Annotated in this window: 105 protein-coding genes, 1 tRNA gene and 1 pseudogene (2 of these 107 only partly in view); 29 read left to right on the top strand and 78 right to left on the bottom strand. The window is 61.0% G+C overall.

The window, feature by feature from the left end; genetic code table 11:
- The 3 genes in view from J3P90_RS07935 to J3P90_RS07925 are tightly spaced (each overlapping or abutting the next) and all read left to right on the top strand, a layout consistent with a single transcriptional unit that may run on beyond the window.
- Positions 1–641, top strand: the 3' portion of a protein-coding gene (locus J3P90_RS07935) for a metal ABC transporter ATP-binding protein (RefSeq protein ID WP_434676070.1). The gene continues 112 nt to the left of window position 1, outside the view; only the last 641 of its 753 coding nucleotides appear in the window; the start codon falls outside the window, past its left edge; the stop codon is at positions 639–641.
- Positions 641–1,540, top strand: a complete 900-nt coding sequence (locus J3P90_RS07930) for a metal ABC transporter permease (RefSeq protein WP_420767253.1) — start codon at positions 641–643, stop codon at positions 1,538–1,540. Before J3P90_RS07935 ends, J3P90_RS07930 begins: the two co-directional genes overlap by 1 nt.
- Positions 1,541–2,434: a metal ABC transporter substrate-binding protein gene (locus tag J3P90_RS07925; protein ID WP_434676069.1), complete on the top strand. Its 894-nt coding sequence runs from the start codon at positions 1,541–1,543 to the stop codon at positions 2,432–2,434. It abuts the gene before it with no gap.
- A gap of 125 nt (positions 2,435–2,559) precedes the next feature.
- Here J3P90_RS07925 and prpF read toward each other — a convergent pair whose 3' ends face one another.
- The 5 genes from prpF to J3P90_RS07900 all read right to left on the bottom strand — a co-directional run bounded on the left by prpF (position 2,560) and on the right by J3P90_RS07900 (position 9,362).
- Positions 2,560–3,750, bottom strand: coding sequence for a 2-methylaconitate cis-trans isomerase PrpF (gene prpF, locus J3P90_RS07920; RefSeq protein ID WP_434676068.1), 1,191 nt, complete (start codon positions 3,748–3,750; stop codon positions 2,560–2,562).
- Between the two features lie 53 nt (positions 3,751–3,803).
- Positions 3,804–6,395 (bottom strand): Fe/S-dependent 2-methylisocitrate dehydratase AcnD, encoded by a 2,592-nt coding sequence (gene acnD / locus J3P90_RS07915; protein WP_434559922.1) that lies wholly within the window; start codon positions 6,393–6,395, stop codon positions 3,804–3,806.
- A gap of 204 nt (positions 6,396–6,599) precedes the next feature.
- The gene (gene prpC / locus J3P90_RS07910; RefSeq protein WP_434676067.1) at positions 6,600–7,727 is read right to left on the bottom strand and encodes a bifunctional 2-methylcitrate synthase/citrate synthase; all 1,128 of its coding nucleotides are present in this window, start codon (positions 7,725–7,727) and stop codon (positions 6,600–6,602) included.
- Positions 7,728–7,767: 40 nt separating this feature from the next.
- Complete coding sequence (gene prpB / locus J3P90_RS07905; protein WP_030137801.1) at positions 7,768–8,652, bottom strand: methylisocitrate lyase; 885 nt, start codon at positions 8,650–8,652, stop codon at positions 7,768–7,770.
- The gene (locus J3P90_RS07900) at positions 8,649–9,362 is read right to left on the bottom strand and encodes a GntR family transcriptional regulator (RefSeq protein WP_434607017.1); all 714 of its coding nucleotides are present in this window, start codon (positions 9,360–9,362) and stop codon (positions 8,649–8,651) included. The genes prpB and J3P90_RS07900 overlap by 4 nt, the downstream gene beginning before the upstream one ends.
- Positions 9,363–9,639: 277 nt before the next feature.
- Between J3P90_RS07900 and J3P90_RS07895 the strand changes: the two genes are divergently transcribed.
- The 4 genes from J3P90_RS07895 (at position 9,640) to pabB (ending at position 14,321) form a co-directional block, all read left to right on the top strand.
- A complete protein-coding gene (locus tag J3P90_RS07895) occupies positions 9,640–10,176 on the top strand; it encodes an ATP-dependent zinc protease family protein (protein ID WP_420767248.1) in 537 nt (178 codons plus the stop codon).
- Positions 10,177–10,181: 5 nt separating this feature from the next.
- On the top strand, positions 10,182–11,714 hold the full coding sequence (locus J3P90_RS07890) for an inactive transglutaminase family protein (RefSeq protein ID WP_420767247.1): 1,533 nt from the start codon (positions 10,182–10,184) through the stop codon (positions 11,712–11,714).
- Positions 11,714–12,700, top strand: coding sequence for an alpha-L-glutamate ligase-like protein (locus J3P90_RS07885; RefSeq protein WP_039593716.1), 987 nt, complete (start codon positions 11,714–11,716; stop codon positions 12,698–12,700). Before J3P90_RS07890 ends, J3P90_RS07885 begins: the two co-directional genes overlap by 1 nt.
- Before the next feature lie 277 nt (positions 12,701–12,977).
- Positions 12,978–14,321: an aminodeoxychorismate synthase component I gene (pabB, locus tag J3P90_RS07880; protein WP_434676066.1), complete on the top strand. Its 1,344-nt coding sequence runs from the start codon at positions 12,978–12,980 to the stop codon at positions 14,319–14,321.
- Between the two features lie 103 nt (positions 14,322–14,424).
- On the opposite strand, the gene thrH is transcribed toward pabB, so the two are convergent.
- Entirely contained in the window at positions 14,425–15,042 is a 618-nt protein-coding gene (thrH, locus tag J3P90_RS07875) for a bifunctional phosphoserine phosphatase/homoserine phosphotransferase ThrH (protein ID WP_434559930.1), read from the bottom strand.
- Positions 15,043–15,214: 172 nt separating this feature from the next.
- On the opposite strand from thrH, the gene J3P90_RS07870 reads away from it, so the two are divergent.
- The 3 genes from J3P90_RS07870 (at position 15,215) to J3P90_RS07860 (ending at position 18,727) form a co-directional block, all read left to right on the top strand.
- Positions 15,215–15,958: a phosphoadenylyl-sulfate reductase gene (locus J3P90_RS07870; protein ID WP_434676065.1), complete on the top strand. Its 744-nt coding sequence runs from the start codon at positions 15,215–15,217 to the stop codon at positions 15,956–15,958.
- Between the two features lie 452 nt (positions 15,959–16,410).
- Positions 16,411–17,940, top strand: a complete 1,530-nt coding sequence (locus tag J3P90_RS07865) for an NCS1 family nucleobase:cation symporter-1 (RefSeq protein ID WP_434676064.1) — start codon at positions 16,411–16,413, stop codon at positions 17,938–17,940.
- A 58-nt stretch (positions 17,941–17,998) separates the two neighbouring features.
- Positions 17,999–18,727: an aspartate/glutamate racemase family protein gene (locus J3P90_RS07860; RefSeq protein WP_420767243.1), complete on the top strand. Its 729-nt coding sequence runs from the start codon at positions 17,999–18,001 to the stop codon at positions 18,725–18,727.
- Positions 18,728–18,852: 125 nt separating this feature from the next.
- Here the strand turns inward: J3P90_RS07860 and J3P90_RS07855 are convergent, their stop codons facing one another.
- Entirely contained in the window at positions 18,853–19,776 is a 924-nt protein-coding gene (locus tag J3P90_RS07855) for a LysR family transcriptional regulator (RefSeq protein WP_434676063.1), read from the bottom strand.
- Between the two features lie 125 nt (positions 19,777–19,901).
- Between J3P90_RS07855 and J3P90_RS07850 the strand changes: the two genes are divergently transcribed.
- On the top strand, positions 19,902–20,648 hold the full coding sequence (locus tag J3P90_RS07850; protein ID WP_420767241.1) for a 3-oxoacyl-ACP reductase family protein: 747 nt from the start codon (positions 19,902–19,904) through the stop codon (positions 20,646–20,648).
- Between the two features lie 40 nt (positions 20,649–20,688).
- Here J3P90_RS07850 and J3P90_RS07845 read toward each other — a convergent pair whose 3' ends face one another.
- From J3P90_RS07845 to J3P90_RS07820, 6 genes are all read right to left on the bottom strand, one after another.
- Positions 20,689–21,384 (bottom strand): HAD-IA family hydrolase, encoded by a 696-nt coding sequence (locus J3P90_RS07845; RefSeq protein ID WP_420767240.1) that lies wholly within the window; start codon positions 21,382–21,384, stop codon positions 20,689–20,691.
- A 198-nt stretch (positions 21,385–21,582) separates the two neighbouring features.
- On the bottom strand, positions 21,583–21,954 hold the full coding sequence (locus J3P90_RS07840) for a hypothetical protein (protein WP_434559936.1): 372 nt from the start codon (positions 21,952–21,954) through the stop codon (positions 21,583–21,585).
- Positions 21,955–22,039: 85 nt separating this feature from the next.
- Positions 22,040–22,243 (bottom strand): hypothetical protein, encoded by a 204-nt coding sequence (locus tag J3P90_RS07835; protein WP_420767238.1) that lies wholly within the window; start codon positions 22,241–22,243, stop codon positions 22,040–22,042.
- 42 nt (positions 22,244–22,285) lie between these two features.
- Positions 22,286–22,459 (bottom strand): hypothetical protein, encoded by a 174-nt coding sequence (locus J3P90_RS07830; RefSeq protein WP_434559938.1) that lies wholly within the window; start codon positions 22,457–22,459, stop codon positions 22,286–22,288.
- A 120-nt stretch (positions 22,460–22,579) separates the two neighbouring features.
- On the bottom strand, positions 22,580–22,996 hold the full coding sequence (locus tag J3P90_RS07825) for a glycine zipper domain-containing protein (RefSeq protein WP_420767236.1): 417 nt from the start codon (positions 22,994–22,996) through the stop codon (positions 22,580–22,582).
- A 656-nt stretch (positions 22,997–23,652) separates the two neighbouring features.
- Complete coding sequence (locus tag J3P90_RS07820; protein WP_434676062.1) at positions 23,653–25,842, bottom strand: response regulator; 2,190 nt, start codon at positions 25,840–25,842, stop codon at positions 23,653–23,655.
- 240 nt (positions 25,843–26,082) lie between these two features.
- On the opposite strand from J3P90_RS07820, the gene J3P90_RS07815 reads away from it, so the two are divergent.
- Genes J3P90_RS07815 through J3P90_RS07790 form a run of 6 tightly spaced genes read left to right on the top strand, consistent with a single transcriptional unit; the run spans position 26,083 to position 40,195 of the window.
- A complete protein-coding gene (locus J3P90_RS07815) occupies positions 26,083–26,307 on the top strand; it encodes a hypothetical protein (protein WP_434676061.1) in 225 nt (74 codons plus the stop codon).
- 46 nt (positions 26,308–26,353) lie between these two features.
- Positions 26,354–33,952 carry an Ig-like domain-containing protein gene (locus J3P90_RS07810; RefSeq protein ID WP_434676060.1) on the top strand — a complete coding sequence of 2,533 codons (7,599 nt, stop codon included), beginning with the start codon at positions 26,354–26,356 and terminating at the stop codon, positions 33,950–33,952.
- Between the two features lie 39 nt (positions 33,953–33,991).
- Positions 33,992–35,890, top strand: coding sequence for a TolC family protein (locus tag J3P90_RS07805; protein ID WP_434676059.1), 1,899 nt, complete (start codon positions 33,992–33,994; stop codon positions 35,888–35,890).
- Positions 35,887–36,648 carry an efflux RND transporter periplasmic adaptor subunit gene (locus J3P90_RS07800; protein ID WP_434559948.1) on the top strand — a complete coding sequence of 254 codons (762 nt, stop codon included), beginning with the start codon at positions 35,887–35,889 and terminating at the stop codon, positions 36,646–36,648. The genes J3P90_RS07805 and J3P90_RS07800 overlap by 4 nt, the downstream gene beginning before the upstream one ends.
- Positions 36,645–38,024, top strand: coding sequence for an efflux RND transporter periplasmic adaptor subunit (locus J3P90_RS07795; protein ID WP_434676058.1), 1,380 nt, complete (start codon positions 36,645–36,647; stop codon positions 38,022–38,024). Before J3P90_RS07800 ends, J3P90_RS07795 begins: the two co-directional genes overlap by 4 nt.
- On the top strand, positions 38,021–40,195 hold the full coding sequence (locus J3P90_RS07790) for an HlyD family efflux transporter periplasmic adaptor subunit (protein WP_434676057.1): 2,175 nt from the start codon (positions 38,021–38,023) through the stop codon (positions 40,193–40,195). Before J3P90_RS07795 ends, J3P90_RS07790 begins: the two co-directional genes overlap by 4 nt.
- Before the next feature lie 143 nt (positions 40,196–40,338).
- Here J3P90_RS07790 and J3P90_RS07785 read toward each other — a convergent pair whose 3' ends face one another.
- The 3 genes and pseudogenes from J3P90_RS07785 to J3P90_RS07775 all read right to left on the bottom strand — a co-directional run bounded on the left by J3P90_RS07785 (position 40,339) and on the right by J3P90_RS07775 (position 42,967).
- Entirely contained in the window at positions 40,339–41,511 is a 1,173-nt protein-coding gene (locus J3P90_RS07785) for a zinc-dependent alcohol dehydrogenase (protein ID WP_434559954.1), read from the bottom strand.
- Positions 41,512–41,766: 255 nt separating this feature from the next.
- Positions 41,767–42,341: pseudogene (locus J3P90_RS07780) on the bottom strand (GNAT family N-acetyltransferase).
- A gap of 44 nt (positions 42,342–42,385) precedes the next feature.
- Positions 42,386–42,967 carry a hypothetical protein gene (locus tag J3P90_RS07775; RefSeq protein ID WP_434676056.1) on the bottom strand — a complete coding sequence of 194 codons (582 nt, stop codon included), beginning with the start codon at positions 42,965–42,967 and terminating at the stop codon, positions 42,386–42,388.
- A gap of 127 nt (positions 42,968–43,094) precedes the next feature.
- Between J3P90_RS07775 and J3P90_RS07770 the strand changes: the two genes are divergently transcribed.
- Entirely contained in the window at positions 43,095–44,072 is a 978-nt protein-coding gene (locus J3P90_RS07770) for a DMT family transporter (protein WP_434607056.1), read from the top strand.
- Here the strand turns inward: J3P90_RS07770 and J3P90_RS07765 are convergent.
- From J3P90_RS07765 to J3P90_RS07755, 3 genes are all read right to left on the bottom strand, one after another.
- Complete coding sequence (locus J3P90_RS07765) at positions 44,047–44,538, bottom strand: nuclear transport factor 2 family protein (RefSeq protein WP_434648512.1); 492 nt, start codon at positions 44,536–44,538, stop codon at positions 44,047–44,049. The two genes, J3P90_RS07770 and J3P90_RS07765, sit on opposite strands and share 26 nt — an antisense overlap.
- 126 nt (positions 44,539–44,664) lie before the next feature.
- Complete coding sequence (locus tag J3P90_RS07760; protein WP_434648515.1) at positions 44,665–45,687, bottom strand: UV damage endonuclease UvsE; 1,023 nt, start codon at positions 45,685–45,687, stop codon at positions 44,665–44,667.
- 237 nt (positions 45,688–45,924) lie between these two features.
- Positions 45,925–46,014, bottom strand: a tRNA-Ser gene (locus J3P90_RS07755).
- A gap of 306 nt (positions 46,015–46,320) precedes the next feature.
- Between J3P90_RS07755 and J3P90_RS07750 the strand changes: the two genes are divergently transcribed.
- The 3 genes from J3P90_RS07750 to J3P90_RS07740 all read left to right on the top strand — a co-directional run bounded on the left by J3P90_RS07750 (position 46,321) and on the right by J3P90_RS07740 (position 49,023).
- Complete coding sequence (locus tag J3P90_RS07750) at positions 46,321–47,010, top strand: crotonase/enoyl-CoA hydratase family protein (RefSeq protein WP_434607061.1); 690 nt, start codon at positions 46,321–46,323, stop codon at positions 47,008–47,010.
- 186 nt (positions 47,011–47,196) lie between these two features.
- Positions 47,197–47,919 carry a 1-acylglycerol-3-phosphate O-acyltransferase gene (locus J3P90_RS07745; RefSeq protein ID WP_434676055.1) on the top strand — a complete coding sequence of 241 codons (723 nt, stop codon included), beginning with the start codon at positions 47,197–47,199 and terminating at the stop codon, positions 47,917–47,919.
- Between the two features lie 132 nt (positions 47,920–48,051).
- Positions 48,052–49,023, top strand: coding sequence for a magnesium and cobalt transport protein CorA (locus tag J3P90_RS07740; RefSeq protein ID WP_420767224.1), 972 nt, complete (start codon positions 48,052–48,054; stop codon positions 49,021–49,023).
- 95 nt (positions 49,024–49,118) lie between these two features.
- Here the strand turns inward: J3P90_RS07740 and J3P90_RS07735 are convergent, their stop codons facing one another.
- The 3 genes from J3P90_RS07735 to J3P90_RS07725 all read right to left on the bottom strand — a co-directional run bounded on the left by J3P90_RS07735 (position 49,119) and on the right by J3P90_RS07725 (position 53,317).
- Positions 49,119–49,853, bottom strand: a complete 735-nt coding sequence (locus tag J3P90_RS07735; protein ID WP_434676054.1) for an amidotransferase — start codon at positions 49,851–49,853, stop codon at positions 49,119–49,121.
- An 87-nt stretch (positions 49,854–49,940) separates the two neighbouring features.
- Positions 49,941–52,085, bottom strand: coding sequence for a 3-hydroxyacyl-CoA dehydrogenase NAD-binding domain-containing protein (locus tag J3P90_RS07730; RefSeq protein WP_434676053.1), 2,145 nt, complete (start codon positions 52,083–52,085; stop codon positions 49,941–49,943).
- Between the two features lie 26 nt (positions 52,086–52,111).
- The gene (locus tag J3P90_RS07725; RefSeq protein ID WP_434676052.1) at positions 52,112–53,317 is read right to left on the bottom strand and encodes an acetyl-CoA C-acetyltransferase; all 1,206 of its coding nucleotides are present in this window, start codon (positions 53,315–53,317) and stop codon (positions 52,112–52,114) included.
- A 610-nt stretch (positions 53,318–53,927) separates the two neighbouring features.
- Here J3P90_RS07725 and J3P90_RS07720 point away from each other — a divergent pair.
- Positions 53,928–54,740 carry a c-type cytochrome gene (locus J3P90_RS07720; protein WP_434607069.1) on the top strand — a complete coding sequence of 271 codons (813 nt, stop codon included), beginning with the start codon at positions 53,928–53,930 and terminating at the stop codon, positions 54,738–54,740.
- A gap of 161 nt (positions 54,741–54,901) precedes the next feature.
- On the opposite strand, the gene J3P90_RS07715 is transcribed toward J3P90_RS07720, so the two are convergent.
- The 11 genes from J3P90_RS07715 to J3P90_RS07665 form a co-directional block, all read right to left on the bottom strand.
- Positions 54,902–55,243 carry a ribonuclease E inhibitor RraB gene (locus J3P90_RS07715; protein WP_420767219.1) on the bottom strand — a complete coding sequence of 114 codons (342 nt, stop codon included), beginning with the start codon at positions 55,241–55,243 and terminating at the stop codon, positions 54,902–54,904.
- A 202-nt stretch (positions 55,244–55,445) separates the two neighbouring features.
- Complete coding sequence (locus J3P90_RS07710) at positions 55,446–55,682, bottom strand: hypothetical protein (protein ID WP_420767218.1); 237 nt, start codon at positions 55,680–55,682, stop codon at positions 55,446–55,448.
- Positions 55,683–55,821: 139 nt separating this feature from the next.
- Positions 55,822–56,430, bottom strand: a complete 609-nt coding sequence (locus J3P90_RS07705; RefSeq protein ID WP_420767217.1) for an START domain-containing protein — start codon at positions 56,428–56,430, stop codon at positions 55,822–55,824.
- A 54-nt stretch (positions 56,431–56,484) separates the two neighbouring features.
- Positions 56,485–56,739, bottom strand: coding sequence for a YkgJ family cysteine cluster protein (locus tag J3P90_RS07700; protein ID WP_420767216.1), 255 nt, complete (start codon positions 56,737–56,739; stop codon positions 56,485–56,487).
- Positions 56,740–56,887: 148 nt separating this feature from the next.
- On the bottom strand, positions 56,888–57,370 hold the full coding sequence (locus J3P90_RS07695; RefSeq protein WP_434559976.1) for a translation initiation factor 2: 483 nt from the start codon (positions 57,368–57,370) through the stop codon (positions 56,888–56,890).
- Between the two features lie 85 nt (positions 57,371–57,455).
- Positions 57,456–58,898, bottom strand: coding sequence for a PLP-dependent aminotransferase family protein (locus J3P90_RS07690; RefSeq protein ID WP_420767214.1), 1,443 nt, complete (start codon positions 58,896–58,898; stop codon positions 57,456–57,458).
- A gap of 194 nt (positions 58,899–59,092) precedes the next feature.
- The gene (locus tag J3P90_RS07685) at positions 59,093–59,902 is read right to left on the bottom strand and encodes an OmpA family protein (protein ID WP_434607074.1); all 810 of its coding nucleotides are present in this window, start codon (positions 59,900–59,902) and stop codon (positions 59,093–59,095) included.
- Positions 59,899–60,258 (bottom strand): DUF4398 domain-containing protein, encoded by a 360-nt coding sequence (locus J3P90_RS07680; protein WP_434676051.1) that lies wholly within the window; start codon positions 60,256–60,258, stop codon positions 59,899–59,901. The genes J3P90_RS07685 and J3P90_RS07680 overlap by 4 nt, the downstream gene beginning before the upstream one ends.
- Positions 60,259–60,267: 9 nt before the next feature.
- Positions 60,268–61,092: a substrate-binding periplasmic protein gene (locus J3P90_RS07675; RefSeq protein WP_420767211.1), complete on the bottom strand. Its 825-nt coding sequence runs from the start codon at positions 61,090–61,092 to the stop codon at positions 60,268–60,270.
- 75 nt (positions 61,093–61,167) lie between these two features.
- Positions 61,168–62,097, bottom strand: coding sequence for an electron transfer flavoprotein subunit alpha/FixB family protein (locus J3P90_RS07670; protein WP_420767210.1), 930 nt, complete (start codon positions 62,095–62,097; stop codon positions 61,168–61,170).
- Position 62,098: 1 nt separating this feature from the next.
- Positions 62,099–62,848: an electron transfer flavoprotein subunit beta/FixA family protein gene (locus J3P90_RS07665; protein WP_007908338.1), complete on the bottom strand. Its 750-nt coding sequence runs from the start codon at positions 62,846–62,848 to the stop codon at positions 62,099–62,101.
- 546 nt (positions 62,849–63,394) lie between these two features.
- Between J3P90_RS07665 and J3P90_RS07660 the strand changes: the two genes are divergently transcribed.
- Positions 63,395–65,059 (top strand): electron transfer flavoprotein-ubiquinone oxidoreductase, encoded by a 1,665-nt coding sequence (locus tag J3P90_RS07660; protein WP_434648533.1) that lies wholly within the window; start codon positions 63,395–63,397, stop codon positions 65,057–65,059.
- 183 nt (positions 65,060–65,242) lie between these two features.
- On the opposite strand, the gene J3P90_RS07655 is transcribed toward J3P90_RS07660, so the two are convergent.
- A complete protein-coding gene (locus J3P90_RS07655; protein WP_420767269.1) occupies positions 65,243–66,133 on the bottom strand; it encodes an AraC family transcriptional regulator in 891 nt (296 codons plus the stop codon).
- Between the two features lie 178 nt (positions 66,134–66,311).
- Here J3P90_RS07655 and J3P90_RS07650 point away from each other — a divergent pair, with 178 nt between their 5' ends.
- Positions 66,312–67,364: an NAD(P)-dependent alcohol dehydrogenase gene (locus tag J3P90_RS07650; RefSeq protein ID WP_434559984.1), complete on the top strand. Its 1,053-nt coding sequence runs from the start codon at positions 66,312–66,314 to the stop codon at positions 67,362–67,364.
- A gap of 6 nt (positions 67,365–67,370) precedes the next feature.
- Here the strand turns inward: J3P90_RS07650 and J3P90_RS07645 are convergent, their stop codons facing one another.
- The 5 genes from J3P90_RS07645 to J3P90_RS07625 all read right to left on the bottom strand — a co-directional run bounded on the left by J3P90_RS07645 (position 67,371) and on the right by J3P90_RS07625 (position 72,477).
- The gene (locus J3P90_RS07645; protein WP_420767207.1) at positions 67,371–68,174 is read right to left on the bottom strand and encodes an IclR family transcriptional regulator; all 804 of its coding nucleotides are present in this window, start codon (positions 68,172–68,174) and stop codon (positions 67,371–67,373) included.
- 57 nt (positions 68,175–68,231) lie between these two features.
- A complete protein-coding gene (locus J3P90_RS07640; protein WP_434676050.1) occupies positions 68,232–69,542 on the bottom strand; it encodes an MFS transporter in 1,311 nt (436 codons plus the stop codon).
- 113 nt (positions 69,543–69,655) lie between these two features.
- Positions 69,656–70,804: a galactonate dehydratase gene (gene dgoD, locus J3P90_RS07635; protein WP_420767205.1), complete on the bottom strand. Its 1,149-nt coding sequence runs from the start codon at positions 70,802–70,804 to the stop codon at positions 69,656–69,658.
- Positions 70,805–70,853: 49 nt separating this feature from the next.
- Positions 70,854–71,474, bottom strand: a complete 621-nt coding sequence (locus J3P90_RS07630; protein WP_434607083.1) for a 2-dehydro-3-deoxy-6-phosphogalactonate aldolase — start codon at positions 71,472–71,474, stop codon at positions 70,854–70,856.
- Between the two features lie 19 nt (positions 71,475–71,493).
- Complete coding sequence (locus J3P90_RS07625) at positions 71,494–72,477, bottom strand: 2-dehydro-3-deoxygalactonokinase (RefSeq protein WP_434676049.1); 984 nt, start codon at positions 72,475–72,477, stop codon at positions 71,494–71,496.
- A 186-nt stretch (positions 72,478–72,663) separates the two neighbouring features.
- Here J3P90_RS07625 and J3P90_RS07620 point away from each other — a divergent pair, with 186 nt between their 5' ends.
- Positions 72,664–73,296 (top strand): glutathione S-transferase family protein, encoded by a 633-nt coding sequence (locus J3P90_RS07620; protein WP_434676048.1) that lies wholly within the window; start codon positions 72,664–72,666, stop codon positions 73,294–73,296.
- A 3-nt stretch (positions 73,297–73,299) separates the two neighbouring features.
- Here the strand turns inward: J3P90_RS07620 and J3P90_RS07615 are convergent, their stop codons facing one another.
- Positions 73,300–73,782: a GNAT family N-acetyltransferase gene (locus tag J3P90_RS07615; protein ID WP_030137727.1), complete on the bottom strand. Its 483-nt coding sequence runs from the start codon at positions 73,780–73,782 to the stop codon at positions 73,300–73,302.
- A 167-nt stretch (positions 73,783–73,949) separates the two neighbouring features.
- Between J3P90_RS07615 and J3P90_RS07610 the strand changes: the two genes are divergently transcribed.
- A complete protein-coding gene (locus J3P90_RS07610; protein ID WP_420767201.1) occupies positions 73,950–74,297 on the top strand; it encodes a hypothetical protein in 348 nt (115 codons plus the stop codon).
- Positions 74,298–74,329: 32 nt separating this feature from the next.
- Positions 74,330–74,710 (top strand): Rho termination factor N-terminal domain-containing protein, encoded by a 381-nt coding sequence (locus J3P90_RS07605; protein ID WP_434676047.1) that lies wholly within the window; start codon positions 74,330–74,332, stop codon positions 74,708–74,710.
- A gap of 205 nt (positions 74,711–74,915) precedes the next feature.
- Here J3P90_RS07605 and araH read toward each other — a convergent pair whose 3' ends face one another.
- From araH to J3P90_RS07490, 23 genes are all read right to left on the bottom strand, one after another.
- The gene (araH, locus tag J3P90_RS07600; RefSeq protein WP_420767199.1) at positions 74,916–75,884 is read right to left on the bottom strand and encodes an L-arabinose ABC transporter permease AraH; all 969 of its coding nucleotides are present in this window, start codon (positions 75,882–75,884) and stop codon (positions 74,916–74,918) included.
- A 10-nt stretch (positions 75,885–75,894) separates the two neighbouring features.
- Positions 75,895–77,439 carry an L-arabinose ABC transporter ATP-binding protein AraG gene (araG, locus tag J3P90_RS07595; protein ID WP_434676046.1) on the bottom strand — a complete coding sequence of 515 codons (1,545 nt, stop codon included), beginning with the start codon at positions 77,437–77,439 and terminating at the stop codon, positions 75,895–75,897.
- Between the two features lie 75 nt (positions 77,440–77,514).
- Positions 77,515–78,519 (bottom strand): substrate-binding domain-containing protein, encoded by a 1,005-nt coding sequence (locus tag J3P90_RS07590; RefSeq protein ID WP_420767197.1) that lies wholly within the window; start codon positions 78,517–78,519, stop codon positions 77,515–77,517.
- A 174-nt stretch (positions 78,520–78,693) separates the two neighbouring features.
- Positions 78,694–79,512, bottom strand: coding sequence for an SDR family oxidoreductase (locus tag J3P90_RS07585; protein WP_434559998.1), 819 nt, complete (start codon positions 79,510–79,512; stop codon positions 78,694–78,696).
- 237 nt (positions 79,513–79,749) lie between these two features.
- Entirely contained in the window at positions 79,750–80,625 is an 876-nt protein-coding gene (locus J3P90_RS07580; RefSeq protein WP_434676045.1) for an SMP-30/gluconolactonase/LRE family protein, read from the bottom strand.
- Entirely contained in the window at positions 80,626–81,369 is a 744-nt protein-coding gene (locus J3P90_RS07575) for a FadR/GntR family transcriptional regulator (protein WP_434560002.1), read from the bottom strand. It lies immediately after the preceding gene.
- A gap of 114 nt (positions 81,370–81,483) precedes the next feature.
- Positions 81,484–82,044: a DUF1285 domain-containing protein gene (locus J3P90_RS07570; RefSeq protein ID WP_420767193.1), complete on the bottom strand. Its 561-nt coding sequence runs from the start codon at positions 82,042–82,044 to the stop codon at positions 81,484–81,486.
- A gap of 15 nt (positions 82,045–82,059) precedes the next feature.
- Complete coding sequence (locus J3P90_RS07565) at positions 82,060–82,665, bottom strand: DUF4823 domain-containing protein (RefSeq protein WP_039593661.1); 606 nt, start codon at positions 82,663–82,665, stop codon at positions 82,060–82,062.
- Positions 82,666–82,876: 211 nt separating this feature from the next.
- Positions 82,877–83,845, bottom strand: a complete 969-nt coding sequence (locus J3P90_RS07560) for a GTP 3',8-cyclase MoaA (RefSeq protein ID WP_420767192.1) — start codon at positions 83,843–83,845, stop codon at positions 82,877–82,879.
- 138 nt (positions 83,846–83,983) lie between these two features.
- A complete protein-coding gene (locus J3P90_RS07555) occupies positions 83,984–84,622 on the bottom strand; it encodes a TetR/AcrR family transcriptional regulator (RefSeq protein WP_434676044.1) in 639 nt (212 codons plus the stop codon).
- 383 nt (positions 84,623–85,005) lie between these two features.
- Positions 85,006–85,800: a TatD family hydrolase gene (locus J3P90_RS07550; protein WP_434607096.1), complete on the bottom strand. Its 795-nt coding sequence runs from the start codon at positions 85,798–85,800 to the stop codon at positions 85,006–85,008.
- A 10-nt stretch (positions 85,801–85,810) separates the two neighbouring features.
- On the bottom strand, positions 85,811–86,167 hold the full coding sequence (locus J3P90_RS07545) for a PilZ domain-containing protein (RefSeq protein WP_186611513.1): 357 nt from the start codon (positions 86,165–86,167) through the stop codon (positions 85,811–85,813).
- A 40-nt stretch (positions 86,168–86,207) separates the two neighbouring features.
- Positions 86,208–87,194, bottom strand: a complete 987-nt coding sequence (locus J3P90_RS07540; protein ID WP_434560006.1) for a DNA polymerase III subunit delta' — start codon at positions 87,192–87,194, stop codon at positions 86,208–86,210.
- Positions 87,187–87,819: a dTMP kinase gene (tmk, locus tag J3P90_RS07535; RefSeq protein WP_434676043.1), complete on the bottom strand. Its 633-nt coding sequence runs from the start codon at positions 87,817–87,819 to the stop codon at positions 87,187–87,189. The genes J3P90_RS07540 and tmk overlap by 8 nt, the downstream gene beginning before the upstream one ends.
- A 20-nt stretch (positions 87,820–87,839) precedes the next feature.
- Complete coding sequence (mltG, locus tag J3P90_RS07530) at positions 87,840–89,000, bottom strand: endolytic transglycosylase MltG (RefSeq protein ID WP_434560010.1); 1,161 nt, start codon at positions 88,998–89,000, stop codon at positions 87,840–87,842.
- A gap of 3 nt (positions 89,001–89,003) precedes the next feature.
- Positions 89,004–89,819, bottom strand: a complete 816-nt coding sequence (gene pabC, locus J3P90_RS07525) for an aminodeoxychorismate lyase (protein WP_434676042.1) — start codon at positions 89,817–89,819, stop codon at positions 89,004–89,006.
- Positions 89,819–91,063, bottom strand: coding sequence for a beta-ketoacyl-ACP synthase II (gene fabF, locus J3P90_RS07520; protein ID WP_109754384.1), 1,245 nt, complete (start codon positions 91,061–91,063; stop codon positions 89,819–89,821). Before fabF ends, pabC begins: the two co-directional genes overlap by 1 nt.
- A 108-nt stretch (positions 91,064–91,171) precedes the next feature.
- Complete coding sequence (acpP, locus tag J3P90_RS07515; RefSeq protein WP_003175607.1) at positions 91,172–91,408, bottom strand: acyl carrier protein; 237 nt, start codon at positions 91,406–91,408, stop codon at positions 91,172–91,174.
- Positions 91,409–91,598: 190 nt separating this feature from the next.
- On the bottom strand, positions 91,599–92,342 hold the full coding sequence (gene fabG, locus J3P90_RS07510) for a 3-oxoacyl-ACP reductase FabG (protein WP_420767185.1): 744 nt from the start codon (positions 92,340–92,342) through the stop codon (positions 91,599–91,601).
- A gap of 15 nt (positions 92,343–92,357) precedes the next feature.
- A complete protein-coding gene (gene fabD / locus J3P90_RS07505) occupies positions 92,358–93,296 on the bottom strand; it encodes an ACP S-malonyltransferase (protein ID WP_434676041.1) in 939 nt (312 codons plus the stop codon).
- Between the two features lie 123 nt (positions 93,297–93,419).
- A complete protein-coding gene (gene plsX / locus J3P90_RS07500; RefSeq protein ID WP_434676040.1) occupies positions 93,420–94,430 on the bottom strand; it encodes a phosphate acyltransferase PlsX in 1,011 nt (336 codons plus the stop codon).
- Positions 94,431–94,434: 4 nt separating this feature from the next.
- Positions 94,435–94,617, bottom strand: a complete 183-nt coding sequence (rpmF, locus tag J3P90_RS07495; protein WP_003179396.1) for a 50S ribosomal protein L32 — start codon at positions 94,615–94,617, stop codon at positions 94,435–94,437.
- Between the two features lie 13 nt (positions 94,618–94,630).
- A complete protein-coding gene (locus J3P90_RS07490; RefSeq protein ID WP_003204262.1) occupies positions 94,631–95,158 on the bottom strand; it encodes a YceD family protein in 528 nt (175 codons plus the stop codon).
- 105 nt (positions 95,159–95,263) lie between these two features.
- Between J3P90_RS07490 and J3P90_RS07485 the strand changes: the two genes are divergently transcribed.
- Positions 95,264–95,842, top strand: a complete 579-nt coding sequence (locus tag J3P90_RS07485) for a Maf family protein (RefSeq protein WP_420767182.1) — start codon at positions 95,264–95,266, stop codon at positions 95,840–95,842.
- Between the two features lie 42 nt (positions 95,843–95,884).
- Here the strand turns inward: J3P90_RS07485 and J3P90_RS07480 are convergent, their stop codons facing one another.
- From J3P90_RS07480 to rluC, 3 genes are read right to left on the bottom strand one after another with little or no spacing between them, the layout of a single operon-like run.
- Positions 95,885–96,874, bottom strand: a complete 990-nt coding sequence (locus J3P90_RS07480) for a S49 family peptidase (RefSeq protein WP_434676039.1) — start codon at positions 96,872–96,874, stop codon at positions 95,885–95,887.
- 20 nt (positions 96,875–96,894) lie between these two features.
- Entirely contained in the window at positions 96,895–97,557 is a 663-nt protein-coding gene (locus tag J3P90_RS07475) for an HAD-IA family hydrolase (RefSeq protein WP_420767180.1), read from the bottom strand.
- Positions 97,547–98,503: a 23S rRNA pseudouridine(955/2504/2580) synthase RluC gene (gene rluC, locus J3P90_RS07470; protein ID WP_434607114.1), complete on the bottom strand. Its 957-nt coding sequence runs from the start codon at positions 98,501–98,503 to the stop codon at positions 97,547–97,549. Before rluC ends, J3P90_RS07475 begins: the two co-directional genes overlap by 11 nt.
- A gap of 699 nt (positions 98,504–99,202) precedes the next feature.
- Here rluC and rne point away from each other — a divergent pair.
- On the top strand, positions 99,203–102,394 hold the full coding sequence (gene rne, locus J3P90_RS07465) for a ribonuclease E (protein WP_434676038.1): 3,192 nt from the start codon (positions 99,203–99,205) through the stop codon (positions 102,392–102,394).
- 1,866 nt (positions 102,395–104,260) lie between these two features.
- On the opposite strand, the gene J3P90_RS07460 is transcribed toward rne, so the two are convergent.
- The 12 genes from J3P90_RS07460 to J3P90_RS07405 form a co-directional block, all read right to left on the bottom strand.
- Positions 104,261–104,851 carry a nucleotidyltransferase family protein gene (locus J3P90_RS07460; RefSeq protein ID WP_434676037.1) on the bottom strand — a complete coding sequence of 197 codons (591 nt, stop codon included), beginning with the start codon at positions 104,849–104,851 and terminating at the stop codon, positions 104,261–104,263.
- A gap of 20 nt (positions 104,852–104,871) precedes the next feature.
- Positions 104,872–105,843 (bottom strand): XdhC family protein, encoded by a 972-nt coding sequence (locus tag J3P90_RS07455; protein ID WP_434648553.1) that lies wholly within the window; start codon positions 105,841–105,843, stop codon positions 104,872–104,874.
- Complete coding sequence (locus J3P90_RS07450) at positions 105,843–108,158, bottom strand: molybdopterin cofactor-binding domain-containing protein (RefSeq protein ID WP_434676036.1); 2,316 nt, start codon at positions 108,156–108,158, stop codon at positions 105,843–105,845. The genes J3P90_RS07455 and J3P90_RS07450 overlap by 1 nt, the downstream gene beginning before the upstream one ends.
- Complete coding sequence (locus tag J3P90_RS07445; protein ID WP_420766995.1) at positions 108,155–108,625, bottom strand: (2Fe-2S)-binding protein; 471 nt, start codon at positions 108,623–108,625, stop codon at positions 108,155–108,157. The genes J3P90_RS07450 and J3P90_RS07445 overlap by 4 nt, the downstream gene beginning before the upstream one ends.
- A gap of 267 nt (positions 108,626–108,892) precedes the next feature.
- Complete coding sequence (murB, locus tag J3P90_RS07440; protein WP_434676035.1) at positions 108,893–109,912, bottom strand: UDP-N-acetylmuramate dehydrogenase; 1,020 nt, start codon at positions 109,910–109,912, stop codon at positions 108,893–108,895.
- On the bottom strand, positions 109,909–110,373 hold the full coding sequence (locus J3P90_RS07435; RefSeq protein ID WP_434607127.1) for a low molecular weight protein-tyrosine-phosphatase: 465 nt from the start codon (positions 110,371–110,373) through the stop codon (positions 109,909–109,911). The genes murB and J3P90_RS07435 overlap by 4 nt, the downstream gene beginning before the upstream one ends.
- Positions 110,373–111,137 carry a 3-deoxy-manno-octulosonate cytidylyltransferase gene (kdsB, locus tag J3P90_RS07430; protein WP_420766893.1) on the bottom strand — a complete coding sequence of 255 codons (765 nt, stop codon included), beginning with the start codon at positions 111,135–111,137 and terminating at the stop codon, positions 110,373–110,375. Before kdsB ends, J3P90_RS07435 begins: the two co-directional genes overlap by 1 nt.
- On the bottom strand, positions 111,134–111,319 hold the full coding sequence (locus J3P90_RS07425) for a Trm112 family protein (RefSeq protein ID WP_003179363.1): 186 nt from the start codon (positions 111,317–111,319) through the stop codon (positions 111,134–111,136). Before J3P90_RS07425 ends, kdsB begins: the two co-directional genes overlap by 4 nt.
- Positions 111,320–111,341: 22 nt before the next feature.
- Positions 111,342–112,352, bottom strand: coding sequence for a tetraacyldisaccharide 4'-kinase (lpxK, locus tag J3P90_RS07420; protein ID WP_434607131.1), 1,011 nt, complete (start codon positions 112,350–112,352; stop codon positions 111,342–111,344).
- On the bottom strand, positions 112,352–112,780 hold the full coding sequence (locus J3P90_RS07415) for an ExbD/TolR family protein (protein WP_434676034.1): 429 nt from the start codon (positions 112,778–112,780) through the stop codon (positions 112,352–112,354). The genes lpxK and J3P90_RS07415 overlap by 1 nt, the downstream gene beginning before the upstream one ends.
- Positions 112,777–113,412, bottom strand: coding sequence for a MotA/TolQ/ExbB proton channel family protein (locus tag J3P90_RS07410; protein WP_420766996.1), 636 nt, complete (start codon positions 113,410–113,412; stop codon positions 112,777–112,779). The genes J3P90_RS07415 and J3P90_RS07410 overlap by 4 nt, the downstream gene beginning before the upstream one ends.
- Positions 113,413–113,508: 96 nt before the next feature.
- Positions 113,509–113,873, bottom strand: the end of a protein-coding gene (locus J3P90_RS07405; RefSeq protein ID WP_434676033.1) for a DNA internalization-related competence protein ComEC/Rec2. 1,882 nt of this gene lie beyond the right edge of the window; 365 of the gene's 2,247 nt are visible here — the last part of the coding sequence; the start codon falls outside the window, past its right edge; its stop codon occupies positions 113,509–113,511.

Genomic DNA, 113,873 nt, shown 5'->3' with positions numbered 1-113,873 from the left:
TACAACCTGGCAGCATCCATGCCCTGGTCGGCCCCAACGGCGGCGGCAAGAGTTCCCTGATCAAGACCCTGCTCGGACAAATGCCGCACAAGGGGCGCCTGAGCTTGCAGTGGCCAGGTGAGCCCGGCGTCATCGGCTATGTGCCCCAGGCCCTTGAGTTCGATCGTGGCCTGCCCATGACGGTGGACGATTTCATGGCCGCGATGTGTCAACGGCGCCCGGCCTTTCTCGGCTTGAGCAAGCATTACACCGGTGCCATCGGCCAGGCCCTGGAGCGGGTCGGCATGCAGGATAAGCGCAAGCGCCGGATGGGCGCGCTGTCCGGCGGTGAGCGCCAGCGGGTATTGCTCGCCCAGGGCTTGATCCCTTCGCCGCAACTGCTGGTGCTGGACGAACCGATGTCAGCCCTCGACGAGGCCGGCATCCAGGTGTTCGAGCGGTTGCTGCAGGACTGGCGCCAGGCCGGGATCACCGTGCTGTGGATCGAGCATGACCTGGAAGCCGTCGGGCGGCTGGCCGACCGGGTCACGGGCCTCAATCGCCGGGTACTGTTCGACGGCCCGCCACGCCAGACCCTGACCCCGGAGCGACTGCTCACGCTGTTTTCCACCCATCCACGCACTAACGGGAGCGCGGCCTGATGAGTTACGAAGCCTTTCGCTTGATGGTCCAGGGCTGGGCCTCGTCCGGCTATCTGCCGGAAGCGCTGGCCTATGGGTTTGTGGTCAACGCATTGTTGGCCGGGTTGTTGATCGGCCCGGTGCTTGGCGGCCTCGGTACGCTGGTGGTGGTCAAGCGCTTCGCGTTTTTTTCCGAAGCCGTGGGCCATGCGGCGCTGACTGGCGTGGCCGTCGGCATCCTGCTCGGCGAACCCTACACCGGGCCGTACGGAAGCCTGTTCGGCTATTGCCTGCTGTTCGGCATCCTGCTCAATTACCTGCGCAACCGAACCGGCCTGTCACCGGACACCCTGATTGGCGTCTTCCTTTCGGTGTCCCTGGCCCTGGGTGCAAGCCTGCTGTTGATCCTGGCGGGCAAGATCAACGTACACATCTTGGAGAACGTGCTGTTCGGTTCCGTGCTGACGGTCAACGGCAACGACCTGCTGGTGCTGGCGGTGGTCGGTTCACTGGTGATGGCGCTGGCGTTGCCACTGTACAACCGCATCATGCTCGCCAGCTTCAATCCGCAACTGGCGGCGGTGCGCGGGGTGGCGGTCAAGGCCCTGGACTACCTGTTCGTGATCTTGGTGACATTGATTACCGTGGCGGCGGTGAAAGTCATTGGCGCCATTCTGGTGGGGGCGCTGCTGGTAATCCCGGCGGCTGCCGCGCGCCTGCTCAGCCAATCGTTGAAAGGCTTCTTCTGGTGTTCGGTACTGATCGCCACCGTCAGCACGTTGTGCGGGATTCTCGCGCCGATCGTCTTCGACCTGCCGATCCCGTCCGGTGCCGCGATCATTCTGGTGGCCGGCATCGCCTTCGCCCTGAGCGCCATCGCCCGTGGCGTCGTCCCCAGCCTCAAAGGGAATCTTGGATAAATGGTTTTTTCATTGCGACAACTGACCCTGGCCGTCGCGTTGTGCGGCGTGGCCGTCACTTCATCATTCGCCGCCGAAAAGGTCCGTCTGCTGGCGTCGTTGCCGGTCACCTACGGGTTGGGCGAGGCCTTGCTCAAGGGCACCGAGGTCAGCCTGGAGCGGGCCGCGCCCGCCAATCTGCCTGGCACCCGTCAGAATGCCTATTTCAGCGGCCGTGGCGCGCCGGCCCTGGGCAAACTGGCCAGCGATGCCGATGCCGTGATCGGCCTGCGCTCGTTATGGCCGGACGATCCGCTGTACCCCATGGCCCGACGCAGCAACATCCGCATCGTCGAAGTCGACGCGGCCCGCCCGGTGGACGGCGCCCTGCCCGGTATCGCCGTGCAACCGGGGATGGCTGACGGTTTGGCGAGCCAGCCATGGATGGCCAGCCCCAACCTGGGGCGGATGGCCGACGTGATCGCCGCCGACCTGGTGCGCCTGGCCCCAAACGACAAAGCGAAAATCGACGCCAACCTGGCGGCCCTCAAGCAACGCCTGCTCAAGCTCAGCGCCGACAGCGAAAAACGTCTCGCCAGTGCCGATAACCTGAGCGTAGTCAGCCTGAGCGAGCATTTTGGTTACTTGATCAGCGGGTTGAATCTGGATGGCATCAGTACTGACGCCCGGCCCGACGCCGAGTGGACGCCCGAGGCCTTGAAGCAATTGATCACAACGTTGAAAGACAATGACGTGGCGCTGGTGCTGCATCATCGCCAGCCGTCGGAAGCTGTGAAAGCGGCCATTACCGAGGGCGGCAGTCAGTTGCTGGTACTGAGCACCGATGGCGCCGACCCGGTGGCGGAGTTGGAAACTAATGTGGGGGTGGTCGTCACGGCATTGATGGGAGGCTAACCACAGCCACGATGGGAGCGAGCCTGCTCGCGAGAAGCGGTGTGTCAACCAACATAGATGCTGGATGTGCCGGCCTCATCGCGAGCAGGCTCCCACAGGTCTTGGGTTATGTCTGAAGGAACCCGTTAAAAAACATCCCCGGGCACCCGCACGAACCCTTCCATCAATACCCGCGCGCTGCGGCTCATGATGGCTTTTTTCACAGTCCATTCGCCGTCGACCTGGCTGGCCTCGGCGCCGACACGCAAGGTGCCGGACGGGTGGCCGAAACGCACGGCGTTGCGCTCGATACCGCCGGCGGCCAGATTCACCAGGGTGCCGGAAATCGCGGCGGCGGTGCCGATGGCGACGGCGGCGGTGCCCATCATGGCGTGGTGCAGCTTGCCCATGGACAACGCCCGCACTAGCAAATCGACGTCGCCCGCCGCCACGGCTTTCCCGCTGGACGAAAGGTAATCCGCTGGCGGCGCGACAAACGCGACTTTGGGGGTGTGCTGGCGCTGAGCCGCTTCGTCCAGATGCTTGATCAACCCCATGCGCAAGGCACCGTGGGCGCGGATGGTTTCGAACATCGCCAGCGCCTTCGGATCGCCGTTGATGGCGCCCTGCAATTCAGTACCGGTGTACCCGATATCCCGGGCATTGATGAAAATCGTCGGGATGCCTGCGTTGATCAGCGTCGCCTTCAAGGTACCAACACCGGGCACTTCCAAGTCGTCCACCAAGTTCCCGGTTGGGAACATCGAGCCGCCACCGCCCTCCTCCTCGGCAGCCGGGTCCATGAACTCCAGCTGTACTTCAGCCGCCGGAAAGGTCACGCCATCGAGTTCGAAGTCGCCGGTTTCCTGCACCGCGCCGTTGGTGATCGGCACATGGGCGATGATGGTCTTGCCGATGTTGGCCTGCCAGATCCGCACCACGGCCACACCGTTTTGCGGAATCCGGGCCGGCTCCACCAAGCCACTGCTGATGGCAAACGACCCCACCGCCGCCGACAGGTTGCCGCAGTTGCCGCTCCAGTCCACGAAAGGCTTGTCGATGGACACCTGGCCGAACAGATAGTCGACATCGTGGTCGGCCCGGGTGCTCTTGGACAGGATTACCGTCTTGCTGGTACTGGACGTCGCGCCGCCCATGCCATCGATCTGTTTTTCGTACGGGTCGGGGCTGCCGATCACCCGCAGCAACAGGGCATCCCGGACCGGGCCAGGGACTCGGGCGGCTTCGGGCAGGTCTGGCAGGCTGAAGAACACGCCTTTGCTGGTGCCGCCACGCATGTAAGTCGCGGGGATCTTGATTTGAGGCGAGTGAGCCATGTGCTCCAACTCCTTAAAAACGGGCGGCCGGAAAAACCGGCCACCCAGGCGATTTAAACGGCCACCGCCGACTCGAGGAAGTCCTGGGCAAAGCGCTGCAACACGCCCCCGGCTTCGTAGATCGACACTTCCTCGGCGGTATCGAGGCGGCAGGTCACCGGCACTTCGACGCGCTCGCCGTTCTTGCGGGTGATGACCAACGTCAACGTCGCGCGCGGGGTGCGCTCGCCGATCACGTCGTATATTTCGCTGCCGTCGATGCCCAGGGTCTTGCGATCTGTACCGGGCTTGAACTCCAGCGGCAACACGCCCATGCCCACCAGATTGGTGCGATGGATGCGCTCGAAGCCTTCGGCAACGATCGCCTCGACACCGGCCAGACGCACCCCCTTGGCCGCCCAGTCCCGCGACGATCCCTGGCCGTAGTCGGCGCCAGCGACGATGATCAACGGCTGCTTGCGTTCCATGTAGGTCTCGATGGCTTCCCACATGCGCATGACCTTGCCTTCCGGCTCGACCCGGGCCAGGGAGCCCTGCTTGACCTTGCCGTTTTCAACGACCATTTCGTTGAACAGTTTCGGGTTGGCGAAGGTCGCGCGCTGCGCGGTCAGGTGGTCGCCGCGGTGGGTCGCGTAAGAGTTGAAGTCCTCTTCCGGCAGGCCCATTTTTGCCAGGTACTCACCGGCGGCGCTGTCCAACATGATGGCGTTGGATGGCGACAGGTGATCGGTGGTGATGTTGTCCGGCAGCACCGCCAGCGGGCGCATGCCCTGCAGCGGCCGCGCACCGGCCAATGCACCTTCCCAATAAGGCGGGCGGCGGATGTAGGTGCTTTGCGGGCGCCAGTCGTACAGCGGCGTGACTTTCGGGCCGGTGTCTTCCTGGATGGCGAACATCGGGATGTAGACCTGGCGGAACTGCTCCGGCTTCACCGCCGCCTTGACCACGGCTTCGATTTCTTCGTCGCTTGGCCAGATGTCCTTGAGGCGGATTTCGCGACCGTCCACCACGCCCAGCACATCCTTCTCGATGTCGAAGCGAATGGTCCCGGCGATGGCATAAGCAACCACCAGCGGCGGCGAGGCCAAAAACGCCTGCTTGGCGTACGGGTGGATACGCCCGTCGAAGTTGCGGTTGCCCGACAGCACGGCGGTGGCGTACAGGTCGCGGTCGATGATTTCCTGTTGGATCACCGGGTCCAACGCACCGGACATGCCGTTGCACGTGGTGCAGGCAAACGCCACCACACCGAAGCCCAGCTTCTCGAGCTCGGGCGTAAGGCCGGCTTCATCCAGGTACAGCGCCACGGTTTTAGAGCCCGGTGCCAGGGATGACTTGACCCACGGCTTGCGGGCCAGGCCCAGGCGGTTGGCGTTGCGCGCCAGCAGGCCTGCGGCGATCACGTTGCGCGGGTTGCTGGTGTTGGTGCAACTGGTGATCGCGGCGATGATCACCGCGCCGTCGGGCATTTGCCCAGGCACGTCGTCCCACTGGCCGGAGATGCCTTTGGCGGCCAGATCCGACACCGCGACACGGGCGTGGGGGTTGCTCGGGCCGGCCATGTTGCGCACGACCGAAGAAAGATCGAACGTCAGGCCACGCTCGTATTGCGCGCCCTTGAGACTGTCTGCCCACAGGCCAATGGTCTTGGCGTAGTGTTCAACCAGCTGCACTTGCTGGTCTTCGCGCCCAGTGAGCTTCAGGTAGTCGATCGTCTGCTGATCGATATGAAACATTGCCGCCGTGGCGCCGTACTCAGGGGCCATGTTGGAGATGGTCGCCCGGTCGCCCAAGGTCAGCGCGCTGGCGCCTTCGCCGTAAAACTCCAGCCATGCGCCCACGACTTTTTGTTTACGCAGGAATTCAGTCAGCGCCAGCACCATGTCGGTGGCGGTGATGCCCGGTTGCAGCTTGCCGGTCAGCTCGACGCCGACAATTTCCGGCAAGCGCATCCACGAGGCGCGGCCAAGCATGACGCTTTCCGCTTCCAAGCCACCAACGCCGATGGCAATCACGCCCAGTGCATCGACGTGGGGCGTGTGGCTGTCGGTGCCGACGCACGTGTCCGGGAAGGCCACGCCGTCCCGCTGCTGGATCACCGGCGACATTTTCTCCAGGTTGATCTGGTGCATGATCCCGTTGCCCGGCGGAATCACATCGACGTTCTTGAAAGCTTTCTTGGTCCAGTTGATGAAGTGAAAGCGGTCTTCGTTGCGGCGGTCTTCGATGGCGCGGTTCTTGGCGAAGGCCTGGGGATCGAAACCGGCGCTCTCGACCGCCAGGGAGTGGTCGACGATCAGTTGGGTCGGCACCACCGGGTTGACTTGCGCCGGGTCGCCGCCCTGCTGGGCAATGGCGTCGCGCAAACCGGCCAAGTCCACCAGGGCGGTCTGGCCGAGAATGTCATGGCACACCACCCGCGCCGGAAACCATGGGAAGTCCAGGTCGCGCTTGCGCTCGATCAGTTGCAGCAGCGATTCACGCAGCGTGGCCGGGTCGCAGCGGCGCACGAGGTTCTCCGCCAATACGCGAGAGGTGTACGGCAAGCCATCGTAGGCGCCGGGGCGGATGGCCTCCACGGCCGCGCGAACATCGAAATAATCCAGCGAAGTGCCAGGCAGCGGTTTGCGAAATTCTGTGTTCATCGTCAGGACTCGGGTCACGGTGGTTTCAGAAGGGTTGGCGCAGCTACTGAAGTGAACATGTTCCCTTGTGGGAGCGAGCCTGCTCGCGATTGCGGTGTGTCAGCCAACATTGATGCTGCTGACCCGACGCTATCGCGAGCAGGCTCGCTCCCACAGGGTTGTGGGTTTATCCAGTTCCCCAGTTCCTGCGGCTAGCCCTCCAGCTCAGCGTTGTTCGATTGGCACGAACTTGCGCTGTTCGACGCCGGTGTATTCGGCGCTCGGTCGGATGATGCGGTTGTTGGCGCGTTGTTCGAACACGTGGGCGGCCCAGCCGGTCAGGCGCGAGCAGACGAAGATCGGCGTGAACAGCTTGGTCGGGATGCCCATGAAGTGGTACGCCGAGGCATGGTAGAAATCGGCGTTGGGAAACAGTTTCTTCTGCTCCCACATGGTCTTGTCGATGGCTTCGGAAACCGGGAACAGCACCGTGTCGCCCACTTCATCGGCAAGTTTTTTCGACCAACCCTTGATTACCTCGTTGCGCGGGTCGTTGTCCTTATAGATCGCGTGGCCGAAGCCCATGATCTTGTCCTTGCGCGCCAGCATGCCGAGGGTGCCTTCGATGGCATCCTGGGGTGAGCTGAAGCGCTCGATCATTTCCATCGCCGCCTCGTTGGCGCCGCCATGCAACGGGCCGCGCAACGAGCCGATGGCGGCCGTGATGCAAGAGAACAGGTCCGACAGCGTGGAGGCGCAGACGCGGGCGGTGAACGTCGAGGCGTTGAATTCGTGCTCGGCGTAGAGAATCAGCGACACGTTCATCACTTTGACGTGCAGCTCGCTCGGCTTCTTACCGTGCAATAGATGCAGGAAGTGGCCGCCAATGGACACTTCGTCAGTCACGCATTCGATGCGCTGACCTTCGTGGCTGAAGCGATACCAGTAGCACATGATCGCCGGGAACGCCGCGAGCAGGCGGTCGGTCTTGTCGTGCTGTTGGGAGAAATCGTGCTCGGGCTCAAGGTTGCCGAGAAACGAGCAACCGGTGCGCATCACGTCCATCGGGTGGGCGTCGGCGGGAATGCGCTCCAGCACTTCTTTCAAGGCTTGGGGCAAGTCGCGCAATTGGCGCAATTTACCGGTGTAGGCGTCCAGCTGTGCCTGGGTCGGCAGCTCGCCGTACAGCAGCAGGTAGGCCACTTCTTCAAATTGCGCATCCGCCGCCAGGTCGCGGACGTCGTAGCCGCGATAGGTCAGCCCGGCGCCCGACTGGCCTACGGTGGATAGGGCAGTTTGCCCAGCTACCTGGCCACGGAGCCCGGCGCCACTGAGTACTTTTGCTTCGGCCATGTTCTGTCTCCATTTTCTTGAATTTGTAGGGAGTCGCGCCTTACTTCTTCGCCGCGAACAGCGCATCGAGCTTCTGCTCGAAGGTGTGGTAGTCGATGCGATCGTAAAGCTCCATGCGGGTCTGCATGGTGTCGATGACATTCTGTTGCGTGCCGTCGCGACGGATGGCGGTGTAGACGTTTTCGGCCGCCTTGTTCATGGCCCGGAAGGCCGACAGCGGGTAGAGCACCAGGGACACGTCGGCCCCGGCGAGTTGTTCGGTGGTGTAGAGCGGGGTCGCGCCGAATTCGGTGATGTTGGCCAGGATCGGCGCTTTCACGCGGCTGGCGAACAGCTTGTACATTTCAAGTTCGGTGATGGCTTCGGGGAAAATCATGTCGGCGCCGGCCTCGATGCATGCGGCGGCGCGGTCCAGGGCCGATTCCAAGCCTTCCACCGCCAGAGCGTCGGTACGGGCCATGATCACGAAGCTGTCATCGGTGCGGGCATCGACGGCGGCCTTGATGCGGTCGACCATTTCCTGCTGCGAGACGATTTCCTTGTTCGGGCGATGGCCGCAGCGCTTGGCGCCGACCTGGTCCTCGATATGAATCGCCGCCGCGCCAAACTTGATCATCGACTTGACCGTGCGCGCCACGTTGAACGCCGAGGAGCCGAAACCGGTGTCCACGTCCACCAGCAACGGCAGGTCGCACACGTCGGTGATGCGACGCACATCGGTCAGCACGTCATCCAGGCCGGTGATGCCCAGGTCCGGCACGCCGAGAGAGCCGGCTGCCACGCCGCCACCCGATAGGTAGATCGCCTTGAAACCGGCGCGCTTGGCCAGCAGCGCGTGGTTGGCGTTGATCGTGCCGACCACTTGCAGCGGATGCTCGCTGGCGACCGCATCGCGGAATCGCTGGCCTGGAGTGCTGTTGCTCATGACTCACCTCGTTCAGTGGCGGCGCTGTCCTGGAAATGACGCGCAATGTTGCGTTTGGACGCGCCGATGTGCCGGCGCATCAATAATTCAGCCAGTTCGCCGTCACGGTCGGCGATGGCATCGAGAATCCGATGGTGCTCGGCAAAAGCCTGGCGCGGACGGTTGGGCGTGGTGGAGAACTGGATGCGGTACATGCGCACCAGTTGGTACAACTCGCCGCAGAGCATCTGCGTGAGGGTGCGATTGCCGCTGCCCTGGATAATCCGATAGTGGAAGTCGAAGTCGCCTTCCTGCTGGTAATAGCCGACACCGGCCTGGAACGCCGCATCGCGCTCGTGGGTTTCCAAGACCCGGCGCAGTTCGTCGATTTCCTCCAGGGTCATGCGCTGCGCCGCGAGGCGACAGGCCATGCCCTCCAGGGACTCGCGAATTTCATAGAGCTCCAGCAGCTCGGCATGGCTCAGCGAGACCACTCGTGCCCCGACATGGGGGATGCGCACCAGCAGGCGCTGGCCTTCGAGGCGATGGATCGCCTCGCGCAGCGGCCCACGGCTGATGCCGTAGGTACGGGCCAGTTCGGGCTCGGAGATCTTGCTGCCCGGGGCGATCTCGCCCTTGACGATGGCAGCCTGGATGCGTCGAAAAACGTTCTCGGACAAGGTCTCGACATCGTCTTGGACGAGGACCGGCATTTCGAGCTGATCGAGCATATTGTCGACACCTTTAAAATCAATACGGCAAAAACTAAACGTATAACCCTCAAACGTCAAAGCAAAAAACCATATTGTCGACAATCGTCTAATAACGCGTGCTGACATAACTTGCCGCTTCGAAGTATCGTAGCCCCCGGCCAGCGGTGGCGTCAGAAAACCACCGTGCTAGAATGCCGCCGCATTTGCCACTCTTCTATATAGAGAAGGCACCTAGGGAGCTTGTGCAGTAATGCCAGGGCCTGAACCGAAAACGGAACGCTGCGCACCAGGATTTATGACACTCAAGCCCTTATCCGCTGCCTTTTGCTTCATGTGCCTGCCGGGGCTCGCCGCGGCGGGGGAAAAAACCGTGTACGGCCTCAACGAATATGCGGCGCTGCAGGGCATTGACCTGGAGGTTGCCGCCAAGCTGGACACCGGTGCCAAGACGGCCTCGCTCAGTGCCCGCGACATCAAGCGCTTCAAGCGCAACGGCGAATCCTGGGTGCGCTTTTACCTGGCGATCGACGCCGCCCATTCGCACCCCATCGAACGCCCGCTGGCCCGGGTCAGCAAGATCAAGCGCCGCGCCGGTGACTACGACCCCGAAGAAGGCAAGAAGTACACGGCCCGGCCGGTCATCGAACTGGACATCTGCATGGGCTCGGCCCTGCGCAGCATCGAAGTGAACCTGACCGACCGCAGCGCCTTTCAATACCCGTTGCTGATCGGCTCCGAGGCGCTTAAACGCTTCGACGCGCTGGTCGACCCCAGTCTCAAATACGCAGCCGGCAAACCCGCCTGCGCCAATGCCGCTCACACCGCAGAGTAATTCCAATGCGCTCCCTTACCCTCCATTTGAAAATGCTGATCGCCATCCTAGTGGTGCTGGGCCTGTCGGTAACGGCCTATCAGATTTTCGTGCTCGGCATCCCGGTGACCGAAGACGCCACCGATGACCTCTGGAATATCGATGCCAAGGTCGAGTTCGTGCCCAACGCCAAGGATCCGGTGAAGATCCAGATGTTCGTGCCCCCCTTGAGCCGCGACTATGTGAGCCTCAACGAGAGCTTCATTTCCAATAATTACGGCGTGGCGGTGAACCGGGTCGACGGCAACCGCAAGGTGACGTGGTCGGCCCGTCGCGCCAAGGGCAACCAGACCCTCTATTACCGCTTGGTGCTGACCAAGCGCTACAGCGCCGAGAAAACCAAGGTCAAGGGCCCGACCTTCCGCGACAGCATTGCCGTCGAAGGGCCGGAAAAACTCGCCGCCGAAGCACTGCTCGCGCCGATCCGCCAGCATTCGGCCGACGTCGAGACCTTCATCAGCGAAGCGATCAAGCGGGTCAACAACCTCAATGACGACAACGTCAAGCTGTTGCTGGCCGGTGATCCTTCGTCGGCCAACAAGGCACGCATCGTTGAATTGGTGCTGTCCATTGCCCACGTGCCGGTGGAAAAGGTCCACACCATCCGGCTGGTGGCTGACCAACCGCAGACACCCGAGCTGTGGCTGCGCAGTTTCAACGGCACCGATTGGCTGTATTTCAACCCGGATACCGGCGAGCAAGGCCTGCCCACCGACCGTTTGCTGTGGTGGACCGGCGATGAGAACCTGATCACCGTCGATGGCGGCAAGAAAGCGACCGTCACCTTCAGCATGAACAACAGCGAAATGAACGCCATTCGCCTGGCCAAGCTGACGGATGAGAACACCGACGCCAACTTCCTCGAATATTCCCTGTACGGCCTGCCGCTGCAGACCCAGCAAACCTTCATGATCATGGTGATGATCCCGATTGGCGTGCTGGTGATCCTGGTGCTGCGCAACCTGATCGGCCTGCAAACCCTGGGGACCTTCACCCCGGTGCTGATCGCCCTCGCCTTCCGCGAAACCCAACTGGGTTTCGGCATCATACTGTTCACGGTGATCACCACGCTGGGCCTGTCGCTGCGTTCGTACCTGGAGCACCTCAAGCTGCAAATGCTGCCGAGGCTCTCCGTGGTGCTGACGTTCGTGGTGGTGCTGATCGCCGCCATCAGCCTGTTCAGCCATAAGTTGGGCCTGGAACGCGGCTTGTCAGTGGCGCTGTTCCCGATGGTGATCCTGACCATGACCATCGAACGCCTGTCCATCACTTGGGAAGAACGCGGCGCCGGCCACGCGATGAAAGTCGCCATCGGCACCTTGTTCGCCGCGTCGCTGGCGCACCTGATCATGAGTGTTCCTGAGCTGGTGTACTTCGTGTTCACCTTCCCGGCGATCCTGCTGATCCTGGTGGGCTTCATGCTGGCCATGGGTCGCTATCGCGGCTATCGCCTGACCGAGCTGGTTCGGTTCAAGGCCTTCGTCAAGGCTGACTCCTGATGTTCGGCCTCTGGAAGACCTGGAAAGCCCTGGAAGCCCGGGGCATCATGGGCATCAACCGGCGTAACGCCGACTACGTGCTCAAGTACAACAAGCGCAGCCTGTACCCCATCGTCGATGACAAGATCATCACCAAGGAACGGGCTATCGCCGCCGGCATTCATGTGCCGGAGCTGTACGGGGTGATCTCCACCGAGAAGGAAATCGACAAGCTCGACGAGATCATCGGCGGGCGCACCGACTTCGTGATCAAGCCGGCCCAGGGCGCCGGCGGCGATGGCATCATCGTCATCGCCGATCGCTTCGAAGGCCGCTACCGCACCGTGTCCGGCAAGATCATCAGCCACGAGGAAATCGAGCACCACGTCTCGAGCATCCTCACCGGCCTGTATTCCTTGGGTGGGCACCGTGACCGGGCGCTGATCGAGTACCGCGTGACGCCGGACCAGATCTTCAAGAGCATCAGCTACGAAGGCGTGCCGGACATCCGCATCATCGTGTTGATGGGCTACCCGGTGATGGCCATGCTGCGCTTGCCGACCCGTCAGTCCGGCGGCAAGGCCAACCTGCACCAGGGCGCCATCGGCGTCGGCGTCGACCTCGCCACCGGCCTCACCCTGCGCGGCACCTGGCTGAACAACATCATCACCAAGCACCCCGACACCACCAACGCGGTGGATGGCGTGCAGTTGCCCTACTGGGACGGCTTCATGAAACTGGCCGCCGGTTGCTATGAACTGTGCGGGCTGGGCTACATCGGCGTAGACATGGTGCTGGACCAGGAAAAAGGGCCGTTGATCCTCGAACTGAACGCCCGCCCCGGGCTGAACATCCAGATTGCCAACGACTGCGGGCTGACCCTGCGCACCCATGCCGTGGAAGCACGCCTGGAAGAGCTCAAGGCCCGAGGCGTGATCGAAACCGTGGAAGAGCGCGTGGCGTTTGCCCAGGAATTGTTTGGGCACATTCCGCCGGTAGAGGGGTGAAGCTGAGGATGAAAACCGAAGCTGAAGGTTGAACCCTGTGGCGAGGGAGCTTGCTCCCGCTGGGTTGCGCAGCAACCCCAAAGCCCAGCACCTCGGTGTATCAGAATGATCGCGCTCAACTGCCCAGGGGGCCGCTTCGCAGCCCAGCGGGAGCAAGCTCCCTCGCCACGGGTCTCATTGAAGCTTCAGACCTGTTCAATACCGACATCCCTCTAGGAGCAATTCCTACAGGGGATTACAATCGCCACCCCGCCTGAACGGCCGACCCACCCCGCCCATGCCAACCTGCTTCGTACACCCGCTGCCCTACCACGCCAACCCCGCCGATTATTTCGCGGCGATCCGCCATGCCCCGGGAAGCGTGCTGCTCGACAGCGGCCGGCCGAGCGCCGAGCGAGGGCGTTATGACCTGCTCAGTGCCTGGCCGCTGGAACAACTGGCGGTGCTGCCGGATGAAAGCGGTGGCCATTTCCTACAGCGTCTTCGGATGCATCTAACGCAGCTGGGCCACGCAGAGCTACCTGGCACGGTGCAATTGCCCTTCGCTGGCGGCCTGATTGGCTACTTGAGCTACGACTTCGGCCGACACCTCGAAGCACTGCCGTCCCATGCACACGATGACCTGCAACTGCCCGACGCACGTTTCGGCCTGTACGACTGGGCATTGATTACCGATCACCAGGCCGCTACCAGCCAACTGGTTTTCCATCCCCATTGCGGCGAAAGTGAACGCCGACGTTTGATTGAACTGTTCAGCCAGCCGCTCGCGGCGCCTGCCAAGGCGTTCAGTCTTGAGGGCCCGATGGCGCCCGACCTCAGCGCTGAAGCCTATAAGCAGGCATTCGAACGTATCCAGGCGTATATCCAGGCCGGCGATTGTTATCAGGTCAACTTTGCCCAGCGCTTTCGCGCCCGGTGCCAGGGCGATGCGTGGCCCGCTTACCAGGCGCTGCGGGCGGCCTGCCCGACGCCTTTTTCCGGTTTCCAGAGCCTGCCGGAGGGCGGCGCGGTACTGAGCCTGTCGCCGGAGCGTTTCGTCAAGGTCAGCGAAGGCCACGTCGAAACCCGCCCGATCAAGGGCACCCGACCCCGCGGCACAACGCCCGAGGAAGACACGGCCCACGCCGCCGAACTGCTGGCCAGCCCCAAGGACCGAGCGGAAAACCTGATGATTGTCGACCTGCTGCGCAATGACCTGGGCCGCACGTGCCGCATCGGCTCGGTGCGAGTGCCGGAGCTGTTCAGCCTGGAAAGTTATCCGAACGTGCATCACCTGGTCAGCAGCGTGACCGGCGAACTGGCGGATGACAAGGACGCCTTGGACCTGATCGCTGGTAGCTTTCCCGGCGGCTCGATCACCGGCGCGCCGAAAATCCGCGCCATGCAGATCATCGACGAACTCGAACCGACCCGACGCGGGTTGTATTGCGGCTCGCTGCTGTATCTGGATGTGCGCGGGGAAATGGACAGCTCGATCGCCATCCGCAGTTTGTTGGTCAAGGATGGACAGGTGTGTTGCTGGGGCGGTGGTGGGATTGTCGCGGATTCAGATTGGCAGGCGGAATATCAGGAGTCGATGACCAAGGTGAAGGTCCTGCTGGAAACCTTGCAGAACCTGTAAACCCTGTGGGAGCGAGCCTGCTCGCGAAGGCGGTGGTTCAGCCAGCATTGATGTTGACTGACAAACCGCTTCGCGAACAGGCTCGCTCCCACACTGAGAAGTGTTACAGGCCGAGGGGGCGGTTCGAAGCCTTGATGAATTCCTGCTTCAACTCGGCAAACGTATGCACCGCCGGGAATTGCGGAAACTCGCGGATGACGTTTTCAGGCGCATGGAACAGTATCCCAGCGTCGGCTTCGCCCAGCATAGTGGTGTCATTGTAGGAATCTCCCGCCGCGATCACCCGATAGTAAAGGCTCTTGAAGGCAAGGACCGACTGACGCTTGGGATCTTTCTGACGCAGCTGATAGCCAGTCACTCGCCCGCCGTCGTCGGTGATCAAACGATGGCAGAGCAGCGTCGGGAAACCCAGCTGACGCATCAGCGGTTGGGAAAACTCGTAAAAGGTGTCGGAAAGAATCACCACCTGGAACCGCTCCCGCAGCCAGTCGACGAATTCGATGGCGCCGTCTAGCGGCTGGAGGGTGGCGATGACTTCCTGGATATCGGAGAGCTTGAGACCATGCTCGTCAAGGATGCGCAACCGTTGCTTCATCAGCACGTCGTAGTCGGGAATGTCCCGAGTGGTTGCCCTGAGGGATTCAATCCCGGTTTTTTCAGCGAAGGCGATCCAGATCTCCGGGACCAGCACACCTTCCAGGTCGAGACAGGCAATTTCCACAAGACACTCCCATTTTTTGATGTTTATCGGTTGAGCGAACAAAAGGCTTGCCGACTCTAGCCATTCGACGAAGCCCGCGCAACGCACAGGAGCGCGCCAGCCCCCGTTGCTTTTGTTACCATCAGCCCCATATAGAGCGCCCAGCGCCACCGACCTGTAGGAAACCGCCCTGATGAGCCCATCGTTTGACGTCGTGGAACTCGCCACGACCTATGCCAACAAGTCCCCCCAAGACATCCTCAAGCTGGCCTTCGCCGAATTCGGCGATGACCTGTGGATATCCTTCAGCGGCGCCGAAGACGTGGTGCTGGTGGACATGGCCTGGAAACTGAACAAGAACGTCAAGGTGTTCAGCCTCGACACCGGCCGCCTGCATCCGGAAACCTATCGTTTCATCGACCAGATCCGCGACCACTACAAGATCGACATCGAATTGATCTCGCCCGACCATACGAAACTGGACCCTTTCGTTAAGCAAAAAGGCCTGTTCAGTTTCTATAAGGACGGCCATGGCGAATGCTGCGGCATCCGCAAGATCGAGCCGTTGCGGCGTAAACTGACCGACGTGCGCGCCTGGGCCACCGGCCAGCGCCGCGATCAGAGCCCTGGCACCCGCAGCCAGGTGGCGGTGCTGGAAATCGACACGGCATTCTCTACGCCCGAGCGCACGCTGTATAAGTTCAACCCGCTGTCGCAGATGACCAGCGAGGAAGTCTGGGGTTATATCCGCATGCTCGAGCTGCCTTATAACAGCCTGCACGAACGCGGTTTTATCAGCATCGGCTGCGAGCCATGCACCCGCCCCGTCCTGCCGAACCAACATGAGCGCGAGGGCCGCTGGTGGTGGGAGGAAGCCACGCAGAAAGAATGCGGGCTGCACGCCGGCAATATCATCGCCAAATCCAAGACTGTTTAGCCCTTCCTCATTTTCTGTACACAAAAATGTCACTTCAGGTGCCATTTTTGTGTGCATGCCCCGCTTGAATGCCCCTAAAAGTTACACCGACTCTAAAACCCTACCTGCTGCCTCCCCCCGCTTGACGCTAGCGTTGAAAATAAATACCTGTTCGAACGGTCAAATTTTACCTTCGACATTTCAGGCGGTTACTTGCAATCCATAACAAACCGAAATCAACGACCTATTCGTTAGATCCTGAAGTGGCATATATCTGGCTTAAGACGACCAGTGTTTTGTATACAAATACAAAACAAAATACACACACTTTTCGATCCGCAAGCCTGAAGCGCCCTATCCCGTACAGGCTGCAGATGCCCCGTAACCAATGATGCTCGCCGCCGCGACGAAGATCTGCCGAGCCTCGCGCTCATGCACAGTCACCGTGGCCCGAGACTCTGGAGCCTGCCGGAATGCGTACAAGTCTTTCTAATAACATCGCGCTGGATCTGCCCTCCCCAACCACTGCGCTCGAAGAACGAGCAGCAGCTCCTCTCGCCTTGAGCCCCAGATTGCATAACAAGGATTTAGCACCAACCAAGGTCGAAGGCCGGCGCTGGGGTCGCTACAGCATCTTTGCCCTGTGGACCAACGACGTACACAACATCGCCAACTATTCATTCGCCATCGGCCTTTATGCCCTGGGCCTGGGCGGCTGGCAGATCCTAGTGTCCCTGGGGATCGGCGCGGCACTGGTGTATGGCTTCATGAACCTGTCCGGCTACATGGGGCAGAAAACTGGAGTACCTTTTCCCGTCATCAGCCGGATCAGTTTCGGTATCCACGGCGCGCAGATTCCTGCGCTGATCAGGGCCGTTATCGCCATCGCCTGGTTTGGTATTCAGACGTACCTGGCTTCAGTGGTATTTCGCGTGTTGTTGACCGCGGTCCACCCTGGCTTCGCCGAGTACGACCAGAACTCCATCCTCGGGCTGTCGAGCCTGGGTTGGGTGTGCTTCGTGGCCATCTGGTTCGTGCAACTGGTGATCCTGGCCTACGGCATGGAGATGGTCCGGCGCTACGAAGGCTTCGCCGGGCCGGTAATTCTGGTGACGGTCGCGGCACTTGCCGGTTGGATGTATCTGCAGGCCGACGCAACCATTGCCTGGTCGATCCGCGAGCCCCTGACCGGAGGCGAGATGTGGCGCAACATATTGGCGGGCGGAGCGCTGTGGCTGGCGATCTATGGCACGCTCATTTTGAATTTCTGCGATTTCGCCCGCTCGTCGCCGTGCCGCCGAACCATCGTCGTAGGAAACTTCTGGGGCTTGCCGGTGAACATTCTGGTGTTTGCCGCCATTACCATCCTGTTGTGCGGTGCGCAGTTCCAGATCAACGGCCAGATCATCGAAAGCCCGACCCAGGTCATCGCCTCGATTCCCAATACGTTCTTCCTGGTGCTTGGCTGCCTGGCCTTTTTGATCGTCACCGTGGCGGTGAACATCATGGCCAACTTCGTCGCCCCGGCGTTCGTGCTCAGCAACCTGGCGCCCAAGTACCTGACCTTCCGCCGCGCGGGGTTGATCAGCGCCGCCATTGCCGTGCTGATCCTGCCGTGGAATCTCTATAACAGCCCGCTGGTGATCGTGTATTTCCTGTCCGGCCTCGGCGCCCTGCTCGGGCCGCTGTATGGCGTGATCATGGTCGACTACTGGCTGCTGCGAAAAGGCCGCATCAACGTGCCGCAACTGTACAGCGAGGACCCAAATGGTGCGTATTTCTACAGCAACGGGGTCAACCTGCGGGCGGTGGCGGCGTTCATTCCAGCGGCACTGATCGCGATTGTCCTGGCGCTGGTGCCCGGCTTTGACAGCATTTCACCATTTTCCTGGCTGATTGGCGCTTCGATTGCAGGGTTGTTGTACCTGATCATCGCCAAGCGCGAGCCGCACTACGAGGACGTAAGCGGCGAATCCATCGCTGTGGATAACGTCAGCCATTAATCCATGGAAATGGCTCGTCAGGTACGGGCCTCCTGTTTTCGTTCAAAAGGAATAGCTCATGCGAATTCTAGTGGTCAACGTCAACACCACCGATTCCATCACCCAGGCCATTGCCCGACAAGCCCAGGCCGTCGCCGCGCCGGGTACCGAGATCATTGGACTCACGCCGCATTTCGGTGCCGATTCCATCGAAGGCAACTTCGAGAGCTACCTGGCGGCCATCGCCGTCATGGACCGGGTGATGTCCTATGACCAACCCTTCGATGCGGTAATCCAGGCCGGCTACGGCGAGCATGGTCGCGAGGGCTTGCAGGAGTTGCTCGACGTGCCGGTGGTGGACATCACCGACGCTGGCGCCAGCACCGCCATGTTCCTGGGCCACGCTTACTCGGTCGTCACGACGCTCGACCGCACAGTGCCGCTGATCGAAGATCGTCTCAAACTCTCCGGCCTGTTCGATCGCTGCGCCTCGGTGCGGGCCAGCGGCCTTGCGGTATTGGAGCTTGAAGAGGACCCGCAACGGGCGGTGGAAGCGATCGTGCAGCAGGCCGAACTGGCGGTCAGGCAGGACAAGGCGGAAGTGATCTGCCTGGGCTGCGGCGGCATGGCCGGGCTCGATGAGCAGATCCGCCAGCGCACCGGCGTGCCGGTGGTCGACGGGGTGACCGCGGCCGTGACGATTGCCGAATCGCTGGTGCGGCTGGGGTTGTCCACCTCTAAGGTGCGCACCTATGCGACACCTCGGCCGAAGAACATCATCGGCTGGCCGGGGCGGTTTGGGCGGTGAGTGTGCGGCTCTAGACCGTGGCGCGCTCCCAACTGGATTCCAGCGGCCACACAAACTGTGTTATTGCGAAATCCTGTGGGAGCGAACTTGCTCGCGATTAGAGCCAACTTCGGTCAACGTCCAAATCAGACCGCGCTAAACCGCCGAGCCAACCCCTGTTCGCCAAACTGCTCAATGATGAAGTCCACGAACGCCCGAGTCTTGCCTGGCAACAGTTTATGCTCAGCGTAATAGATGGAAATGTTGCCATCATCGACGTACCAGTCTGGCAGGACCCGTTGCACGGCGCCGCTGTCGAGGAAGGGAAGAGCTACTGGCATGCTGACCAGACCGATGCCCAACCCCTGAGCCGCGGCGGCGCAATCGGCCTCTGAATCACTCATTGTCATGCCGGGTTTAAGCATGAGCGGGCTATGTTGTTGGTCGCGGCTGGTCAATTGCCATGAACGGACACGCCCGGTTTGGGGCGAGCGAATAAGAATGCCTCGATGGTGCGCCAGATCCCCGGGCTCGATGATCCCTGGATATTTCTGCAAATAATCGCCTGACGCAACCAGCACCCGGTGGGCCACGGCCAATTTTCGAGCAACGACGCCTTGAGGCAACTCAAAACCGCCGCCGATAGCCGCGTCGAAGCCCTGGCCGATCAAGTCCACCTGCCGGTTATCGAAATGCCAATCCGGGCTGATCGCCGGGTACCTGCGCAGCAATTTCCCCAACAACGGCACGACATACAACCGCCCGAACGCCGTGCCCATGCTCACTTTCAGCGTTCCCGCCGGTTGTCCGCCGGCGCTGGCCAGGTTGGCGACGGCATTCTGGATGGTGTTGAAACTGCTGCCAACTTCTCCTAGAAACAACTGGCCGGCTTCGGTCAGCCTCAAGCTGCGGGTGCTGCGCTGGAACAGGCGCACCCCCATCCGCGCCTCCAACTTGGCGACGCTTTTACCCACCGCTGCCGGGGTCACGCCCAAACGTCGTGCCGCCTCGGCAAAGCTGCCGACTTCGGCGCTGCGAACAAAACATTCGATACTGCTGAAACTCTCCATGGCGCCCACTATCAACTTTGGGTTTACACAGACTATATCAACGAAGGTCTACCCAGCCGATAGCCTAGTCTTGATACTCGCCCCATCACCGCGGCACCTCGCCCCGGCACCTTATGGAGAACATCATGAATACCCAAGCACTGAACGGCAAAGTCGCATTGGTCCAAGGCGGTTCCCGTGGCATCGGCGCCGCCATCGTCAAGCGCCTGGCTGCGGAAGGCGCGGCAGTCGCCTTTACCTACGTCAGCTCTGGCGCAAAATCCGAAGAACTGCAGAACAGCATCACCGCAGCGGGCGGCAAGGCCCTGGCCATCAAGGCTGACAGCGCCGACGCCGACGCCGTGCGCAACGCCGTCGCCGCCACCGTCGAGGCTTTTGGCCGCCTGGATATCCTCGTCAACAATGCCGGCGTGCTGGCAATGGCGCCGCTGGATGAGTTCAAGCTGGAAGATTTCGACCAGACCCTGGCCGTCAACGTGCGCAGTGTATTCGTCGCCACCCAGGCCGCCGCGCGGCACATGGGCGAAGGTGGCCGGGTCATCAACATCGGCAGCACCAACGCCGATCGCATGCCCTTCGCTGGAGGCGCCACGTACGCCATGAGTAAATCCGCGCTGGTAGGCCTGACCAAAGGCCTGGCCCGTGACCTAGGCCCACGGGGCATCACCGTCAACAACGTGCAGCCCGGCCCGGTGGACACTGACATGAACCCGGCCGACAGCGACTTCGCCTCCAGCCTGATAGACCTCATGGCGGTTGGCCGTTACGGCACGTCGGAAGAAATCGCCAGCTTCGTTGCCTACCTCGCGGGCCCGGAAGCTGCCTATATCACCGGGGCCAGCCTGACCATCGACGGCGGTTTCGGCGCCTGATCCGAGGCAACCCGCAGGGCTGCACAGCAGCCCTTTCGCATCAAGCCCATTCCAGTTCCGGCAAACCGCACAGGCTTGGCTGGAACAGTTTGAGTGATCGGATGATCGCATCGGCGTGGGCGTACTTTTCGTCGGCCATGGCCGAATCCGGAATAGCGATGGCGGTCATGCCCGCCGCTTTCGCCGCCGTGACGCCGAACGGCGAATCCTCGAAGACCAGGCAATCGCGAGGATCGACGCCCAGGCGTCGGGCCGCGGTGAGGAAGATATCCGGAGCGGGCTTGGCCGCACCCACTTCCGGATCATCTGCGGTCACGATGCAGTCGAACAACGCGAACCAGTCCCGATGCAGGGTGGTTTTCAGCTCGAACGATGGGCGAGCCGAACTCGTCCCTACCGCAATCGGGATGTGGTGAGCCTTCAAATGCCGCACCAGCTCCTCAGCGCCAGGCATCCCCATGGCATGAGGAAAACGCTCGCGCATCAAGGGTTCGCGAATGGTCAGGAATTCTTGGGGGGTGATTGGCAACTCCAGCGCCTGGACAACGTAGTTGGCCAGGTCCGTGGCGCCACGCCCGATGATGTTCTGCTTGACGCTCCAGTCGAAGGTGCGCCCGTAGCGCTCGGCAATGATGGACGTGACTTCGGTATAGATGCCTTCGGTGTCCAGCAGCAAGCCATCCATGTCGAAAATCACGGCCTTGATCGGGCCAAACTTTTTCAGCGGTGCATTCATCGCATCTGATCCGTTATCAACTCAGCATTTCAGGGATGGCTCAGGTGCGCCCGGCGCAACGTATTCGCCTTAAAGGATTCAGCAGAATAACGAGGCGCGCTCGATACAGGCAACGGGAAATTTTATTAGGACGGTGATGGGGGATTGGCAACTGCAACCCCCCGTCACGAACAGTTGGAAGATCGACGGGAACGTGCGTCAGCTGCCGGAACCACCTGAGCCGGAGCCCGACCCGCCGCCGCTTGAGCTACCGCCGCTACCGCTGCTGCTGCCGGTCCCACTGCTTGAGCCGGAACCGCCGCCCATCGTGCTGCCGCCGCTGGTGGAACCGCTACCGGTCCCCGGGCTGGTGCTGCTGCCGCTGGCATCACCGCCGTTGCCTCCACCCACGGAGCCGGGTGGCAGGGCGTTGCCGGTGGTGTCGGTGGTGGATCCCGCATCCATCTGCGTCGAAGGCGGCATGCCTCCCTTGTCCACGGGCGCGTTGTCCGACGATTGGGCGAAAGCCGCCAGTGAACTGGCGCAGAGGACTCCGGCGAATGCCAGAGCCGTCAGGTTTGACTTCATCATGGTCAATCTCCTTTTCAGATGATTACTTCATGTCAGGCAACCCTGGCGCGCCGATGGTGCCGCGAAATCGACGGGCGGATGGGGATCAGCTGGGCGTGCCCGAAGCGTCGTCACCGGCAATGTCCGGATCGTCCGGCGTCGCCTCGACATCCTGATCATCGCTTGGCACCTGCTCGACTCCAGTGTCGTCGTCATCAGGGGGTCGCTGGTCGCGGCTTAGCGGGTCGGTGGGTGAACGCAGCGGATATTCCGGCGTCTCGTCGTCGGGTACGGGCGTATCAGCAGTCATGGCAACCTCCTGGTATTTTCAATAAGCGCAAGCAAGACGGACTTATTTGTAGGACTCATCCTCAACCTCGGCATCTTCATCGTCGATCAAGGGAACCTGAGCATCATCCATCAGGGAACCAGGGTCTTCGTTACCCGGATCGTTGACGCCCGGATCGTTGATGAAGGGAACACCCGACGGGCCCTTTTCTTCCTTGCCTTCAGTTTCCGGCGTCATGGCACACCTCCAATCACACGTGAATGTATGAATTCGAGGCGATAGAAAGCTAATCGTTCCGGGTAAATGCCCATAAGAAAAAACCGGCGCTGGGCCGGTATTTTCAATGCGTGGATTCGCTCAGCGATGCTTTTTCTTGTGCTTGTGCTTGTGCTTCTTGCCGCCCGAGTGTCCATCATTATCGTTGGACAGGTTGCTGCCCAGCGCACCGCCTGCCGCCCCACCAATGCCCGCGCCGATGGTGGATCCGGTCGATCCGCCCAAGCGGTTGCCAACGATCGAGCCACCAGCCGAACCCAGGCCACCACCGATGGCTGCTTCCGTACGGCTGCCCTTGCGCGCGCCCACCGCACTACCGGCCGCACCGCCGACACCCGCGCCAATCGCGGCGCCAGTGCTGCCGCCCATCTGTTGGCCAACCACATTACCCAACACACCGCCCAGACCACCGCCAACCGCAGCAGTACCGTCGCCAGCGGCCATCGCGCCCTGAGCGAGCACAAGCCCAAGCGCCAAGGTGGACAAAGTCAAACGCATGATAAAAACCTCAAGAATGCCGCATCGGGGGAAAAGGCCGGCGCGCGCGGGCGCGAGTGTACGCCAAACCGCGACAGCCATGGCGGTTGGACCACAAGCAAGGGGGTAGTTTTATGACAGGCAAAAAAAAGCCCGCTGGGGAAACGGGCAGGTACTGCTTTCTAACGGATGAGCTGAGACTACGCGACCGACTGTGAAAGAAACGTGAAAGCAAATCTCTGTAGGAAAAAAATGAAAAATTTCAGGAAACGTCCCGTTTTTACGAAACGAACGGGCGAAAAAAAGCCCCATTCGATGACGGGGCTGCGCTGACGATTATTTCCTGACGGGTATTCGGGGCAGGAATTTGGCTTTTTCCCCTCGCTGTACCTTGGATACTCTCGTCTTGATGGACTTGATCGGCTCGTCGCCGAAATCCGATCGATAGGCCGACTGACCACACTGTAGACCTTCGTTGACCGGATACGCGGCGCCATTTTCCTCGCTGTACTGTGCTCCCATCGCATTTCCCCTTTTGACGAAGCCGACACCGGCAACAACGATTGCCTATAAATATCGACCTTCACGTCAGTGAGACTAGCGGGTCATCAACAGACTGCCTGTCCGCAACCCGCCCTGACCGACGAACGGAACCCACTGTTTCAAAAAGGAAACACTCACTCCGCGCCCAGTATGGTGCGGCTCAGAACCCTGGAAACCTGATCAGCCGAATAAGGTTTGGACAGAAACTCGAAACCTTCATGCCCGCTTCGAGCCAGCTCCTCGCTGTAACCAGACGTCAACACCACCGGCAGCTCCGGGCGACGCTTGTGCAATTCCCTCGCCAGGGCGATTCCGCTGATGCCGGGCATGACGACATCGGAGAATACGGCGTCGAACCTCGTCGCATCCTGGCCAATCATCTCCAACGCCTGCTCGGCATTGGTCGCCCAGGCCGTTTCGTATCCCAGGTCTTGCAGGATCTGGTTGGCGAAACGCCCCACTTCCAAGTTGTCCTCCACGATCAATACCCGACGCCGGCCCTTCTCCAGCACCATAGGCGTGGTTTCCTCGCGTTTGGGCGCCTGGACTCCTTCTGGTTCGACTTCCGGGAGATACAGCGTGAAGACGGTGCCCTTACCGACGACGGTGGAAACATCGACGTTGCCTCCCGACTGCTTGGCGAAACCAAATACCTGGGACAACCCCAGCCCCGTGCCCTTGCCCACTTCCTTGGTGGTGAAGAACGGTTCGAAAATATGCTCGAGTATTTGCGGGTCGATTCCCGTCCCGGTGTCCTCCAGGGCGATGGCGGCGAAGGCCTGCCCTGCCCCGGCATGGCCTCGGATCGGCGGCATGCTGTGCCCACAATCGAGCCTCAACCACAACGTTCCCTGGCCGTTCATGGCATCCCGGGCATTCAAGGCCATGTTGATCAGCGCCGTCTCGAACTGGCTCAGATCCGCGCGGATGTAGCAAGGCTTTTCACACAATTGGACCTTGACGTGGATGCGCGCCCCCGTGACCGTTTCCAGCATGTCCCCCAGGCTTTGGACTTGCTTGCCCACGTCGATGATTTCCGGCTTCAACGGCTGTCGCCGTGCAAACGCGAGTAACTGGCTGGTCAGCTTCGAAGCCCGCTCCACCGTTTCGGAAACCGCGACCATGTAGCGCTGCCGGCGCTCGTCGGACAGGTTGGGCATGCGCAGGAAGTCGACCGAGGACCGGATGATGGTCAGCAGGTTGTTGAAGTCATGGGCCACGCCACCGGTGAGCTGGCCGATGGCTTCGAGCTTTTGCGACTGGCGAAGCGCCGCTTCGGTCTGTTGCAGCCGCGTCGTGCGCTCCTCGACCCGTTGTTCCAGGGTCGCGTTCAGTTCGGCCAGTGCCGCCAGGCCTTCACGCACCGCAGCGTCCGCACGGGCGCGTTCGATGTGGGCCCAGCAGCGCTCGGTGACCTCCATCAGCAACGTCAGGTCGTTCGACGTCCAGGTTCTCGGTGTTTTGTCATGGATCGCCATCAGCGCCGTCAAGCGACCATCCTTGATCAGCGGGACGCAAATGGTGGCCGCGATGCCTATCGACTGGAACGCAGCCGCTTCCTCAGGCGCCAGCTCCGTCAGGTTGTCGTTGATCACCAATGGTTTGCCGGCCCGCAGATTGGTGACCGCCAACCGGCCGAAATCCAGCAGACGGTAATGCCCGATGATGCTGGGCGAACCAGCCCTCGCCCAATCGCCACGAATCGTGAAGCCATCCTCGTCCTCATCCATATCGGCATAGGCGCAGTTGGACAAGTTGAGGTGCGCCGCGAGAATGCGCGCGGTGGTTGCCATGATCGCCTGCGGATCCGTTGCATTGGCCACGGCACTGCCAATGGCATCGAGCACCGCCAGGCGTTGGGTCATGAGCACCGTGGAAGTCGTCTCGGTGACCGTGTCCAGCATACCCACGACCTTGCCGAACTGATCCCGGATGGGGCTGTAGCAGAACGTGAAAAAAGCTTTCTCGGGGCCACCGCCACGTTCGATGACCAACGGAAAATTCTCGATATAGGTCGCTTGTCCCTCGAAGGCGGCGCCCACGATCGGCCCGATATCGCTCCAGGCTTCCTGCCAAACCTGATCGAACGGACGGCCCAATGCTTCGGGTTTGCTACCGAGGATGGGCAAGAACGCATCGTTGTACAGCATGACCAGCTCGGGGCCCCAAACGATTGCTTGGGGAAAATGGGACGCAAAGCTCAGCGCCACGGTGGTCTTGAGCACATCTGGCCATTTTTCGAAGGGTCCGAGGGAGGTGTCGTTCCAATCGTGACGGCGCACCCTTTCAGCCATTTCTCCATAGCTCTGGAGCCAATCTGTCATTGCGTTCGATCCTTCTGGCACGCCAATACCCAGCGAGGGGAAAAGCTTGTGACCCCAGGCAGGGCCGTATTATCCCGCGCGGGGTAGGAAAGTGCGATTGGATTGTGGGATGTGTCGGGCTGCAATTACCCAACAAATGACGATTCTCGACCGAAAGGCTACAGCAACGTCCTACAAACCAACGAAAGTGGCGGGCTTTCGCCTCCTCTGGCGACCAGTACGCATCGTCGGATCAAGGCGATGCAGCGACTCGAAAAGATGTGGATCATGGGGCTAAAGATCGGCTTGCAGGCGCCGATAAAACAGGCGCACTTGGTATTTGCCATACCCGCCCGAGACATGGAGACGAAGGCGCAAGCGGACGAGACTGCGATAACGCAGGTGTCCGACGAAACAGGCGAAGGACATATAGATAAGAAAAAAAATCAGGGGCGAAACGGTGAAGAACACCAAACCCGGAAGTGATGTATCTCCAGTATCACGCAACAGGTTTTTCGCCCTTGAACAACGAATGCTATTCGACGGCGCGGCGGCGGTCATCGCCGATACTGCGGTCGTGGCACGTAGCGGCGCCGAAGATGCTTCCGTCGCGATTAGCGGCATCAGCGTCAGCGACACCGATAGCGCAACACAACACGTCACCTTGAATGCCAGCCATGGCACGCTGAACCTGGCCAGTACCAATGGCCTCACCGGCTTGACCGGCAATGGCGGCGCCAGCATCAGTTTCAGCGGCTCGCTGGCAGACATCAACGCCGCCTTGAACGGCATGTCGTTCCGGGGCGACAGCAACTTCAATGGTGCTGCCTCGTTTACGTTGACCAGCAACGACGGCAGCAATACCACCAGCAAAACCATCGACATCAACCTGACCCCGGTCAATGACGCGCCGACGATTTCCGGCAGTGGCCCGGCGTTGCAGGTGGACGAAGGCGGGACGGCGAATTTCTCGCCGGCCACCAGCTCCCCCGACGGCAAGGGCTTCACCCAAAGCAACCTGGGCATGACCGACGTCGATAACGTGCAGCAACAGGTCATCATCAAGCTCACCTCCCTGGCGAGCAATGGCACCTTGTTGCTCAACGGTAAGGAGCTAGGGGTAGGGTCGAGTTTTTCCATCGACCAGATCGCCAACCTCAGCTATCGCCACAATGGCGACCAGGTCATCAATCCCGCGGGCCTCACCGACAGTTTCACCATTACCATCGATGACGGCGCCGGCGGCGTCGTTCACGACCACAACGTGCAGGTTCACGTCAATCCGGTGAACCAGGCGCCGACATCGAGCGGCACCATCACGATCATCGAGGGCGAGCAAAGCGTCAACCTGACCGACAACGGCAATCTGGTCAGCCCGATCGGCACGCCCCGTGGCACGATCCAGATCGGCGATCCCGATCAATCCCCGGGTGTCGACTTCACCTATACGCTCAACTCCCTGCCGACCCACGGTACGTTGCGCTATGACGGCGTGGTGATCACCGACAGCAGCTTCGTCATCCTGGACCTCTCCAAGCTCACCTACAGCCACGACGGCAGCGAAGCCAGCGGGGCCGGCGCCACCGATAGCTTCTTGCTCAATGTCACCGATGATGGCGGCGGCACCGGTGTGCCCAAGACGTCGACGTTGACCGTCGATCTCACCATCCTGCCCAACAACGACGATCCGGTCCTGAATCACAGCATCGACCAGAACCTGAATCCTGGGGAAACGATTCGCGTCGTCACCAACGCCATGCTGCAGGTCACCGACAACGACTCCTTTGATTCCAGCCTCAGGTATACGCTCACCGCCGTGCCCGACAGGAACGTCGGTTATTTCACGCTCAACGGTGGGTTGCTGGTGGTGGGATCGAGCTTTACCCAGGCCGACATCAACGCAGGCAACGTGGTCTATCACGTTCGGGCCTATACCGGCACGGCGCGAACCGACAGCATGAGTTTCACCGTCAAGGACGGCGGCGTACGCCTGTATCCGAGCGCGCGCGATGGCGGTATCTACGACACCGACGCGGCCAACAGCTCGTTGACGGTCAAGACGTTCAACGTCCACGTGCCGGCCGAGCCATCGACGTTGCCGGGGGCACTGCCGGCCGACCCCGCGCCTAACCAGGCGCCCGTCAGCGGCGGCGACAAAACCGCGACGATCGACGAAGCCGCCAGCTACACACTGACGACCGCCGACCTCAACGCCACCGATGACTTCACCCCCGCCGACGGCTTGACCTACCGGGTGCTGGTCACGCCGGGCAGCGGCACATTGCTGCTCAACGGTGTCGCCATCGGTGCTTTTGGCACCTTCACCCAGGCCGACGTGGACGCCGGACGCGTTACGTTCCAGCACAGCGGCGACGAACACTTTGTCGACAACTTCCAATTCTCGGTTTCCGACGGGACGCTGACCACCGCGACCGAAAATTTCAGCCTCAGTATCGTGCCGAAAAACGACACACCGACCGCCACCAATGACGATCGGGTATTCACGGCCGAAGGCGGCACCGTCACCATTACCAACGGCAACATCGTGGTCGCCGATACCGACAGACAAGCCGATGCCAGCGGCGGCACCCAATACGCCACGAGCAACGACGTCATCCTGCAGATCAGTGCGCTGCCACAATTCGGTCACCTGACGCTTGGCGGCGTGACCGTGACGTTGAATCAGACCGTGACCTCGGCGCAATTGGCCGCGGGCGACCTGAAGTACGTCCATGACGGCAGCGAAAACTTTACTGACAGTTTTTCCGTGGTGCCCGTTGACGACCAGGGCGTGGCCGTCGGAGCGGGTACCAACCAATCCAGCACCGGCTCGGCTTTGGTGGTGCCGATCACCATATCACCGGTCAACGATGCGCCCGCGTTCAATTCCAAATCCCAACTGGTCGCCGGTGAAGCGGGCGCCATCCACGAAGGGGAATCGGCAGTGATCGGCGGTGCATCGGGTTATGCCAATGCCGATGGATCCGGGACGATAAATGGCTCGGTGGGCGGCGCGCACCTTGTGTACGGCGATGACGATAACTCCAGCCTACAGCGCCAATACCGGCTCACCGCTATTCCGGAGCATGGCAGGTTGATGCTCAACGGCGTCGTCCTCGGGCTCGGCTCGGTCTTCACCCAAGCCGACCTGGACGCCAATCGCGTCACTTATCAACATGACGGCAGTGAAACCAGCAACGACTCATTTTCCTACATCGTCAGTGACGGTGATTTCAGCGCCAACGACAGTGGCTCATTCGCCCAGGGCGTCACCGCCACGGCATCGACCTACAACATCGAAATCCTGCCGACCAACGACAAGCCAACGGTCTCTGCCCCCAACAACCCGGTCAATATCGACAGCACCGTCGCTGGCAACAATCCGGTGGGCGGCTTCACGGTGGGCGATCTCGATGACTTGAGCGGCGTCGGCACGCAGGATTCGGTGCAAGTCATCGTGCGGCTGACCCAGACCGACGGCACCGCTTTCACGGCGGGCGAGTATGCGGGCGTCACCCTCTCCGTCGGCCTGGGCGGCGGCGCTACCCGAGACGCCGATAAAGACGGCAATGGCGATTACCTGGTCCTTCGCGGCACTCGGGCCGAAGTCAACGCGGCGCTGGCGACCCTGACCGCCAGCGTCAACGACCCCAGCAACGAGGACCATCAATACCGCATCCAGGTCGTGGTCGATGACCGGCTGCGTGACGCCGGCGGCAACCTGACGACGGGGGCCAATGGCGGCAGCGAAAACCAGGCGGCCACCCCCGGCGGCAACGGGCAGCCGATCTCCGCCGTTGAATTCGATGGATACACCGACAGCGTCACCGGCACCGACCTCAACCTGGCACAGGCCAGCGTGTTGGTCCGCGTGTCGACAATCAACAGCCTGCCCAGCGTGGGCATCCCGGCGTCCCAACTGATCAACGAAGATCGCTCGACCGCCGTCACCGGCATCTCGGTGGTCGATACCGAGTCCACGGCCCTCGACGTTCCGGTCTCCGTGACGGTCAGCGTGCCATCGGGCCAAGGCATACTGGGGATTGGCGGCGCGGGTACGCAGACCACCATCACCCTGCCGTCAGGACGGACGGTGAACATCAGTGGCGACAACAGCAACAGCGTGACCCTGATCGGGCGTGCCGACGATATCCAGTCGCTGCTCAACGCCGCCGGCACTGGCTTGACCTACACCAGCGCAGCCCACGCCAACCACGACTACAACGGTGCCGCTGCTGGCGACGTTACACTCAGCGTGCAATTGAACGAAGGCACCGCCGCCATCGGTGGTGACGTGGGCAGTGGCAGCGTTGCGTCGCCCGCCCAGACCAGCGAACTGGCAATCACCCTGCAAGCGACCAACGACGCCCCTACCGTAACGGCAGGCAGCGGTAGCCTGGCGATAGGCCAAAGCGGCGCAGCGGTGGCCGTGCCGGGGTTCTCGGTCTCGGATCGAGACTACAACGACGGTGGGGGCATCAGCGCACCGCCAGGCGAGAGCGCTTCGCCGGAACAGGACTTCACTCAGGTGACCGTGCGCCTGACCGATGCCAATGGCGTGCCGCTGAGCCAAGCGAGCTACACCGACATCATTCTCGGCTCCACCAGCTCGCCCACGGAAGATCACACCAGCTTCGAAATCGATGACACCCATTCCGGCACCGACAGTGCACTGGTCATCCGCGGCAGCCTGGCCAACGTCAATGCTTACCTCGCGGGTTTGCAGGTTACCCTCAGCGGCACCCTTGCCAACACCGACACCAGCTACAGGGTGCAGGTGATTGCCGACGACCGCATTCGCGACGTTGCCACCGGCGTGCTGGACGCCAGTGGTCTGGCCAACGGCGGCTTGAATCCGTCCGGTGCTTCGACCGCCGTGGTCCCCGCCACCGTTATCGATCCCTACGCGGCGTTGCCTGGCTCGCTCACGCTCAATATGGGCAGCAACACGCGGATGCTGTTTGTTTCCAGCCTCAACGACCCGACCCAGGTTACCGCCAGCGACGTCACCGTCAGGGAAGGCTCGGCGACCCTCAACCTGACCGGCAGCGTGGGTGGGTTCACCATCAGTGACCCGGACGCCAACGGTGCCAATACGTTCTCGGCCACCGTACACGTCAGCCAGGGGGTGATTTCCGGCGTGGGCGGCAGTGGTGGTTCGATCAGCGGTGTGGGCAGCGATACGGTGACGATCAGCGGGGCCACCCAAGCCGAAGTCAACGCTCGTCTGCAGGCCCTGACGATTACTTACCCGACGGCCACGGGCGCGCCGGCAGGCAGCGACTACACGGGCAACTTCACGGTGACGGTTTCCGTCAACGATGGCGGCAGCACCGGGCAGCGTCCTGGAGCGTTGACCGGCGACACCGACGATGCCAACCAGAACCCGGGCGATTTCGACTACGCCGACGGCACCACCGCCGCGCTGATCACCACCCGCACGATCAATGTAACCGTGCTGCCGGTCAACGATGCGCCTTTGGCCTCGGGCCTCGACAGCTCGCAAACCGTGACCAAGGGCGGCAACCCCGTTCGTCTGGATGGCGACGGCAATGTGACCGTCAGCGACCTCGAACTGGATGTGAGTGCTGACAAATGGCAGGGCGCGACGCTGACCATCAACCGTCAGGGCGGCGGCAATGCCGATGATGTCTTTGGCCTTTTCGACAGCGATGCGGGGAACGATGCGGTCGGTGTTCAGGTCAACGGCAGCGACCTGCTCGTCGACGGGGTGGTCGTGGGCAGCATCAGCAATGCCTCGGGCACGCTGCAAGTCACCTTCAACGCCGATGCCGACGGTTCAGTGGTCGGCAAAGTGATGGGCGCCGTCACCTACAGCAACACCAACGCCTCGACATCGGCCAGCGCCGACGTAGCCGTCGACTTCGTGCTCAACGACCAGAACCCGAACACCACCGACAGCGGCACTGCCGGCAGCGGCCAGGACCAAGGCGCCGAAGGGCGGAAAATCGCGACGCAAACCATCACCATCCACCTCAACACCGCGCCGGTGGCCGTGGACGATGGCCTGCAAACCGTCCAGCAAGGCGATCCGGCCAGCGGCAATGTCCTGCCCAATGACAGCGACCCGGACGGCAACCCTTTGAGTGTCACCGGGTTCACCGTCGCGGGGGTCGTCGGCACTTTCAATCCTGGCGATACCGCCACCATTGCCGGCGTCGGCACCCTGACGCTCAATGCCAACGGCAGCTACTTGTTTACACCAGCGCCATCCTTCCACGGCGATGTGCCGGTGGTGACCTACAGCATCACCGATGGCACGGGCGGCGCCGACACCGCCGACCTCACCATCCGGGTCAACGCGCCACCGGTTGCGGTGGACGATGGTCTGCAAACCGTCCAGCAAGGCGATCCGGCCAGCGGCAATGTCCTGCCCAATGACAGCGACCCGGACGGCAACCCCCTGAGTGTCGGCGGGTTCACCGTGGCGGGGGTAGTCGGCAGTTTCAATCCTGGCGATACCGCAACCATTGCCGGTGTCGGCACCCTGACGCTCAACGCCGACGGCAGCTACCTCTTCACGCCGATCCCCACCTACCACGGCGATGTACCGGTGGTGACCTACAGCATCACCGACGGCGTGGGCGGTACCGACAGCGCCGACCTGACGATTCGGGTCAACGCGCCGCCAGTGGCGGTAGACGATGGGCTGCAAACCGTCCAGCAGGGCACGTCGGCCAGCGGCAACGTCCTGCCCAACGACAGTGATCCGGAAGGTCATCCGCTGAGCGTCGCCGGGTTTACCGTCGCGGGGGTTGCGGGCACTTTCAATCCTGGCGATACCGCAACCATTACCGGTGTCGGCACCCTGACGCTCAACGCCGACGGCAGTTACCTCTTCACGCCGGTTGCGACCTTCCACGGCGATGTGCCGGTGGTGACCTACAGCATCACCGACGGCGCGGGCGGTACCGACAATGCCGACCTGACCATCCGGGTCAATTCCACGCCTGTCGCCAACGATGACGGGGTGTTGCTCACGGACCGCGACACGCCCATCCAATCCATACAGGTGTTGGCCAACGACACCGATCCGAGCGGCCATCCGCTCACCGTCACCCACGCCCAGAGCGCTGACGGCAGCGTTACGATCAACCCAGACGGAACCCTGGATTTCACCCCGGCACCCGGCGTCACGGGCGATGTCACGATCACCTACGTGATCAGCGATGGCGTGGGTGGCAGCGACACCGCCCAAGTGCGCATCCATATCAATGAGCCGCCCGTGGCCGTCAACGACGGCGTTCATAGCGCGCCCCAAGGAGACCCGATCAGGGGCAGCGTGCTCAGCAACGACAGCGACCCCGAGAACGATGCGATTCATGTGGTCGACTTCACCGTGGATGGCGTGACCGGCACCTTCGCGGCCGGCGACAGCGTGGCAATCCCAGGCGTCGGCACGATTAGGCTCGACCTCGATGGCCGCTTCGTATTTACACCGAACGCCAATTATCTCGGCGCGGTGCCGACCATCGATTACCGGATCACCGACGACCATGGCGGCTTCGCAACGGCGCAATTGAGGCTGCGCATGGACTCCTCGACATTGCCGCTGCCGCCCACGTCCGATGTCTCGACGGATCGGAACGCGCCCACCGGCGACGTTCTGCGTCATGAATACCCGGATTGGCAGCTTGATTCGTTGAGCGTACGGCGCGACATGGTGCCGGGCTTGTTCGTCACGCTTCCGGTGATGGATTCGCAAATCCAGGCCGATGAACGACTCGACCCGCTGCGCTCCGGCTATGCCGAAGCCTACAGCGGCGAAATACGTTCGGAGTCGATCGGGATCGGCCTCGGTTTCGTTCCTAATCTGCACGTCACGCTGGCGGTACAGGATTCGCAAAAAACCGTCGATTACCAGGAAGGTTCGCTCAAATTCAAGGACAGCCTGTATTTCACCGGTGGCCATAGCTTGTTCGGCGATTTCGATGCCTTGCAGCCTGGGGCTGAAGAGCCTTCAGCAAGAGAAGTCAAGCCCAGCCCGCCGTCTGATCAGCCCAAGGCGGCCGTTTCCTTCAGTGACCAAATCAGCCAGGCCGCCAAACAGCGCCAGCCTCATTCGTCCACTCAAGTCGAACGGCTACCGGCGCCCCAGCGCAAAGGTTGACCCAACGTCCTCTACTTTCCTTATAAAAACGGTAATCACATGTCTTTGATGGAACAAAATCGTTCAGTACTGGGCGCAGGCTGGGTCGCGGCCATGGTTATCGGCCTGGCGGGCTGCTCCGTTGCGCCGAAACCGTTGCAACAAGATGAAATTCACCAACGAGTGGCCGGGGACCAGCTCCAGCTTTACGCCGACCAGGAACCGATCAAGGGGCCATTGACCTTCGCCGACGCGCTGGCACGCTCGCTCAAATACAACCTCGACTATCGCCTGAAGTTGATGGAATCGGCTCTGGCGGCGGGCCTGCATGACGTTTCACGTTACGACATGCTTCCCAAGATGCTGGTCTCGGCTGGCTACACGTCGCGCAACAACGAGTCGGGTGGTACGAGCGTCGGCATTGAAACCAACACGGTTTCGTTGATCCCCTCCTCCTCCGTCGAGCGTAACCGGACACTGGCCAACGCTGAGTTTTCCTGGAACCTGCTGGACTTTGGCGTCAGCTACTACCGCGCCAAGCAGAGTGCCGACCAATACCTGATCGCCGAGGAGCGACGCCGACGCGTGATGCAAACGGTTCTGCAGGACTTGCGCACCTCCTACTGGCGCGCCCTGGGCGCCCAGCGTATTGAAAGCCAGGCCGACGAGCTGCTGAACCGTGTACGTCTGGCGCTGGGCAAATCACGGGAGGCCGAGGTACAGGGTCTGCTACCGCCGGCACAGGCGTTGGCTTACCAAAGCGCCCTGCTGGACGCGACCACTTTGCTCAACGCTCGCCGCCAGGATCTGGAATTCGCCAAACGCGAATTGGCCGCGCTGATGAGCATTCCACCGGGCACCCAATTCACGCTGGCTGAGGAAAGCGAGCCCTCGCTGCCTGGCGTCCCGGTCGACATGGCCAAACTTGAGGAAATCGCCTTACAGGCGCGTCCTGAGCTGCGTGAGGAAGACTATCGCAAGCGCATTTCGGCGGACGAAGCGCGACGCCAATTGCTGGCACTGCTGCCCAGCCTTGGAATCAACATCAACGATCAGTACGACTCCAACAAATATCTCTATAACAGCAACTGGGTCGACAGCGGCGTACAGGTCAGCGCCAACCTGTTCAAGCTGGCGGCCATCCCGGCCACGCAAAAAGCCAGCGCCTCCCAGGAAAAAACCGACAACGCGCGCCGCCTTGCGCTCTCGATGGCCGTGCTGACACAAGTGCGCATCTCGGTGGAGCGCTACAAGCTCGCCTTGGTCGATTACGACCTGGCCGACCAGTCGAGCCAGGTCGATCAACGCATGGCCAAGTTCGCCCGCGCTTCGGTGTCGTCCCGCACCGATTCCGAGCTTGAAGTCATTCGCACCGAAACCCGCGCCCTGCTCGCACAGTTCCAGCGATACTCGGCCTACGCCACGGCGCAGACCGCTTTCGGGCGCATCTACAACTCCCTGGGCCTGGACGTGCTACCCGAAGACGTGCGCGACGCCAGCGACTTGCAGCAACTCTCGCAACAACTGCAGGAAAGCCTGAGCCGTTCAGAACGCCAGGCGTTCACGACGGCGATCGGAGAGTTGCCTTCGCAGCAACCGCTGGCGGTACGCCTGGAATACTCAGGCGATGCTCGGGCAGCCAATGACATGCTCGAAGTGGCTCGCCAAGCATTGAAACGCAACCAGTTCGTGCTTGCCGAAAACAGCCAGCCCGGGCCTACGCTGATCATGCAACTGCGTATCGCCAACGTTCAGGACGGTATCCGTCGCGGTGAATGGAGCGTCAGCCTGCGCCGTGCCGACGGAAGCGTGGCAGGCACCAGTCACTACCAGAGCACGTTGCGCGCCCAGCCAGACAGAGATTCCTTGAACGCATTCTGCGAAGCCGCCACGGTCGCTGAAGTGCCGAATTTGCGCGCGTGGTTGAAATCGGGCCCAACACAGGTGGCCTCGAAATGAAGATCCGATCACGTTGTGCTTCTCTTTCTGTGATCGGCGGTTCGTTGCTCGGTCTGGTCGTGTCAGCGCAACCGGCATGGGCACAAAGCGAAACCGATGCCGGCGTACGCGTGCTGCTGGTGGCCGACCAGGAAACCACCCTGGCGAGCCAGCTGGTGGGGCGGGTACGCGCGGTCAACGCGTCGCTGGGATCGACGTTCAGCAAGGGTGACGTGCTCGTCAGTTTCGACTGCGACGAACAGGTCGCTCGCCTGAAGATGGCCCAGGCCGACCTGAGCTCCGCCCGTGAAACCCATGACGCCAAGTTGCGCTTGCAAGGGTTGCAGTCCGCCGGCGAGGTGGAAGTTTCGCTGGCCGCCAGTGCCGCAGAGAAAGCCGCTGCCCAGGTGGCCCAGTACCGGGCCCAGCAACAACAATGCAATGTGCTCGCACCGTTCGACGGGCGCGTGGTCAAGGTTCAGGTCAAAGCCTTTCAGGGCGTCAACCTGGGCCAACCACTGCTCGACATCATCAGCAAAGGGCCATTGAAGGTACGTGTGAATGTACCTTCCAAATGGTTGGTCTGGCTCAAGCCCGACCTGCCCTTCCAGGTTGATTTGGGTGAGACCGGCAAACGTTATCCCGCAAAAGTCAGCGCCATCAACGGCCAGGTCGACGCCGTCAGCCAGACCATCGAGCTTGAAGGGGTGATCGAAGGCCGGCCCGTCGATCTGCTCGCGGGCATGAGTGGCACTGCGCTGTTCGAAGCACCGCAATGAACGCCCAAACCAATACAGCGCCCAACCCGGTCGCGGTGCTGCTGCATCTTGAGCAGCGCGCACAAGAAGCGCGCAGTACCGCCGAGCTGGGTTTTGTGATGGTCAACGAAACGTGGCAACTTTTGCGTTATCGCCAAGGCTATGTATTTGTCAGCGATGTGCTGGGCAAGCCCTCGCTGAGCAACGTTTCCAGCTTGGCGGTGCTGCCCGAAGAGACACCGTTTACCGTCTGGCTCAAGAGGCTGGCCCAGCATCTCTGGACGCAGCCCGCGGTATCGGCCGAATCGACACCAGCCACCGTCTTGCATCTGTTGCGAGCCCGGGACCTTCCCGAAAGCTTCGCCGAGGGCTGGACCGAATGGATGCCGATGCATCTGCTGTGCGTACCGCTACCGCCTCGCGATCATTCACGTCGTGGCATGTTGCTGCTTGCCTGCGATACCGAGCCGGACGAACACACCCAGGCCCTGCTCGCCAGACTGGGGCAAACCTATGCCTACTGCCTCGCGGCGCTGACCAACAAACGCCCCACGCTCGGCGCCCGCTGGCAAGTCTGGCGACAGCGCCCGTGGCGTTTATTGGCGTTGGGGACGGCCATGGCCCTGGCGTGCCTGGTGCCGGTCCGACTGAGCGCCCTGGCACCGGCCGAAATCGAAGCCCATAACGCGATGGCCATCGCCTCCCCGCAAGATGGCGTGGTGCACGAGTTCCTGGTGCAGCCCAACCAGTTGGTGCAAAAGGATCAACCGCTGTTCAGCCTCGACGACACGACCCTGCGCAATCGCCGCGCCGTTGCCCGGCAAGCGCTGGAAGTCGCCCGGTCCGAAGCGCTGCTCGCTGCGCAAAAAGCCTTCGAAAGCGCACAGAGCAAGGGCGAGCTGGCCGCGCTCAATGGGCAAGTGCAGGAGAAACAGGCCGAGGTCGCTTGGCTCGACGAAATGCTTGAGCGCAATGTGGTCCGAGCGCCACGCGACGGCATCGCGATATTTGGCGACACCAATGATTGGATCGGCAAGCCGGTGGTCACTGGCGAGCGCATCATCCAGCTGGCCGACCCGCAAGATGCGGGGGTGCTGGTCTGGCTCCCGGTGGCCAATGCCATCAACCTCGATACCGGTTCTGAAATTCGTCTGTTCCTGCACGTTGCGCCGCTATCGCCCTTGACCGCCAGCCTGATCCAGACCAGCTACCAGGCCACGCTTTCGCCAGACAACATTCCCTCGTATCGCATTCGGGGGCAGTTCCAGGGTGATGCCAGCCAGTTGGCGCGGATCGGCCTCAAGGGCACCGCCAAGCTGTATGGCGAATCGGTACCGCTGATCTATTACGTCATGCGCCGTCCGTTGGCCGCCCTGCGTGAATGGAGCGGGCTGTGAGCGAACTGGACCTGGCGACTCTGCTGTCGGGCTCATCGGCCGGATCGACATTGCAAGACCCAGACGTACATCTTCCCGAACACCTGCCCGCGGTGCGCGAAGACTTGCGCCTGATTCCCGCGGCCACGCAACGTGATGGCTCCCCAGCCTGGATGATCCAGGACCCGGTCGGTAACCGGTTCTTCAACATCGGCTGGCTGGAGTTCGAGATCCTGTCACGTTGGTCCCTGGGTAGCCCGACCCGCTTGCTCGAGGCGCTCGCGGCCGAAACGCCCCTGAACGTCAGCCGAGCGGAACTGGCGGCCTTGTTGGCGTTTCTGAGCCGCCATCAGTTATTGCATGTCAGCGACGTCACCGGTACCCGACGCCTGGAAGAGATGGCCCGGCAAGGCAAGCACACCGGTTGGCAATGGTTGCTTCACAATTACCTGTTCATGCGCGTGCCGCTCTGGCGTCCGCAGCGCCTGTTAGAAAAAACCCTGCCCTGGGTCGCGCCACTGTTCAGCCGGACCTTTCTGGTGTGCATCGCCCTCGCCATCGTGCTGGGCCTGTTCTTCGTCGAACAGCAATGGGATGTGTTCGTTGCCAGCTTCCAGCAAAGCCTGTCACCGCAAGGCCTGGTCGGTTATCTGGTAGCCCTGGCGATTACCAAGTGCCTTCACGAGCTCGGCCATGCCTATACGGCTACGCGCTACGGCGTGCGCGTCGCGCACATGGGCGTGGCATTCCTGGTGCTATGGCCGGTGCTCTACACCGATACCAGCGAATCCTGGAAGCTCGCCGACCGCCGTCAACGCTTTCACATCGCCGGTGCCGGCATTCTCGTGGAGCTGTTGGTTGCCGGAATTTCGACGCTAGGTTGGGCCTTGTGCGAAAACCCAATGCTCAAGAGCGGGCTGTTCTTCCTGGCGACCACCAGTTGGATGATTTCATTGGCCCTCAACGCCAGCCCCTTCATGCGCTTTGATGGGTATTTTTTGCTGTCCGACTGGCTCGACCTGCCCAACCTCCACGAGCGCTCGGGTGCCTTGGCGCAAGCCTGGATGCGCCGTCGCCTGTTGTCCTGGGACGAACCCGATCCGGAAGTCGTAGCGCCGCGCCTGCGTGGTTTTCTCATTGCCTTTGCCATCGTCACCCGTATCTATCGCCTGGTAGTGTTTCTCGGCATCGCCGTCGCCGTGTATTACCTGTTTTTCAAGGCGCTGGGTATCTTGTTGTTCCTAGTCGAAATTGCATGGTTCGTCGTCATGCCTATCCAGCGTGAACTCAAGGTCTGGTGGGATCGTCGCAAGGAGATCCCCACGCGGCGAGGTCGTCTGCTTTTGCTCGGGCCAGGCGCGCTGATGCTATTGGCCGCCTTGCCGTGGAGCACCCAGGTTCAGGCGCCCGCCTGGCTGCATGCAGAGGTTCAATACACGCTCTATAGTCCCTTGCCGTCCCGGCTGGTGGAGATGCCTCTCGCCGGGCAACCGATCGAAGCCGGTTCAACCTTGGTCGTTCTGGATTCCCCGGTCATACGCGACAAGGCCGAACGGTCTCACAAAGCGACCCTCGCCTTGCGCGCGCAGCTTGCCGGGCTCCCCGGAACTGCCGATGGGGCCGAAAAATATGCCTCGATTGCCAGCCAGCTCAACCGTCAGCAAGCCGAGTCCGCCGCCCAGGCGGCCGAGTTGCAACGCCTGACATTGCGCGCCCCGATGGCCGGAGTGCTCATCGACATCGACCCCGCCGTGCAGCCCGGCGTCTGGGTCAAGCCCAATCAGCCGCTGGGCGTCTTGGTCAGCCCCGATAGCTGGACGGTGGAAGCATTCGTTCGCCAGCAAGACCTCGCGCGCGTGGCCGTTGGCGCTCGCGCGCGCTTTTATGCACAGGGAGGCAGCGGCACGACGCTTGAGGGAGAAGTGATCGGCATTGACGATTCACGCACCCAGAACGTCCCGCATCTGATGCTGAGCACGACCTACGGCGGTCCCATCGCCGTCTCCGCAAAACAGGACCGGAACCTGCAGATCCGTGATGCCCTTTACCGGGTGAGAATACGTTTGGACGCCCCTCCCGCCCAGATGATGATGCGCCTGGGCAACGTGTCCATCGAGGGGGCCCGCATCAGCCCGGTTGCAGAGCTGTTCACCGATGCGTTGTCGATTCTGATCAGAGAAAGCGGGTTCTGACGGGGGCTTTCGCCTGCTCCCCCGTGGCGAGGAAGCTTGCTCCCGCTGGGCCGCTCCGACGCCTCGGGAGCAGCGGCCCCTTTTCTGTGAGCGCTTCGCACTCAAGCGGGAGCGAGCTCCCTCGCCACGGGTGCATCGTCGGCTCAAGGCTTGAGCACCACCTTCACACAGCCGTCTTTTTTGTCCCGGAAGGTGTTGTACATTTGCGGGCCGTCTTGAAGGCTCACGGTATGAGTGATGACGAAGCTTGGATCGATCTGCCCCTCCTGGATGCGCCGGAGCAGGTCGTCGGTCCAGCGGTTCACGTGGGTCTGCCCCATCTTGAAAGTCAGGCCCTTGTTCATGGCCGCGCCGAACGGGATCTTGTCGATCAAGCCGCCATACACACCGGGGATGGACAACGTGCCGGCGGGGCGGCACACATACATCATCTCCCGCAGCACGTGGGGGCGGTCTGACTCCAGCATCACCGCTTGCTTGACCCGATCGTAGATGGAATCGAACGAACGGGTCGCGTGGGATTCCATGCCTACCGCGTCGATGCATTTCTCTGGGCCCTTGCCGCCCGTCAGCTCGGCCAAGCGGTCCAGCACACTTTCGTCATCGAAGTTGATGGTGATGGCGCCCCCGGCCTTGGCCATGGCCAGGCGCTCGGGCACGTTGTCGATGCACACCACCTGCTTGGCTCCCAGGATCACCGCGCTGCGCACCGTGAACTGTCCTACCGGACCGGCGCCCCAGATGGCCACGGTGTCGGTGGGCTGGATATCGCATTGCACGGCCGCCTGCCAACCGGTGGGGAATATATCCCCTAGAAACAGCACTTGCTCATCGGTCAGGCCGTCCGGAATCACCACCGGGGTAAAGTCCGCATAAGGCACCCGCACGTACTCGGCCTGGCCGCCAGGATAGCCGCCAGTCAGATGGGTATAACCGAACAGCCCGGCAGTGGTGTGGCCGAAGGCCTTGTCGGCCAGGTCCTTGTTGCGGTTGCTGCGCTCGCAGACCGAGAAGTTACCCCGACGGCATTGATCGCATTCACCACAGCAAATCGTAAAGGGCACCACCACGCGATCGCCAATTTTCAGTTTCTTGTTGGCCGAACCCACTTCCACTACTTCACCCATGAACTCATGGCCCATGATGTCGCCATGCTTCATGCCGGGCATGAAGCCATCGTACAAGTGCAGGTCCGAGCCGCAGATGGCGCACGAGGTGACCTTGATAATGGCGTCACGTGGGTCTTCTATGGTGGGGTCGGGCAGATGATCATCACAGCGGATATCTTTTTTTCCATGCCAGCGTAACGCTTTCATCTTGGTACACCTCCTGAACAGGGTCGGTGCGCCAGCCATGAACATTCTCGTTATGCGCACCTACTGATGTTTTCGGTCGGAGGAAAACGCGACAAGTTCAAAGCATGTCTGCACACATCGGTAAAACGCGATAGACGGTTGCGCCGTCGCTCGGGTTATCAAGCGGCTCTTCCCTCCGCTCACCCCAGACTCATTGCCCCCGAAAAACTTGCCTCCACCGGCCCGATAAGAAAGACCGCGCCCAAAAATCCGGGTTCATTCAGGTACGACTGGGTATCCTTGACACAGCTTTTCCCCAAACCACTCCTCACGCGTCATCTCCCAAACCTCCTTGAGCGACGCCCCAAAGACAAAGTCGCCCTGCTGCGTCCCGACCATCCGCATGCCTTCACGCTCCGAAATCCTGCGAGAAGCCAGGTTACCCACCGCCTTCGGCACTTGCATGACCGGACGCTCCAGCGTTTCGAACCAATAGATGTTGATCGCCGCGCAAGCCTCGCGCATGTAGCCTTTTCCCTGCCATTGCGGCGCCAACCAGAAACCGCGGTTGTTGCCGGGCTGGTCGTACAGGCTGATGCTGCCGATACGCTGAGTGGGATCTTCGGCCAAGCGAATCATCCAGTGCCACTCGCGTCCGGCGGCAACAGCGGGGAGCGCCTGATCGCGCACGTAGGTCAGCGCGCCGTCATCCGGGTAGGGCCAGGGCACACGACTGTCGAGGTAGCGGACCACTTCCCAATGCGGAAATAGCCGTTGAATTGCCGGTGCGTCCGACAGCGCCAGGGGGTAAGGATAAGGCGGCGGGTTTGGAGCGTGGGAATGGGGCTCATGATGAAAACTCCTTTTTCAGATGTTATGGCGTGCCCGCCCCCCGCTACAGGTTATCCGTAACCCTGCACAATTTGCTGTCCTTCAAGAATGAAGGGGGCAGTTGCGCCGTCGCCGCGGGCAGTTGCTTGAGCCTCACTTCACATTCAAAACGGCCCGCGGCGTCCAGTTGGTAATCCTCCCCTGCCTTAGGGACAAAGCTGAACATGTTGTAGCATCGATCGCCGATGTAATGAAAAGCGATGGGCTGCCCGGCCGGTATCAACAGCTCAGTCATGACCGTGGAAGATGAATGCTTGTCGTCGTCTGGCATGCCCAGGCTTTCGCCGTTGCTATTGGCATAGCCATCCCGGAACGCCACCATGACCCCGGCGCCTGGCTGGCGGAAGTCCACGCAGTCAGACTTGGGTACGGCCCTGACCATGCCGTCGCTGATCACCCGCAAACGCGCGGTCTCGCCACCGTCAGGCGTTGAGTAAGGGGTGGAGAAAGAACGGACATCCGACAGCGCTCCGCAACCGCTGAGCAGGGCCAGGAGGCTGATGCTCCAGGCCTGTCGCAGCACGCGGGACGTCTTGCGCGAGCAAATGTTGAGTCGGGGGTTGAGGGGGTGCGGTGATTCGCTCACGATGATGCTCCATGCAGGTCTGTTATCCAAGGCCAACGACGGTCGAGAGGGACGCGATGTCAGCGCGAGATTTTATAAGGGGTTCGCAGACACTCTGCAATGGCCGATGTATCGGGGCGCACGCCTGATGATCCAGGCTCAATCAAACCTCATCGCGGGCTTGGCCCTCGCAATCATCGCGACGCTGAGCTGGGCCTTGAACTTCATTGCGCCTTACGTCACCGGTGCCTACACGATCTACGACTTGTTGGTCGTACGGTTCCTGGTTGCCGGTGCCCTGGGCCTGGGTGTCGTGCTGCTCTACCGGGCCCAGCTTCGGCACCTGCGGTGTGATCAGATGCTTGTGGCCGCAAGCCTGGGCGTGATCGGCTACCTCGGCTATAGCGCGTGCATCGCCGCCGGCATCATCTTCGGCGGGCCGGTGCTGACACCGGCCTTCATTGGTATGGTGCCCGTGTTGCTGGCGCTGCTGGGCAACGCCACGGCCAAGACCCTCCCGTGGCGCAAACTGGCGATCCCCTTGGTTTTCTTGACGGTTGGGCTGCTGGTGTCGAATCTCGGGGCTCTCCATCATCCCGCTGCGGGCGCAGGATCGTGGCTGATGGGATTAATGTTCTCAATCGCAGCCGTGCTCTTATGGCTCGCATTCAGCGGGTTGAACCAACGCGCCTTGCTAGCGCTGCCACCCCACGCATCCGGTGCGTGGACTGGCCTCATGATGGTCGGTGCCGGACTGGGCACCTTGTGCTTGTTACCGGCGGTACAAGCGTTCGACCTGCTCAAACTGCCGAGCCTGGGGTTCAGCGTTTCCGTTGCGGGCCGTTTATATCTCTGGGGTTTCGTGATTGCGCTGATGTCGTCCTTAGTCGGTGCCTGGGCTTGGAACGCCGCGTCCCAGCGTTTGCCCATGGTGCTTTCCGGGCAATTGATCGCCTTGGAATCGGTGTTCGCCACGCTGCTTGGCCTATGGTTTCACCACCGACTTCCGACGCTTCTAGAGGCATCAGGACTTGCGGCTGTACTGGTTGGGGTGGTCATGGCGGTGCGGATCATCCTGACGACGCGGGACCATGTAAGCGTTATTGCGGCGTCACCCGACGCATGAGCTCATCCAATGCGTAAGTATCCAATAACGCCGTCACCTGTGTGATTTGCCCATCCTTGAGCGTCATGTGCCACAGGTAAGTGTTGTTATAGGGCTTGTGATCAAGTGCCGTGGCTGTCCCGTTCCAAAGAACAACCACGACGTCGTTCTCGGCAATGATGCTTTGCACCGTTGGCACAATCGGCGTAGCCAGCCGAGCAGTGATCGGGCGCACGGCTTGGGCCAACTCAGCCTTGCTGGTGTAGACGCCTGATACCGGGCTTGTGCCGGCCACGGTCCATTTGGCATCCGGCGCCAGCAGGTCGAAGACCGTGCCCTTGCCCTCCTGCCAATTCGCGAAAGCCTGGCGAACCAGATCCGTATTGGTACGTTGAACATTGTCCGAAGCCCAGCCGTTGCCCGCCGAGAATATAAAAGAAAGTGCAAGCACTTGGGCTTGCCAAGCCAAACTCATCCACCGGGTCATGATGTTCTCCCACAGCCATTAAATTTCAATAGAACCTTAACGGCATACGGGGAGAGGTCTTTGCTCGATACTGCAGTGGGGTTGCCTGATGCTGTTTGGCGCTGAGCTATCACGTGGATACCGCCATCAACGCCGTACAACGTCCTCGTAGAAACCCTGCGCTGCCAGATTCTTGTCCTTCGCCTCCAACATAATGTCGAACCGGTCCAGAAACCTGAGGGCGTACTGGTTCGTCCAGCGATTCCACATCTGCGCGCTGTGGCCGTACAGGTCACGCTTGGACACGACCCTCAACAAGGCATCCATCTCAAGCTTACCGTCGGCATCGAAACCCAACGCCTGAAGCCGCTCCGGGGGTTGGGAGTAATGCATGGTGGGCCGCACGCCGCGCCAACTGTCGATGACGCGATCGACTCGTGGGGAATCCGGCGCGATGTAATCGTTCTCGTTGATCCAACAGTGATGGATATCCAGCACGATGGGTGCGAGGTCGGCAAGTTCCAGACAATCATCCAGGCCGTAGGTCTTTTCCTCGTTTTCGAAGGTAATGCAATTGCGCGCCGCCTCCGACAACCGTGGCCAGACCGAACGTATCCCCTCGCCCCCCAGCCGCCCGGCAATGTGCACGTTGCATTTGAAATCCTGGAAATGCCGACCAAAGCCCATCATCCGGATCATGTCGGCGTGGTACTCGAACTCGGCGAGGCTGTTCTCCACCACCGGTGGTTTATCCGAACCGAGCACGCAGTATTGCCCAGGGTGAAAGGACAGGCGGATATCCGCTGAACGCGCCAGGTCCCCGATCGCGCCAAAGCGCTCTTCCAGTTGGGCTTGGATGGCAGGGTCCTGATAGAACGCGCTCACCTTCGGATGACTGTAGAACGGCAATAGATCGCTACTCAGCCGAAGCATGCGCAGGGTCGGGGGAAGCTCGGCGACGTAGGCGATAAGGCGTAACTGCGCGTCGAGATTATGCGTGATGATTTCCAACAGCTTGTCGCGGGCGACCTGTGGGGAGACGCTGTCCATCCAGCGCAACGTTGTGGTGCGCGGATTGAAGGGGGCTTCGATTGTCTTTAGCGCGGCCGCCGAGAGGCCGCGATCAGGGTGCCGGTATTGGCAGGCGAAGCCAATGCGGGGGTGGGTCATGGGGAGTCCTGGCCGTTGAGTCTGTGTTGGCGGTAGACATCCTGGCGGCCGAGTCGTCGTTTTTGATTGGTCGTTGAAACAGCTCTCCTCGGAAAGTATTCGAGATCAGGCAGTGCCGGCCAGAACAGAAGCGTGGGCTGGTCCCACATTGTTCCCATACCGCCCCTTTTCCAGACGCCAAAAACCACAAACCCCCGACTTTCTCTAGGAAAATCAGGGGTTTGTGTTTGTAGAATGTGGCGGTGAAGGAGAGATTCGAACTCTCGATACAGTTTCCTGTATACACACTTTCCAGGCGTGCTCCTTAAGCCACTCGGACACTTCACCGTGTCTCGGCAAACTGTTCAGTCTGTCGAGGCGCGCTAATGTAGTCGAAAGCCTTGGCGATGGCAAAGGTTTTTTTCAGAATTTTCATGTGCTTAAGGCAGGCCAGCATTTCAAACGGGTCGGGGCATGGCAAACCGGCCAAACTTCGGCTTTGTCCGCAGCCCCGCTTATAGAAGCAAGCGCGGCCCATCGGGCGGGCGAGGCCGTTTGAAAGGGGCGGGGCTGACCGGTGAGTCAGTCACGGCGCTTTACCTGGCCTGCGACGGTGGGTAACGTCTGCTGACTTCTCTTACAAGGAATAGCGTCATGAGCGACCTGATTGCCTACCATCTCGAAGACGGTATCGCGACCCTGACCTTGAACAACGGAAAGGTCAATGCCATTTCGCCTGATGTGATTGCCGCGTTCAACGCTGCGTTGGACCAGGCAGTGGCCGATCGCGCGGTGGTGATCATTACCGGGCAGCCGGGGATTCTGTCGGGCGGGTACGATTTGAAAGTGATGACCGCAGGTCCCAAGGAAGCGGTGAGCCTGGTGGCGTCCGGTTCGACCCTGGCTCGCCGCCTGTTGTCGCACCCCTTCCCTGTCATTGTCGCTTGCCCGGGGCATGCGGTCGCCAAGGGAGCGTTCCTGTTGTTGTCGGCGGATTACCGCATTGGTGTCGAAGGGCCGTTCACGATCGGCCTGAACGAGGTGCAGATCGGCATGACCATGCACCATGCCGGTATCGAGCTGGCCCGGGATCGGTTGCGCAAGTCGGCATTCCACCGCTCGGTCATCAATGGCGAGATGTTCAATCCCCAGAGCGCCGTGGATGCGGGCTTCCTCGATAAGGTGGTGTCGGCGGACGAATTGCAAGCTACGGCGTTGGAAGCGGCGCGTCAGTTGAAAAAGATCAATATGACCGCCCACAAAAACACCAAGCTTAAGGTTCGCAAGTCGCTGCTGGATGCGTTGGACAGCGCGATATTGCTGGACCAGGAATACATGGGCTGAACCCTGGCTGAAGTGAGGTTTCGACACGTGCGGCTTAAAACCCGGCGACCGCTCTAAGCCGCTTCTTACGCGCCATTTCGAAACATCAGCTTAAACATCGCCCATCTCCTACCTCTATAGGGGCAATTGCTGAAAACAGTGCACATCCGTACACTGCGCCACCTTTTGTCCCTGTGGGGCCTGTTGATGTTGTTTGCACTGCGTATGTCTTTGATGGGCCTGCACTTTATCCTGGCGGGTGTGTTGGGGGTGATTCTGGGTGTGTGTCGCCCGTTCAACCCTGACAACAGCCGTCTGTGCGCCAGGCTGTATGCGGTACCCGCGATGTGGATCCTGCGCCTGCGGGTCAAGGCCGAAGTCGACACACTGGCGAATAAAGCCCAGAGCAGCGTGATCATCGCCAATCATCAATCCAACTATGATCTGTTTGTCTTCGGCAATGTGGTACCGCGTCGTACCGTGTGCATCGGCAAGAAGAGCCTGAAATGGGTACCGCTGTTCGGTCAATTGTTCTGGCTGGCGGGCAACGTGTTGATTGATCGGGGCAATGCAATCAAGGCCCGCAAGTCGATGCTGACCACCACCCACACCCTCCAGCATGAAGACACCTCGATCTGGGTGTTTCCGGAAGGCACACGCAACTTGGGCGCTGAATTGCTGCCGTTCAAGAAAGGCGCGTTCCAGATGGCGATTGCTGCCGGAGTGCCGATCATCCCAGTCTGTGTGAGCACTTATATCAAGCATATGCAGCTCAATCGCTGGCGCAGTGGTGACATTCTCATGCGCTCCCTGCCGGCAATTCCCACGGCGGGCCTGAGCATGGACGACATGCCTCGCCTTATCGCTCAATGTCGTGAGCAGATGCGCGAGTGCATCGAGACGATGGACCGGCAGTTGCAGCCCATGTGAACAAGAAACCCGCCCCTACGGCGGGTTTTCTTTTACGCGAACTTCGCGAATTTCGCTGACTCTCAATCAGCGTGGCGCGCTAAGCTGGACGCTGCCCCCACTGCCAATTTCCAAGAAGAAGCGAACCACATCATGGGTAGAGTTGTTGCTGCTGCGGTTTACAGCGCCGGTAAGAAAGTCACCAATATCACCCTCGATGAAGGCAGCGCCTGGGCGGCGAAGCCCGGACACTTCGTGTGGATCGGCCTCGAAGAGCCCAGCACCCAGGAACTGACCAACCTGCAGCGCCAGTTCAACCTGCATGAGCTGGCGATTGAAGACGCGATGGAGAAGCACAGCCGGCCCAAGCTGGAAACGTTCGGCGATGCGCTGTTCATCGTCACGTATTCGCCGGTGCGCAAGGACGGCAAGCTGCAGTTCATCGAAACCCATATCTTCGCCGGCAAGGGCTACATCATTACCGCCCGCAACGGTCACTCGGCGTCTTACGCCCATGTCCGACAACGCTGTGAGGCACGTCCTATCCTGCTGGAGCACGGGGAGGATTTCGTCCTTTATGCAATCCTCGATTTCGTCATTGAAAATTACCTGCCGGTGGGCGAAGCCATTCATGCCGAGATCGATGAACTGGAGCGCAACGTGCTATGCAGCGCCCTGAATGAGCGGGACATCCAGAACCTGCACAGTTTGCGCCGCGACGTGCTGCGCCTGCGTCGCTATGCGGCGCCGATGGTGGAAATCAGCGAAGAACTGCAGCGCCTGGATTTCCCCTTCATCGACAAGAACATGAGCCCCTATTTCCGCGACGTGCAGATCCACGTCACACGGCAGATGGAAGACTTGGCGACCCTGGCGGACATTGCCAGCCAGACGATTGAAATCGGCGTGCTGCTCGAAGCCTCGCGCCAGAGCGTGGTGCAACGCAAGTTCGCCGCCTGGGCGGCAATCCTGGCGTTTCCGACGGCGGTGGCCGGCATCTACGGGATGAACTTCGAAAACATGCCGGAGCTGACCTGGCACTATGGATATTTCCTGGTGCTCGGGTTCATCGGGGTTGGATGTACCGCGTTGTGGGCAAGTTTCAAGCGGTCGGGGTGGTTGTAGGATTTTTCGACGGGATTTGCGTAGCCTTCTTCGCGAGCAGCTTCCCACCGTTGATCAGCAGTGAACCGCTGATCAACGGTGGCATGCCCGAGTAGTCAGCCCTGGGCGGCATCGGCTTGGGGTTTATGGGCGACGAAACGCATCATCCACTCCGCTACCGTCGTACCGTGATGTTCCTGTTCCAGGCTCGCCACGCCCTGGCTGTAGATCTTCTCACCGAGGTGTTGCTGGCGAATCTCCAACAAGGCCCGGGAATAATCGTGGATGAATTCCGGATGGCCCTGGAAGCACAGGACTTGATCATTGATGTGATAAGCCGCGTACGGGCAGAAATCGCTCGAGGCGATGACGGTGGCATTTTCCGGGAGCTCGGTGACTTGATCCTGATGGCTGATCAACAAGGTCAGCTCCTCCATCACCGGGCTCATCCAGGGGGCCTTGGCCGCGAGTTTGTAGCGATGGGTGCCCACCCCCCAACCCTGGCTGGCGCGCTCGGTCTTGCCGCCCAACAGCAGTGCCAGCAATTGATGGCCGAAGCAGACGCCTAGCAGCTTGTCGCCACGCTGGTAGCGGTCCAGGAGATAAGTCTTGAGCGTCTGTATCCACGGATCGGTCCCGAAGGAATCCGCCTTGCTACCGGTCACCAGATAAGCGTCGAATTGTTCATCGTCGCCTGGATACTGCCCTTCCACCACGTTGTACACGAGAAATTCGGCCGCAATGGGCTGCTGCGAAAACAGGCGCTGGAACATCTGCCCGTAACCCTGATACTGGTCGACCAGTTCTGGACGCAGGATATCGGTTTCCAGAATGCAGATGCGTAGCGACATAAAAAATACCTGACACGATGATGGGAATATTGCACACCCCAGAGCCTGCCCTGAAACACCGTCCCAAGGCAAGCCCCCCGCGCATAGTCAGAACAGTGCTTGAGCGGCGGCCTTTTCCAGCAACAGTGCCGGGGGAGAAAAACGTTCGCCGTATTGCTCGGCCAAGTACTGGCTGCGGGCGATAAACGCCTGCAAACCGTACTGGTTGATAAACTGCAACGCCCCGCCCGTCCAGACCGCGAATCCGATGCCGAAGACCGAGCCAATATTGGCGTCCGCCGTCGAGGTGACAACGCCTTCCTCGACGCAACGAACGGTTTCCAGGGCCTGGATGAACAGCAGGCGATCACGGATATCCTGGGCTGGAATCTGCCCCGCGGGTTTCTCGAAACGCGCCTTGAGCCCCGGCCAAAGATATTTCTGCCCTTGGGTTGGGTACTCATAAAAACCGGCGCCGGCCGCTTTACCTGGCCGTTTGTATTCTTCGAGCAGCAGATCGATCACAGCGAATGCGGGGTGTTCGGTCGGAGTTTTCCCCTCCGCTCGCAAGTCTTTGGCAGTCTGCGTGCGGATATGCCTCATCAGGCTGAGTGAAACTTCGTCGGAGACAGCCAGCGGCCCGACTGGCATCCCGGCCTTGCGTGCCTCGGTTTCGATCATCGGCGCGCTCACGCCTTCGCCGAGCATCGCGATGCCTTCGTGGGTAAAGGTGCCGAACACCCGCGAAGTGAAAAACCCACGACTGTCGTTGACGACAATCGGCGTCTTGTCGATTTGCCGGACGAAATCGAAGCCACGGGCAAGCGTTTCGTCAGAGGTGCGGGCACCCTTGATGATCTCGACCAAGGGCATTTTTTCCACTGGACTGAAGAAATGCAGCCCGATGAATTTGCCCTCGTCCGGCACCGCCATCGCGAGGCCGGTGATGGGCAAGGTCGAAGTATTGGACGCAATCACCGCGTCCGGCCCGGCCACCGCTTGGGCTGCGGCCGTCACGCTGGCTTTAAGGACGCGGTCTTCGAATACGGCCTCGATGACCAGGTCGCAGCCGGCCAGGTCCGCATCGCTGTCGGTCGGCTGGATCCTCGCCAGGATGGCGTCGCGCTGTTGCGCGGTGAGTAGGCCACGGACGACTTTCTTGTCCAGCAGCAACGCCGCGCGGGACTTACCCTTTTGCGCTGCGTCCAGGTCAATGTCCTTGAGTACCACGTCGATGCCGGCCGCAGCACTGACATAGGCGATACCCGCGCCCATCATCCCGGCGCCGAGCACAGCGACTTTTTTCGTCAGAAAAGGCACAAAACCCTGCGGGCGAGAACCTCCAGCCTTGATCTCGTTGAGTTGGAACCAGAACGTACCGATCAGGTTTTTCGCCACCTGGCCGGTCGTCAGCTCGGTGAAGTATCGGGTTTCGATCAACTGCGCCGCATCGAAGCCTACCTGCGCGCCTTCCACCGCCGCACAGAGGATTTTTTCCGGTGCGGGCAGGCAGCCCTGGGTCTTGCTGCGCAGAATCGAAGGCGCGATCGCCAGCATCTGGGCGACCGCCGGGGCGGACGGCGTGCCCCCAGGGATCCGATAGCCCTTCATGTCCCACGGCTGGGCCACGCTCGGGTTAGCGAGAATCCAGGCCCGGGCCTTGTCCAGCAGCTCGTCGCGATTCGTCGCCAGCTCATCGATCAAACCAGCCTGCAGCGCTTGTTGCGGACGAACCCTGGTGCCTTCGAGCAAATACGGCAATGCCTTCTCCAAGCCCAGCAAGCGCACCATCCGCACCACACCGCCGCCGCCCGGCAACAGGCCAAGGGTGACTTCCGGCAGGCCGATCAACACCGAGGGATGGTCCAGCGCCACCCGATGATGGCAGGCCAGGCAGATTTCCCAGCCGCCGCCCAGGGCCGCACCGTTGATAGCGGCGACCACCGGTTTGCCGAGGGTCTCCAATGCGCGCAGCTGCGCCTTGATCTCGGACACCGTTTCGTAAAAGGCCTGGGCCTGGGATTTGTCGACTTGGACCAACTCGTTCAGGTCGCCGCCTGCAAAAAACGTCTTTTTGGCCGAAGTGATGATCACGCCGGCGATCGAGTCTTTTTCGGCGGTCAGGCGAGCAACGCAGGCGCCCATGGCCTCGCGGTATATCGCGTTCATGGTGTTGGCCGCCTGCCCCGGCATGTCCAGGGTCAGCACGACGATCCGGTCCGGGCCGGTTTCGAAACGAATGGCATGGGTCATGAAAAGTGTTCCTTCAAAATCGGGGCTCAGAGGCGTTCGATAAGGGTGGCGATGCCCATGCCGCCGCCGACACACAGTGTCGCGAGGCCATAGCGCAGGTGACGCGCCTCCAACTCATCGAGCAGCGTGCCAAGGGTTGCGCAACCGGTGGCGCCCAACGGATGGCCCATGGCGATCGAGCCGCCGTTGACGTTGACCTTGGCGGGATCGATGGCCATGTCCTTGATGAACTTGAGCACTACCGAGGCAAAGGCTTCGTTGACTTCGAACAGGTCGATGTCCTCGACCCGCAGGCCAGCCTTGGCCAATACCTTGCGAGTGGCAGGGGCCGGACCGGTGAGCATGATGGTCGGCTCGCTGCTGGTGACGGCAGTGGCAACAATCCGCGCCCGGGGTTGCAAGCCCAGCTCGCGACCTTTGGCCGGGGAGCCAATGAGCATCAGCGCGGCGCCATCGACGATGCCCGAGCTATTGCCCGGCGTGTGCACATGATTGATCCGCTCCACATGGCTATAGACGCGCAATGCCGTGGCGTCGAAGCCCATCTGGCCCATCGCTTCGAAGCTTGGCCGCAGTTTGCCCAGGCCTTCGAGCGTCGAGTCAGCGCGGATGAATTCGTCATGGTCGAGCAGCACGATGCCATTCTGGTCCCGTACTGCCACCAGGGATTTATCGAACGAGCCGTTCTCCCGTGCTCGCGCGGCTTTTTGCTGGGATTGCAACGCAAAGGCATCGATGTCCTCGCGACTGAAACCTTCGAGGGTGGCAATCAAGTCGGCGCCGATGCCCTGGGGAACGAAATGGCCGTGCAGATTGGATTGCGGGTCCAGCGCCCATGCGCCGCCATCGCTGCCCATAGGCACACGGGACATGGACTCGACGCCCCCCGCCACTACGAGGTCTTCGAAACCGGAACGAACCTTCATCGCGGCCAGGTTCACCGCTTCCAAACCCGAAGCGCAAAAGCGGTTGAGCTGAACGCCGGGCACGCTGACATCCCAGTCAGCCACCAGGGCGGCGGTCTTCGCGATGTCGGCACCTTGATCGCCGATCGGCGTCACGCAGCCGAGCACAATGTCGTCCACCTGGCTGGTGTCCAGGCTCATGCGGTGGCGCAACGCCGTCAACAGGCCACCGACCAGGTTCACCGGCTTGACGGTGTGCAGGGCGCCGTCAGCTTTTCCCTTACCGCGAGGCGTGCGTAATGCGTCAAAAATCATAGCTTCGGTCATGACATCCTCAAACCGCGATCGGCTTTTACAAACACCTCTAACCTTAAGCCCAGCGGCGGCGGATTCAATGACCTCAGTGCTCAACGACATTGACAGGCACGCTCAGACGAACGGTAGCGAGCTATCGGATTAACCGTTTCAGGTAAGCAAGCTGTCTAGCAAAAGGGCCCGCAAGCAGCTGGCAATAGGCCTCATGCTGTTTTGATAACCTGGACCCATAAACTGATACTAATTGGGTCTAAGCGAAGCCAGCTGCGGCCCCTAATGTAAACCTTGTACAAGTAAGTCGTCGGGTTTTGCCGAGGCGCTTGTCAGACAGGAAGTGCAACGCCAGCCGTCACGGAGTAATGCAGGCTGGCCTCAGGAAATAACAAAAAGGCGGGTCAGCCATGTTCAAACATACGAAAGTTCGTCAAGCCGGACTCATTCTCTTCGCCACGACGCTGCTGTTGATCTTGCCGAACATCACTAAAGTGATCGGCTGACCCAGACGCGCGATGTCCGCTTTATTACAGTCGTTTCGCTAAATAAATGTGAGAGGGTTGATTGTTCCGGCAACGGTGGCTGTGCCAACCTTTGCGCCTCCCTCTCGACATGGACGGCGATTCACTTGAAAGCACTTATTGTCCTCGGGGCACTGCTGATCAGCGGCCCTCTGTACGCGGCGCAGCTCACGCTGGAGCTGGGCGCGGGTACCCGCACCTGGCAGACTGAAGAGCTACTCAAGCATCCCGACGTTCAAACGGTTCAGATCAACGAAGACGTTTCCTACAAGAAACCCATGAGCTATCGCGCCGTGCCGTTGACCTCGCTATTGACCGGGGTGCAACCGAACGATCATCTGCAAGCCGTAGCCCTGGACGGTTTCGCAGCTGAACTGCCAGCGGCGCCATTACTCAATGCACACGGCGCCCGCGCGTGGCTGGCGATCGAGGACCCGACCAAACCCTGGCCGGCGTTGGGGGAAGGCAAGCAAAGCGCCGGTCCTTTCTATCTGATCTGGACCGATCCTCAAGCGGGCCATATCAGCCCCGAGCAATGGCCGTATGCGCTGGCAAGCATCAAGCGCCTGTCACCAGTGGCCGACCGCTTCCCCGCCCTGCTGCCCTCGCCCAGCCTGGCCAAAAACGATCCGGTCAACAAAGGCTTCGAGTTGTTTCAGAAAAACTGTTTGGCTTGCCATCGACTCAACGGCGCGGGTGATGCACAGTTCGGACCGGACCTGAACATTCCCTTCAACCCTACGGAATACTTTTCGAAAGATTTCCTCAAACGTTACATCCGTGACCCTCAAAGCTTGCGCCACTGGCCACAGGGTAAAATGCCGGGATTCTCCGCAGCGGTGTTGCCGGATTCTGAGCTTGACCTGTTGGTGGGGTATTTGAAGCACATGGCAGGACGCAAGCAGCCGTTGAAGCCGTAGGCGCGTTCCTTCGCCGCAAAGCCCGTTACCACTGGGCGTTGTGGCGGATCGCAGACCGATTGTGGGAGCAAGCTTGCTCGCGATGACGACAGAAAATCGATCAGCACCCAACATGAAAACGGCCGACACAAAGGTCAGCCGTTGCTGGATGCATAAAACATTCAGGCCTGCAGGCGACGGATCTCCTGCTTGACGCCCCACCCTTCGATAACGCCACCCAAGGGCTCGACCACGGCCTCGAAGTTCAACTCGAAATCGCCGATGTCATCATAAGTGGCGTACATCACCCGGCTCAGTTCGAGCGACCAGGCTCCATCGTCCCGCGCGCTGATCTGCGCATTCAGCGATTCCCCCCTGAATTGGCCTGCCGCCCTGCGCGCCCGTTCCTCGTCGGGGAAAATGGCATAGAACTCGATGGGATGAAATTGGGAGAAATCGAAACCGCCTTCTTTCATGCGGCGCAGCACACTGGTGCTGATGTCTTCTTGATAGGCTGTGCTCATGAAACGTCCTCCTCAGACCGATGGATAGACTTTCCGTCTTCCCGTGCGTGCAACCGCTGGTTACAAGCAGTACGGCATCAACTGGCCGTCGGGACACAAGCATGTAGCTGACAAGACCGGACCTTGGCGATCCTTTCGCTGATCTCGGTTGCAGAGTAGCTTCAAGTCATCGCCACTGCCAAGCGGGACCGAACAATGAATTTCATGAAATCGGTTTAATACTGATGATTTCAATGCTGTTTTGGGTCTTGAGGCTTTTGAGCGTAGGGTCTTGCGTGCGACCTTCCAGATCGTTGAGATCAAGCTTGGCGGGTACGGGGAGCAGTCTCTGGCGGATCAATTGGGCGGCCTGTTCCATTGTGGGCTCCTGGTCGTAATCGAACTGCTCGGCGACGGCTTCGCCGTGATCATCAACGAAAGTGATTTCCCACTTCTGCATCGGTGTCTCCTCGATCAATACATGGCCGGGCTTACGTCTATCTCGACATTGATGGCGAAACAATCGTTCCGCTGAGTTCGCTGACGGCACCAATGAAAAAACCGCCTCGTGGGGCGGTTTCTTCATCGCGGCCTACCGATTATTTTTCGGCACGCTCTTTCAGCGCTTTCAGCGTATTGAACGGCGCGTCCACCACGAACTTGTTAGCCAGCCAGGACGGTACATCACCCCCCGGCTCGGTGTGGACTTGGTAAGTCACTTCGATCTGGTTCGCCGCCTTGGGGGTGAACTTCCAGAAGCCTTCGACCTGCGTCACGCGCACAAAGCCTTTCTCTTCCGGCAGATAGGTAGGCACGCCCTTGAGTTTGCGAGTGAGGCTGCCATCAGCTCCTTCAACGGTAGTGACTTCCAGCACGGAGTCGCGGGCCGTGACCGGCCACGGCGTATTGAATTGGGTGTACGTCCAGCTCTTGTCGCCCTCGTGCTTGAGCAACTTCTGGCTTTTGCATTCATGGATCCATCCACACGCATCCGCAACGTCTTCCTGCAGGGCCCGCAGTTTGGCCATGGTGGTTTTCATGACGGTCACGCCGCGATAGGCCTTGTACTTCGAGCCAGCGACCTCACTCAGCGACACCTGGATACCTTCCTTTTCTTTGGCGACTTGCCAGTCTTCTGCCTGGGCGGTAGCTGTTGCCAACAGGACGGTCAATCCACACAACACAGCCATACGATGCAGCGAACCCATAATTGTTTTCCTTATCGTCCAAGTTCGTTCATGTCGTTTCCGATCGTTGCCCCACTACGCTGCCGTGACCTGCTCCCACCAGCCAATCAATCGAATGGCTTCTTCGCTGCTATTGCCGCAGACCTCAAGGTCCGCCTCAAACGCCGAACACACCGCCGGGCGTTCAGGCTGGCCGAAGATCAGGCAGAGATTACCGGCCGACAACTGCACGCAACGTTCTCCCGCCGGCTTGCCTTGGGGCATGCCAGGGATGGGAGAGCTGATGGAAGGGGCGATGCAACAGGCGCCACAGCCTTCACGGCACTTCATGACGACAGGATCCTCACGACAGGTAATGATTGGTATCAGGACACAGGGTAACGGCTAAAACAGCCGTTTGAAATCGCCGTCCGGGGGTTTTTTTCGTAGTGGGTGGAGTGACCCGGCAGTCAGCGACGAACAGCAGCATTGCATGGCCTTATTGCTTGAATTCGAATTCCAGTGCCGCGCCTTCCACTTCGTTGCGCTCCTGATTGCGCAAGGGCAGCTGCATCTCGTTGCTCAACAGACGGCCGTTGAGCTGGAACGGGCCCGGCTTTTCCCCAAACATGGACGGCAAAAGTGGCTCACGCTTGGGCAGGGGCACCTTGCCGGGTGGCTGCAACTGATCGACCATATCGTGTGGCAGGCTCAGGTCCAGCCTGGCCGGTGGTAAAGGGGTTTTGGCGACTTCGCGGGCCGATTTGCTCTTGGAGGCAATGGGGGCGCGCTTTTTCTTTGCGGCGGCCGTTTTGGCGGGCGTCTTTTTGACAGTCTTTTTTATCTCGGCGGTTTTCTTCGCGGTGGGCTTGGCGGCGCTGGCGGCCGGTTTCTCTTGGGCCGAAGCTGCCATGGCACTCCCCATGTCGAGGACACTCAACAGGCCGATCAAAACCCACGCAGCAGGAACAATGGCTTTCATAGACACGACGACACCTACGGCAGAGATGTCCATGCTCGCCCGATATTGAGGCGCTGACAAGCACATCGGGCCAAGCCGCTGATTTCTATAAAAACCCGCTGGCGGTCTCCTGGCACAACTGGGTCGCCAGCAACCCCAGGGTCATCAACGCACGCTCTGCCTCGCGATTCCAGGGTATGCCGCAATTCAGGCGGATGCAGTGGTTGAATTGCTCGGTATTACTGAAAATCAGCCCGGGGGCGATGCTGATGCCCTGTTGCAGCGCGCGGACGTGCAGTTCCTGGGTGTTGACCCGCCCCGGCAGGCTGACCCAAAGAATGAACCCACCGGTGGGACGACTCATCTGCGTGCCTTCCGGAAAGTGCTGTTGCACCGCCAATTGAAAAGCGCTGAGGTTCTTGCGGTACTCCTGGCGAATATAGCGCAAGTGCCGGTCATAGCCGCCATTCTCCAGGTAAGCCGCGATCCCCATCTGAGTGACGCTGCACGCCGAATGGGTGCTGAACGTCTGGAGTCGCTGGATCTCCTGCTGGAACTTGCCGGCGATCATCCAGCCAATCCGAACGCCGGGCGAAAGGGTCTTGGAGAAACTCGAACAGTAGATCACCCGATCCAAGCGATCGTAGGCCTTCAATGCCTTGGTCCGGCCCTGTTCGAACATCAGTTCGCCATAGATATCGTCCTCGACGATCTGGATATCGAAATCCGATGCCAGGCGCAGCAGTTGTTTTTGCCGCTCTTCGGGCATCGTGCCACCCAGGGGATTGCTCAGGCGCGTGGTCAGGACCAGCGCCTTGATCGACCATTGGTTGGCCGCCAATTGCAAGGCTTCAAGGCTCATGCCAGTGACCGGGTCGCTGGGGATCTCGATGACCTTCAGGCCCAGCAGATCCGCCAGTTGCAGCAGCCCGTAGTAAGTGGGCGACTCGGCGGCGATCAAATCCCCGGGACGCGTCAGCACGCGCAAGGACATCTGCAGGGCGTCGACGCAGCCATGGGTGATGACGACCTCGGAAGGATCCACCACCACGCCGGCGTCACGCATGCGGATCGCGACTTGGCGGCGCAACGGCTCGAAGCCGGGACTGAACATGTAGCTGAACGCCCGCGGGCTGTGGAAACGCGTGACCTTGGCTAACTGCTGATGCAACGCCCGCACGGGCAGATAATCAACGCTCGGCACCGCCGCGCCCAGCGGAAACACCCCTTCGCGGCGCGACTCGACCAACACCTGTTGGATAATGCTGCTGCGCGTCACCAATCCGGGGCGCTCGACCCGGGCAATGTCCGGCGTCGGCGCGGTCAACGCCGGCGTCTGGTGCACGTAATAGCCCGATTGCGGCCGCGCGCGAATCAGCCCCTGGTCTTCAAGGTTCGCATAGGCCTGGAGGACGGTGGCATGGCTGACGTTGAGCTGCGAACTCATCTTGCGCACCGAAGGCACGCGTTCACCCGGCTGATACACCCCACGCCGGATGTCTTCCGCCAACTGTTGCGCAATACGTTGATAGAGCAGGAGGTTGGTCATGACGCAGTACTCGATTTCGCAGGCGTTTTATTCTTGTCGGAAATTCTACCGGCACAGTTTAGAAGTGTACTGGGACAGTTGCCAGATTACTCGACAGTACAGTGGGTTGACAGCCCCAACTGTACTCATCCCAAACATCAGGCGAAAAAAAACCCGGCGCCTCGAAGGGGCCGGGTTTTCCAGTGACGCCGTCCTCAACGGGCGGCGCCGAGCTGGCCCTTGTCATCGGAGAATACGATTTCAACGCGACGGTTCTGCGCCCGGCCACGCTCGGTTGCGTTGACGTCCACCGGGTATTGATCGCCGTAGCCTTCGACCTGGATGCGCTTTTCGTCAATGCCAAGGTCCACCAGCACGTCCGCCACGGCCTGAGCGCGGTCGCGGGACAGCTTGAGGTTTTCCTGCTTGCCGCCGGTGCTGTCCGTGTAGCCCTCGATGCGCACCACGCGCTTGGGATTGAGTTGCAGGAACTGCACGATCTTGAGCACCACGCGATTGGCCGAGTTTTTCAACTCGGCTTCGCCGGTATCGAACAGCACATCCCCGAGGGTCATCACCAGGCCGCGATCGGTCTGGGTGGTCGCCATCGCCATGATCTGCTCTTCAAGCCACTTGCCCTGCTGCTGGACACTCAGCAGCTTGGATTCGCGCAGGGCCAGCTGCAGGCGCTGGCGCTCCAGCTCGAGCTTCGTCGCGCGCTCTTCGTTGAGCACCTGGTTGCTGTGCTCACGGGCAATCTGACTGTAGCGCTGACTCAAGTAGGCGTAATGCTGCACGTCCTCACCGCTACCCCAGTAGCTGGACAAGCGATCGGCGCGGGCCAGGGATTCGCCGGCCCGGATCACGTCCCGGGGCGCCGCACGCAGCACGTTGGCATCTTCCTTGACCTTCTGAAAGTCATCGCTGGCCTTTTCCAGCGCCACCTCGCTGCGCTGTCCGGCGCAACCGTACAGACTGGCCAGCCCCGCGAGGACCAGGCCGCCCAATACTTGGGAGTGCTTCATTGGGCATCCTCCCTCAGCTGTTTGCGCAAGCGCTTGATGCGAGTGTCGAGCACGTTCAATTGCTCCTGGCTCTTGAGCGTCAGCACCTTCGCTTCGGCCAGGCGTGCATCCAACTCGGCCTGTTCAGCGCGCATGCGCGCCTTTTTATAGGATTCATCGGCCATGTTGGATTTGGCCCGCGTGAATTTTTCTTCAGCCAGTTTCAATTCGGGTATTTCGTCGGTGGTGGCACCCACCGCACGCGCTTGCTCAATGGCCTGTTCAGTCAGGCGGATCTGTTCATTCGGCGCTGGATCGGCTGCGCAACCCGCCAGAGCCAGAACGGCCAGGGCAGCGAAAAGAGGTCGAATAGTCACTAATATTCCCTACTGTTTGGGGGCGCTGACGGGGGACTTCAACTGTGCTCTCCAACGCTCCAGATTGCGCTGCAACACAGCCTCCGCCAGGCCAGACGCGGCCAATTCTGTCATCTTTTGCGCCAGCTGTCCGCGTAACCATGGGTCATTGCAGGCGGAGTTATGGGAAAGCGCGAGGAACAAGCCCGGCTTGTCCACCGCTTGCGGCGCGGCTTGCAAGTCATTCGCCATCCCTAGCGTCTGCGCCATCGCCAGGCCCGAGTAGCGCCCCGCCAGTACATATTCCACTTCACCCAGGAGCAGTTTCTGAAAGGCCTGGGTCAGGTTGGGCGTACGGGTCACGGTTAGATTCTGCTCAGCGAAAAGGCCAAATCCCTGTGTCATGCGAGCCTTTTCCGACAAGGCGCCGTTATGCCCGTGAAGATCCTCCGGTCGCTCGACCACCAGCGTCGAATCCTTGCGTGTCCAGACCAGGTAATCGTTCTCCAGCAGTGGCGGGTGCACGTAATCCAAGGCTTGCAACCCAGTCGTGGTCAGCGGGGCATCGGTGAGCAGGTCCATGCGTCCGCTGCGCACTTCGTCCAACGCCTGGGCGCGTTTGCCGGCGTAGAGCAATTCGATCTTGATCCCCAGCGCCTGCGCCACCTGCGCCAGCAGGTCGGCCCCGGCACCGATCAAATGCTTGGGATCCTGGGGATCTTGCCAAAGATAAGGCGGCGCATCGGGGCTGCCAGTAGCGATCAGGCGCTCGCATTTGCCAGCGGCGGCAGACAGCCCTGGCGCGCACGCCAACGCCCAGAACAACGACGAGCAAGCCAAACGGCGAAGATCCATGGCACTAAGCGCTCCGGAAACAGAAATAAAAAACCCGGCCAAAAGGCCGGGCTCTTTATAAGTGAAGATGCCGGATTAGACCAGCTTCTCCAGCTCAGGGATGGCTTCGAACAGGTCCGCCACCAGGCCGTAGTCGGCCACTTGGAAGATTGGCGCTTCTTCGTCCTTGTTGATCGCAACGATCACCTTGGAGTCCTTCATGCCGGCCAAGTGTTGGATCGCGCCGGAGATACCGACCGCGATGTACAACTGTGGTGCAACGATCTTGCCGGTCTGGCCGACCTGCATGTCGTTGGGAACGAAACCGGCGTCGACCGCTGCGCGGGATGCGCCAACGGCAGCGCCCAGCTTGTCGGCCAAGGCGTACAAGTGCTTGAAGTTGTCACCGTTCTGCATGCCGCGGCCGCCGGAAACGACGATCTTGGCGGCGGTCAGCTCAGGACGATCGGACTTGGCCAGCTCTTCGTTGACGAAGCTGGAAATGCCCTTGTCGTGGGCAGCGCCCACGGCTTCAACGGCAGCCGAACCACCTTCGGCGGCAACCGGGTCGAAACCGGTGGCGCGAACGGTGATGACCTTAATCGCAGCGGTCGATTGCACGGTGGCGATGGCGTTGCCGGCGTAGATCGGACGCTTGAAGGTGTCGGCGCTTTCTACCGAAATGATTTCGGAGATCTGGTCGACGTCCAATGCAGCAGCTACGCGAGGCAGGATGTTCTTGCCGTTCGATGTCGCGGCCGCCAGGATGTGGCTGTAGCCACTGCCCAGCTCAGCTACCAATGGAGCAACGTTTTCCGGCAGTTGGTGCGCATAGGCAGCATTATCGGCGTTCAGGACTTTGCTCACGCCAGCGATCTTGGCGGCGGCTTCGGCAACGGCGCCAGCGCCCTGCCCGGCCACCAGGACGTGGACATCGCCACCGATTTTGGCGGCGGCAGCAACGGTGTTCAGCGTGGCCGGAGCCAGCGCCTTGTTATCGTGTTCGGCGATTACCAAGATAGTCATATCAGATTACCTTCGCTTCGTTTTTCAGTTTCTCGACCAGTTCAGCCACCGACTTGACCTTGATGCCGGCGCTGCGTGCAGCCGGCGCTTCGACTTTCAGGGTCTTGTTCGTGGAGGCGGTGGAAACGCCCAAAGCGTCAGGAGTCAGCACTTCAAGCGGCTTCTTCTTGGCTTTCATGATGTTTGGCAGGGACGCGTAACGCGGCTCGTTCAAACGCAGGTCGGTGGTGACGATGGCCGGCAGTTTCAGGGAAACTGTCTGCGCGCCGCCGTCGATTTCGCGAGTCACGGCAACGCTGTCGCCCGACACTTCGACTTTCGACGCGAAGGTGCCCTGGCCGTAGCCGCTCAACGCAGCGAGCATCTGGCCGGTCTGGTTGTTGTCGCTGTCGATGGCCTGCTTGCCGAGGATCACCAGCTGTGGCTGTTCCTTGTCAACTACGGCTTTCAACAGCTTGGCAACGGCCAGGGAAGTCAGGTCTTCGGCGGATTCGACGAGGATGGCGCGATCGGCACCCAGCGCGAGCGCGGTGCGCAGTTGTTCCTGGGCGGTGGTCGGGCCGATGGAAACGACGACGATCTCAGTCGCCACGCCTTTTTCTTTCAGGCGTACGGCTTCTTCTACGGCGATTTCGCAGAAAGGGTTCATCGACATCTTGACGTTGGCGAGGTCGACGCCGGAGTTGTCCGCCTTGACGCGAACCTTGACGTTATAGTCGACCACTCGTTTGACAGCTACAAGAACCTTCATGGATTCCTCGTTACTCTCCGGTGAAAAGAAAGTCGCCTGGGCGAACCTGGCGGTTGATGATCATGGGCGCAAGGGCACCTCTAAAAACGCCGGCATGAACCACACATGACCTTTGCTCACGGGAGTGAAGACCATTCGTCAGTGATGACCGATGAGTCATTCATTATCGCGGCGTGTAAACTGCGCGTCCGAACCGCGCAACTCGTCACTTTGTGCTGCCTTCGCCCTGTCTTTAGAGGTGCTCTTGGAACCAACAGTCAGCCTACGGCGAGCGCAAAACCGCCCGTATCTTGACCGGAACGTCTATTCCGGTCAATACGGCAAAATGGTCAGTCATAAGCCGTACGTCAGTGATTTATCTGGGCTGCGGCAATTTCAAACAAACGTTTGTATTGGACCCTGAGAGTGGTGTAGATATAATGCGCCGCTTAAGAGAGAAGCGCGGGTCATCCATTGTCGCTTTCGTCGCTTCGCGAAGGAAACAACGGATGCAACGCCAAACCTCCAATTAGAAAAAACTGTTGAGCCTTGAGTAGGAGATAGCCTGTGGAACGCGAATACATGGAATTCGACGTGGTCATCGTCGGTGCCGGCCCCGCTGGCCTGTCTGCCGCTTGCCGACTGAAACAGAAGGCCGCCGAAGCCGGTAAGGAAATCAGCGTCTGCGTGGTCGAAAAAGGCTCCGAAGTCGGCGCGCACATCCTCTCCGGCGCAGTGTTCGAACCGCGCGCCCTGAACGAACTGTTTCCGGATTGGAAAGAGCTCGGCGCTCCGTTGAACACGCCGGTCAAGCGCGATGACATTTATGTCCTGAGAAACGCCGAGACCGCGAGCAAAATCCCTGACTTCTTTGTGCCCAAGACCATGCACAACGAAGGCAACTATATTATTTCCCTTGGCAATCTTTGCCGTTGGCTGGCCCAGCAGGCCGAGAACCTGGGCGTGGAAATCTACCCGGGCTTCGCCGCCCAGGAAGCGTTGTTCGACGAAAACGGCGTCGTCCGCGGGATCATCACCGGCGACCTTGGTGTCGACCGCGAAGGCAATCCGAAAGAAGGCCTCTACACCCCTGGAATGGAGTTGCGCGGCAAGTACACCCTGTTCGCCGAAGGCTGCCGTGGCCACATTGGCAAGCAATTGATCAAGCGCTTCAACCTGGACAGCGAAGCCGACACCCAGCACTACGGCATCGGCCTGAAGGAAATCTGGGAAATCGACCCGGCCAAGCATCAACCAGGCTTGGTGGTGCACACCGCCGGCTGGCCGCTGGACATTATGGGCACCGAAAATACCGGCGGCTCTTTCCTTTATCACCTGGAAAACAACCAAGTGGTCGTCGGCTTGATCGTCGACCTGTCCTACAGCAACACCTTCCTGTCACCATTCGACGAGTTCCAGCGCCTCAAGCATCACCCTGTGCTCAAGCAGTATCTGGAAGGCGGCAAGCGCGTCAGTTACGGCGCTCGCGCCATCGCCAAGGGCGGCCTGAACTCGCTGCCCAAGATGGTCTTCAAGGGCGGCGCGCTGATCGGTTGCGACCTCGGCACCCTGAACTTCGCCAAGATCAAGGGCAGTCACACCGCCATGAAATCCGGCATGCTCGCTGCCGAAGCCGTGGCTGATCGCCTGTTCGCCGAGTCCGAAGGCGGCGATGAACTGACGGCCTATGTCGACAGTTTCAAGAACAGCTGGCTGTATGAAGAGCTGTTCGCCAGCCGCAACTTCGGCGCGGCGATCCACAAGTACGGTGCGATCATCGGCGGCGGTTTCAACTGGCTCGACCAGAACATTTTCGGCGGCAAGATTCCATTCACGCTGCGCGACACCAAGCCAGATTATGCTTGCCTGAAACCTGCGGCCGAATGCAAGAAGATCGACTACCCGAAGCCGGACGGCAAGATCAGCTTCGACAAGCTCAGCTCGGTGTTCATCTCCGGTACCAACCATGAAGAAGAGCAGCCTTGCCACCTGAAGCTGACCGACCCGAGCATCCCGATCAGCAAGAACCTGCCGCTGTACGACGAACCGGCCCAGCGCTACTGCCCGGCCGGCGTTTATGAAGTGGTCACCAAGGAGGATGGCGAGAAGCGCTTCCAGATCAACGCCCAGAACTGCGTTCACTGCAAGACCTGCGACATCAAGGACCCTGCACAGAACATCACCTGGGTCACGCCGGAAGGCGCCGGCGGACCGACTTACCCGAACATGTAAGCCGGAACGCTGAACATCGAGGCTCCCGCAATGGGGGCCTTTTTGTTGCCCGCGATTCCGGGAAGCACACCGAACCAAAGTGGGAGCGAGCCTGCTCGCGAAGTGGTGTCTCAGTCGACATGTGTGTTGAATGATAAACCGCTTTCGCGGGCAGGCTCGCTTCCACAGGGTTCCCTGAACAATTCAGGCGGCGCGTTCGTCCCCTGGGTTGCGCTCGAAGTAACGCTTGTACTCCCGGCTGAATTGCGACGGGCTCTGATACCCCACCTGGTGTGCGACCTGGGCCACGCTCATGCCCTCGCAGAGCAGCAGCCGCTGGGCCTTGAGTAGGCGCAATCGCTTGAGGTACTGCACCGGCGATAGCAACGTGCTGCGCTTGAAATGCTCGTGAAAGGTCGAAGCACTCATGTTCGCGCGACTGGCCAGGATCTCGACGTTCAACGGCTCGGTGAAGTGCGCATGCAAATGGCCCAGGGCAGCGGCAATCCGGGCGAACTGGCCCTGTTGCTCCACCAACGCCCGCAGCACATCGGCCTGGGGTCCGCGCAACGCGACGAACAGCAGCTCCCGCAGCCGCGCCTGGCCCATGACCTGGCATTCCAACGGGTCGTGCAAGCAGCGCAACAAGCGCTCGACACACCCACGCATGGCGTCATCGAGCACTGCGCAAGTCATGGACTCCGGCGTCTGAGGCGGCAGATTCCGCCCCGGCATCAACCCCATGGCCAGCACCAGGTCGCCCAGCATCGCCCGATCGATCGCAACGGAAACTCCATACAGCGGAGCATTGGGCATGGCGTAGGTTTCGCATTCGAACGGCACCGGCAGGGCCTGGATCAGATAATGCCCCGCGCCATATTCCATTGTGCGGGGCCCCAGGTACGCCAGTTTGCTGCCCTGGGCAATGATCACCAGGCTCGGTTCGTAGAGCTGCGGGCCACGAGCGACGTCCTGGCTGGCGCGAAGCGCGTGCACCCCTGGCAGTCGCGTAGGAACAAAACCGTCGTGGGTCGCCAAAGGTTCTATCAGCGAAACCAGCGTGGCGTTGGCATCGAGATGACGGGTCAGCAGCATGAGCGAAAACTTCACGAAGAAAGGGATGAAAACATCATCGCAGGTCTGGCGCCACATGGAATCGAATCCTGGCCAACGCCGTAGGATTAGGCATGACAGGCGTAGGAATCGCCATCGCCACCGGCCGCCCTGCCTCCCAGAATGAACCCCTCACCGTTCAATGATAGCGAGGTCCATCATGTACACAGCCATCGGCTATGCCGCCCAATCGGCCACCACGCCCCTCGCCCCCATGAAGTTCGAGCGCCGCAGCCCGCGCGCGGACGATGTGGCGATCGAAATTCTCTACTGCGGCGTCTGCCACTCCGACATCCATCAGGCCCGGAACGAATGGGGCATCGCCGTCTATCCGCTGATGCCCGGCCACGAAATCATCGGCAAAGTCACCGCCGTGGGGGCGAATGTCACCCATCACAAGGTCGGCGACCTGGTAGGCGTAGGCTGCATGGTCGACTCCTGCCGCGAATGCGAAGCTTGCCGTGCCGATCTGGAACAATACTGCCTGGAAGGCATGACCCAGACCTACGCCAGCCCGGACCACGTGAGCGGCGGCCACACCATGGGTGGCTATTCCGACAGCATCGTGGTCAGCCAGCATTTTGTACTGCGCGTCCCCCAGACACTCGACCCGGCCAGCGCCGCGCCGCTGCTCTGCGCAGGCATCACCACCTATTCTCCCCTCAAGCATTATGGCGTGAAGGCCGGAGACAAGGTCGGCGTGCTGGGGATGGGTGGCCTGGGCCATATGGGCATCAAGTTCGCCAAGGCCATGGGCGCGGAAGTGACGTTGTTCACTCGCTCGGCGAGCAAGGCAGAAGAAGCCCGTCGCCAAGGCGCGGACCATGTGATCGTGTCCACCGACGCCGAACAGATGGCGGCCGCCGCCGGACGTTTCAACTTCCTGCTGGACACCATTCCGGTGCAGCACGACCTCAATCCCTACCTCGATACGCTGCATTTCAACGGCGTGCACATCATCGTCGGCCTGGTCGAGCCGGTCGACCCACCCGTACACGCGGCAAAGCTGATCCTGGGTCGCCGAGTGTTGGCCGGCTCGCTGATTGGCGGCATCGCCGAAACCCAGGAAATGCTGGATTTCTGCGCAAAACACAACATCAGCTGCGACATTGAAATGCTCGACATCCGCCAGATCAACGAGGCCTACAGCCGCATGATCGCCGGGGATGTGAAGTACCGCTTCGTTATCGACATGGCGACGCTCAAGGCCTGACGCTCGTCAAACCTTGGCACCCAGTTCCGCCGACAGCCGGGCTGTGACCCCTTTGACCAGGGGAATCAGCTCGGCCATCTTTTCCAAAGGCATGTACGGCACCGTGCTGGCGATGCTGATACCGGCGACGATGCGCTTGCCGGCGTCACGGATCGGTGCCGCCACACAGCGGATCGACGGTTCGTTGTCCTCCAGGTCGAAGGCATAGCCCCCCGCCACATACTCCACCATCCGTTGCTGGAACTGTTCCCAGGATTGCTCCTGGTGCTGGGGCCAGAATTGATTCTTCCCACCCGCCGGCAGGCTGATTTCGTACAGCCGCTTCCATTGTTCCTGGGCATCATCGAGCATCAGCGCCTTGCCGATCCCTGTCCGCGCCAACGGCATGCGATGGCCCACGCGCGAACGCATTTCCGGCCCGTTACGCCCCGGATTCTTCAGCAGATACAAGACTTCATCGCCCTCGCGAATCGCCAGGTGAACGGTGTCCCCGGTGAGCGCCGACAACTCGTCCAGGTACGGCCCCGCCAGGCTCACCAGTGGCAACTCTTCCCGAGCCTGGAAACCCAGCTCGATCAACTTCGGCCCCAGCAGGTAACCCACTTGCGGCACCACGCGCAGGTAACGTTCGTCCACCAGGCAACTGGCCAGGCGGTGGGTGGTGCTGCGGGTGGTGCCGATCAGCCGGGCGATTTCCTTCAAGTCGCGAGCACCGCTGGCGACCGCCTGGACCACGCCCAGGCCGCGCAGCAAGGTCTGCGTGCCAGTAGGAGCGGCATCCTTGATGATTTTTGGATCGTCTTGCTGCATATCCGGCCTTCAACAGTGCGGGGAACGGGCGGCATTATGGTCGCCCGCCCCGTCGGACTACAACTCGATGCGCTCGACCTTCCCGACCAGCAGGATGTAGGACAGCGCCCCGGCCAATGCCAATACGGCGATATAGGTAATGGCCGGGGCAAACGAATCACCGCTGGCAAGGAAGCCGATGACAATCGGCGTGGCGATGGCCGCCAGATTACCGATGAGATTGAACACCCCGCCGGTCAAACCGAGCAACCGCGCCGGTGCCAAGGTGGAAACCAGTGACCACGTGATCGACGCCAGGCCATTGCCGAAGAACGCCAGGGCCAGGAAGGTGATCACCAGGGGCGTCGACTCCACGAAGTTGGCGCCGATGATCGAGGTGGAAATCAGCAGCCCGCCAATGATCGGCAGCTTGCGCGCAAAACCCACCGTGGCGCCTCGGCGGATCAGCCAGTCCGAGAAGAAGCCGGAACACAGCACGCCGACGAATGCCGCAAGGAACGGCAACGACGCCAGCAAGCCGGACTTGATGAAGTCCATGCCGCGATACTTCACCAGGTAGGTCGGGAACCACGTCAGGAAAAACCACAGCGTGGAGTTGAGGCAGAACTGCCCCAGGTAGATACCCCATAACTTGCGTTGGGTCAGGACGATGCCCAGGTCGCTCCAGCTGAATTTGGCCTTGGCCTTGGCGGTATCGGCCTGGATGTCCACCAGCCCTCCACCCTCACGGATCAACTCGATTTCCGCGGCATTGGCGCCCTTGAAATCCCGAGGCTCGCGATATACCGCATACCAGATCACCGCCCAGAGAATGCCCACCGCGCCCGTGGCGACAAACACCATGTGCCAACCAAACGCGTGTTGCAGCCACGCCAGCACCGGTGTCAAAAATGCGAGCCCAACGAACTGCCCGGAGGTATAGAAACCAATGGCCGTGGCCCGCTCGCGCTCGGGAAACCAGGTGGTGACCACGCGGCTGTTGATCGGATAAGCCGGCGCTTCCAGGGCACCGACGGCCATGCGCAGCACGAACAGCGCGATGAAACTGGCGGCAAAACCGAGCATCACCGTGGCCGCCGACCACAGCAACAATGCCACGCTATACAGGATGCGCGGCGGCACCCGGTCCACCAGCCAGCCGCCGGGGATCTGCATGGCGGCGTAGGTCCAGCCGAACGCCGAGAAAATCAGCCCGACGTGGATCGGGTCGATGCCCAGGTCGCTGGTCAATGCGGGGGCCGCGATCGAGAGATTGCTGCGGTCCAGGTAGTTGATCACCACCGTGATGAACAGCAACACCATGATGAAAAAACGCTTGCGGCTGGGCGTCACCGACGACGCCTGCGCGCTCAGGGTGTGCGCTTGCATGTGAGGTGCCTCTTTTTATGTTTATTGAGGAAACGGGCGCATCGAAGAAGATCTCCCTGCTTGCGAAGATCAAATTGTGGGAGCGAGCTTGCTCCCACAGGGTCAGGCGTGACTCACCATTCGGCAAAACTGCCATCGGCATGGCGCCAGATCGGGTTGCGCCAGCGATGGCCAATGGCCGCGCGCTCGATGACGTATTCCTCATTGATCTCGATACCCAGGCCAGGACCGTTCGGAATTTTTACGAAGCCTTGGTCATAGTCGAACACTCGCGGGTCCTTGATGTAGTCCAGCAAGTCATTGCTTTCGTTGTAATGGATGCCCAGGCTCTGCTCCTGGATAAACGCGTTGTAGCAAGCCGCGTCCAGTTGCAGGCACGCCGCCAGGGCGATTGGACCCAACGGGCAATGCAGTGCCAGCGCCACATCGTAGGCCTCGGCCATGTTGGCGATCTTGCGGGTTTCGGTGATGCCGCCGGCGTGGGACGCATCCGGCTGGATGATGTCCACATAGCCTTCGCTGAGCACCCGCTTGAAATCCCATCGCGAGAACAACCGCTCGCCCAGGGCAATCGGGGTGCTGGTCAGCGGCGCCAGTTCCTTGAGGGCTTCGTAGTTTTCGCTGAGCACCGGTTCTTCAATGAACATCAGCTTGAAGGGGTCGAGCTCCTTCATCAGAACCTTGGCCATTGGCTTGTGCACACGGCCGTGGAAATCCACGCCAATGCCGACGTTCGGCCCGACCGCGTCGCGCACAGCTGCCACGTTGGCCAGGGCCAGGTCGACTTTTTCGAAGGTATCGAGGAACTGCAGTTCTTCGGTGCCGTTCATCTTCACCGCCGTGAAGCCGCGTCCCACCGCCTCTTTCGCCGCTCGGGCGGTGTCCGCCGGCCGGTCGCCGCCGATCCATGAATAGACACGGATCTTGTCCCGCACCTGGCCGCCCAACAGATCGCTGACCGACACACCCAGGGCCTTGCCCTTGATGTCCCACAACGCTTGGTCGATACCGGCCAGGGCGCTCATGTGGACGGCCCCGCCGCGGTAGAAGCCACCGCGATAGAGCACGGTCCAGATGTCTTCGATGTTGCGTGGGTCTTTGCCGATCAGGTAGTCGGACAATTCTTCAACCGCAGCCGCCACTGTGTGGGCACGGCCTTCGACCACGGGTTCGCCCCAACCGGTCACGCCCTCATCGGTCTCGACCTTGAGGAAGCACCAGCGCGGCGGAACGATAAACGTGGTCAGCTTGGTGATTTTCATCTTGTTGTCTCTCTTGTCAGATGCAGCGCTCGGAGCGCTGGAAAAGTCTTCAGTTCAAGGCATTCCATGCGGCCACATAGGCCTTGGCGCGCACCGCCACTTGATCCGCTGTCAGGCCCGGCTTGAACAACCCGGAACCCAGGCCGAAACCCTTGACGCCGGCTTCGACGAACACCGCCATGTTGTCCGGCGTAATCCCGCCCACCGGCACCAGCACGGTCCCGGCCGGTAAAACCGCGAGCCAGGCCTTGACCACCGCCGGGCCCATTTGCTCGGCGGGGAACATCTTCAGCACATGAGCGCCCTCGGCCAGCGCGGCGAAAGCTTCGGTCGGCGTGGCGACGCCGGGCGACAGGTACAGCCCCGCCGCTTTTGCCGCCCGCAAGACCTTCGGGTCACTGTGAGGCATGACGATCACCTGGCCACCGGCCGCCTTGACCTGCTCCACCTGCTCCGGGGTCAGCACGGTACCCGCGCCGATCAGGCAATCGGCGGGCAAGGTACTGCGCAGGATGCGGATACTTTCGTACGGTTCGGGGGAATTGAGCGGCACTTCGATGACTCGAAATCCCTCGCTATACAGGACTTCGCCGATAGATGCCGCCTCCTCGGGGCGCAGGCCGCGAAGAATCGCGATCAGCCCGTTGTGCGCCAATGCTTGTTTGAGCATGTCAGGTCTCCAGTCAGGTTTAACGCGACGCGGTGGGTCCGAGCAGCCCGGCGGCCAAGGCCAGTTGCCACAAACCGCGCTCGGTGGCCTGTTCGGCCAGGATCACGCGGGCGAAACCGCAGGCGTCGAGGGCCCGCTGGTAACGGGCGCAGAGTTGAGAATTGCCAATCAGCACGACCGTCGGCAGGTGAACGCTGTTGCGCCGTTGACGTTGCACGGCGGCCAGGGCCGTCAACTCATGGCCGATCAGCACACCCGACAGGTAATCGGCCTGGGCGCTCGCGCCGAGCTCGCCGGTCAGGCCCAGGCTGCGGGCGCTGAACACGGTGGACAGCGGGCCAATCTGCCCATCCGACGACAGCGCCACCTGCACGCCGCGATCGAAAGCCACGCCATCGAACGCCGCGCCGCGCTGCTGGGTGCGGCCGAGAATGCTGTGGTCGCTGAGCACGGCGAAGATCTCGCCGGTCATGAAGGTGTCGAAATGGACGATGCAGCCCTCGGCCGCCTCCACCCATTTCGAATGGCTGCCCGGCAAGCCGATCAGCACCGCTTCGTTGGGCAAGCCAGGCAACGCACCGAGCACCTGGGTTTCTTCGCCGCGCATCACATTGGGCAGTCGGGAGCGTTGGATTACCCCTGGCACGATGTGAACATCAACACCGCGAAGGCTCCGGATAATTTGTAGGGAATGTCCGAGATTGGCGACGTTTGCCGGCGTGTCGCAGTAAGGCGCTTCCCGCCAACCTTGGGCGCTGCCCACCATGCCGCAGGCGATGACGGGCAAGCCTGGCTGCGCATCGAGCCAATCGCCGCAGGCTTCATCGAAGGCCAGCTCAAAACCGTCGATGCAGACCTGGCCCGCTATCGTCCGCGGCCCGGACGGCAACTGCATGATCCCCGACGACAGCGAACGCTGTTCGAGCACCTCGCCTCGCGAGGCTAGTTTGTAAGCCCGTAATGAGGTCGTTCCCCAATCGAGCGCGATCAATTGCGCCTGCATCCGCTTCACCTGTTTTGTTTATTGGGCAGTGAGTGACGCGGACTATAAACCCGGACGCAGGAAAATCTCAATATATAAATATCTCTCCCACATATTGGGATATCAATTCTATCGTGAAGGCATCGCCATCCACCCAAGACCCTGCTACGTTTCTGACCGGACGCCAAACAACTCAGGGAAAAAGTGATGGGAAAATTGCTGAAGATCCTCGGCCGCACTTCCTCGATTAACGTCAGAAAGGTCTTGTGGACTTGCCAGGAACTGGAAATCTCCTACGAACGCGAAGACTGGGGCATCGGCTTCGCGTCGACCCATGACCCGGCGTTCCTGGCATTGAATCCCAACGCCCAGGTGCCGGTGATTGTCGACGAGAGCGGCGTGCTCTGGGAGTCGAACACCATTTGCCGCTATCTGGTGGGCAAGCACGGGCGCAGCGACCTGCTGCCTGTCGAGCCTGCCGCACGGGCGCGTGTAGAGCAGTGGATGGATTGGCAAGCCACCGAGCTCAATCCGTCGTGGGGCGATGCGTTTTATGGACTGGTGCGCAAGCACCCGGATTTCCAGGACCCACAACTCATCGCCGCCGGCGTCAAAGGCTGGAATGAGAAGATGGGCTTGCTGGAACAACAGCTGGACCACACCGGCGCCTACGTAGCCGGTGCGGACTTTTCCCTTGCAGACGTACTCATTGGCCTATCCGTACACCGCTGGCGGCAGACGCCCATGGAACGTCCGGACTATCCAGCCGTAGCCGCTTATTGCACGCGACTCCAACAGCGACCCGGATTTACCCAGTGGGCGTCCGACGCGTACTCATGAACGTCAGTTGCCGTTAGCGAAGTCCCGGAGCACCTTGCCATCCATCCGGTAGCGCACCCACTCTTCCTGCGGTTGCGCGCCGAGGGATTTGTAGAAGTCGATGGCCGGGGTGTTCCAGTCCAGCACGCTCCACTCGAAGCGACCACAATCGTTGTCGCAGGCGATCTTCGCCAGATGTCGCAATAAGGTTTTGCCCGCCCCGCCACCGCGCTGTTCAGGCGTGATGTACAAGTCTTCCAAGTACAGGCAATTACTGCCCAACCAAGTGGAATAGCTGAAGAAAAACACCGCAAAACCGATCGGCACGCCATCGCGCAGGCAGATCAAGCCGTGGGCGGTGGCGCCTTCGCTGAACAGGCTGCGCTCGATGTCGGCCACGCTGGCGATGACTTCGTGGCGAGCTTTTTCGTAATCGGCCAGCTCAGTGATGAAAGCAAGGATTTGCGGCGCATCGCTGGGCTGCGCGGGACGGATCTCGATGGACATGAACAGGCCTTGTCGCCAATTGAAAGCATCATACTAAGCCGCTCTGCGGCGCTCGTCACATCTTCTAAAGACACCCCCAATAGCGCCGTTCGTCGCCCCTGCGGCACCAACCCCTATCCAGCGCGGCCAAAAATCTGGCAAGCACTTCAAAAAATGGAGGCGACACCATGATCAATTCAAGGCTGACTGCACTCACATTCGCCACGCTGCTGTCTTCGGCGGCTTTCGCGGCCACGACCAGTGGCACCGGACCGACCGACCCGGTTCAGGCACCCAACTCGCCGGCCACCCAAGGTTTGCCCAAACTGAACACCGATGGCACGGGCGGCACCTTGAACAATGGCCAGCCGCCTGCTACAGGCACCGATCCGAGGGTCCAAGGCAACGACACGGGCCGCCAAGGCGGGATGAACACACCTGACTCCACTGCGCCCGACAATGCCGATACTGGCGTGGGTTCGAAAACCACAACCGGAGGTTCAGGCTCTGAAGGTGGTGGGGCCTCCAGTCAATAACTTCTACCCAGCCATTGAGGAGGACCGTTCCCATGCCTCGTGGAAGCAAAAACAAGTACACCGATGAGCAGAAGCGCAAGGCCGATCACATCGAAGACAGCTATGAGCAAAAAGGTGTGTCGGAAGGCGAGGCCGAGGCTCGGGCCTGGGCCACGGTGAACAAGCAATCGGGAGGCGGCGAACGCTCTGGTGGATCCGGCAAGAAGAAACCCGCCGAAGCCAAGCAATCCGACCGCAAGGAGTCGGCCCGGCGCGCCGCCAAGAGCCGCGAAGGCCAGCCGCGCACCAGCAAAGCCTCCCATGAGGCCCAGACCGTGGACAGCTTGATGAAAGAAGCCCGGGCAAAAAATATTCCCGGACGCTCGAAAATGCGCAAGCAGGAACTGGTCGAGGCGTTGCGCAAGGCGGGGTAGAGCGAAAACTGTGGGAGCGGGCCTGCTCGCGAATGCGGTGGGTCAGCTAAGGAAGTGTCGGATGTGCCGACGCCTTCGCGAGCAGGCTCGCTCCCACAGGTTTTTCGCCTGGCTCAGGACTTCGGAACAGTGCAGAGCCAGTGTGGGAGCGAGCCTGCTCCGGGCGGCGATCCGACGATGGCGGCAGGTCAGCCTCCAATAATCTTCAACGCTGTTTCAACCTGTCAATCACCACCGCCAGCAGCAGGATCGAGCCGCGGATGACGTACTGGTAGAACGTATCGATGTTCTTCAGGTTCATCGCGTTCTCGATGATCGCCAGGATCAGCACGCCGGCGATGACATGGCGAATCATGCCGATGCCGCCGCTCAACGAAACGCCACCCAGAACACAAGCTGAGATCACGGTCAGTTCGAAACCCTGGCCGATCATCGGCTGGCCCGAGGTCATGCGCGACGCCAGGATGACGCCTGCCAGCGCACCAATCACACCGTGCACGGCGAAGATGATGATCTTGGTGCGATCAACGTTAACGCCTGCCAGCAATGCCGCTTCCTGGTTGCCGCCGATGGCCATGGTGTTGCGCCCATAAGTGGTGTAGTTCAGCAGCCAGCCGAAGAACAGAAAGCAGGCAATGGTGATCAGGATCGGCACCGGCACACCGAACATCTGGCCGTTACCAAAGACGAAAAACGATTCTTCCGACACCCCCACCGCCTTGCCGTTGGCAAAGATGTAGGCCAGGCCGCGTACGATCTGCATGGTCGCCAGCGTGGTAATCAGCGCATTGACCCGCAGTTTCGCGATGACGATGCCGTTGATCAGGCCGACAATCAGCCCCATCACCAACGCCGCGCTCACGCCGAGAAATACGCTATTGGTGTCACGCATCACGACGGCCGCGACGACGCCGGCGCAGGCAATCACCGAACCCACCGACAGGTCGAAATGCCCGGACGCCAGGCAATACAGCATGGTGCATGCCGCGATGCCGGTGGTGGAAATCGCCAGGCCCAGGCCGCGCATGTTCAGCGGCGACAGGAAGTTGTCGATCATCAGGGTGCAGAGCACGAAGATGCCGATGGCCGCCAGCAGCATGACCCAGTCGTCGAGGAAGCGGCGCAGGTCCAGGGGTTTGCGCGCCGTTGGCAGTGCATTGTTTTGGATGGTCATGATTTACCTCTCAGTTCGCCGCGTCGGCAACGCGTTGGCGCGGCAGCGCCAGTTGCAGCAGGTTGGATTCGTCGGCCTGTTCACGCGGCAACTCGCCGCGCATGGCCCCTTCGCACAGCACCAGGATCCGGTCGGAAATGCCCATCACTTCCATCAAGTCACTGGACACCACAATCACCGCGATGCCATCGGCCGCCAGGTTGTGGATAATCTGGTAGATCTCGGCCTTGGCGCCGATGTCGATGCCTCGCGTCGGCTCGTCAAGCAGCAGGACTTTCATCGGCATGGAAAGCCAGCGTCCCAGGATTGCTTTCTGCTGGTTACCGCCGGACAAGTACATGATTTTCTGGCTCGCCGCCGGGGTCTTCACTTTGAGCGACTTGATCTGCTTGTCGGCATTGCCCCGCTCCCACTCGCCACGCAACAGGCAGCCGAGCGCGGAATGAGCCGGACGGGCGCTGATGTTGATGTTCTCGGCCACGCTGCCCAACGGAATGATGCCCTCCTTCTTGCGATCTTCCGGACAGAGCAGCACACCAGCGGCGATGGCATCCCGGGGGGAACGCAGTTTCAATTCCTTGCCGTGCAGGACCAGGCTGCCCTCGCTCTGACGTTCCAGGCCACTGAGCAAACGCAGCAGCTCGGTACGACCGGCGCCGACCAGCCCGAACAAGCCGAGGATCTCGCCCTTGTGTACATGGAAACTCACCGGTTCGCGCAAGCCCGGCCCGAGCAGGCCTTTCACCTGCAACGCCACATCGCCGCGCTCCCGGGGGCGGTAGTCATAAATGTCTTGGATATCGCGACCGACCATGCACGTGACCAACTGATCGTGGGTCAGCTCGCTCATGTTCTCGAAGGTGCGGACATAACGACCGTCCTTGAAGACCGTCACCGCGTCACAGATGCGGAACACCTCCTCCATGCGGTGGCTGACGTACAGCACCACTTTGCCCTCGTCTCGAAGGCGGGCAATGATCGTCATCAAACGGTCGATTTCCCGGGCCGACAGGCTGCTGGTCGGTTCGTCGAAGGCAATGACGTGGGCGCCACGGGACAAGGCCTTGGCGATTTCCACCAACTGGCGCTGGCCAAGGGACAGACGACCGACTTTTTCCTGCGGGTCGATTTCGTCCGCCAGGCCTTTGAGCAATGTCAACGCCTGCTGACGCAGTACGCCGCGATTGACGAGGCCGAAACGCGCCGGCAAATGACCGAGGAACAGGTTCTCCGCGACGGTCATTTCCGGCACCAGATGCAATTCCTGGTGAATCACCGCCACACCGCTGGCGATGCTATCGGCGGTGCCTTTGAAGGCCATCGTCTGCTCGCCGATCTGCAAGTCGCCGCTGCTCGGGATGTAGGCGCCCCCGAGGATTTTCAGCAACGTGGACTTGCCCGCGCCGTTCTCGCCCATCAAGGCATGCACCTGCCCCGGATGAGCAACGAAACTGATATTGGCCAGCGCCTGCACGCCAGGAAAGGACTTGCCGATCCCGTTGAATCGCAAGCTGCCGCCGATGTTGTGTTGCCGTGTCGCTGTTTGCGCTTGCATAACCACCTCGAACTCACAGAGATCAAGCGACCCTGCCACTCATGTGGCCAGGGCCGCTTTTGAATCAACCGGCCGTCAGTTCCACAGGCCGATCTTTTCCAGCTCTTGCTTGAAGTTCTCCCGGGTGATCAGCGTCACCTCGTCCATGGCGGTGTACTTCGGCGGTTCCTTGCCGGTGGTGATCCACTCGTACATCATTTCGGCGGTCTTGTAGCCTTCGATGTGCGGGCTCGGCAACATCGAACCGAAGAAGCCGCTGTCCGGTTTCTTCAACTCGCCGATGGCGTCGGTGCCGTTGATGCCGATGCCGATCACGTTGGCCGCCTTGAAGCCGGCTGCTTCGGTGGCGCGCACGCCGCCCAGCACGGTGTTGTCGTTCATACCGCCGATGATCAGGTTTTTCGCAGCGCTTGGCAGCTTCACCAGCGCCGAGTTGGTGGAGTCCATGCTGCCGGGGACGTCGAGGGTCTTGAGCGCCGCAAACAGAATGTGGTCTTCCGGCATCCCGGCTTTCTTCAAGGCATCGACCGAACCGTCGGTGCGCTTCTTGCCGGTGTCCAGTTCGTTGAAGGTGTTGATCACCGCGTAGGTGTCTTTCCAGTCCCAGTTACGCTTTTTCGCCTCGGCGGCCATCGCGGCGCCCTGCTTCTGGCCCACCTCGAAGGCCGCCATGCCCAGGTATGGCACGTCCTCCATGAACTTGCCTTTGGCGTCGACGAAACGGTCGTCGACGGCGATCACCTTGAGATCGTTAAGCTTGGCCTTGGCCATGATGGCTGGGCCGAGAGACACGTCCGGCGGGCAGATCACGAAGCCCTTGGCACCGTTGGCGGCAAGGCTGTCGATGGCCGAAAGGGTTTTTTCGCCATCGGGCACGGCGATCTTGATCAACTCGAAGCCTTTGTCCTTGCTCGCCTTCTCGGCGAAAGCCCACTCGGTCTGGAACCAGGGCTCCTCCGCCTGCTTGACCAGAAAACCGATTTTTACCGGATCCGCTGCCAGCAGGCTGCTGCTAAGGCTGACCGCGGTCACCGCCAGGGCGGCACGACACAGGGAACGGATCCCACGACGATATTTCATAGCTGACTCCTTGTTTTTTTTATTGAAAGCCAAACGTCCAGGGATCTGCTCCACATGGGTGGAATTGCGCAGGCTGGCCGGTCAAATCGTGTTACTGCACAGCATAGGTGTAAATAGTCATATCGTATGATGATTGGATTACAGGCGAAGTTTCCCTCCGCAATCCAAGAATGTTCAGTCGTGGTACATGACCGAACGCCCACCATCGATGGTGATGCATGAGGCATTGATGAACGGTGCTTCGTCACTGGCCAGGAATACGGCCGTCATTGCCACTTCAATCGGCTGCCCGATGCGCCGTGGCGGGTGCAGGTCCAGCGCGCGCTGGCGTTCGGCCTGGGGATCGGCAAAGCCGTTCCAGTAGTCGACGTTCAATTGAGTCTCGATGTAGCCCGGCGCAATGGCGTTCACCCGCACGCCCTTGGGTGCATACTCGATGCCCAGGGCACGGGTCAGGCCCAGCAGGCCATGTTTGGCTACGGGGTATGGGAAACAACCGGGAATGATGTGGGACGAATGGGTCGACGCGATGTTGATGATGCTGCCCACGCCCTGTTCGATCATCTGTGGCAACACCGCCTTGCAACCGTACCAAGCGCCATCCAGGTCGATGGCGAAGCAACGGCGCCAGTCCTCTTCGGTCATTTCCAGCGGATCGCGGAACACGTTGATGCCTGCGCAGTTCACCAGCACGTCGATGCGACCATGCAACTCGACCGCCCGGCGGGCCATGACGTGCAAATCCTGTTGGTTCGAGACATCAACCTTCAGCGCTTGGACATCCGCACCCTGTCGACGCCAATGGGCGGCGACGGTTTCGACCTTTTCCCCCTGGATATCGCTGATGACCAGCCGGGCCTGTTGCGAAGCGAACGCGGCGACAATGGCTTCGCCGATGCCCTGGGCAGCGCCGGTCAACAGCACGACCTTGTCTTTCAGGCGTTCGCCCTTCACGGGCTCAGGCACCGGCGGCAAGCAAAGCGCTTCAGCCATGGACGGGGCCTCCAGTGCAAACACACGACAAAAACCGGACACCCAACGATGGCCGGTTCAAAAGCTGTGGGCTCAACACTGATTCGCGAACACCGCCGAGGCGTTCCGGGAAAAAACGATGCATCACTTCACCTGTTTTGTTTTTTTAAGTGTGAGTGCGTATTGCTGATGGAGCCGACTATAAACCCGACCGCCGAATAATCTCAATATATATATTTACATCCCATATTTTGGGATTTACCCCGCGAACCGCGTACAAGCCACGCCCGGCACATCGACGCGCATCGATAGCACCGCCCCGTCCAATGGGTAATTGAGGGGACTTTGCGCACTGGTGATATACAAAGTCCGTAGGTCTTCACCACCGAATACACAACTGGTAGGGCGACTGACCGGCAATTCGATCACCTGATCGACGTGACCCTCCGGATGCAACCGCAGCAGGCAACTGCCGTCCCAACGGGCGTTCCAGATATAGCCCCGCGCATCCATCGCCGAACCATCCGGCCCGCCACGGGAATGGGGTCCGAACCAGACTTCGGCGGGCGCGAGTTTTCCATCGGGATAAATAAAGTGCCGATAAAGGGTCCCGTCCAGGCTCTCGCCGAAATAGACGGTCGTGCCATCAGGGCTCCACAACAATGTGTTGGGGATGCCCAAGCCACGCAACAGCGGCATCACGCGGCCATCGCCGCCGACACGAAACAGCCCACCGGAGCGCTGCTCGATGGGCAAGTCTTCGCCATCTTCCCCGATGTTGTTCTGCATGGTGCCCAGCCAGAGCTGGCCCAACGCATCGCAGCGGGCTTCGTTGGCGCGATTGCCCGGCTGGGGATCGGCCATGCACAGCAACTTCAGGCGCGGTTCCAGGCCTGGGGAGTCCAGGTCCAACCGGTAAACGCCACTGCTCAACGTCACCAAGGCATCGCCGCTCTGGGTCGGGATGAATGCAGAGACGTGCTCAGGCATCTGCCAGATCTGCACGTTCTTGCCAATCAGCCGCAACGCCTGCTTGCCGGCAATATCGACCCAATACAGCGCCTGGGTCGGCTCGTCCCAAAAAGGCCCCTCGCCCAGCTTCGCCCGATGCTCCGTCACAGCCGTCCACTTCATTTAAAACCTCCTGTTCCCGAGTTTCCCGGCGTTGTCTGTTCGACCGGCCATGACATTGGGGTAAAAACGCTTGATGGCCAGGTCTGCGTTATCGATCAGCGTCATGCAGGCCCAGACGCCTCGCGTCGCGTCCCGAGCGGCGATGGCTTCGGCGATGTCCTTGTGGATCGGCAGCGTGCGGCGCAGTTCGTCCGGGTCGGCGGCCGACACCTCGAACGAAACCGCCAACAACGCTCCGAGGGCTGGGACCATTTGTTCGATGAATTGATTGTGGCTGGCCGCGAGGATGCATTCGTGGAAGAACTGGTCGGCGCGGTTGTAATCCGCACCGCTGTCCACCGCCCGCTCAAGCGCATGATAGGCCAGGCGGATCGCCTGCACCTGGTCGGCCGTCGCCCGTTCACAGGCCCAACGCACGGCCATCGGTTCGATGGTGCGGCGCAGGTCCAGCAGATCGTCGACAAAATTCTCCGGCAAGCCGCTGCGCGACAGCCAGCCCACCACTTGTGGATCAAAGAGGTTCCAGCGGCGCACCGGCAACACCCGCGTGCCGACCTTCGGCCCGACTTCCAGCATGCCTTTGGCCACCAAGGTTTTGATGGCTTCGCGAATCACCGTGCGGCTGACGCCCAGTTGCTCGCCCAGATCCGCCTCGACCTTGATGGTTTGCCCAGGCTTGACCTGGCCGGCGGCGATCCAGCCCCCCAGCCAATCGACGGTCGACGCGTGAAAACTGCTGGACATGAGCACCCCGTGGGCATTTCTTGTTAGGTGCCCACGCTAATCATCATACGATTGGGTGTCAATTTGAATTTTTGCCGCCTTGTGAAAGCGAACAAGCTCGCTCCTACAGAAAAATCAGGGCTCCAGGCCGATGGGGAAAAACTCGCCACCACTCCAGACGCCCAACCAGCGCTGCCCATCTATCTCACGGCTGACCGCAAGCTCCACCAATTGATAGAACACATTGCGATGAATCAGCGCTTCAAGATTGCTGCGCACATGAATGTAAGGCGCCGGTTCCTGGGTCTGGGGATCGATCATCACCCGCATCGGATGTTCCGGGCCGGCTTCGGTGACTTCCTCGACATTGGTGGTAAAGCGCAACAACTGCCCTTCCCCCTCTCCTTCGACCTCCAGGGTCACGGCCACGAACGGCGCGTCATCGACCTTGATGCCGACTTTTTCCACAGGGGTAATCAGAAAGTAATCATCGCCGTCGCGGCGAATGATGGTGGAGAACAGCTTGACCATCGGCTTGCGTCCGATGGGGGTGCCCAGGTAGTACCAAGTGCCATCCCGGGCGATTCGCATGTCGATGTCGCCGCAGAAGTCAGGGTTCCACAAGTGGACCGGCGGCAGGCCTTTGGTCTTGGGGATCTGCCCCAGCAGGTCATTGGCTTTTTGCGGTCCGCTCATGGTGCCCCCTTCTGTTTATTCGTTGCTCATCCCCAACAAGCTGCGGGCGTACTCACGCAACGGCGCGGCGATGAGGTCTTGTGGCTGCTTGTCGTGCAACGTCAGCAAACCGCCACGACTCTTGATGCGTGCAGTATCAATCAAATACTGGGTGCTGGTCTCGATCAACATGATTTGAATCACACTGGTGTCGACACCCAGGCGATCCACCGCCTCTTCATCCAGCCATTCGTCGGTGTTGCCGATGCGGTTGTCCGCCTTGGCAAATCGGGTGTAGAGCAAATAGTGGGCACCGGCGGCACGCGCTTCACCCATCGCCTGATCGAGGCCTTCCGGGACCCGGGCGCGACGAACCATCGGGAAATATTCGATGAATCCATTGAAGGCTTCTTCAGCCACGACGTTGGGTCGCGGATAGGCGCTACCTGGCGGAGCAAAAGCGCCCTGAGCGATGTAGATGAAGGAATCCGGCTGGATGCGCAGGTTGTTTACACGGCGGCTGTCGCTATGGTCCAGCAGGCCGGCATCGCTCATGTGATAACGAACGCCCTCCCCCATATCGCTGACATTCATGCAGCCACCAAGCGTCAAAACGGTCAGCAGCAAAAACAGGCTACGCATCCTATCCTCCAAAAACCGGTGACGGAAAACCGGCGAATGGCCGTGGGATGCAGCTTTTGCGCCAGCTTGCAGGGTATGCGCCTTGGAATACCTGTGGCGAGGGAGCTTGCTCCCGCTGGGCCGGTCCGACGCTTCGGCGTAGCGGCCCCTTTGCACGTTGCGACTGCTTCGCAGCCGAGCGGGAGCAAGCTACCTCGCCAGGAGAAGCCAGTCAGCCGCCAATGATTTTCATGATGGTCGCGCCACCCGAGAACGCTACTTCCTGCTTGTCTCCCAACGCCTTGACCAGCAAGCGCTGGAGCGCCGGCAACGCCTGGTGTCGGGGCTTGTCCAGCAGATCGCCGACGTAATGACGGTTGCTCGACGACAGGCAGCCGTGCAGCCAGCCAGTGGAAGACAACCGCAGTCGCGAACAGGTTCGGCAGAACGGCACGCTTTCGTTGGCGATCACGCCAAAGTGCCCGAGCCCGGGAATTTCATAGCGCACAGCCGTGGCATCGACGGGAGCGTCGGCTTGCAGATATTCGTATTGGTCGCCAATCAGGCCCAGCAGTTGCTGAAGGCTGACGAATTGCTGAAGGAACGCATTGGAATCCTTGGCCAGGTGCCCCATGCGCATCAACTCGATGAAGCGCAACTCATAGCCACGTTCCAGGCAGTATTCAAGCAACGGCATCACCTGATCGAGGTTCTGCCCGCGCAGCGGCACCATGTTGACCTTGATCTTCAGGCCCGCCGCCCGGGCCTGCTCCATGCCATCGAGCACAGTCGCCAGGTCTCCTCCGCGGGCTATGCTGCGAAACGCAGCGGCGTCCAGGGTGTCGAGGGAAACGTTGATCCGGCGGATACCGGCATTCATTAGCAGGGGCAGCTTCCTGGCCAGCAACTGGCCGTTGGTGGTCAGGCTGATGTCCTCAAGGCCCATCTGCCCCACCGCTGTCATGAAGCTCTCAAGCTTGGGGCTGACCAGCGGCTCGCCACCCGTGATGCGCAACCGCTCGATTCCGGCCGCTTCGATCAGATACGCCACGCCTCGCGCCATGGCCTCGGCCGACAGTTCATCCTGCGCAGCCACCAGCCGCTTGCCGTCAGGCACGCAGTAGGTACAGGCGTAATTGCAGGCTGAAGTCAGGCTGATCCGCAAATTGCGAAAACGCCTGCCTTGACGGTCAACGATCATGGATCACTCCGGCGAAAGAAGAATCGAGCCCGTGAAAATTGACCTAGAAATCAAGTTTTCGCAAGACCCAAGCCCGAGTATATTCCTGGGGCACTGCGCCATGTAAGCGGACATGGCGCAATTAAGCAGCTGAATGCCTCAACTGCTCGGCGTATCCGTGTCGCGCTTGCGCTTGTTTCCCATGCGCACACCGATATCCATCAGGAATTGGAAGAAGCCTTCCTGGTCTTCCAGCACATTGCTCCAGAACGGCGAGTGGTACAGCGCCACCGCGCCGTGCACCAGCGCCCAGGCAGCGCAGTAGTGGAAATACGGCGGGACGTCTTCAAGCTTGCCTTCGCTGATCCGGCCCTTGATCAGCAAGGTCAGGCGATCGAAATTCGAGGCGCGGATCTTGTGCAGCTCCTCGACCATTTCCGGCACCTGGTTGCCCTTGACCACCTTTTCTTCCAGGCGATCGAACAAGCGGTAACGCTGCGGGTCGCGCATGCGGAACTCGAAGTACGCTCGGGACAGCGCTTCCTTGTCCTTGTCGACATCGGCCGAATGCAACAGCTTGTTCAAATCCCGCTCGTAATCGAGCATCAGCCGCAGATAGATCTCTGCCTTGGACTTGAAGTGTTTGTAAATCGTGCCTTTGCCGATACCCACGGCATCCGCAATCATCTCGACGGTGACGCTGTCTTCACCCTGATCGAGGAACAACTTGAGCGCGGTGTCGAGAATTTCCTGCTCGCGGCGACGAAACTCACGGACCTTACGAGGTTCTTTGTGCATAAGAAAAAGGTCTGAAGGGTCAAAATTCGAAGCCGGGTATTATGCCTAACTTACGCAAAAATGCACGGATCATCCGCGCACGGCCACAGTTCTTCACAAAACGGTGCGACCCCAGCTCCTCAGTTGGTAAGCGCGGACCCGCCTGGGCAGGCTTTGCCGGCAATGAGAACTTATCCGAAGCGAACGTATTCCAAATTTGTTTAAAAACGACCTCGGTCAAACTGGACTCATCGCCAGACTGATCAATACTTGAACTGTCGGCACGACATCTCCCCCAAGTGACGCGCCGATAAAGGTACCAACGGACCGCGTGCCTTTGTTTTACTCCTAATGGTCTTAACCCGGATTCACCCCCCAGAACCCGGGTTTTTTTTGCCTCGATTTCAGGCTCTTGCCGTACGGACCCGAGCCAACGGGAACAGCCGCTTGAAATTTTCGGTGGTTTGCTCCGCGAACCGGTCGTACGGTTCCCCCCGCAGCATCGCCAGGTATTCGGCAACCTCCCGGACATACTGCGGAAGGTTGGGCTTGCCACGATAAGGGATGGGCGCCAGATAAGGCGAGTCGGTTTCCACCAACAAACGATCGGCTGGCACTTTGCTTGCGACGTCGCGCAGGGCGTCGGCATTACGGAACGTGACGATGCCGGACAAGGAAATGTAATAACCCATGTCCAGGGCAGCCTTGGCCATATCCCAATCCTCGGTAAAGCAATGAAGCACACCGGCGTGGGGCAGCGCCGCGTCCCGCAGCAATGCCAAGGTATCGGCCCGCGCGCCACGGGTATGGATGATCACCGGCTTACCGGTCTGCCTGGCGGCCTCCAAGTGCAACCGGAACGACGCCTGCTGGACTTCGGCGGCCTCCGGCTCGTAGTGATAGTCGAGCCCGGTCTCGCCGATAGCCACGACTCGCGGATGATCGAGTTCGTGCAACAGCCAATCCAGGGCCGGCGTGGCATCGGGCTGCACATCCAGTGGGTGGATGCCCACCGAACAATCGACGTCTTCGTATCGTTCAGCCAGGCGCTTGACGTCGGCGGCGTTGTCGGCGCTGACACCGATGCAGAGGAAATGCCCCACCCCTCGCTGGCGCGCCGCATCCAACGCGGCGTCGAGGGATCCGCCATGGGCGGCGAGGTCAAGGCGATCGAGGTGGCAATGAGAGTCTACGAGCATAAGGGCCAGGCTACATCGTATGGGTGGGACGGTCGGACTTGAGCGTTCCGGCCAGGTGGGTTTCGATCTGGTTGCGAGCCGAGTTGTCGCCTTCGTTGAACTGCACGCCAACGCCGGCGGCCCGGTTGCCCTGGGCGCCTTTGGGAGTCATCCAGATCACCTTGCCGGCGACCGGGATTTTTTCCGGTTCGTCCATCAGGCTCAACAGCATGAACACCTCGTCGCCCAGGCGATAATTCTTGTTGGTGGGAATGAACAGGCCGCCATTTTTGATAAACGGCATGTAGGCCGCGTAGAGCACCGATTTGTCCTTGATAGTCAGGGACAGGATGCCGTTGCGTGGTCCGGGACTGACAGGTTCGTTCATGCTGGTCTCCGCTGCGATTGAGCTGAGTCTAGTGCCTCTGTCAGGTACGACCAGGCAAACTCGCCCATTGCACCAACAGCGCCTCCAACAGCAATACGCGATTGAGGTTGGCCTTGCTCAACACCTTCTGACGTTGGGCAAGAATCCAGTCCTGGATGTTCAAGATTTTGTCCTGGCTGCTTTTTTGCGCCAGGTATTGGATGACTTTACGCATGTCGGTCAATCCGAGGCCGGCTTCGTCCTCGGTAAGCTGATAACGCAGGATCAGGCTCGACCAATCGCAGAACCAGTCAAACAACAGCAACAGGGGAATGGCGTTCCAGCCTTCGGCCAGTTGCGTTGGAGATTGTTGCTGCTTGAGCAGCTTCTTCACGCCGTCCACCACCAACGCCCGCTGCTCGCGCACGCCTTGGGCCTGCAGGCTGACGGCCGCCAGCGGCGAACCGGCGGCCAGGGTCAGCAGTTCGCCACGTTCCTCATCGGTGCTGTCAGGCATGGCCTGGGCGAGCCATTGCAAACTCATCGCCTGGCTGGGCAGCGGGCAGGCCTGCTGCACGCAGCGGCTCTTGATGGTCGGCAGCAAACGGCTCGGCTGATGACTGACCAGCAACAGGACGGTATCGCCGGAAGGCTCTTCGAGGCTCTTGAGCAAAGCGTTGGCGGCGTTGATGTTCATTGACTCAACCGGCTCGACCAGCACGACTTTGCGCCCGCCCATTTGCGAGGTCTGGACCACGAAGCTGACCAAGTCACGGACCTGGTCGACCTTGATCGCTTTGTCCGCTTCTTCAGGTTCCAGCACGTAATTGTCCGGATGACTGCCAGCCTTGAGCAGCAGGCACGATTTGCATTCCCCGCAGGCATTCGTGGCCGTCGGGGCCTGGCACAAAAGGCTCGCCATCAGGCGCTCGGCCAACGCCCGCTTGCCGATACCGGCCGGGCCATGCAACAGGTACGCGTGGGCATGCTGCGTGCGGCCGGCCAGTTGCTGCCAGAGACCGTCCTGCCAGGGATAGGCTTCAGCCACGGGCACGCTCCAGCAACCCGGGCAACACCGCATCCAGCGATTGCTGGACCTGGGTCAACGGCTGCGCGGCATCGATCAACAGGTAACGCGTCGGATCGGCCTTGGCGCGCTCGATGAAGGCGTTGCGCACGGCATTGAAGAACGTTGCCCCTTCAAGCTCGAACCGATCCAGCATGCCACGAGCGCTGGCCCGCGCCAGGCCGATTTCCACCGGCAGGTCGAAAACCAGGGTCAGGTCCGGCCGCAGGTCGCCCTGGACAAACGTTTCCAGCGCAGCGATACGCTCGACGGACAAGCCTCGGCCACCGCCCTGGTAGGCGTAAGTCGAATCGGTGAAGCGGTCACAAAGCACCACGGCTCCTCGGGCCAGCGCCGGTCGAATCACTTCGGCCAGGTGCTGCGCCCTGGCAGCGAACACCAACAACAACTCAGCATCAGGGTTCATGACTTCTTCAAGGGGCGCCAGCAACACCTCGCGAATCCGCTCGGCCAGCGGCGTACCGCCCGGCTCGCGGGTCAAGACCACCTCGATGCCGGCGGCCTGGAGGCGTCCGGCGAGGTATTCGCGGTTGGTGCTCTTGCCGGCGCCTTCCGGGCCTTCCAGCGTGATAAACAAACCAGTCACGGGGCGATCCTTAGTCAAAGTCATTGCGGGTTCGGTGGCTCACTGGCATCCGGTTCGGGGGCCGGATCCTGAGGCGGCACCTGGGGCCCGTCTTGCGGCGCGGTATCAGGTGACGCGGCGGGAATCGGCGCCGAATCTTCAGGTGTGGCCGGGGCCGGGCTGGAGCGGTAGTCGGCGCGACGTTTGAGCTGGTATTCACGCACCGCATTGTTGTGCGACTCCAGATCATCGGAAAACACATGGCTGCCGTCGCCCCGCGCAACAAAGTAAAGGCTGTTGCCGTCGGCCGGGTTCAATGCTGCGTGAATCGCCTCGCGCCCGACCATCGCGATAGGCGTAGGCGGCAGGCCCGGCACCAGGTAGGTGTTGTAGGGATTGGGTTCTTTCAGATGGGAACGGGTGAGCTTGCCGGTGTAGCGCTCCCCCAGGCCGTAGATCACAGTGGGATCGGTCTGCAGCAGCATGCCCAGGCGCAGGCGCCGCACGAATACCCCGGCAATCTGACCCCGTTCCTGGGGCACACCGGTTTCCTTTTCTATCAGCGAAGCCATGATCAATGCTTGATAGGGTTGGGTGTAGGGCACGTCGGCAGCCCGTTGCGCCCATTCCTTGGCAAGCACATCATCGAGCCGCTCGTAGGCTTTCTTCAGCAGGTCGGCATCCGATGTACCGCGCACGAATCGGTAGGTGTCCGGAAAGAACCGACCCTCCGGAAATACGCCGGAATGGCCAAGGCGATCCATGACCTGGCTATCACTCAGGCCGGCGAGCGTCTGCTCGAGCTTTTCATCCTTGGCCAACGCCGCGCGCACCTGGCGAAAGTTCCAGCCCTCCACCAGCGTCACGCTGTACTGCACCACTTCACCGCGCTTCCAGACGCCGATCAGGCCTTCCATCGTCATGCCCGGCACCATCCGGTATTCACCAGTGTGCAACGGCTGGCCGGCAAGATTGAAACGCCAATAGACGCGCAGCCAGAACGCATCCTTGATCAGGCCATCGGCTTCGAGACGATTGAGGGTTCCGGTCGGCGTGGTCCCATTGGGCACATCCAGCAACTCTTCCTGGGTGATGTTCAACGGCTGCTGCAGCGCCGAATGAATTTTCCAGGCCGAAGCGCCCAACAACAGCCCTGCCAGAACCAGTCCGGTCTCCAGCAACAACAAGAATTTACGTCTCACGAATCAAGCATCCAATAGCGCACGGGCAAGGGCCTGCAGTTTACGGGTGAGCGGGCCAACGGGCCAGCGCGCCGAACCGCATCCGCGTACCGGCCACACGCCATAAACGCTGTTGCAGACCATGACTTCATCGGCCTGGTGCAGCTGTTCGAGGCTGATGTCGGTGATTTGCGTGGCGATGCCTTGGGACTTGGCTTGAAACAATAATTCGGCGCGCATCACACCGGCCACGCCACAACGGCTCAGGTCCGCTGTGAACAGAACGCCATCGCGCACCAGGAACAGGTTGCTGAAGACGCCTTCGATCACCCGTCCGGACGTATCAAGCATCAATCCCTCGGCATGCTCGATGTCGCGCCACTCGGCGCGGGCCAGCACTTGCTCCAGGCGATTGAGGTGCTTGAGGCCGGCGAGCAAGGGCTGTTCGGACAAACGCACGGTGCAGGGGAACATTTGGATGCCTTGTTCGGCATGGGTGGCGGGATAAGCAGCCGGCGGGCTTCCTTGCAGAATACGCCTGGCCGGACTCGACGGATCGGCCGCATAACCACGCAGGCTGTTGCCCCGGGTCACGATGAGTTTCATCACGCCATTGCCCAGGCGCTGGGCATAGGCGCTCAGCTCAGCACCCAGCACACTCAAGTCGACGTTGAACGCCAGACGCTGGCAACCGGCCTCCAGACGCTGCAGGTGGCGTTCCAGCAGTACAGGTACGCCATTGCGCACGGCGATGGTCTCGAACAGCCCATCGCCATAAGCCAGGCCGCGATCTTTCAGCGACAGGACGTCTGCCGGCTGACCGTCGACCCAGCTTTCCATCAACCGGCGAACCGGCGGAACACCAGCGATCCGTTGGTTCCGCCAAAGCCGAAGGAGTTGGACAACACCACATCGATGTCCATGCTGCGGGCCGTATGCGGCACGAAGTCAAGGTCGCAACCTTCGTCCGGCTCATCGAGGTTGATGGTCGGCGGCGCGGTCTGGCTATTGATCGCCAGTACGCTGAAGATGGCTTCCACCGCCCCCGCCGCACCCAACAAGTGACCGGTCATGGACTTGGTGGAACTGACGGCCAGCTTGTAGGCGTGCTCGCCAAACACCGTCTTGATCGCCTGGGCTTCAGCCAGGTCACCCGCCGGGGTCGAAGTGCCGTGGGCGTTGATGTACTGGACCTGCTCGCCATTGATCTTCGCATCACGCAAGGCATTGGCAATGCAGCGGGCAGCACCAGCGCCATCGGCCGGTGGCGACGTCATGTGGTACGCATCGCCGCTGGTACCGAAGCCGATCAGCTCGGCATAAATGGTCGCACCGCGAGCCTTGGCGTGCTCCAATTCTTCGAGCACCAGCGCACCGGCGCCATCGGACAGCACGAAGCCGTCGCGGCCCTTGTCCCAAGGCCGGCTGGCCCGTGCAGGCTCATCGTTGCGGGTCGACAGCGCGCGGGAGGCGCCGAAACCGCCCATGCCCAGACCGCAGGCCGCCATTTCGGCGCCGCCGGCGATCATCACGTCGGCTTCGTCGTACATGATGTTGCGCGCGGCCATGCCGATGCAGTGGGTGCCGGTGGTGCACGCCGTGGCGATGGCATAGTTAGGCCCCTGTGCACCGAGGTGGATGGACAGGAAACCGGAAATCATATTGATGATCGAGCCCGGCACGAAGAACGGAGAAATCCGTCGCGGCCCCGAATCATGCAGCGTGCGGCTGGTTTCTTCGATATTGGTCAAGCCACCAATACCTGAACCCATTGCCACGCCGATGCGCTCGCGGTTGGCGTCGGTGACTTCCAGGCCGGCGTTACGCACTGCCTGAAAACCGGCAGCCAAACCGTATTGAATGAACAGGTCAAGCTTGCGAGCTTCCTTGACCGACAGGTATTCCTCGACATTGAAGCCCTTTACCGAGCCGCCAAAACGGGTGGAATAGGCAGAAAGGTCGGTGTGTTCGATCAGACCAATGCCACTACGGCCAGCCAGAATGCCCTGCCAGCTGCTCGGCACATCCGTGCCCAGTGGCGACAACATACCCATACCGGTGACTACGACGCGTCTACGCGACACAGCACTCTCCTTTTTCAAATGACGACTTTGCATCAGGCCTAAAGAAAAAACCGCACGCCGTGATGGCAGTGCGGTTTTTCCATGACAGCTAGCGACGACTGAATACGATTACGCCTGGTGGCTGGTAACGTAGTCGATAGCAGCTTGTACAGTAGTGATCTTTTCAGCTTCTTCGTCAGGAATCTCGGTCTCGAATTCCTCTTCCAGAGCCATCACCAGCTCAACGGTGTCAAGGGAGTCGGCACCCAGGTCTTCAACGAAGGAAGCGGTGTTCACAACTTCTTCTTCTTTAACGCCCAGTTGCTCGGCAACGATTTTCTTGACGCGCTCTTCGATGGTGCTCATACCTTGTTTTCACTCCTAATGGACAAATTCAGGCAGCTGGCCGGTGGGTAAGTGTATAGAAAGACTTTTCGGTTTTTCAACCGAAAGCTTCACTCCTCGAACCTGGGGCCCGCCGCCTATAAATAGATTGCAGCTTTATAACGGATTTTAGACAGCTCGTATGACATTTTTTTGAAGCAATCCGTCACATTTAACTCATGTACATCCCGCCGTTCACCGGGATTGTAGCCCCAGTCACGTATGCCGCACCGTCCGAAGCAAGAAAAGCGACCACGGACGCGATTTCTTGAGCTTGCCCCAGACGACCCAGCGGAATCTGTGTCAACAAGGCTTCACGCTGCGCTTCCGGCAGTTCACGGGTCATGTCGGTGTCGATGAAACCCGGTGCGACCGAGTTTACCGTAATCGAGCGCGAACCGACTTCTCGTGCCAGCGCACGGCTGAAACCTTCCAGACCGGCCTTCGCTGCAGCATAGTTTACTTGGCCTGCGTTGCCCATGGCACCCACAACCGAGCCGATACTGATAATTCGGCCCCAACGAGCCTTGGTCATGCCACGCAGGACGCCCTTGGACAGCCGGTACAGGCTGTTCAAGTTGGTATCGACCACGTCGAACCACTCGTCATCTTTCATGCGCATCATCAGGTTATCGCGGGTGATACCGGCATTGTTGACCAGGATCGCCGGCGCGCCGAACTGCTCCTGAATGCTGGACAATACCGCCGCAACAGACTCATCGCTGGTCACGTTGAGCTCAAGACCGGTGCCCTGGATGCCGTTTTCCTTCAAGGTGGCGGCGATACGCTCGGCGCCCGAAGCGGACGTCGCGGTGCCGACAACGATGGCGCCTTGGCGACCCAGTTCCAGGGCGATGGCCTGGCCGATGCCGCGGCTTGCACCGGTCACCAGTGCAACTTTACCTTGCAGACTCATGCAAGCTTCTCCTGTTCAGGCTTGCGCTGCGCGAGCGGCAGCGAAAGCGTCTGGGGTGTTGAGGTTGGAAGTGGACACGCCTTCGGCGCAGCGCTTGTTCAGGCCTGCCAGCACTTTGCCAGGACCGCACTCGACCAGTTCGGTCGCACCCTTGGCTGCCAGCATCTGGACCGATTCAACCCAACGAACCGGCTTGTAGAGCTGCTCCAGCAGGTCGCGCTTGAGGGTTTCCAGGTCTGCTGCGACGTTGGCGCTGACGTTCTGCACCACGGGGATCTGCGGAGCCTGCCAGTCGATGGCGGCGATCGACTCGGCAAAACGCTCGGCGGCTGGACGCATCAGCTCGCAATGCGACGGCACACTGACCGGTAACGGCATGGCGCGCTTGGCACCACGGGCGTTGCAACCCTCGATGGCGCGCTCGACGGCGGCCTTGGCCCCCGCGATGACCACCTGGCCCGGGGAGTTGAAGTTGACCGCACTGACCACGTCACCCTGAGCCGCTTCGGCACACGCTGCCAACACGTCGGCGTCTTCCAGGCCGAGGATCGCGGCCATGCCGCCCTGCCCGGCCGGAACGGCTTCCTGCATCAATTGGCCACGACGTTCCACCAGCTTCACCGCGTCGCCGAGACTCAGGCTACCCGCAGCCACCAGGGCGCTGTATTCGCCCAGGCTGTGACCGGCGACAAACGCCGGGCGCGCGCCGCCCTCGGCCAACCATAGGCGCCACAGCGCAACGGAGGCCGTCAGGATTGCCGGCTGGGTTTTATCGGTTTGATTGAGTTGCTCTTCCGGCCCTTGCTGGGTCAGTGCCCACAAGTCGTAGCCGAGTGCATCGGATGCTTCTTTGAATGTTTCGAGGATCAGCGGGTATTGCGCGCCCAGCTCGGCCAGCATGCCGAGGGACTGCGAGCCCTGTCCTGGAAAGACGAATGCGAGGGAAGCAGACATGAAAACAAAGCCCCTAATGATCTTGTCGTCAAAAATTGACGCCCCTGGGGGCGCTAGGAAACTGACAGTTGGATGACGGCTTGAACCGACCGGTCACATTTAAGCATTGTCGGACGAAAACGCCTAAGTTAACAAATCCTCGAGGCGCCCATGAAGGCGTTCCGGCAGGTTTTCCTGGATCTCGATCACCGCCCGGTTGATGGCGCTTTGGAACCCCTGCACCCCGGCCGAACCATGGCTCTTGATCACGATACCTTGCAGCCCCAGGAAACTTGCACCGTTGTGCCGCGCCGGCGCCAGGTCCGCCTGCAACCGGCGCATCAACGGCAGCGCGAGCGCACCCACCACCCGCGAGGCCAAACTCTGCTTGAACAACGCCTCGATGCGCTGCCCGATCATGGCGGCCAATCCCTCGCTGGACTTGAGCAGAATATTGCCAACAAAGCCGTCACACACCACCACATCGGCCTCGCCGCGATACAAGCCATCGCCTTCGACGAATCCGATGTAATTGATGCCCGGTGCATTTTGTAACAAAGTCGCCGCCAGCTTGACCTGCTGGTTGCCCTTGATCTCTTCGGTGCCAATGTTCAGCAGCGCCACGCGAGGACGCGCAATGCCAAGGGTCTGCGCCGCAACCGAACCCATCACGGCGAATTGCAGCAGGTGCTCGGCGCTGCAATCGACGTTCGCGCCCAGATCAAGCAATTGGCAGAACCCGCGCTGGGTCGGGATCGCCGCCACCATTGCCGGACGATCGATGCCCGGCAACGTTTTGAGCACGTAGCGCGACAGCGCCATCAGCGCCCCGGTATTGCCTGCACTGACGCACGCCTGGACCTTGCCATCGCGCAACAACTCCAGGGCCACCCGCATCGACGCGTCAGGCTTGCCGCGCAGGGCCTGGGCTGGCTTTTCGTCCATGGCGATGACTTCGGACGCGGGCATGATCGACAGGCGCGCGCGATCCGCAGCCGATTGGCCGCCGAGCAGTTCTTCTAGAAGGGAGGGTTGACCGACGAGGGTCAGGTGCAGCGAGGGCGTGGCACGCAGGCAAGCAAGGCTGGCCTGGACAATGCTGCGGGGACCGAAGTCCCCGCCCATTGCGTCAATCGCGATGACTTGAGCGGACAAGTGATTACTCGTCAGCGCCCTTGTCGATCACTTTACGGCCACGGTATACGCCTTCTGGCGATACGTGGTGACGCAGGTGAACTTCACCAGTGGTTTTTTCTACAGACAGGGTGCTAGCCTCGAGAGCGTCGTGCGAACGGCGCATGTCACGGGCAGAGCGGGATTTTTTGTTCTGCTGAACAGCCATAATTGATTAACTCCTAAACGTTTGGGTCACGCTTTAACTGCGCCAATACACTGAACGGGTTGGACCGCGTTACCTCGTCCTCGCTCGGTTCGGGCTCATCTGCTCCCGCCGGCTGCTGGCATTCTTCCGGATGATGAGCAGGCACAATGGGCAAGGCGAGCAAAAGCTCCTCCTCGATCAGTGACTGCAGATCCAAAGGATCTTCGCCCAGTTCCAGCACGTCATAACCTTTCGGCAACGACTGGGTATTCGCACCCTCCTTCACCACCGCGTAACTGCATTCGCTGTGGATCGGCAGGGTGACCAGCTCAAGACAACGCTGGCAAACCATTTTGACTTCAGTGTCGATAAAGCTGTGGATTACCACAGATTTACGTTCATCTCGTTCAAAAACGAATTTGGCCTGGACCGTACCGACATCGTCGGAAAGCGGGTCGCAGAGTCTCTTCAAATCGGCCAGCAGCAGTTCACCTTGGAGGGTGGTGCCACGATCAGCCAATTTGCGCGGGTCAACGTGAGGTGGAATCGGGTCATTCAACATAGGCGCAGCATTATAGGGATGCACCGGGCCATGTCAAAGGAAATTCAGCCCTGTCCGTCACTTGCGTGCCTGGCTAGAATCCTTCCCTGCCCATCGGAGATAGCCATGCTGCCCTTATTACTCGCTTCAAGCTCGGTTTACCGCCGGGAACTGCTGGCCCGCCTGGGGCTGCCATTCGTCTGCAGTTCGCCGGACATCGACGAAAACCGTCACGCCGACGAACCTGCGGCCCAACTGGTAAAGCGCCTGGCCCGGGAGAAAGCCCTGGCACTCGCCGATAGCCACCCAGGCCACCTGATCATCGGCTCGGATCAGGTCGCCGTGCTCGGCGACCGCATTCTGGGCAAGCCTCATACATTCGAAAATGCCCGCGAGCAACTGATGGCCGCCAGCGGCGCCAGAGTGACATTCCTGACCGGCCTGGCCCTGCTTAACAGCCAGACCGGCAGATGCCAGGTCGACTGCGTACCCTTCACCGTGAATATGCGGGCATTGGATCAAGCTCGCGTAGAGCGCTATCTGCGCGCCGAGCAGCCGTACGACTGCGCCGGCAGCTTCAAGGCCGAGGGCCTGGGCGTGAGCCTGTTCCAGAGCACCGAAGGCCCGGACGCCACAAGCCTGATCGGCCTACCGCTGATTCGCCTTGTGGATATGTTGCTGGCTGAGGGCGTGCAGGTTCCCTGAAACCCTAGACAACCCATTTGTTGCGAGGGGCCCCGCCAGAGCCTAGCGCAACGCCGGCCCCTGGAAGCCCATCCACATCGCCAAGTACTCAGCGATGCTCGCCCCCAACTTCTTGGAGAAGCGATCGAACGGCGATTCTTCGATAGTGAAATCCACCAGGTCTTTCTGACCGATTACATCCCGAGCCACGGAGCTGGCACTGCCCAGGCCATCGATCAAGCCCAGCGGCAGGGCCTGCTCGCCAGACCAGACCAGCCCGGAAAAAAGCTCCGGATGCTCCTTGTCTTTCAAACGCTCGCCCCGACCCTTCTTGACGCTGGCGATGAATTGCTTGTGAGTGGTGTCCAGCACGCCTTGCCAGAATGCGGTTTCCTCCGGCTTTTGCGGCTGGAACGGATCAAGAAACGATTTATGCTCGCCTGAGGTGTAGACCCGCCGCTCCACGCCCAGCTTCTCCATGGTGCCGACAAACCCGTAGCCGGCCGCCGTTACACCAATGGAGCCTACCAGGCTGGCCTTGTCGGCGTAGATCTGGTCCGCCGCACTGGCGATGTAGTAGGCCCCGGACGCACCGAGATCGGCGATCACCGCGTAGACCTTGATGTCTGGATGCAACCCGCGCAACCGAACGATTTCGTCATAGACGTAACCCGACTGAACCGGGCTACCGCCCGGGCTGTTGATGCGCAACACCACACCCTTGACCTTTGGATCCTCGAACGCCGCCCGCAGGCTGCCGACAATATTGTCCGCGCTTGCAGGTTCCTTGTCGGCGATCATGCCTTCGATGTCGATCAGCGCCGTATAAGCCGAGCCGCTTACGGCCCCCTTCTCTATGCTCATCAGCGGCGTAAACAGCATTAGCGCGACAAAGAGATAGATGAACGTCAGCAGCTTGAAGAAAATCCCCCAGCGACGGGACCGGCGCTGCTCCTGGACGCTAGCCAGCAACGTCTTCTCCAGCAGCTTCCAGCTTTTATCGTCACCGCTCTCGGCGCTCGCCTTGGCCGGTGCCTTCCATTCATCCGTCATGCATGCATCTCCATCAGAACTTAATCGGCACGCTGGCTCAACCAAGCGTGCAATTGCGCAAAATGGTCGATCGCCAGGCACGGCTCGAAGGCCTTGAGCGCCTCGATCGTCTGCGCGCCATAGCTGACAGCCACCGACCCCATGCCTGCGTTACGGGCCATTTGCAGGTCGAACGATGAGTCGCCGACCATCAGCGCCTGGCCAGCGGACACATTGCAATGAGCCAGGATCTGCTCAAGCATCAGAGGATGTGGCTTGCTCGCCGTTTCATCCGCGGCACGAGTGATATCGAAATAATCTTCCCAACCATGCGCCTTCAATACCCGATCCAGCCCACGCCTGGCCTTGCCGGTCGCAACCGCCAGCCGATACCCCTCCTCCCGCAAGGCCCCGAGGGTTTGCACCACGCCGTCAAACAGCGGCGAAGGCTCGGCTTCCAGGGCAATGTAGTGATCGGCGTAGTGCTGGCGAAAAACGATCAGCTCTTGATCATCGATTTCCGGGTACAGGCTTCGAATCGCCTCCGGCAAGCCGAGACCGATGATGCCTTTTACCGCGAAATCATCCCGCCGGGGAAACCCCGTGCGATCCGACGCAACGTGCATCGCATCCACGATCCGACCGATGGAGTTCGCCAGAGTGCCATCCCAATCGAATATGAGCAGCTTGTAGTCAGGATGCACTCAACCGCTCCACGGTCTTGGCCCACATGTCATCCACGGGAGCCTGCAGCTTCAGCTCGCCGCCGTCAGGCAACGGCACCGTCAACATATAGGCATGGAGAAACAGGCGCTTGCCGCCCAAGTCACGGATTTCCTTGGTGAAATCGTCATCGCCGTATTTGCTGTCGCCGGCGATGCAGTGCCCGGCATGCAGGGTGTGCACGCGGATCTGGTGGGTACGCCCGGTGACCGGCTTGGCCTCGACCATGGTGGCAAAGTCGCCGAAGCGTCGAAGCACCTTGAATACGGTCAGCGCTTCCTTGCCTTCCTCGTTGACCTCCACCATGCGCTCGCCTGAACGCAGGTTACTCTTGAGCAACGGGGCGCGGACCTGCTTGACAGAGGTCTCCCAGCGGCCACGCACCAACGCCATGTAGCGCTTGTCGACGCCATCGCCGCGCAATTGCTCGTGCAGGTGGCGCAGCATGCTGCGCTTCTTTGCGATCATCAGCAGGCCGGAGGTGTCGCGGTCGAGACGATGGACCAACTCCAATTCCTTGGCGTCCGGACGCAACTGACGAAAGGCTTCGATCACACCGAAATTAAGGCCGCTGCCGCCATGGACCGCAATACCCGCAGGCTTGTTGACCACGATCAGGGTCTTGTCTTCGAAGACGATGGCAGCCTCCAGGCGTTGCAACAGGCCCTGGGCCAAAGGCACCGGCTCGTCACGTTCCGGCACGCGAACCGGTGGTACACGCACGACATCACCGGCCTGCAGCTTGTATTCGGGCTTGATCCGACCTTTGTTCACCCGCACTTCGCCTTTGCGCAAAATGCGATAGATCAAGGTCTTGGGCACACCTTTGAGCCGGGCAAGGAGAAAATTATCGATTCGTTGGCCGGCATATTCCGGCGAGACCTCGAGCAGTTGAACGCCAGGGGTCGAAGGGGCAGTAGTCGTCATGGCGGCGATCATAACAATTTTTTATGGAATTGAAGCACTTAATCATTGCTGCTATAGTCGCGAACGCCGCCAAAAGTGGCTGGACAGCGGACTAACGGTCAAAAACCGGCCCTGACCAACGCAATTCACGAGGACGAGAGGCCGTCCTACGGGGTTCTTGCTACGTAACGGCAGAGTTTGCAGGTGCAACGAGCGCAGGTGACATGAGGCCTGAAATACGCCGCAAAGCAGAGTTCTGACTCGCCTTGCGCGCCACATTCACGGCCAGTTCACAAAGTGCAGTCACCCGGGAACGACCCCGAGCGAGAGCTTCGGAAACAACGCCTAAATTAGCCATGATGCGTGACTTCCCCTTTCGGAGCTCACGGTAAATGCCAACCCGCTGCGGATTCTGCGCGCGGCAGCACCCGAACTATCAGGGATACGTGTAGGGTGGAGATGTACAACCGTCGGACTGTGTAGCACTAGGCTTATATTTAGACGCTTCATCTCGTCCACAGGCGCCGGTTGATTCCTCCTCCTGACTGAGTGCTTGAGTACCAGCAAGCAGGACGCGTCCGTCGCGACTTCGCCATCATTGGGTCGAACTCGCTGGACACTGGAATGGCCCCGCCATTTCCAGGACGCACCTGACACCGACCGTGAGAAGTCGTGTGTGCCGAACGCCGTTTCCGGCAGCCCGGAAACCGACGGTACTACATGAAAAGAATGCTGATTAACGCAACTCAACCCGAAGAGTTGCGTGTTGCACTGGTAGACGGCCAGCGCCTCTACGACCTGGATATCGAATCCGGTGCACGCGAGCAAAAGAAGGCCAATATCTATAAAGGCCGGATTACTCGCATCGAACCAAGCCTTGAGGCTGCCTTTGTCGATTTCGGCTCCGAGCGCCATGGCTTCCTGCCCCTCAAAGAAATCTCCCGCGAATACTTCAAGAAAGCCCCTGAAGGCCGCGTCAACATCAAGGACGTGCTGAGCGAAGGCCAGGAAGTCATCGTCCAGGTTGAAAAAGAAGAACGTGGCAACAAGGGCGCCGCCCTGACCACCTTCATCAGCCTCGCCGGCCGTTACCTGGTCCTGATGCCGAACAACCCACGCGCCGGCGGCATCTCCCGCCGCATCGAGGGCGAAGAGCGCAACGAACTGCGTGAAGCCCTCAACGGGCTGGTCGCCCCCGCCGACATGGGTCTGATCGTGCGCACTGCCGGCCTGGGCCGCAGCAGCGAAGAAATGCAGTGGGACCTCGACTACCTGCTGCAACTGTGGACCGCCATCAAAGAAGCATCGCTGGATCGCTCCGCGCCGTTCCTGATCTACCAGGAAAGCAACGTGATCATCCGCGCCATCCGCGATTACCTGCGCCAGGACATCGGCGAAGTATTGATCGACAGCGTCGAAGCCCAGGACGAAGCCCTGACCTTCATTCGCCAGGTGATGCCGCAGTACGCCAGCAAGATCAAGCTCTACGAAGACAGCGTTCCGCTGTTCAACCGCTTCCAGATCGAAAGCCAGATCGAGACCGCCTTCCAGCGCGTCGTCGAGCTGCCGTCCGGCGGTTCCATCGTCATCGATCCGACCGAAGCCCTGGTGTCCATCGACATCAACTCGGCGCGCGCCACCAAAGGCAGCGACATCGAAGAGACAGCCCTGCAGACCAACCTTGAAGCCGCCGAGGAAATCGCCCGTCAGTTGCGCCTGCGCGACATCGGCGGCCTGATCGTCATCGACTTCATCGACATGACCCCGGCCAAGAACCAGCGCGCCGTGGAAGAAAAAGTCCGTGAATGCCTGGAAGCCGATCGCGCCCGCGTACAGGTCGGCCGTATCTCGCGCTTCGGCCTGCTGGAAATGTCCCGTCAGCGCCTGCGTCCATCCCTGGGCGAAAGCAGCGGCATCGTTTGCCCACGCTGCAGCGGCACCGGCATCATTCGTGACGTTGAATCGCTGTCCCTGGCGATCCTGCGCCTGATCGAAGAAGAAGCCCTGAAGGACCGCACCGCCGAAGTTCGCGCCCAGGTGCCGATCCCGGTCGCTGCGTTCCTGCTCAACGAAAAACGCAACTCGATCACCAAGATCGAACTGCGCACCCGCGCCCGCATCGTGATCCTGCCGAACGATCATCTCGAGACGCCGCACTTCGAAGTGCAGCGCCTGCGTGATGACAGCCCGGAAGCCCACACCAACCAGTCCAGCTACGAAATCGCCGCTGCCGCTGCCGAAGTGGAAGACATCCAGCCGGCCGCCGCCACTCGCACCCTGGTTCGCCAGGAGGCAGCGGTCAAGACCGCTCCGGCCCGCGCCAACGCTCCGGTTCCGACCGAAGTGACCGCTCCGGTTGCCGCCCCGGCCGCCGCCCCGGAACCGAGCCTGTTCAAAGGCCTGGTGAAGTCGCTGGTCAGCCTGTTCGCCACCAAGGAAGAGCCGGCTGCCCCAACCGTCGTCGCCAAGCCCGCCGCTTCCGAGCGTCCGGCCCGCAACGAAGAACGCCGCAACGGTCGCCAGCAGACCCGCAACCGCAACGGTCGTCGCGACGAAGAGCGCAAGCCGCGCGAAGAACGTGCCCCGCGTGAAGAGCGTGCGCCACGTGAGCCGCGTGAAGAGCGCCAACCTCGCGAAGCCCGTGAGGAAGCGCCGGCCGTAGCCCGCGAAGAGCGCGCACCGCGTCCGCCGCGTGAAGAACGCCAACCGCGTGCGCCGCGTGAAGACCGCAAGCCTCGCGGCGAGCGTGAAGAACGCGTTCGCGAACTGCGAGAGCCATTGGATGCGGCCCCGGCCGTTGCCGCCGCCGTCGCTGAAGAGCGTCCGGCTCGCCAGCCTCGTGAAGAGCGCGCACCGCGTCCTCCACGCGAGGAACGCCAGCCACGCGCCGAGCAGGCAGCCGCCGCTGCCAGCGAAGAAGAAGTGCTGAACACCGAAGAGCAGTTGCAGGAAGACGGCCAGGACACCGCCGAAGGCGATCGTCCACGCCGCCGCTCCCGTGGCCAGCGTCGTCGCAGCAACCGTCGTGAGCGTCAGCGCGACGCCAATGGCAACGTGATCGAAGGTTCGGAAGAATCCGAATCCACCGAGAACGCCGAAACGCCAAGCGCTGCTGACCTGGCCGCTGGCCTGGCGGTCACTGCGGCAGTTGCCAGCAGCGCGATCAGCGCCCCGGCCGAAGCCCAGGCAAACGAGCAGGCTGAACGTGCCACCGCTGCGGTGGAAAACGCGCCGGTTGAAGCGCCTGTGGTCGAATCCTCTGCCCCGGTGGAAGCTACCGCTTCACCTGAAGTGGAACTCGCACCGGCATCCGAAGCCCAGCCTGAAGTTGAAGTCGCCGCCGAGCCTGCGCCGATCGTCGAAGCACCCGTTGTTGCTGCCGAGCCGGTTGTCGAAGCACCGATCGAGGAAAAGGCGCCAGAGCCTGCCCGCGAAGAGCAGACTGCGTTCAACTGGACCGCGGAGCCAGCCGCAACGGCCGCCGTTGTCGAGCCTGAGCCGACGCCAGAGCCCGTGAAAGCGGCCGAGCCAGAAGTGGTCGAACCTGCTCCAGTGGTCGAAGCGCCCGTGGTTGTCGAAGCACCTGCCCCGGTTGAAGAGCCTGCCCCTGTCAGCGCCTTGACTCCGAACGGTCGCGCTCCAAACGATCCGCGCGAAGTGCGTCGCCGCAAGCGTGAAGCCGAGCGTCTGCAGAAGGAAGCCGAACAAGCTGCCGCTGCCGCCGCCCAAGCCCCTGCTGCCGAGCCCGCTCCGGCCGTGGAAGAAGTCGCCGAGGCAGCTCCTGCCCCGGTCGCCGAAACCCCGGTTGAACCGGCTCCGACGTTTGACGAACCTCAGCACACCGCTGAAGAAGTCGCACCGCGTCACACTGAAGCGCTGGAAAAAGAGCACGAGCCTAAACCTCACGCTTAATCCCACCGCCCAGTAAAAAAGCCCCGCCTGGTGATGCCAGGCGGGGCTTTTTCATGCACGCAGATATACAAACACATCCTTGCTCGCGATGGCGCCGGCTCAGCTTGCAACCATGGTGAATGCTAGACCGCTATCGCGAGCAGGCTCGCTCCCACAGGGGATTCGGGCCGGCCTCAGGATTCATATCCACTGAAGATCCAATGTGGGAGCGGGCTTGCTCGCGATGGCGCCGGCTCAGCTTGCAACCATGGTGAATGCCAGACCGCTATCGCGAGCAGGCTCGCTCCCACAGGAGATTCGGGCCGGCCTCAGGATTCATATCCACTGAAGATCCAATGTGGGAGCGAGCCTGCTCGCGATGGCGCCGGCTCAGCTTGCAGCCATGGTGAATGCCAGACCGCTATCGCGAGCAGGCTCGCTCCCACAGGGGATTCGGGCCGGCCTCAGGATTCATATCCACTGAAGATCCAATGTGGGAGCGAGCCTGCTCGCGATGGCGCCGGCTCAGCTTGCAACCATGGTGGATGCCAGACCGCTATCGCGAGCAGGCTCGCTCCCACAGGGGATTCGGGCCGGCTTTAGGATTTATATCCACTGAAGATCCAATGTGGGAGCGGGCTTGCTCGCGATGGCGCCGGCTCAGCTTGCACCCATGGTGGATGCCAGACGGCTATCGCGAGCAGGCTCGCTCCCACAGGGGATTCGGGCCGGTTTCAGGATTTATATCCACTGAAGATCCAATGTGGGAGCGAGCCTGCTCGCGATGGCGCCGGCTCAGCTTGCAACCATGGTGGATGCCAGACCGCTATCGCGAGCAGGCTCGCTCCCACAGGGGATTCGGGCCGGCCTCAGGATTTCTATCCACTTAAGACCCAATGTGGGAGCGAGCCTGCTCGCGATGGCGGCGGCTCAGCTTGCAACCAGGGTGAATGCCAGACCGCTATCGCGAGCAGGCTCGCTCCCACAGGGGATTCGGGCCGGCCTCAGGATTTCTATCCACTTAAGACCCAATGTGGGAGCGAGCCTGCTCGCGATGGCGCCGCCTCAGCCTGCAACCATGGTGAATGCTAGACCGCTATCGCGAGCAGGCTCGCTCCCACAGGAGATTCGGGCCAGGCGCAGGATTTATATCCACTGAAGATCCAATGTGGGAGCGAGCTTGCTCGCGATGGCGGCGGCTCAGCTTGCAACCAGGGTGGATGCCAGACCGCTATCGCGAGCAGGCTCGCTCCCACAGGGGATTCGGGCCGGCCTCAGGATTTCTATCCACTTAAGACCCAATGTGGGAGCGAGCCTGCTCGCGATGGCGCCGGCTCAGCCTGCAACCATGGTGAATGCCAGACCGCTATCGCGAGCAGGCTCGCTCCCACAGGGGATTCGGGCCGGCCTCAGGATTTCTATCCACTTAAGACCCAATGTGGGAGCGAGCCTGCTCGCGATGGCGCCAGCTCAGCTTGCAACCATGGCGAATGCCAGACCGCTATCGCGAGCAGGCTCGCTCCCACAGGGGATTCGGGCCAGGCGCAGGACTTATATCCACTGAAGATCCAATGTGGGAGCGAGCTTGCTCGCGATGGCGCCGGCTCAGCTTGCATCCATGGTGGATGCCAGACGGCTATCGCGAGCAGGCTCGCTTCCACAGGGGATTCGGGCCGGCTTCAGGATTTATACCCACTGAAGATCCAATGTGGGAGCGAGCTTGCTCGCGATGGCGCCGGCTCAGCTTGCAACCAGGGTGAATGCCAGACCGCTAGCGCGAGCAGGCTCGCTCCCACAGGGGATTCGGGCCAGGCGCAGGATTTCTATCCCCTAAAGCTCTCACACGGGATGTGCAGCCGATACCGGTCATGGTCCATCGTCGATGGTTTATTTGAAGGCCAGCGCATCTGGCACATCGACATCCCAGGTTACGCCAGGGTCGTCCACCGGAACCTCAAGCACTTGCGCTCCGGTAAACAGCGCCTTGGCACCAAAATCCCCGGTCAGTGCCATCAGTTTCGGCCCGAGCCCACGACCAAATCCCACCGGGTGTCCGTACTCGCCGGTGAGGACCGGCACGCTGATGCCCTCCTCGCTAATTACCGCGGCCACTTGCTCGATGCTCGACGACAGGATGAAAGGCATATCGCCCAGCATAATCAGCCAGCCATCGGCATCCGGGCAGGCCTGGACACCCGCGGCAATGCTATCCCCCAGGCCGGGGGAGTTCAGTTCCACAATATCGCAGCCATAGGCCTGGGCCATGCGAATGGCTTGCGGCCGGTCGTTGTTCACCACCAGAACGCGCCGTTCCAAGGATGCCGGCAGGTTGACCAACACATGCTCGATTACCGATCTGACGGCGCCGTCACGCCCCGTGCAGTCGGCCAGCAACTTATCCTTGTCCGCGCCGGCTACCTGACGAAAGCGACTGCCCGATCCCGCCGCCAGGATGATCACGCCAATCGACTTTTCCATACGCCCTCCTCGTCCACGGCCTACAACGTTTTTTTCTGCCGCAGTTCCACGCCATTTTTGATGGCCACGATTTCAGCCAACAGCGACAAAGCGATCTCCGCCGGCGTGTGGCTGCCAATGTGCAGGCCGATTGGTCCATGCAAGCGTCCGATCGCCTCTGCGGACAAGCCTAGCTGAGCCAGGTTATCTCGGCGCTTCTGGCTGTTGACCCGCGAGCCCAGAGCGCCGACGTAAAAGGCCTTGGAATCCAGGGCGGTGAGCAGTGCCATGTCGTCCAGGCGCGGATCATGGGTCAGGGCCACGATCGCCGTGCGTTCGTCGGTCTGGATGTCCAGAACCGCTTCGTCGGGCATGCCGGTAACGAAGCGGCCATGCTGTTCTTCCCAACCGTAGACAAACTCCTTGCGCGGATCGCAGATCAGCACCTCGAAATCCAGCAATCGGGCCATTTCCGCCACGTAACGGGACAGTTGCCCAGCACCGATCAGCAGCAACCGCCAACGCGGGCCATAAATGGCTCGCAGCAGCTGCCCGTCGAACACCAGGGCGTCGGTTTTGCTCGCCGGCGCCAGAGTCACATTGCCACTGGCGATCGTCAGCTCCCGGGCGACGATTTCATGGGCCTCGCATCGCTCAAGCAATTCGGCGACCCAGGCAGGATCGCCGACCCGCTCTTCGGTCAGGCGCAACGTACCGCCACACGGCAGGCCGAAGCGCGCTGCCTCTTCGCGGGTGACGCCGTAGGTGATGAGTTGCACCGGCGGACCGTCCTCGGGAATACGGCCGTCGTGCAGCCGGGCGATCAGGTCATCCTCGACACAACCGCCCGATACCGAACCGATCACCACGCCGTCCTCGCGCAGGGCCAACATGGCCCCCGGAGGTCTGGGCGCGGTGCCCCAGGTCTGAACCACGGTGAACAACACCACCCGCTGCCCAGCGCGGCGCCATTCCAGGACGCTGCGCAATACGTTCAGGTCAACGCTGTCCATCAGGCTTTGGCCTGTTGCCAGCCTTGCAGCTGATAACGCACGGGCAGATTGCGGATACGCTTGCCAGTGGCAGCGAAGATCGCGTTGCACAAGGCCGGCGCAATGGGCGGCACGCCCGGTTCGCCAACACCGCCCAACGGTACCTCGCCCGGCGGAGTGATCAGATGCACCGCCACTTCCTTGGGCGCCAGGGACATTCGCGCCACTTCGTACATATGGAAATTGTCCTGCTGCACCTTGCCATCCTTGAAGCTGATCTCGCCGACCATCGCATTGCCCAGACCCATGACGCAGGCACCTTCGAACTGCGAGCGGATGCGCTCAGGGTTGATCTGCGGACCGCAGTCCACGGCGATGTCCGCCTTGTGCACGATCACCGTGCCGTCGTCCTTGACCTCGACTTCGATCGCCGCTGCCACATAAGTGACGAAGCTGTAGTGCACCGCCAATCCCAATCCCCGCCCCTTGGGTAGCTCACGTCCCCAACCGGCGGCCTTCGCGGCGGTTTCCAGCACGGTACGGATCCGCGCCGTGTCGATGGGATAACGCTCGGGGGATTCGCCGTAGTTCCAACCGTCATTCAGGGAATTCGGATCGATCTTGCGGTCCGGACCCAGCAACTTGAGGTGGTATTTCAGCGGATCCTGGCCGGCCTTGTGGGCCAGTTCGTCAATGAAACTCTGGATCGCGAAGCCATGGGGAATGTTCGAGACCGAGCGATACCAGCCAACCCGGGTATGGGCCACCGCCTCGGGGTTTTCCAGGCGCATGTTGGGAATGGCGTAGGCCATGTTCGTCACGCCCATGCCCACTTCGAATGGTGCTTCATGGGTCATGCCGGGCGCGAACAGCGCGGTGATGGTCGGGGCCACGGTGCGGTGCAGCCAAGCGGAGGGCATGCCGTTCTTGTCCAGGCCGGCCTTCAGGTATTCAGCCGATACCGTATGGAAATACGAGTGATGGATATCGTCCTCGCGGGTCCATTGCACCCGTACGGCCTGGCCGGGAAATTCCTTGGCGAGGACAGCCGCTTCGACGACGAAGTCGGGTTTCGACTTGCGTCCGAAACCGCCGCCCAGCAGCGTGATGTTCACCGTGACCTTTTCGAAAGGAATGCCCAGGCGCTCGGCCACGCGTTCACGGGTCACCTGCGGTGCCTGGCTGGGTGCCCAGGCCTCGCATTGACCGTCCTTGAACCGGGCGACGGCCACCATCGGTTCCATGGGCGACTGGGACAGGTGCGGCAGGTAATACGACGCGTCAAGAGTTGAATCAGCCTGGGTCAGCGCACCGTCGAGATCGCCGGTGCTGCGCAGGACTTTTCCGGGCTTGAGGGCGGCCGCTTCCAGTTCCTTGCGGTAGGCAATGGAGTCATAACCAGCGTTCGGGCCATCGTCCCACTGGATCTTCAGTGCATCGCGGCCCTTGATCGCCGCCCAAGTGTTCTTCGCCACCACGGCGACGCCGCCCAGGGGTTGGAACTCGGAAGGCAACGGGCGCCCTTCGATCTGCAGCACTTTGACCACACCAGGTACTTTCAGCGCTGCGCTGCTATCCACGGACTTGACCTTGCCGCCATAGACCGGCGGACGGGCCACGACGGCGTAGAGCATTCCGTCGAAATGCACATCGGCGCCAAAGACCGCACGACCGTTGACGATGTCTGCGCCATCGATGGCGCGGCTCGCTTGCTTGCCGATGTAGCGGAACTCCGAGGGCTGCTTGAGGCGTAGGCTGTCGCGAGCCGGTACCGGCAAGGCACTGGCGGCGGCAGCCAGCTCGCCATAACCCAACTCGCGCCCTGAAGGTTCATGCACCACTTTGTGCAGCTGTGCACGGCATTCTTGCGCCGGCACCTTCCACTGCGCAGCGGCGGCGAGTTCGAGCATGGTCCGGGCCGCGGCACCGCAACGACGCATCGGCTCGTACCAGTGACGCATGCTGCGTGAACCGTCGGTGTCCTGGTTGCCGAAACGCGCCTCGTCCGCCGGCGCCTGCTGGACCTTGACGAGTGCCCAGTCGGCATCCAGTTCGTCGGCCACTACCATGCTCAGGCTGGTACGCACGCCCTGGCCCATTTCCGAACGGTTGCAGATCACTGTCACGCTGCCGTCGGCGGCGATACTGACGTACACCTTCGGATCATCGACCGCGCCATGGGGCATGCCCTCGGCGCCGAACTTCTTCTCTTCGGCAAAGGCATCCGGCAGGCCCCAAGTGGCGGCCAGGACCAGCGCGCCGGTGGCGCTGGCGCCCTTGAGAAATCCACGACGGCTGAGGTTGCTCAGCGCGAAATCAGCGGGCAAGCGGCTCATGCCTTGGCCTCCTTCAAGTGAGTGGAAGCCTGGCGGATCGCGGTCTTGATCCGGTTATACGTACCGCAGCGGCAGATGTTGCCAGCCATGGCTTCTTCGATCTGCTCGTCGCTGGGGTTGGGGTTGGTCTTGAGCAACGCCGTGGCGGACATGATTTGCCCGCCCTGGCAATAGCCGCATTGGGCGACGGCGGTATCCAGCCAGGCCTTCTGCACGACCTGCCCGACCGGATCGACGTGAAGCGCGTCGATGGTGCTGATGTTCTGGCCTTTCACTGAGCCGATCGGCGTGATGCAACTGCGCGCCGGGGCGCCGTCGATGTGGATGGTGCAGGCGCCGCACAGGCCCATGCCGCAGCCGAACTTGGTGCCGTTATAGCCGGCCACGTCTCGGATCGCCCATAGCAGAGGCATGTCCTCGGTCACATCCAGTGAGTGATCTTTTCCATTGAGTTTCAGGGTAATCATGGGCACGCCCGCATCGTTATCGAGTTATGAGGGTCGAGCCATCTGCCGTTGGGTTATCGGTTCGGTATCGCAGATTGGCTCAGGCTAATCGGGCTCTTCGTTGCGCATACGCAAGCAAGCGTCTGCACCGGGCCTTGGGACGCGAATGCTCGCATCATCAGCCAGTTAAATTAACCCAGGAACACGCAAAACGCCCTGCACAATCCTGCACAAATCACATTGTGCGGGCGGTGCAGGGCGTTTTTCCTGACGCGATTGCGAGGGCTATCAATACCGATTAGGTTCCATTTCCAGCTCGACCTGGAAACGCTCGGCGATGTCTTTCTGAATCCGTCGAGCCAGATCCAGCAGCTCCAGCCCCGTGGCATTGCCATAGTTGACCAACACCAGCGCCTGCAACTTATGCACTCCGGCGTCGCCTTCGCGGAACCCTTTCCAACCGGCCCGCTCGATCAGCCAGCCGGCGGCGATTTTCATCTGCCCACCAGCCTGTGGATAAGCCACCAGGTCGGGGTATTGCGCCTTGAGATGCGCCATGTGAGCGGCCGGCACCAATGGATTCTTGAAAAAACTCCCGGCGTTGCCGAGTACGGCGGGGTCTGGGAGTTTCTCGCTGCGGATGCTGCAGATCGCCCGGCTGACATCGGCAGGCGTCGCCTGGTCGATGCCTTGTTCGGTCAAGCGCTGGCGCACCGGGCCGTATTCCAGGTGCAAATGCGCGATACGGCTGAGGGCAAAGCGCACCCGCAGGATCAACCAGCGGTCCGGCTGCTGCTTGAACAGGCTGTCGCGGTAGGCGAAGGCGCATTCGTCGACGGTGAAATCGCGCAGCTCGCCGGTGTAGCGATCCAACGCGGTGAGGCCGGCGAAAACATCCTTTATTTCCACACCGTAGGCACCGATGTTCTGCATCGGCGCCGCCCCCACCGTACCGGGAATCAGGCTGAGGTTCTCCAGGCCCGACCAACCTTGCGCCAGCGTGTGCTGGACAAACGGATGCCACGGCTCCCCGGCCTCGGCCTCGATCACCACCCGCTCGCCGTCATCGACGAGCAAGCGAATCCCCCGGCTGGCCATGCGTAACACGAGCGCGTTGATGTCGCCGGTCAGCAACAGGTTGCTGCCGCCGCCAATGACCAGCAGCGGCACGTCGTGGCCGGCGGCATAGGCCAAGGCTTCCCGAACATCCGTATCGCTGTGGGCTTCGGCGAACAGCCGGGCGCCGACATCCACGCCGAAGCTGTTGTACGGCTTGAGGCTGACGCCCGTCTGGACTTGCAAGGTCATAACCGCCCCTTCAATTCGATCACCAGACGATCCGTGGCGCGCTCGATCAGATCCAGCACCTGCTCGAAACCTTGCTCACCGTCGTAGTAAGGGTCAGGCACTTCATCGAGTTCGGCTTCGTAGCGACGCAGGAAAAGGTCCAGCTCTGCTCGGGCATTGGCCGGTTGCAAGACCTTGAGGTTGCGCAGGTTGCTGCTGTCCATCGCCAGGATCAGGTCATAGGTGGCGAAATCGGCGCGGGTCACCTGCCGGGCTCGCTGGGCCGATAAATCGTAGCCGCGACGCAGGGCCGCGGCCATGCTGCGTTTGTCCGGCGCTTTACCGACATGCCAGTCGCCGGTGCCGGCGGAAGCGACTTCCACCTGCTCTTGCAGCCCGGCTTCGCGCAATTTGTGGCGCAAGATACCTTCGGCTGTGGGCGACCGGCAGATATTGCCAAGACAGACGAACAGAACCCGCATCAAGCCTCCAGCAGGCGACGAACGCGCTCAAGGTCTTCGGGGGTATCCACCCCGGTCGGAGGCGCGATCAAGGCATCGGCGACGTGGATCCGCACGCCATGCCACAATGCGCGCAGTTGCTCCAGGGCCTCAGTATTTTCCAGCCAGCACGGCCCCCACGCGACGAAGTCCTGGAGGAAACCGGCGCGGTAGGCATAGATGCCGATATGGCGGCGGTACGGCACACCGTCGGGCAGCACGTCGCGGCTCTGCGCGAAGGCCTCCCGGGCCCAGGGCAAGGTGGCGCGACTGAAAGTGAGCGCGAGGCCGTTGAGGTCGCTGACCACCTTGACCACATTGGGGTTGAACAGCGTCGGCACGTCCTCGATCGGCTCGGCCAGGGTGGCCATGCGCGCCTCGGGATGGGCCGCCAGGTTCGCGGCCACCTGGTCGATGACACTTGGCGGTATCAATGGCTCGTCGCCCTGCACGTTGACGACGATGGCATCGGGCGCCAGCCCGAGCTTCGCGGCCACTTCCGCCAGGCGATCAGTACCAGAGTTGTGGTCCTCGCGCGTCATCACCACCTCGGCGCCAAAGCCCTCGCACGCCTCAACGATGCGCGCATCGTCCGTCGCGACCACTACGCGTTGGGCGCTGCTCTTGCTGGCCTGTTCCCAGACATGCTGGATCATCGGCTTGCCGGCGATCAACAACAACGGCTTGCCAGGCAGGCGCGTCGAGGCGAAGCGCGACGGAATGACGACGGTAAAGGCTGTGGTCATTTATCCAGGCGCTCATCGGTGGTCAGGGTGCGGGCTTCGCTCTCGAGCATCACCGGGATGCCGTCGCGAATCGGATAGGCCAGGCCGGCGCCCTTGCTGATCAGCTCGGTCTTGTCGGCGCTGAGCTTGAGCGGGCCTTTGCAGACCGGGCAAGCCAGGATATCGAGCAGTTTGGTGTCCATGAAAAATCCCCTGGAAAAACGTTTAAGGCAAGAGCCGATCCGGCAACAGGCGCATCAGCTGCGTATCGAACCAGGCCGCGAAGGCCGGCGAAGGTGCTGCGTCCACCGCCAGGTACCACCAGTCGGGCGCGGCGAAGGCACGGCACTTGACCGCGTCCTTTTCCGTCATGACCACCGGCAGGGACGGCGTAAAATTCAACGCCTGGGCACTGTATTCGGCATGATCGGCAAACCCGTGCGGTATTGGCCGCCAGTGTAGCGTTTCAAGGGTCGTGAAGAAACGCTGCGGATTGCCGATGCCGGCCACGGCGTGCAGGGCCTGGCCGGGTGGAAAATGATCGAGGGAGCGCCGTTCGCCGCTGGCCAGGTTGACCAGCAGGGTGGGTTGGAGCTGGAAGGCGAAGCCGTCCTCGCGATCAGCGCTGGCGCCGTTGAACAGTACGGCGTCGACCGATTGCAGGCGCTCGACCGGCTCGCGCAGCGGACCGGCAGGCAGGCAACGCCGGTTGCCCAGGCCCCGGGCATTGTCGATCAATACCAGTTCAAGGTCCCGCGCCAGGCGATAATGCTGCATGCCATCGTCGGACAGGATCAGATCCAGCGGCTCGCTTTCCAACAAAGCCCGGACAGCGCGGCTGCGATCGGGATCGATCATCAATGGCACGCCGGTGCGCTGGACGATCAGCAGCGGCTCGTCGCCCGCGATGTCGGCGCCCTGGTCCGCCGCGACCCGCCAGGGCAATTGCGGCGGCTTGGCGCCGTAGCCCCGGCTGACTACGCCGACCCGCAGGCCACTGCGCCGGCAATGTTCGATCATCCACAGAATCAGCGGCGTCTTGCCAGTGCCGCCAACGGTGATATTACCAACCACGATCAGCGGCACGGGCGGCTGGTAAACCTCACCCTCGCCTGCCAGGAAACGCTCGCGTTTGCCGACCACGACGCGTCGGTACAGCCATTCAAGTGGCCGCAGTAGCGCGAGGGCGGGATGCCCTTCATACCAGGCGGCAAGCAATCGATCGGACATGGCCATCAGGGTGCGGGCGCCGCCTCGACGGTGGTCATGCGCAGATGGCTGAAGCCGAGCTTGCCGGCGGCGTCCATGGCGGTGATGACCGATTGATGAGGCGTCTTTCCGTCGGCGCTGATGGAGAGCGGCAGGCTGGTATCGCCGCCGGACTCCCTCTGCAGGGCCTCGATCAGGCTCGCCAGGTCACTTTTGGGCAACAGATTGTTGTTGACCGAGAACGTCCCTTCGACGCTGATGGTGACCTCCAGGTTCTTCAGTTGCTGGTCTTCGGCCGGCGAGCCACTGACGGCCTGCGGCAATTCGACCTTGAGCTGGGTCTCCCGGGTAAACGTGGTGGTCACGACGAAAAACAGCAGCAGGATGAATACCACGTCGATCAGCGACGCGAGATTGATCTCGATGGTTTCCCGTGGTTTGCGGCGGAATTTCACTTCTTGCCCCCGGCCAGGTCCACATCCCGGTCGCCCTGCACCACCTCGACCAACTTAATGGCTTCCTGCTCCATGCCCACCACCAACTCATCGACGCGACGTTGCAGGAAACGATGGAAAAATACCGAGGGGATTCCCACCATCAAACCGGCTGCGGTGGTGATCAACGCCTTGGAAATGCCACCGGCCAGCACCGATGCATTGGTTGTCATGCCGGTCCCGGTAAATGCACTGAAAATATCGATCATGCCCAGCACCGTGCCCAGCAATCCCAGCAACGGGGCCATGGCGGCAATGGTTCCCAAGGCATTGAGGTAGCGCTCCAGCTCATGGATGACCCGGGCAGCCGCCTCTTCGATGCACTCCTTCATGATCTCGCGGCCATGCTTGGAGTTCGCCAGGCCCGCCGCAAGGATTTCGCCCAGCGGCGAACTGGCACGCAACTCCTTGAGCTTGTCCTTGTTCAGCTGCTTGTCCTTGATCCAGACCCAGACCTGCCCGAGCAGATGCTCCGGGGTCACGCGGCTGACCCGCAGGGTCCACAGGCGTTCGGCAACGATTCCCAATGCCGCGATGGAACTCAGAATGATCGGCAACATCATCCAGCCGCCGGATTTGACCAATTCCCACACAGTGACTGCCCCCTCGAAAAAGTGCGCCACTTTATCATACAGACGCGCGGTGCAGACCCGTGCCGCCGACAACACGACCATGACTGACGAGCTGGGTCAATGTTCTGTCCAAGCCCCCGCGGCCAGCCGGTCACGCCAGTAACGCCGAACACCTGCCTGGGTGCGCGCCGGCGCGAAGGCGCCCAGTTGCAGACGAATGGCGCCCTGCTCGGCGCTGTCGAAAATCGACAGGCCCAACCTCCTGTATCGCTCGATCACCCAGGGGTGCGGATGGCCGAACGCGTTGCTCCGCCCCCTGGATATCAACACCGAATGAGGTTTGAGCCGCGCCAGCAGCGCCATCGACGATGAGCTGCGGCTGCCATGGTGCGGTGCCGCCAGCCATTGGATCGGTCCCGCCAAGGGACCTTCGAGCAAGGCGCGCTCGGCGTGGGTATCGATGTCGCCGGTCAACAGCAGTC

The organism is Pseudomonas sp. D3-10 (assembly GCF_051132175.1).
GTDB lineage: Bacteria > Pseudomonadota > Gammaproteobacteria > Pseudomonadales > Pseudomonadaceae > Aquipseudomonas.
Note: the sequence above shows the minus strand (reverse complement) of the source record. Positions and strands in the feature narration are given on the sequence as shown.

What these genes read in the sequence shown, in the direction of transcription:
- J3P90_RS07550 (WP_434607096.1), bottom strand. Translation starts at nt 85,800, where the DNA reads ATGCTCGTAGACTCTCATTGCCACCTCGATCGCCTTGACCTCGCCGCC.
- J3P90_RS07565 (WP_039593661.1), bottom strand. Translation starts at nt 82,665, where the DNA reads ATGCGTAGCCTGTTTTTGCTGCTGACCGTTTTGACGCTTGGTGGCTGC.
- J3P90_RS07860 (WP_420767243.1), top strand. Translation starts at nt 17,999, where the DNA reads ATGCGAATTCTAGTGGTCAACGTCAACACCACCGATTCCATCACCCAG.
- J3P90_RS07930 (WP_420767253.1), top strand. Translation starts at nt 641, where the DNA reads ATGAGTTACGAAGCCTTTCGCTTGATGGTCCAGGGCTGGGCCTCGTCC.
- J3P90_RS07625 (WP_434676049.1), bottom strand. Translation starts at nt 72,477, where the DNA reads ATGCAGGCGCAATTGATCGCGCTCGATTGGGGAACGACCTCATTACGG.
- J3P90_RS07555 (WP_434676044.1), bottom strand. Translation starts at nt 84,622, where the DNA reads ATGCACAAAGAACCTCGTAAGGTCCGTGAGTTTCGTCGCCGCGAGCAG.
- J3P90_RS07765 (WP_434648512.1), bottom strand. Translation starts at nt 44,538, where the DNA reads ATGACCCGGTGGATGAGTTTGGCTTGGCAAGCCCAAGTGCTTGCACTT.
- J3P90_RS07870 (WP_434676065.1), top strand. Translation starts at nt 15,215, where the DNA reads ATGAGCCCATCGTTTGACGTCGTGGAACTCGCCACGACCTATGCCAAC.
- murB (WP_434676035.1), bottom strand. Translation starts at nt 109,912, where the DNA reads ATGACCTTGCAAGTCCAGACGGGCGTCAGCCTCAAGCCGTACAACAGC.
- J3P90_RS07815 (WP_434676061.1), top strand. Translation starts at nt 26,083, where the DNA reads ATGCAGCGACTCGAAAAGATGTGGATCATGGGGCTAAAGATCGGCTTG.
- J3P90_RS07640 (WP_434676050.1), bottom strand. Translation starts at nt 69,542, where the DNA reads ATGCAAGCGCACACCCTGAGCGCGCAGGCGTCGTCGGTGACGCCCAGC.
- J3P90_RS07830 (WP_434559938.1), bottom strand. Translation starts at nt 22,459, where the DNA reads ATGACGCCGGAAACTGAAGGCAAGGAAGAAAAGGGCCCGTCGGGTGTT.
- J3P90_RS07695 (WP_434559976.1), bottom strand. Translation starts at nt 57,370, where the DNA reads ATGAAAGCCATTGTTCCTGCTGCGTGGGTTTTGATCGGCCTGTTGAGT.
- J3P90_RS07740 (WP_420767224.1), top strand. Translation starts at nt 48,052, where the DNA reads ATGGGTAGAGTTGTTGCTGCTGCGGTTTACAGCGCCGGTAAGAAAGTC.
- J3P90_RS07585 (WP_434559998.1), bottom strand. Translation starts at nt 79,512, where the DNA reads ATGGCTGAAGCGCTTTGCTTGCCGCCGGTGCCTGAGCCCGTGAAGGGC.
- J3P90_RS07845 (WP_420767240.1), bottom strand. Translation starts at nt 21,384, where the DNA reads ATGAATGCACCGCTGAAAAAGTTTGGCCCGATCAAGGCCGTGATTTTC.
- J3P90_RS07710 (WP_420767218.1), bottom strand. Translation starts at nt 55,682, where the DNA reads ATGCAGAAGTGGGAAATCACTTTCGTTGATGATCACGGCGAAGCCGTC.
- araH (WP_420767199.1), bottom strand. Translation starts at nt 75,884, where the DNA reads ATGACCATCCAAAACAATGCACTGCCAACGGCGCGCAAACCCCTGGAC.
- rluC (WP_434607114.1), bottom strand. Translation starts at nt 98,503, where the DNA reads ATGACGACTACTGCCCCTTCGACCCCTGGCGTTCAACTGCTCGAGGTC.
- J3P90_RS07705 (WP_420767217.1), bottom strand. Translation starts at nt 56,430, where the DNA reads ATGGGTTCGCTGCATCGTATGGCTGTGTTGTGTGGATTGACCGTCCTG.
- prpF (WP_434676068.1), bottom strand. Translation starts at nt 3,750, where the DNA reads ATGGCTCACTCGCCTCAAATCAAGATCCCCGCGACTTACATGCGTGGC.
- J3P90_RS07480 (WP_434676039.1), bottom strand. Translation starts at nt 96,874, where the DNA reads ATGACGGATGAATGGAAGGCACCGGCCAAGGCGAGCGCCGAGAGCGGT.
- prpC (WP_434676067.1), bottom strand. Translation starts at nt 7,727, where the DNA reads ATGGCCGAAGCAAAAGTACTCAGTGGCGCCGGGCTCCGTGGCCAGGTA.
- J3P90_RS07885 (WP_039593716.1), top strand. Translation starts at nt 11,714, where the DNA reads ATGTTCGGCCTCTGGAAGACCTGGAAAGCCCTGGAAGCCCGGGGCATC.
- acpP (WP_003175607.1), bottom strand. Translation starts at nt 91,408, where the DNA reads ATGAGCACCATCGAAGAGCGCGTCAAGAAAATCGTTGCCGAGCAACTG.
- fabD (WP_434676041.1), bottom strand. Translation starts at nt 93,296, where the DNA reads ATGTCTGCTTCCCTCGCATTCGTCTTTCCAGGACAGGGCTCGCAGTCC.
- J3P90_RS07925 (WP_434676069.1), top strand. Translation starts at nt 1,541, where the DNA reads ATGGTTTTTTCATTGCGACAACTGACCCTGGCCGTCGCGTTGTGCGGC.
- J3P90_RS07835 (WP_420767238.1), bottom strand. Translation starts at nt 22,243, where the DNA reads ATGACTGCTGATACGCCCGTACCCGACGACGAGACGCCGGAATATCCG.
- fabG (WP_420767185.1), bottom strand. Translation starts at nt 92,342, where the DNA reads ATGAGTCTGCAAGGTAAAGTTGCACTGGTGACCGGTGCAAGCCGCGGC.
- J3P90_RS07840 (WP_434559936.1), bottom strand. Translation starts at nt 21,954, where the DNA reads ATGATGAAGTCAAACCTGACGGCTCTGGCATTCGCCGGAGTCCTCTGC.
- J3P90_RS07855 (WP_434676063.1), bottom strand. Translation starts at nt 19,776, where the DNA reads ATGGAGAGTTTCAGCAGTATCGAATGTTTTGTTCGCAGCGCCGAAGTC.
- J3P90_RS07805 (WP_434676059.1), top strand. Translation starts at nt 33,992, where the DNA reads ATGTCTTTGATGGAACAAAATCGTTCAGTACTGGGCGCAGGCTGGGTC.
- J3P90_RS07615 (WP_030137727.1), bottom strand. Translation starts at nt 73,782, where the DNA reads ATGTCCATCGAGATCCGTCCCGCGCAGCCCAGCGATGCGCCGCAAATC.
- J3P90_RS07730 (WP_434676053.1), bottom strand. Translation starts at nt 52,085, where the DNA reads ATGACCCATGCCATTCGTTTCGAAACCGGCCCGGACCGGATCGTCGTG.
- acnD (WP_434559922.1), bottom strand. Translation starts at nt 6,395, where the DNA reads ATGAACACAGAATTTCGCAAACCGCTGCCTGGCACTTCGCTGGATTAT.
- prpB (WP_030137801.1), bottom strand. Translation starts at nt 8,652, where the DNA reads ATGAGCAACAGCACTCCAGGCCAGCGATTCCGCGATGCGGTCGCCAGC.
- pabB (WP_434676066.1), top strand. Translation starts at nt 12,978, where the DNA reads ATGCCAACCTGCTTCGTACACCCGCTGCCCTACCACGCCAACCCCGCC.
- lpxK (WP_434607131.1), bottom strand. Translation starts at nt 112,352, where the DNA reads ATGGCCATGTCCGATCGATTGCTTGCCGCCTGGTATGAAGGGCATCCC.
- J3P90_RS07590 (WP_420767197.1), bottom strand. Translation starts at nt 78,519, where the DNA reads ATGAAATATCGTCGTGGGATCCGTTCCCTGTGTCGTGCCGCCCTGGCG.
- J3P90_RS07460 (WP_434676037.1), bottom strand. Translation starts at nt 104,851, where the DNA reads ATGGAAAAGTCGATTGGCGTGATCATCCTGGCGGCGGGATCGGGCAGT.
- J3P90_RS07450 (WP_434676036.1), bottom strand. Translation starts at nt 108,158, where the DNA reads ATGAGCCGCTTGCCCGCTGATTTCGCGCTGAGCAACCTCAGCCGTCGT.
- J3P90_RS07745 (WP_434676055.1), top strand. Translation starts at nt 47,197, where the DNA reads ATGTTGTTTGCACTGCGTATGTCTTTGATGGGCCTGCACTTTATCCTG.
- J3P90_RS07580 (WP_434676045.1), bottom strand. Translation starts at nt 80,625, where the DNA reads ATGAAGTGGACGGCTGTGACGGAGCATCGGGCGAAGCTGGGCGAGGGG.
- J3P90_RS07900 (WP_434607017.1), bottom strand. Translation starts at nt 9,362, where the DNA reads ATGCTCGATCAGCTCGAAATGCCGGTCCTCGTCCAAGACGATGTCGAG.
- J3P90_RS07725 (WP_434676052.1), bottom strand. Translation starts at nt 53,317, where the DNA reads ATGACCGAAGCTATGATTTTTGACGCATTACGCACGCCTCGCGGTAAG.
- J3P90_RS07690 (WP_420767214.1), bottom strand. Translation starts at nt 58,898, where the DNA reads ATGACCAACCTCCTGCTCTATCAACGTATTGCGCAACAGTTGGCGGAA.
- J3P90_RS07425 (WP_003179363.1), bottom strand. Translation starts at nt 111,319, where the DNA reads ATGGACACCAAACTGCTCGATATCCTGGCTTGCCCGGTCTGCAAAGGC.
- J3P90_RS07795 (WP_434676058.1), top strand. Translation starts at nt 36,645, where the DNA reads ATGAACGCCCAAACCAATACAGCGCCCAACCCGGTCGCGGTGCTGCTG.
- J3P90_RS07650 (WP_434559984.1), top strand. Translation starts at nt 66,312, where the DNA reads ATGTACACAGCCATCGGCTATGCCGCCCAATCGGCCACCACGCCCCTC.
- J3P90_RS07890 (WP_420767247.1), top strand. Translation starts at nt 10,182, where the DNA reads ATGCGCTCCCTTACCCTCCATTTGAAAATGCTGATCGCCATCCTAGTG.
- J3P90_RS07575 (WP_434560002.1), bottom strand. Translation starts at nt 81,369, where the DNA reads ATGTCCAGCAGTTTTCACGCGTCGACCGTCGATTGGCTGGGGGGCTGG.
- J3P90_RS07560 (WP_420767192.1), bottom strand. Translation starts at nt 83,845, where the DNA reads ATGATCGTTGACCGTCAAGGCAGGCGTTTTCGCAATTTGCGGATCAGC.
- J3P90_RS07570 (WP_420767193.1), bottom strand. Translation starts at nt 82,044, where the DNA reads ATGAGCGGACCGCAAAAAGCCAATGACCTGCTGGGGCAGATCCCCAAG.
- J3P90_RS07630 (WP_434607083.1), bottom strand. Translation starts at nt 71,474, where the DNA reads ATGCTCAAACAAGCATTGGCGCACAACGGGCTGATCGCGATTCTTCGC.
- J3P90_RS07685 (WP_434607074.1), bottom strand. Translation starts at nt 59,902, where the DNA reads ATGAAGCACTCCCAAGTATTGGGCGGCCTGGTCCTCGCGGGGCTGGCC.
- J3P90_RS07485 (WP_420767182.1), top strand. Translation starts at nt 95,264, where the DNA reads ATGCTGCCCTTATTACTCGCTTCAAGCTCGGTTTACCGCCGGGAACTG.
- araG (WP_434676046.1), bottom strand. Translation starts at nt 77,439, where the DNA reads ATGCAAGCGCAAACAGCGACACGGCAACACAACATCGGCGGCAGCTTG.
- J3P90_RS07655 (WP_420767269.1), bottom strand. Translation starts at nt 66,133, where the DNA reads ATGCTGCTGACCCGTCATCTCGATGCCAACGCCACGCTGGTTTCGCTG.
- rne (WP_434676038.1), top strand. Translation starts at nt 99,203, where the DNA reads ATGAAAAGAATGCTGATTAACGCAACTCAACCCGAAGAGTTGCGTGTT.
- kdsB (WP_420766893.1), bottom strand. Translation starts at nt 111,137, where the DNA reads ATGACCACAGCCTTTACCGTCGTCATTCCGTCGCGCTTCGCCTCGACG.
- J3P90_RS07435 (WP_434607127.1), bottom strand. Translation starts at nt 110,373, where the DNA reads ATGCGGGTTCTGTTCGTCTGTCTTGGCAATATCTGCCGGTCGCCCACA.
- J3P90_RS07610 (WP_420767201.1), top strand. Translation starts at nt 73,950, where the DNA reads ATGATCAATTCAAGGCTGACTGCACTCACATTCGCCACGCTGCTGTCT.
- J3P90_RS07545 (WP_186611513.1), bottom strand. Translation starts at nt 86,167, where the DNA reads ATGAACGAACCTGTCAGTCCCGGACCACGCAACGGCATCCTGTCCCTG.
- J3P90_RS07825 (WP_420767236.1), bottom strand. Translation starts at nt 22,996, where the DNA reads ATGCGTTTGACTTTGTCCACCTTGGCGCTTGGGCTTGTGCTCGCTCAG.
- J3P90_RS07760 (WP_434648515.1), bottom strand. Translation starts at nt 45,687, where the DNA reads ATGACCCACCCCCGCATTGGCTTCGCCTGCCAATACCGGCACCCTGAT.
- pabC (WP_434676042.1), bottom strand. Translation starts at nt 89,819, where the DNA reads ATGGAAAGCTGGGTCGACGGTCAGCCGGCAGACGTCCTGTCGCTGAAA.
- J3P90_RS07850 (WP_420767241.1), top strand. Translation starts at nt 19,902, where the DNA reads ATGAATACCCAAGCACTGAACGGCAAAGTCGCATTGGTCCAAGGCGGT.
- J3P90_RS07665 (WP_007908338.1), bottom strand. Translation starts at nt 62,848, where the DNA reads ATGAAGGTTCTTGTAGCTGTCAAACGAGTGGTCGACTATAACGTCAAG.
- J3P90_RS07715 (WP_420767219.1), bottom strand. Translation starts at nt 55,243, where the DNA reads ATGAGCACAGCCTATCAAGAAGACATCAGCACCAGTGTGCTGCGCCGC.
- J3P90_RS07800 (WP_434559948.1), top strand. Translation starts at nt 35,887, where the DNA reads ATGAAGATCCGATCACGTTGTGCTTCTCTTTCTGTGATCGGCGGTTCG.
- J3P90_RS07750 (WP_434607061.1), top strand. Translation starts at nt 46,321, where the DNA reads ATGAGCGACCTGATTGCCTACCATCTCGAAGACGGTATCGCGACCCTG.
- J3P90_RS07810 (WP_434676060.1), top strand. Translation starts at nt 26,354, where the DNA reads ATGCTATTCGACGGCGCGGCGGCGGTCATCGCCGATACTGCGGTCGTG.
- J3P90_RS07735 (WP_434676054.1), bottom strand. Translation starts at nt 49,853, where the DNA reads ATGTCGCTACGCATCTGCATTCTGGAAACCGATATCCTGCGTCCAGAA.
- J3P90_RS07455 (WP_434648553.1), bottom strand. Translation starts at nt 105,843, where the DNA reads ATGGACAGCGTTGACCTGAACGTATTGCGCAGCGTCCTGGAATGGCGC.
- J3P90_RS07895 (WP_420767248.1), top strand. Translation starts at nt 9,640, where the DNA reads ATGACACTCAAGCCCTTATCCGCTGCCTTTTGCTTCATGTGCCTGCCG.
- J3P90_RS07820 (WP_434676062.1), bottom strand. Translation starts at nt 25,842, where the DNA reads ATGACAGATTGGCTCCAGAGCTATGGAGAAATGGCTGAAAGGGTGCGC.
- J3P90_RS07675 (WP_420767211.1), bottom strand. Translation starts at nt 61,092, where the DNA reads ATGGATCTTCGCCGTTTGGCTTGCTCGTCGTTGTTCTGGGCGTTGGCG.
- J3P90_RS07770 (WP_434607056.1), top strand. Translation starts at nt 43,095, where the DNA reads ATGATCCAGGCTCAATCAAACCTCATCGCGGGCTTGGCCCTCGCAATC.
- dgoD (WP_420767205.1), bottom strand. Translation starts at nt 70,804, where the DNA reads ATGAAAATCACCAAGCTGACCACGTTTATCGTTCCGCCGCGCTGGTGC.
- J3P90_RS07865 (WP_434676064.1), top strand. Translation starts at nt 16,411, where the DNA reads ATGCGTACAAGTCTTTCTAATAACATCGCGCTGGATCTGCCCTCCCCA.
- J3P90_RS07490 (WP_003204262.1), bottom strand. Translation starts at nt 95,158, where the DNA reads ATGTTGAATGACCCGATTCCACCTCACGTTGACCCGCGCAAATTGGCT.
- J3P90_RS07700 (WP_420767216.1), bottom strand. Translation starts at nt 56,739, where the DNA reads ATGAAGTGCCGTGAAGGCTGTGGCGCCTGTTGCATCGCCCCTTCCATC.
- J3P90_RS07785 (WP_434559954.1), bottom strand. Translation starts at nt 41,511, where the DNA reads ATGAAAGCGTTACGCTGGCATGGAAAAAAAGATATCCGCTGTGATGAT.
- J3P90_RS07620 (WP_434676048.1), top strand. Translation starts at nt 72,664, where the DNA reads ATGGGAAAATTGCTGAAGATCCTCGGCCGCACTTCCTCGATTAACGTC.
- J3P90_RS07645 (WP_420767207.1), bottom strand. Translation starts at nt 68,174, where the DNA reads ATGCAGCAAGACGATCCAAAAATCATCAAGGATGCCGCTCCTACTGGC.
- J3P90_RS07445 (WP_420766995.1), bottom strand. Translation starts at nt 108,625, where the DNA reads ATGATTACCCTGAAACTCAATGGAAAAGATCACTCACTGGATGTGACC.
- J3P90_RS07605 (WP_434676047.1), top strand. Translation starts at nt 74,330, where the DNA reads ATGCCTCGTGGAAGCAAAAACAAGTACACCGATGAGCAGAAGCGCAAG.
- J3P90_RS07670 (WP_420767210.1), bottom strand. Translation starts at nt 62,097, where the DNA reads ATGACTATCTTGGTAATCGCCGAACACGATAACAAGGCGCTGGCTCCG.
- rpmF (WP_003179396.1), bottom strand. Translation starts at nt 94,617, where the DNA reads ATGGCTGTTCAGCAGAACAAAAAATCCCGCTCTGCCCGTGACATGCGC.